This is a genomic window from Nonomuraea sp. NPDC050786, from assembly GCF_040654115.1.
In the GTDB taxonomy this organism is placed as follows: Bacteria; Actinomycetota; Actinomycetes; order Streptosporangiales; family Streptosporangiaceae; genus Nonomuraea.
On sequence record NZ_JBFAHJ010000009.1, the window covers coordinates 114,032 to 221,914 of the forward strand.

The 107,883-nt window shown below is 70.5% G+C and carries 119 protein-coding genes, 7 tRNA genes and 1 pseudogene (2 of these 127 only partly in view); 59 read left to right on the top strand and 68 right to left on the bottom strand.

Going from position 1 to position 107,883, the window contains the following annotated elements; all coding sequences use genetic code 11:
- The 12 genes and pseudogenes from AB0H84_RS19165 to AB0H84_RS19220 all read right to left on the bottom strand — a co-directional run.
- Window positions 1–20 (bottom strand): annotated as a pseudogene (locus tag AB0H84_RS19165) (MerR family transcriptional regulator); its annotated part reaches 199 nt to the left of the window's first position; the annotation flags it as partial.
- Window positions 21–84: 64 nt separating this feature from the next.
- On the bottom strand, window positions 85–1,746 hold the full coding sequence (locus AB0H84_RS19170; RefSeq protein ID WP_357605346.1) for a TROVE domain-containing protein: 1,662 nt from the start codon (window positions 1,744–1,746) through the stop codon (window positions 85–87).
- A 929-nt stretch (window positions 1,747–2,675) separates the two neighbouring features.
- A complete protein-coding gene (locus AB0H84_RS19175) occupies window positions 2,676–3,278 on the bottom strand; it encodes a hypothetical protein (RefSeq protein WP_357605349.1) in 603 nt (200 codons plus the stop codon).
- Between the two features lie 303 nt (window positions 3,279–3,581).
- Window positions 3,582–4,871 (bottom strand): hypothetical protein, encoded by a 1,290-nt coding sequence (locus AB0H84_RS19180; RefSeq protein WP_357605352.1) that lies wholly within the window; start codon window positions 4,869–4,871, stop codon window positions 3,582–3,584.
- 183 nt (window positions 4,872–5,054) lie between these two features.
- The gene (locus AB0H84_RS19185) at window positions 5,055–5,210 is read right to left on the bottom strand and encodes a hypothetical protein (RefSeq protein ID WP_357605355.1); all 156 of its coding nucleotides are present in this window, start codon (window positions 5,208–5,210) and stop codon (window positions 5,055–5,057) included.
- The gene (locus AB0H84_RS19190; RefSeq protein WP_357605841.1) at window positions 5,207–5,581 is read right to left on the bottom strand and encodes a DUF6011 domain-containing protein; all 375 of its coding nucleotides are present in this window, start codon (window positions 5,579–5,581) and stop codon (window positions 5,207–5,209) included. The genes AB0H84_RS19185 and AB0H84_RS19190 overlap by 4 nt, the downstream gene beginning before the upstream one ends.
- A 267-nt stretch (window positions 5,582–5,848) precedes the next feature.
- On the bottom strand, window positions 5,849–6,190 hold the full coding sequence (locus AB0H84_RS19195; RefSeq protein ID WP_357605358.1) for a hypothetical protein: 342 nt from the start codon (window positions 6,188–6,190) through the stop codon (window positions 5,849–5,851).
- Between the two features lie 19 nt (window positions 6,191–6,209).
- A complete protein-coding gene (locus AB0H84_RS19200) occupies window positions 6,210–6,719 on the bottom strand; it encodes a DUF6011 domain-containing protein (RefSeq protein WP_357605360.1) in 510 nt (169 codons plus the stop codon).
- The gene (locus AB0H84_RS19205) at window positions 6,712–7,158 is read right to left on the bottom strand and encodes a hypothetical protein (RefSeq protein ID WP_357605363.1); all 447 of its coding nucleotides are present in this window, start codon (window positions 7,156–7,158) and stop codon (window positions 6,712–6,714) included. The genes AB0H84_RS19200 and AB0H84_RS19205 overlap by 8 nt, the downstream gene beginning before the upstream one ends.
- A gap of 481 nt (window positions 7,159–7,639) precedes the next feature.
- Entirely contained in the window at window positions 7,640–7,966 is a 327-nt protein-coding gene (locus AB0H84_RS19210; protein ID WP_357605366.1) for a hypothetical protein, read from the bottom strand.
- The gene (locus AB0H84_RS19215; protein ID WP_357605369.1) at window positions 7,963–8,094 is read right to left on the bottom strand and encodes a hypothetical protein; all 132 of its coding nucleotides are present in this window, start codon (window positions 8,092–8,094) and stop codon (window positions 7,963–7,965) included. Before AB0H84_RS19215 ends, AB0H84_RS19210 begins: the two co-directional genes overlap by 4 nt.
- A gap of 3 nt (window positions 8,095–8,097) precedes the next feature.
- Complete coding sequence (locus AB0H84_RS19220; protein WP_357605372.1) at window positions 8,098–8,304, bottom strand: hypothetical protein; 207 nt, start codon at window positions 8,302–8,304, stop codon at window positions 8,098–8,100.
- A 49-nt stretch (window positions 8,305–8,353) separates the two neighbouring features.
- On the opposite strand from AB0H84_RS19220, the gene AB0H84_RS19225 reads away from it, so the two are divergent.
- The 5 genes from AB0H84_RS19225 (at window position 8,354) to AB0H84_RS19245 (ending at window position 11,829) form a co-directional block, all read left to right on the top strand.
- On the top strand, window positions 8,354–10,048 hold the full coding sequence (locus AB0H84_RS19225; RefSeq protein WP_357605375.1) for a cell division protein FtsK: 1,695 nt from the start codon (window positions 8,354–8,356) through the stop codon (window positions 10,046–10,048).
- Between the two features lie 166 nt (window positions 10,049–10,214).
- Complete coding sequence (locus tag AB0H84_RS19230; RefSeq protein ID WP_357605378.1) at window positions 10,215–10,391, top strand: helix-turn-helix domain-containing protein; 177 nt, start codon at window positions 10,215–10,217, stop codon at window positions 10,389–10,391.
- A gap of 100 nt (window positions 10,392–10,491) precedes the next feature.
- Window positions 10,492–10,644, top strand: coding sequence for a ribbon-helix-helix domain-containing protein (locus tag AB0H84_RS19235; RefSeq protein ID WP_185068721.1), 153 nt, complete (start codon window positions 10,492–10,494; stop codon window positions 10,642–10,644).
- A 4-nt stretch (window positions 10,645–10,648) separates the two neighbouring features.
- A complete protein-coding gene (locus AB0H84_RS19240) occupies window positions 10,649–11,242 on the top strand; it encodes a hypothetical protein (RefSeq protein WP_357605380.1) in 594 nt (197 codons plus the stop codon).
- Entirely contained in the window at window positions 11,197–11,829 is a 633-nt protein-coding gene (locus AB0H84_RS19245) for a site-specific integrase (protein WP_357605383.1), read from the top strand. Before AB0H84_RS19240 ends, AB0H84_RS19245 begins: the two co-directional genes overlap by 46 nt.
- Before the next feature lie 104 nt (window positions 11,830–11,933).
- On the opposite strand, the gene AB0H84_RS19250 is transcribed toward AB0H84_RS19245, so the two are convergent.
- Window positions 11,934–12,005 (bottom strand) — tRNA-Val (locus AB0H84_RS19250).
- 506 nt (window positions 12,006–12,511) lie between these two features.
- Between AB0H84_RS19250 and AB0H84_RS19255 the strand changes: the two genes are divergently transcribed.
- Window positions 12,512–12,928, top strand: coding sequence for an SsgA family sporulation/cell division regulator (locus AB0H84_RS19255; protein WP_103958541.1), 417 nt, complete (start codon window positions 12,512–12,514; stop codon window positions 12,926–12,928).
- A gap of 4 nt (window positions 12,929–12,932) precedes the next feature.
- Here AB0H84_RS19255 and AB0H84_RS19260 read toward each other — a convergent pair whose 3' ends face one another.
- Window positions 12,933–13,547, bottom strand: a complete 615-nt coding sequence (locus AB0H84_RS19260; RefSeq protein WP_357605386.1) for a DUF305 domain-containing protein — start codon at window positions 13,545–13,547, stop codon at window positions 12,933–12,935.
- 119 nt (window positions 13,548–13,666) lie between these two features.
- Here AB0H84_RS19260 and AB0H84_RS19265 point away from each other — a divergent pair, with 119 nt between their 5' ends.
- Complete coding sequence (locus AB0H84_RS19265) at window positions 13,667–15,016, top strand: hypothetical protein (RefSeq protein WP_357605844.1); 1,350 nt, start codon at window positions 13,667–13,669, stop codon at window positions 15,014–15,016.
- Window positions 15,017–15,083: 67 nt separating this feature from the next.
- Here AB0H84_RS19265 and AB0H84_RS19270 read toward each other — a convergent pair whose 3' ends face one another.
- From AB0H84_RS19270 to AB0H84_RS19280, 3 genes are read right to left on the bottom strand one after another with little or no spacing between them, the layout of a single operon-like run.
- Window positions 15,084–15,914, bottom strand: a complete 831-nt coding sequence (locus tag AB0H84_RS19270) for an aminotransferase class IV (protein ID WP_357605389.1) — start codon at window positions 15,912–15,914, stop codon at window positions 15,084–15,086.
- Complete coding sequence (locus tag AB0H84_RS19275) at window positions 15,911–16,939, bottom strand: chorismate-binding protein (RefSeq protein WP_357605392.1); 1,029 nt, start codon at window positions 16,937–16,939, stop codon at window positions 15,911–15,913. Before AB0H84_RS19275 ends, AB0H84_RS19270 begins: the two co-directional genes overlap by 4 nt.
- Window positions 16,906–17,823, bottom strand: a complete 918-nt coding sequence (locus AB0H84_RS19280; protein WP_357605395.1) for a LysR family transcriptional regulator — start codon at window positions 17,821–17,823, stop codon at window positions 16,906–16,908. The genes AB0H84_RS19275 and AB0H84_RS19280 overlap by 34 nt, the downstream gene beginning before the upstream one ends.
- Window positions 17,824–17,881: 58 nt before the next feature.
- On the opposite strand from AB0H84_RS19280, the gene AB0H84_RS19285 reads away from it, so the two are divergent.
- The gene (locus tag AB0H84_RS19285) at window positions 17,882–19,066 is read left to right on the top strand and encodes an NAD(P)-binding domain-containing protein (protein ID WP_357605398.1); all 1,185 of its coding nucleotides are present in this window, start codon (window positions 17,882–17,884) and stop codon (window positions 19,064–19,066) included.
- Here AB0H84_RS19285 and hutH read toward each other — a convergent pair.
- Genes hutH through AB0H84_RS19300 form a run of 3 tightly spaced genes read right to left on the bottom strand, consistent with a single transcriptional unit; the run spans window position 19,047 to window position 21,922 of the window.
- Complete coding sequence (gene hutH, locus AB0H84_RS19290; RefSeq protein WP_357605401.1) at window positions 19,047–20,597, bottom strand: histidine ammonia-lyase; 1,551 nt, start codon at window positions 20,595–20,597, stop codon at window positions 19,047–19,049. The genes AB0H84_RS19285 and hutH overlap by 20 nt on opposite strands.
- A gap of 18 nt (window positions 20,598–20,615) precedes the next feature.
- On the bottom strand, window positions 20,616–21,323 hold the full coding sequence (locus AB0H84_RS19295) for a metalloregulator ArsR/SmtB family transcription factor (protein WP_357605404.1): 708 nt from the start codon (window positions 21,321–21,323) through the stop codon (window positions 20,616–20,618).
- 44 nt (window positions 21,324–21,367) lie between these two features.
- On the bottom strand, window positions 21,368–21,922 hold the full coding sequence (locus tag AB0H84_RS19300; protein WP_357605407.1) for a hemerythrin domain-containing protein: 555 nt from the start codon (window positions 21,920–21,922) through the stop codon (window positions 21,368–21,370).
- A gap of 111 nt (window positions 21,923–22,033) precedes the next feature.
- On the opposite strand from AB0H84_RS19300, the gene AB0H84_RS19305 reads away from it, so the two are divergent.
- The 5 genes from AB0H84_RS19305 to AB0H84_RS19325 all read left to right on the top strand — a co-directional run bounded on the left by AB0H84_RS19305 (window position 22,034) and on the right by AB0H84_RS19325 (window position 24,078).
- The gene (locus tag AB0H84_RS19305) at window positions 22,034–23,233 is read left to right on the top strand and encodes a hypothetical protein (protein ID WP_357605410.1); all 1,200 of its coding nucleotides are present in this window, start codon (window positions 22,034–22,036) and stop codon (window positions 23,231–23,233) included.
- 247 nt (window positions 23,234–23,480) lie between these two features.
- A complete protein-coding gene (locus tag AB0H84_RS19310) occupies window positions 23,481–23,720 on the top strand; it encodes an SDR family oxidoreductase (RefSeq protein ID WP_357605413.1) in 240 nt (79 codons plus the stop codon).
- Window positions 23,721–23,841: 121 nt separating this feature from the next.
- A tRNA-Gly gene (locus tag AB0H84_RS19315) sits at window positions 23,842–23,913 on the top strand.
- 15 nt (window positions 23,914–23,928) lie between these two features.
- A tRNA-Cys gene (locus AB0H84_RS19320) sits at window positions 23,929–24,002 on the top strand.
- A gap of 1 nt (window position 24,003) precedes the next feature.
- Window positions 24,004–24,078: transfer RNA gene (locus tag AB0H84_RS19325), tRNA-Val, on the top strand.
- A 70-nt stretch (window positions 24,079–24,148) separates the two neighbouring features.
- Here the strand turns inward: AB0H84_RS19325 and AB0H84_RS19330 are convergent.
- Window positions 24,149–25,459, bottom strand: a complete 1,311-nt coding sequence (locus tag AB0H84_RS19330; RefSeq protein ID WP_357605416.1) for a serine/threonine-protein kinase — start codon at window positions 25,457–25,459, stop codon at window positions 24,149–24,151.
- A gap of 160 nt (window positions 25,460–25,619) precedes the next feature.
- Between AB0H84_RS19330 and AB0H84_RS19335 the strand changes: the two genes are divergently transcribed.
- The 4 genes from AB0H84_RS19335 to AB0H84_RS19350 all read left to right on the top strand — a co-directional run bounded on the left by AB0H84_RS19335 (window position 25,620) and on the right by AB0H84_RS19350 (window position 28,233).
- Window positions 25,620–26,051: a nuclear transport factor 2 family protein gene (locus AB0H84_RS19335; protein ID WP_357605418.1), complete on the top strand. Its 432-nt coding sequence runs from the start codon at window positions 25,620–25,622 to the stop codon at window positions 26,049–26,051.
- A gap of 312 nt (window positions 26,052–26,363) precedes the next feature.
- Window positions 26,364–27,011 (top strand): hypothetical protein, encoded by a 648-nt coding sequence (locus AB0H84_RS19340; protein ID WP_357605421.1) that lies wholly within the window; start codon window positions 26,364–26,366, stop codon window positions 27,009–27,011.
- Window positions 27,012–27,170: 159 nt separating this feature from the next.
- Window positions 27,171–27,908: a helix-turn-helix domain-containing protein gene (locus AB0H84_RS19345; protein ID WP_357605423.1), complete on the top strand. Its 738-nt coding sequence runs from the start codon at window positions 27,171–27,173 to the stop codon at window positions 27,906–27,908.
- 142 nt (window positions 27,909–28,050) lie between these two features.
- On the top strand, window positions 28,051–28,233 hold the full coding sequence (locus AB0H84_RS19350) for a hypothetical protein (RefSeq protein WP_357605426.1): 183 nt from the start codon (window positions 28,051–28,053) through the stop codon (window positions 28,231–28,233).
- Here the strand turns inward: AB0H84_RS19350 and pip are convergent.
- On the bottom strand, window positions 28,221–29,177 hold the full coding sequence (gene pip / locus AB0H84_RS19355) for a prolyl aminopeptidase (RefSeq protein WP_357605847.1): 957 nt from the start codon (window positions 29,175–29,177) through the stop codon (window positions 28,221–28,223). The genes AB0H84_RS19350 and pip overlap by 13 nt on opposite strands.
- Window positions 29,178–29,226: 49 nt before the next feature.
- Between pip and AB0H84_RS19360 the strand changes: the two genes are divergently transcribed.
- From AB0H84_RS19360 to AB0H84_RS19375, 4 genes are all read left to right on the top strand, one after another.
- On the top strand, window positions 29,227–29,883 hold the full coding sequence (locus AB0H84_RS19360; protein WP_357605429.1) for an epimerase: 657 nt from the start codon (window positions 29,227–29,229) through the stop codon (window positions 29,881–29,883).
- A 79-nt stretch (window positions 29,884–29,962) separates the two neighbouring features.
- Window positions 29,963–31,039, top strand: a complete 1,077-nt coding sequence (locus tag AB0H84_RS19365) for an LLM class flavin-dependent oxidoreductase (RefSeq protein ID WP_357605432.1) — start codon at window positions 29,963–29,965, stop codon at window positions 31,037–31,039.
- 22 nt (window positions 31,040–31,061) lie between these two features.
- Complete coding sequence (locus AB0H84_RS19370) at window positions 31,062–31,664, top strand: FMN reductase (RefSeq protein ID WP_357605435.1); 603 nt, start codon at window positions 31,062–31,064, stop codon at window positions 31,662–31,664.
- A gap of 81 nt (window positions 31,665–31,745) precedes the next feature.
- A complete protein-coding gene (locus AB0H84_RS19375; RefSeq protein WP_357605438.1) occupies window positions 31,746–32,516 on the top strand; it encodes a chitosanase in 771 nt (256 codons plus the stop codon).
- Window positions 32,517–32,643: 127 nt separating this feature from the next.
- Here AB0H84_RS19375 and AB0H84_RS19380 read toward each other — a convergent pair whose 3' ends face one another.
- Entirely contained in the window at window positions 32,644–33,555 is a 912-nt protein-coding gene (locus AB0H84_RS19380; RefSeq protein ID WP_357605442.1) for a superoxide dismutase, read from the bottom strand.
- Between the two features lie 165 nt (window positions 33,556–33,720).
- On the opposite strand from AB0H84_RS19380, the gene AB0H84_RS19385 reads away from it, so the two are divergent.
- Genes AB0H84_RS19385 through AB0H84_RS19405 form a run of 5 tightly spaced genes read left to right on the top strand, consistent with a single transcriptional unit; the run spans window position 33,721 to window position 36,812 of the window.
- Entirely contained in the window at window positions 33,721–34,203 is a 483-nt protein-coding gene (locus tag AB0H84_RS19385; protein WP_357605445.1) for a hypothetical protein, read from the top strand.
- 28 nt (window positions 34,204–34,231) lie between these two features.
- Window positions 34,232–34,837 carry a cyclodeaminase/cyclohydrolase family protein gene (locus AB0H84_RS19390; RefSeq protein ID WP_357605448.1) on the top strand — a complete coding sequence of 202 codons (606 nt, stop codon included), beginning with the start codon at window positions 34,232–34,234 and terminating at the stop codon, window positions 34,835–34,837.
- The gene (locus AB0H84_RS19395; protein ID WP_357605451.1) at window positions 34,834–35,661 is read left to right on the top strand and encodes a bifunctional 5,10-methylenetetrahydrofolate dehydrogenase/5,10-methenyltetrahydrofolate cyclohydrolase; all 828 of its coding nucleotides are present in this window, start codon (window positions 34,834–34,836) and stop codon (window positions 35,659–35,661) included. Before AB0H84_RS19390 ends, AB0H84_RS19395 begins: the two co-directional genes overlap by 4 nt.
- A 19-nt stretch (window positions 35,662–35,680) precedes the next feature.
- Window positions 35,681–36,088, top strand: coding sequence for a DUF5655 domain-containing protein (locus AB0H84_RS19400; RefSeq protein WP_357605454.1), 408 nt, complete (start codon window positions 35,681–35,683; stop codon window positions 36,086–36,088).
- Window positions 36,081–36,812, top strand: coding sequence for a type 1 glutamine amidotransferase (locus AB0H84_RS19405; protein WP_357605457.1), 732 nt, complete (start codon window positions 36,081–36,083; stop codon window positions 36,810–36,812). Before AB0H84_RS19400 ends, AB0H84_RS19405 begins: the two co-directional genes overlap by 8 nt.
- Here AB0H84_RS19405 and AB0H84_RS19410 read toward each other — a convergent pair.
- The 5 genes from AB0H84_RS19410 to AB0H84_RS19430 all read right to left on the bottom strand — a co-directional run bounded on the left by AB0H84_RS19410 (window position 36,781) and on the right by AB0H84_RS19430 (window position 41,756).
- Entirely contained in the window at window positions 36,781–37,521 is a 741-nt protein-coding gene (locus tag AB0H84_RS19410) for a sulfite exporter TauE/SafE family protein (protein ID WP_357605460.1), read from the bottom strand. The two genes, AB0H84_RS19405 and AB0H84_RS19410, sit on opposite strands and share 32 nt — an antisense overlap.
- A 9-nt stretch (window positions 37,522–37,530) precedes the next feature.
- Window positions 37,531–38,844: an NAD(P)/FAD-dependent oxidoreductase gene (locus tag AB0H84_RS19415; RefSeq protein ID WP_357605462.1), complete on the bottom strand. Its 1,314-nt coding sequence runs from the start codon at window positions 38,842–38,844 to the stop codon at window positions 37,531–37,533.
- Between the two features lie 40 nt (window positions 38,845–38,884).
- A complete protein-coding gene (locus AB0H84_RS19420; protein WP_357605465.1) occupies window positions 38,885–40,237 on the bottom strand; it encodes an alpha/beta hydrolase fold domain-containing protein in 1,353 nt (450 codons plus the stop codon).
- Between the two features lie 128 nt (window positions 40,238–40,365).
- Window positions 40,366–40,842: a hypothetical protein gene (locus AB0H84_RS19425; protein ID WP_357605468.1), complete on the bottom strand. Its 477-nt coding sequence runs from the start codon at window positions 40,840–40,842 to the stop codon at window positions 40,366–40,368.
- Window positions 40,843–40,967: 125 nt separating this feature from the next.
- Window positions 40,968–41,756, bottom strand: coding sequence for an SDR family NAD(P)-dependent oxidoreductase (locus AB0H84_RS19430; protein WP_357605471.1), 789 nt, complete (start codon window positions 41,754–41,756; stop codon window positions 40,968–40,970).
- A 102-nt stretch (window positions 41,757–41,858) separates the two neighbouring features.
- On the opposite strand from AB0H84_RS19430, the gene AB0H84_RS19435 reads away from it, so the two are divergent.
- Window positions 41,859–42,464, top strand: a complete 606-nt coding sequence (locus AB0H84_RS19435) for a TetR family transcriptional regulator (RefSeq protein WP_357605474.1) — start codon at window positions 41,859–41,861, stop codon at window positions 42,462–42,464.
- 74 nt (window positions 42,465–42,538) lie between these two features.
- Complete coding sequence (locus tag AB0H84_RS19440; protein WP_357605477.1) at window positions 42,539–43,195, top strand: endonuclease V; 657 nt, start codon at window positions 42,539–42,541, stop codon at window positions 43,193–43,195.
- Between the two features lie 42 nt (window positions 43,196–43,237).
- On the opposite strand, the gene AB0H84_RS19445 is transcribed toward AB0H84_RS19440, so the two are convergent.
- The 3 genes from AB0H84_RS19445 to AB0H84_RS19455 form a co-directional block, all read right to left on the bottom strand.
- Complete coding sequence (locus AB0H84_RS19445; RefSeq protein WP_357605480.1) at window positions 43,238–43,702, bottom strand: hypothetical protein; 465 nt, start codon at window positions 43,700–43,702, stop codon at window positions 43,238–43,240.
- A gap of 49 nt (window positions 43,703–43,751) precedes the next feature.
- The gene (locus AB0H84_RS19450; protein WP_357605483.1) at window positions 43,752–44,144 is read right to left on the bottom strand and encodes a hypothetical protein; all 393 of its coding nucleotides are present in this window, start codon (window positions 44,142–44,144) and stop codon (window positions 43,752–43,754) included.
- A 133-nt stretch (window positions 44,145–44,277) separates the two neighbouring features.
- Window positions 44,278–44,916 (bottom strand): NAD(P)-binding domain-containing protein, encoded by a 639-nt coding sequence (locus AB0H84_RS19455; protein ID WP_357605486.1) that lies wholly within the window; start codon window positions 44,914–44,916, stop codon window positions 44,278–44,280.
- Between the two features lie 80 nt (window positions 44,917–44,996).
- Between AB0H84_RS19455 and AB0H84_RS19460 the strand changes: the two genes are divergently transcribed.
- A complete protein-coding gene (locus tag AB0H84_RS19460; protein ID WP_357605489.1) occupies window positions 44,997–45,335 on the top strand; it encodes a helix-turn-helix domain-containing protein in 339 nt (112 codons plus the stop codon).
- Between the two features lie 8 nt (window positions 45,336–45,343).
- Here AB0H84_RS19460 and AB0H84_RS19465 read toward each other — a convergent pair whose 3' ends face one another.
- Together AB0H84_RS19465 and AB0H84_RS19470 are read right to left on the bottom strand one after the other, a co-directional pair.
- Entirely contained in the window at window positions 45,344–46,138 is a 795-nt protein-coding gene (locus AB0H84_RS19465; RefSeq protein WP_357605850.1) for an HAD family hydrolase, read from the bottom strand.
- A gap of 75 nt (window positions 46,139–46,213) precedes the next feature.
- Window positions 46,214–46,687: a DUF2283 domain-containing protein gene (locus tag AB0H84_RS19470; RefSeq protein WP_357605491.1), complete on the bottom strand. Its 474-nt coding sequence runs from the start codon at window positions 46,685–46,687 to the stop codon at window positions 46,214–46,216.
- Window positions 46,688–46,809: 122 nt separating this feature from the next.
- Here AB0H84_RS19470 and pyrF point away from each other — a divergent pair, with 122 nt between their 5' ends.
- Window positions 46,810–47,634, top strand: coding sequence for an orotidine-5'-phosphate decarboxylase (gene pyrF / locus AB0H84_RS19475; RefSeq protein ID WP_357605494.1), 825 nt, complete (start codon window positions 46,810–46,812; stop codon window positions 47,632–47,634).
- On the opposite strand, the gene AB0H84_RS19480 is transcribed toward pyrF, so the two are convergent.
- Entirely contained in the window at window positions 47,625–47,918 is a 294-nt protein-coding gene (locus AB0H84_RS19480; RefSeq protein ID WP_357605497.1) for a hypothetical protein, read from the bottom strand. The genes pyrF and AB0H84_RS19480 overlap by 10 nt on opposite strands.
- 73 nt (window positions 47,919–47,991) lie before the next feature.
- The gene (gene leuA / locus AB0H84_RS19485; protein WP_357605853.1) at window positions 47,992–49,668 is read right to left on the bottom strand and encodes a 2-isopropylmalate synthase; all 1,677 of its coding nucleotides are present in this window, start codon (window positions 49,666–49,668) and stop codon (window positions 47,992–47,994) included.
- Between the two features lie 207 nt (window positions 49,669–49,875).
- Between leuA and AB0H84_RS19490 the strand changes: the two genes are divergently transcribed.
- On the top strand, window positions 49,876–50,571 hold the full coding sequence (locus AB0H84_RS19490; protein WP_357605500.1) for an FCD domain-containing protein: 696 nt from the start codon (window positions 49,876–49,878) through the stop codon (window positions 50,569–50,571).
- A gap of 42 nt (window positions 50,572–50,613) precedes the next feature.
- On the opposite strand, the gene AB0H84_RS19495 is transcribed toward AB0H84_RS19490, so the two are convergent.
- Window positions 50,614–50,820, bottom strand: a complete 207-nt coding sequence (locus AB0H84_RS19495; RefSeq protein WP_357605502.1) for a hypothetical protein — start codon at window positions 50,818–50,820, stop codon at window positions 50,614–50,616.
- Between the two features lie 43 nt (window positions 50,821–50,863).
- Here AB0H84_RS19495 and AB0H84_RS19500 point away from each other — a divergent pair, with 43 nt between their 5' ends.
- Window positions 50,864–51,391 carry an NUDIX domain-containing protein gene (locus AB0H84_RS19500; protein ID WP_357605505.1) on the top strand — a complete coding sequence of 176 codons (528 nt, stop codon included), beginning with the start codon at window positions 50,864–50,866 and terminating at the stop codon, window positions 51,389–51,391.
- 2 nt (window positions 51,392–51,393) lie between these two features.
- Here AB0H84_RS19500 and rbsK read toward each other — a convergent pair whose 3' ends face one another.
- The 11 genes from rbsK to AB0H84_RS19555 form a co-directional block, all read right to left on the bottom strand.
- The gene (gene rbsK, locus AB0H84_RS19505) at window positions 51,394–52,278 is read right to left on the bottom strand and encodes a ribokinase (RefSeq protein WP_357605507.1); all 885 of its coding nucleotides are present in this window, start codon (window positions 52,276–52,278) and stop codon (window positions 51,394–51,396) included.
- On the bottom strand, window positions 52,275–53,744 hold the full coding sequence (locus AB0H84_RS19510) for an ADP-ribosylglycohydrolase family protein (RefSeq protein WP_357605510.1): 1,470 nt from the start codon (window positions 53,742–53,744) through the stop codon (window positions 52,275–52,277). The genes rbsK and AB0H84_RS19510 overlap by 4 nt, the downstream gene beginning before the upstream one ends.
- The gene (locus AB0H84_RS19515; protein ID WP_357605512.1) at window positions 53,741–54,880 is read right to left on the bottom strand and encodes an ADP-ribosylglycohydrolase family protein; all 1,140 of its coding nucleotides are present in this window, start codon (window positions 54,878–54,880) and stop codon (window positions 53,741–53,743) included. Before AB0H84_RS19515 ends, AB0H84_RS19510 begins: the two co-directional genes overlap by 4 nt.
- Window positions 54,877–55,911, bottom strand: a complete 1,035-nt coding sequence (locus AB0H84_RS19520; RefSeq protein WP_357605516.1) for an ADP-ribosylglycohydrolase family protein — start codon at window positions 55,909–55,911, stop codon at window positions 54,877–54,879. Before AB0H84_RS19520 ends, AB0H84_RS19515 begins: the two co-directional genes overlap by 4 nt.
- A 6-nt stretch (window positions 55,912–55,917) precedes the next feature.
- Window positions 55,918–56,886 (bottom strand): ADP-ribosylglycohydrolase family protein, encoded by a 969-nt coding sequence (locus AB0H84_RS19525; protein ID WP_357605518.1) that lies wholly within the window; start codon window positions 56,884–56,886, stop codon window positions 55,918–55,920.
- Complete coding sequence (locus tag AB0H84_RS19530; RefSeq protein WP_357605521.1) at window positions 56,883–58,190, bottom strand: sugar ABC transporter substrate-binding protein; 1,308 nt, start codon at window positions 58,188–58,190, stop codon at window positions 56,883–56,885. Before AB0H84_RS19530 ends, AB0H84_RS19525 begins: the two co-directional genes overlap by 4 nt.
- A gap of 9 nt (window positions 58,191–58,199) precedes the next feature.
- Window positions 58,200–59,018, bottom strand: coding sequence for a carbohydrate ABC transporter permease (locus tag AB0H84_RS19535; protein WP_344994459.1), 819 nt, complete (start codon window positions 59,016–59,018; stop codon window positions 58,200–58,202).
- On the bottom strand, window positions 59,018–59,932 hold the full coding sequence (locus tag AB0H84_RS19540; RefSeq protein WP_357605524.1) for a sugar ABC transporter permease: 915 nt from the start codon (window positions 59,930–59,932) through the stop codon (window positions 59,018–59,020). The genes AB0H84_RS19535 and AB0H84_RS19540 overlap by 1 nt, the downstream gene beginning before the upstream one ends.
- The gene (locus AB0H84_RS19545) at window positions 59,929–60,966 is read right to left on the bottom strand and encodes a LacI family DNA-binding transcriptional regulator (protein ID WP_357605527.1); all 1,038 of its coding nucleotides are present in this window, start codon (window positions 60,964–60,966) and stop codon (window positions 59,929–59,931) included. Before AB0H84_RS19545 ends, AB0H84_RS19540 begins: the two co-directional genes overlap by 4 nt.
- Window positions 60,967–61,142: 176 nt before the next feature.
- On the bottom strand, window positions 61,143–61,646 hold the full coding sequence (locus AB0H84_RS19550) for a hypothetical protein (protein ID WP_357605530.1): 504 nt from the start codon (window positions 61,644–61,646) through the stop codon (window positions 61,143–61,145).
- Window positions 61,647–61,723: 77 nt separating this feature from the next.
- Complete coding sequence (locus tag AB0H84_RS19555; protein WP_357605533.1) at window positions 61,724–62,968, bottom strand: MFS transporter; 1,245 nt, start codon at window positions 62,966–62,968, stop codon at window positions 61,724–61,726.
- Window positions 62,969–62,991: 23 nt separating this feature from the next.
- Here AB0H84_RS19555 and AB0H84_RS19560 point away from each other — a divergent pair, with 23 nt between their 5' ends.
- The 3 genes from AB0H84_RS19560 (at window position 62,992) to mihF (ending at window position 65,191) form a co-directional block, all read left to right on the top strand.
- Window positions 62,992–64,281, top strand: a complete 1,290-nt coding sequence (locus AB0H84_RS19560; RefSeq protein ID WP_357605536.1) for an ROK family protein — start codon at window positions 62,992–62,994, stop codon at window positions 64,279–64,281.
- A gap of 96 nt (window positions 64,282–64,377) precedes the next feature.
- Window positions 64,378–64,782: a heme-binding protein gene (locus tag AB0H84_RS19565; protein WP_357605538.1), complete on the top strand. Its 405-nt coding sequence runs from the start codon at window positions 64,378–64,380 to the stop codon at window positions 64,780–64,782.
- A gap of 103 nt (window positions 64,783–64,885) precedes the next feature.
- Complete coding sequence (gene mihF / locus AB0H84_RS19570) at window positions 64,886–65,191, top strand: integration host factor, actinobacterial type (RefSeq protein ID WP_043641121.1); 306 nt, start codon at window positions 64,886–64,888, stop codon at window positions 65,189–65,191.
- Between the two features lie 84 nt (window positions 65,192–65,275).
- Here the strand turns inward: mihF and AB0H84_RS19575 are convergent, their stop codons facing one another.
- On the bottom strand, window positions 65,276–65,923 hold the full coding sequence (locus tag AB0H84_RS19575) for a response regulator transcription factor (protein WP_357605541.1): 648 nt from the start codon (window positions 65,921–65,923) through the stop codon (window positions 65,276–65,278).
- On the bottom strand, window positions 65,914–67,149 hold the full coding sequence (locus AB0H84_RS19580) for a sensor domain-containing protein (RefSeq protein WP_357605545.1): 1,236 nt from the start codon (window positions 67,147–67,149) through the stop codon (window positions 65,914–65,916). Before AB0H84_RS19580 ends, AB0H84_RS19575 begins: the two co-directional genes overlap by 10 nt.
- A 195-nt stretch (window positions 67,150–67,344) precedes the next feature.
- On the opposite strand from AB0H84_RS19580, the gene AB0H84_RS19585 reads away from it, so the two are divergent.
- The 3 genes from AB0H84_RS19585 to AB0H84_RS19595 are packed head-to-tail and all read left to right on the top strand — an operon-like array spanning window position 67,345 to window position 71,707.
- Window positions 67,345–68,622, top strand: a complete 1,278-nt coding sequence (locus tag AB0H84_RS19585) for an acyltransferase (RefSeq protein WP_357605548.1) — start codon at window positions 67,345–67,347, stop codon at window positions 68,620–68,622.
- A gap of 47 nt (window positions 68,623–68,669) precedes the next feature.
- The gene (locus AB0H84_RS19590) at window positions 68,670–69,203 is read left to right on the top strand and encodes an N-acetyltransferase family protein (RefSeq protein ID WP_357605551.1); all 534 of its coding nucleotides are present in this window, start codon (window positions 68,670–68,672) and stop codon (window positions 69,201–69,203) included.
- A complete protein-coding gene (locus AB0H84_RS19595; RefSeq protein ID WP_357605856.1) occupies window positions 69,200–71,707 on the top strand; it encodes a DUF3516 domain-containing protein in 2,508 nt (835 codons plus the stop codon). Before AB0H84_RS19590 ends, AB0H84_RS19595 begins: the two co-directional genes overlap by 4 nt.
- Before the next feature lie 182 nt (window positions 71,708–71,889).
- Here the strand turns inward: AB0H84_RS19595 and AB0H84_RS19600 are convergent, their stop codons facing one another.
- Complete coding sequence (locus AB0H84_RS19600) at window positions 71,890–72,453, bottom strand: hypothetical protein (protein WP_357605554.1); 564 nt, start codon at window positions 72,451–72,453, stop codon at window positions 71,890–71,892.
- A gap of 8 nt (window positions 72,454–72,461) precedes the next feature.
- Here AB0H84_RS19600 and AB0H84_RS19605 point away from each other — a divergent pair, with 8 nt between their 5' ends.
- Complete coding sequence (locus AB0H84_RS19605; protein ID WP_357605557.1) at window positions 72,462–72,965, top strand: DUF2087 domain-containing protein; 504 nt, start codon at window positions 72,462–72,464, stop codon at window positions 72,963–72,965.
- Here the strand turns inward: AB0H84_RS19605 and AB0H84_RS19610 are convergent.
- The 7 genes from AB0H84_RS19610 to AB0H84_RS19640 are packed head-to-tail and all read right to left on the bottom strand — an operon-like array spanning window position 72,962 to window position 82,464.
- Window positions 72,962–74,554: a beta-N-acetylhexosaminidase gene (locus AB0H84_RS19610; protein ID WP_357605858.1), complete on the bottom strand. Its 1,593-nt coding sequence runs from the start codon at window positions 74,552–74,554 to the stop codon at window positions 72,962–72,964. The genes AB0H84_RS19605 and AB0H84_RS19610 overlap by 4 nt on opposite strands.
- 17 nt (window positions 74,555–74,571) lie before the next feature.
- The gene (locus tag AB0H84_RS19615; protein WP_357605560.1) at window positions 74,572–76,509 is read right to left on the bottom strand and encodes an NPCBM/NEW2 domain-containing protein; all 1,938 of its coding nucleotides are present in this window, start codon (window positions 76,507–76,509) and stop codon (window positions 74,572–74,574) included.
- 11 nt (window positions 76,510–76,520) lie between these two features.
- Window positions 76,521–78,065 carry an alkaline phosphatase D family protein gene (locus tag AB0H84_RS19620; protein WP_357605563.1) on the bottom strand — a complete coding sequence of 515 codons (1,545 nt, stop codon included), beginning with the start codon at window positions 78,063–78,065 and terminating at the stop codon, window positions 76,521–76,523.
- Between the two features lie 9 nt (window positions 78,066–78,074).
- A complete protein-coding gene (locus tag AB0H84_RS19625; protein ID WP_357605566.1) occupies window positions 78,075–79,379 on the bottom strand; it encodes a sugar ABC transporter substrate-binding protein in 1,305 nt (434 codons plus the stop codon).
- 32 nt (window positions 79,380–79,411) lie between these two features.
- A complete protein-coding gene (locus AB0H84_RS19630) occupies window positions 79,412–80,221 on the bottom strand; it encodes a carbohydrate ABC transporter permease (RefSeq protein WP_357605569.1) in 810 nt (269 codons plus the stop codon).
- A gap of 9 nt (window positions 80,222–80,230) precedes the next feature.
- Entirely contained in the window at window positions 80,231–81,166 is a 936-nt protein-coding gene (locus AB0H84_RS19635; protein WP_357605572.1) for a sugar ABC transporter permease, read from the bottom strand.
- The gene (locus tag AB0H84_RS19640; RefSeq protein WP_357605575.1) at window positions 81,163–82,464 is read right to left on the bottom strand and encodes a glycoside hydrolase family 36 protein; all 1,302 of its coding nucleotides are present in this window, start codon (window positions 82,462–82,464) and stop codon (window positions 81,163–81,165) included. Before AB0H84_RS19640 ends, AB0H84_RS19635 begins: the two co-directional genes overlap by 4 nt.
- 167 nt (window positions 82,465–82,631) lie before the next feature.
- On the opposite strand from AB0H84_RS19640, the gene AB0H84_RS19645 reads away from it, so the two are divergent.
- On the top strand, window positions 82,632–83,786 hold the full coding sequence (locus AB0H84_RS19645; RefSeq protein ID WP_357605576.1) for an ROK family protein: 1,155 nt from the start codon (window positions 82,632–82,634) through the stop codon (window positions 83,784–83,786).
- On the opposite strand, the gene AB0H84_RS19650 is transcribed toward AB0H84_RS19645, so the two are convergent.
- Complete coding sequence (locus AB0H84_RS19650; RefSeq protein WP_357605579.1) at window positions 83,783–84,670, bottom strand: AraC family transcriptional regulator; 888 nt, start codon at window positions 84,668–84,670, stop codon at window positions 83,783–83,785. The genes AB0H84_RS19645 and AB0H84_RS19650 overlap by 4 nt on opposite strands.
- 35 nt (window positions 84,671–84,705) lie before the next feature.
- Between AB0H84_RS19650 and AB0H84_RS19655 the strand changes: the two genes are divergently transcribed.
- Complete coding sequence (locus AB0H84_RS19655; protein ID WP_357605582.1) at window positions 84,706–85,485, top strand: phytanoyl-CoA dioxygenase family protein; 780 nt, start codon at window positions 84,706–84,708, stop codon at window positions 85,483–85,485.
- Here AB0H84_RS19655 and dusB read toward each other — a convergent pair.
- Window positions 85,482–86,594: a tRNA dihydrouridine synthase DusB gene (gene dusB / locus AB0H84_RS19660; protein ID WP_357605585.1), complete on the bottom strand. Its 1,113-nt coding sequence runs from the start codon at window positions 86,592–86,594 to the stop codon at window positions 85,482–85,484. The genes AB0H84_RS19655 and dusB overlap by 4 nt on opposite strands.
- Window positions 86,595–86,675: 81 nt before the next feature.
- Here dusB and AB0H84_RS19665 point away from each other — a divergent pair, with 81 nt between their 5' ends.
- The 6 genes from AB0H84_RS19665 to AB0H84_RS19690 all read left to right on the top strand — a co-directional run bounded on the left by AB0H84_RS19665 (window position 86,676) and on the right by AB0H84_RS19690 (window position 89,440).
- Window positions 86,676–87,311 (top strand): amino acid-binding protein, encoded by a 636-nt coding sequence (locus tag AB0H84_RS19665; RefSeq protein WP_357605588.1) that lies wholly within the window; start codon window positions 86,676–86,678, stop codon window positions 87,309–87,311.
- Between the two features lie 87 nt (window positions 87,312–87,398).
- Window positions 87,399–87,470, top strand: a tRNA-Gly gene (locus AB0H84_RS19670).
- 16 nt (window positions 87,471–87,486) lie between these two features.
- A tRNA-Cys gene (locus tag AB0H84_RS19675) sits at window positions 87,487–87,560 on the top strand.
- Between the two features lie 2 nt (window positions 87,561–87,562).
- A tRNA-Val gene (locus AB0H84_RS19680) sits at window positions 87,563–87,637 on the top strand.
- 86 nt (window positions 87,638–87,723) lie between these two features.
- A complete protein-coding gene (locus tag AB0H84_RS19685) occupies window positions 87,724–88,107 on the top strand; it encodes a VOC family protein (protein WP_357605591.1) in 384 nt (127 codons plus the stop codon).
- A gap of 112 nt (window positions 88,108–88,219) precedes the next feature.
- Window positions 88,220–89,440, top strand: coding sequence for a cytochrome P450 (locus AB0H84_RS19690; protein ID WP_357605594.1), 1,221 nt, complete (start codon window positions 88,220–88,222; stop codon window positions 89,438–89,440).
- A 59-nt stretch (window positions 89,441–89,499) separates the two neighbouring features.
- Here AB0H84_RS19690 and AB0H84_RS19695 read toward each other — a convergent pair whose 3' ends face one another.
- Window positions 89,500–89,844 carry a VOC family protein gene (locus AB0H84_RS19695; RefSeq protein ID WP_357605597.1) on the bottom strand — a complete coding sequence of 115 codons (345 nt, stop codon included), beginning with the start codon at window positions 89,842–89,844 and terminating at the stop codon, window positions 89,500–89,502.
- A 114-nt stretch (window positions 89,845–89,958) separates the two neighbouring features.
- On the opposite strand from AB0H84_RS19695, the gene AB0H84_RS19700 reads away from it, so the two are divergent.
- A complete protein-coding gene (locus AB0H84_RS19700) occupies window positions 89,959–90,555 on the top strand; it encodes a hypothetical protein (RefSeq protein ID WP_357605599.1) in 597 nt (198 codons plus the stop codon).
- A 176-nt stretch (window positions 90,556–90,731) separates the two neighbouring features.
- Window positions 90,732–91,250 carry a pyridoxamine 5'-phosphate oxidase family protein gene (locus AB0H84_RS19705; RefSeq protein WP_357605602.1) on the top strand — a complete coding sequence of 173 codons (519 nt, stop codon included), beginning with the start codon at window positions 90,732–90,734 and terminating at the stop codon, window positions 91,248–91,250.
- Between the two features lie 185 nt (window positions 91,251–91,435).
- Here the strand turns inward: AB0H84_RS19705 and AB0H84_RS19710 are convergent, their stop codons facing one another.
- Both AB0H84_RS19710 and AB0H84_RS19715 read right to left on the bottom strand, forming a co-directional pair.
- Window positions 91,436–92,005, bottom strand: coding sequence for a dihydrofolate reductase family protein (locus AB0H84_RS19710; RefSeq protein WP_357605605.1), 570 nt, complete (start codon window positions 92,003–92,005; stop codon window positions 91,436–91,438).
- A gap of 359 nt (window positions 92,006–92,364) precedes the next feature.
- Window positions 92,365–92,688: an AAA family ATPase gene (locus AB0H84_RS19715; protein ID WP_357605608.1), complete on the bottom strand. Its 324-nt coding sequence runs from the start codon at window positions 92,686–92,688 to the stop codon at window positions 92,365–92,367.
- 1 nt (window position 92,689) lies between these two features.
- On the opposite strand from AB0H84_RS19715, the gene AB0H84_RS19720 reads away from it, so the two are divergent.
- Window positions 92,690–92,944: a hypothetical protein gene (locus AB0H84_RS19720; RefSeq protein ID WP_357605611.1), complete on the top strand. Its 255-nt coding sequence runs from the start codon at window positions 92,690–92,692 to the stop codon at window positions 92,942–92,944.
- Window positions 92,945–93,032: 88 nt separating this feature from the next.
- On the top strand, window positions 93,033–94,046 hold the full coding sequence (locus AB0H84_RS19725; protein WP_357605614.1) for a LacI family DNA-binding transcriptional regulator: 1,014 nt from the start codon (window positions 93,033–93,035) through the stop codon (window positions 94,044–94,046).
- Between the two features lie 50 nt (window positions 94,047–94,096).
- On the opposite strand, the gene AB0H84_RS19730 is transcribed toward AB0H84_RS19725, so the two are convergent.
- A complete protein-coding gene (locus AB0H84_RS19730; RefSeq protein ID WP_357605617.1) occupies window positions 94,097–95,587 on the bottom strand; it encodes an alpha-N-arabinofuranosidase in 1,491 nt (496 codons plus the stop codon).
- A 212-nt stretch (window positions 95,588–95,799) separates the two neighbouring features.
- On the opposite strand from AB0H84_RS19730, the gene AB0H84_RS19735 reads away from it, so the two are divergent.
- The 7 genes from AB0H84_RS19735 (at window position 95,800) to AB0H84_RS19765 (ending at window position 103,089) form a co-directional block, all read left to right on the top strand.
- Window positions 95,800–97,131, top strand: a complete 1,332-nt coding sequence (locus AB0H84_RS19735; RefSeq protein ID WP_357605620.1) for an extracellular solute-binding protein — start codon at window positions 95,800–95,802, stop codon at window positions 97,129–97,131.
- Entirely contained in the window at window positions 97,131–98,051 is a 921-nt protein-coding gene (locus tag AB0H84_RS19740) for a sugar ABC transporter permease (RefSeq protein ID WP_357605623.1), read from the top strand. The genes AB0H84_RS19735 and AB0H84_RS19740 overlap by 1 nt, the downstream gene beginning before the upstream one ends.
- The gene (locus AB0H84_RS19745) at window positions 98,048–98,881 is read left to right on the top strand and encodes a carbohydrate ABC transporter permease (protein WP_357605626.1); all 834 of its coding nucleotides are present in this window, start codon (window positions 98,048–98,050) and stop codon (window positions 98,879–98,881) included. Before AB0H84_RS19740 ends, AB0H84_RS19745 begins: the two co-directional genes overlap by 4 nt.
- A gap of 86 nt (window positions 98,882–98,967) precedes the next feature.
- Window positions 98,968–99,813 carry a sulfotransferase gene (locus AB0H84_RS19750; protein ID WP_357605629.1) on the top strand — a complete coding sequence of 282 codons (846 nt, stop codon included), beginning with the start codon at window positions 98,968–98,970 and terminating at the stop codon, window positions 99,811–99,813.
- Window positions 99,810–100,988, top strand: coding sequence for a glycosyltransferase family 4 protein (locus tag AB0H84_RS19755; protein WP_357605632.1), 1,179 nt, complete (start codon window positions 99,810–99,812; stop codon window positions 100,986–100,988). The genes AB0H84_RS19750 and AB0H84_RS19755 overlap by 4 nt, the downstream gene beginning before the upstream one ends.
- 121 nt (window positions 100,989–101,109) lie before the next feature.
- On the top strand, window positions 101,110–101,991 hold the full coding sequence (locus AB0H84_RS19760) for a D-alanyl-D-alanine carboxypeptidase family protein (RefSeq protein ID WP_357605635.1): 882 nt from the start codon (window positions 101,110–101,112) through the stop codon (window positions 101,989–101,991).
- A 39-nt stretch (window positions 101,992–102,030) separates the two neighbouring features.
- On the top strand, window positions 102,031–103,089 hold the full coding sequence (locus AB0H84_RS19765; RefSeq protein WP_357605638.1) for an oxidoreductase: 1,059 nt from the start codon (window positions 102,031–102,033) through the stop codon (window positions 103,087–103,089).
- A gap of 59 nt (window positions 103,090–103,148) precedes the next feature.
- On the opposite strand, the gene AB0H84_RS19770 is transcribed toward AB0H84_RS19765, so the two are convergent.
- The 5 genes from AB0H84_RS19770 to AB0H84_RS19790 form a co-directional block, all read right to left on the bottom strand.
- A complete protein-coding gene (locus AB0H84_RS19770; RefSeq protein WP_357605641.1) occupies window positions 103,149–103,778 on the bottom strand; it encodes an alpha-ketoglutarate-dependent dioxygenase AlkB in 630 nt (209 codons plus the stop codon).
- A 96-nt stretch (window positions 103,779–103,874) separates the two neighbouring features.
- Entirely contained in the window at window positions 103,875–104,840 is a 966-nt protein-coding gene (locus tag AB0H84_RS19775) for a hypothetical protein (protein WP_357605644.1), read from the bottom strand.
- Between the two features lie 5 nt (window positions 104,841–104,845).
- Window positions 104,846–105,820, bottom strand: a complete 975-nt coding sequence (locus AB0H84_RS19780) for a hypothetical protein (RefSeq protein ID WP_357605647.1) — start codon at window positions 105,818–105,820, stop codon at window positions 104,846–104,848.
- A gap of 105 nt (window positions 105,821–105,925) precedes the next feature.
- Window positions 105,926–106,381, bottom strand: coding sequence for a hypothetical protein (locus AB0H84_RS19785; protein WP_357605650.1), 456 nt, complete (start codon window positions 106,379–106,381; stop codon window positions 105,926–105,928).
- Between the two features lie 211 nt (window positions 106,382–106,592).
- Complete coding sequence (locus tag AB0H84_RS19790) at window positions 106,593–107,360, bottom strand: hypothetical protein (protein ID WP_357605652.1); 768 nt, start codon at window positions 107,358–107,360, stop codon at window positions 106,593–106,595.
- A gap of 210 nt (window positions 107,361–107,570) precedes the next feature.
- On the opposite strand from AB0H84_RS19790, the gene AB0H84_RS19795 reads away from it, so the two are divergent.
- A protein-coding gene (locus tag AB0H84_RS19795; protein ID WP_357605655.1) for an MFS transporter crosses the window boundary here: on the top strand, window positions 107,571–107,883 show its 5' portion. 998 nt of this gene lie beyond the right edge of the window; the window shows 313 of its 1,311 coding nt (coding positions 1–313); its start codon is at window positions 107,571–107,573; the stop codon falls past the right edge of the window.

The window sequence follows — 107,883 nt, forward strand, 5'->3', positions numbered from 1 at the left end:
TTCCTCCTGGTCAGGGGCATACGTCTTCGGGATCAGTGTGACGCTAACTGGACCAGCGGTCAAGTCGAGCACTGTTCTCGCAGGTCAGCGCACGAAACCGTTGATGATGAGCGGCAGTGAAGCATCCATGCCTGCCACGTTGAGCACGCCCCGAAGCTGCGAGTCGGCCACCGTGTACCCGACTGCGGTCATAGCGGCGACCACCACACGCGCCTCCGGGTTGTGCGTCCGACGGTAGGTGGCGAGCGCCTGCACAGGATGCGTGCGGCCAGCCCACGTCTCGTTGTCAGTGAACACGACAATGCCGTCTACTGCGATCTTCTCCTGAGTCGCCCACGTGAACGGCAGCGACAGGTCAGTGCCGCCCCCTGACGGCTGCCAGGAGGCGATCTCACGCAGGTTGGTCCGCGGTGTCACCCTCGAGGCGTGCACGGCGGTGTCGACGTCAATGACGTGCACGTTGCCCTTCTCGATGCGGGCGAGCATGACCGCCATGGCGTTGCCGACCTCGTACGGCGTCCCGATCGGGGACCCGCCCACCCGGACACCGCCGCCCCAACTCATGGAGCCGGAGGAGTCGACGGCGACCAGGAGCCGCTTGCCGGACGGTTCGACTGTGCCGAACGCCAACTCGTACGTCTCCTCCAGCGCGTCCAGGATGGCCGGGACGGGGTGCCAGGTCTGCCGGTCGGCGCGCGGGTTCGGTTGCGCCTGCCCGGACGCGTAGACGCGCATCGCGAGCCAGGCGTCCATCGGGTGGATGCGGGCGCGCAGAATCGCCTCTCGGTCCGTGAGCCGGCGCACCGCCCGCGATGTCGCGTCCGCCATCGGCTTGAGCGTGCCAAGCCTCGTCATGCGGGCGAGGTTGCGGATGAGCGCTGTCATACCGACCGTCTCGATCAGCGCCTCCCACACGGCCGGATCACGCAGCACCGAGTCAGGGAGGAACTCCCACGGCACCTTCGCCGTCGAGACGACCTCGATCGCCTCGGCCGCGCTCGTGACGGCCTTCGCCGTCAGGAACCGGTCCACGGCGGGCAGCATCTCGCGGGCCTGCTCGTCGGTGACGTTGCCGGCGATCCAGCCGAACAGCGTCTTGCGCTGCTCGTCATGCGCTGCAGGGTGAGCGATGCGGAGCACGTCCCGAAGGTCGAAGCTTTCGCCTTGCGGGGTCTTGCGCTGGCGGGCCTTGCACGCCTTGAACGCCACATCGTCCGCAGTCCCGGTGAGGAACCAGGAACCGAGCGCGGTCCGCAGCGACCGGCCCACCGTCGGCGACGTACCCCGAGCAGTGGCCTTCCCTCCGAGGTTCTTGTAGTAGCCGAAGAACTGCGCCAGATGGTCGGTGGTGCGCGCCACCTTGGCCAGAGCCACCTTGGCCGCCTGGCGGGTGTCGGCGTCGCCCTTCGCATAGCAGGCGGCGAGCGCGAACAGGACGGGACGCTGCTTCGGAGCCCGCGGCGGACGCGACGTCGAGATGTCAGCCAGCATCTGAACGACGCGCGGTCCGTCCTTCATGATCGCCTGGAACACGACGCCCGCGTTCTCGGCGGTGAGCGTGTCCTGCGACACGTAGTAGGTGCCGCCCGTAGTGCCGAGGATGAGAAAGTCTTCCAGCCTGACCCACAGGTCCTTGCCGAAGACGTACCCGCCAGCGGCGTTCTTCACCTGGTCGGTACGGCCAGGGATCGGCTGCGTCTGCGGAGTCGCGATCGTCGAGACCGCAGCGAGGGGATCACGTGACATCGGTCTGCTCCTTCCGTTCGACCCGCCCGAGAGCGGATATGGGAAAGGGGAGCGGATGTGGTGATGTCCACCGGCGTTTTAGACAGACGCTCTACCAACTGAGCTACCACCCGGAACTGCCGGTCGGGTGAGCGGGACTCGAACCTGCGACAACCTGTTCCCGATAACCGATATGACTTCGACCCGCTCCCCTGCTCGTCAGCCCTGCCAGCGGCGCGGATGTGGGAGACCGACCGGCGTTAGACGTGCTAGGCCGCTGCACCACACCGCCTGAAGGCGGCGCCGGGATTTGAACCCGGGTCTCCGCTTTGAGAGAGCGATAACCGATCGGATTCGACCCGCGCCACTGGCAGGGTTGACGAGCGATCAGGTCTGGAGCTGGCACGGATATGGGCGACCCACCGGCCGTTTAGGTGCTCTGAGCCACTGAGCTACACGGACCGAAGTCCGCGACGGGATTCGAACCCGTGTCTCCCGCTTACGAGGCGATAACCGACGAGATTCGACCCGTGCCAGCACCAGACCTGACCAGCCCACTCGGCCAAGAGGAGCGCGGATGTGTGAAGCGGGCACCGGATGGCATCTTTGCAAAAGAGATAACCGACGCCCATTCGACCCGCGCCTCTCCAGGTCTCGCGAACTGCCTCCACCGTAGCGATAGGCGTGACGCGTCACAGCTCATTTTCGGACGAAACGCGAAAAATGATCCGATCCGCCCGAGCTATGAGGTCACGCGGCTTTCCGCGACCGGTAGGTACGCATCGCGGCGGCGTGCTTGCAAGATCGTGAACAGTAGATCGCGTCCGCTCGAGGACGTCCCCGGCCGCGCCCATCGTCTTGCCAAATGAACTCTCGTCCACAGCTCGGCAATGCGCAGGTCTTCGCATCGGGGACCACTCCTCTGCCGCAGCAGGCGGGGCACGTGGCGCTCACCTGCGCCTCCCGCTGGCCACGATGACGGCTTCGGCAAGCCCGTGATATTCGTCTGCGGTCATGACGACCGGGCCTCCCCGGTTGGCGCCGCAGTCGCGGTTACGGCATTCGATGCGGTCTTCGCCTTCGAGGCGGGGCAGGGTGGCGAGGTGGCATTGGGGGCAGCGCATCTGCATGGAGATGCGGCGCGGCCTCGTCTGGGCGGCGGCGGTCACCTCGGAGTGCCAGGACAGCACGCCAGAGCCGAAGTCGACTGCGTATTCGGTGTGGGAGAGGATGCCGTCGAGGTGGGCGCACAGCGCGGACGTGACCTCGGTGAGCGCCGGCGCCGACTCGCCGACGTAGGCGGTGTGCGACCAGCCGCAAATCTTCCAGTAGGACACCTGCCAGGAGCGCAGCCAGCGGACGAGCTCGTCGAGCTGGTCGTGGGCGTCCGACGGGGACGCAGGCTCGGGCGAGGAGGACACGCGCTCGTTCAGGTCGATCGACCCGTACCCGTCGTGGTGGAAGAGACGGAGCATCATCTGCCGGTCCAGGTCGACCAGGGCGGACCGGATGGCGGACGAGTCGGACAGGCACCAGAACGGGGCACCGGTCATCCACCGCAGCGAAGGCTCCGCCGGGCGGGCGGGTTCAGGGCCGCGCTCGTCTGGGCTGGCGGCAATCCACGTGGCCATCTCGGCTTGCCAGACAGTGAGCGCTCGGGCGTGCTCGTCAGCTTCGCGCCGCGGACGCGAGTTGCACTTTCCCTGGCAGATGTAGTCGGACATTTTCGGCCTCCCCCGAATGTACGCTTACGGGAGACCTGATGCGGTTCAAGTCTGGTGAGGGTAGTGGGGTCGGGGCGGCTCTCCGTTGGGGCGGAGAGCCGCTTTCGCGTTCTCACGCTAACCGACGGCTGATCACCAGCCGGAAACTTCCACCACCTTGGTGGTGCTACAGCTTCGGCTGTCTGTGGTGTTGTCGTAGTAGACCTTGTAGGTCCACTGAGTCTCATCCCCCGGGACGTTGCTGAAAGTGAAAGTACCGTCCGCGTTCGTGGTGACGTCCATCAGCGGCTGGAAATCGTTCTCACCCCAGGGCCGGCGGGCGGCCGTGACCGTCTGTGCGCCGGGTGCCGAGCCATCAGGCCGGGTGAGCCGGCCGGTGAAGGTGATGGGCCTGAACCGGCGAGCTGTGTCTGGCCCGCTCAGAGTGATCTCGCACGGTGGCAGCATGGCGCCGTGCAGCCGCCACAGGTAGTAGTGGCGGACATTCGGATACCCCTGCGCGACGGCGAACACGTCAGATCCGGAGTAGGTGAGGCTTCCGTGTAGCACCTCGAGGTCGCGGATCTGCCCGATGGTCTCCGTTTTCGCTCCTGACTCGAAGTCGAACAGGGCGATCGGCCCCTTCAGGCCATCGATGGAGGGACGGGTGGACGCGGCGATCTGCGTGCCGTCCGGACTGATCGTGACGGACAACGTATATCCCTCCGACCCGTAGGAACGGAACCGGGTCAAGGTCGTCATGTCCCAGGCGTCGAAGTCGTTGCCGGAGTAGCCCGGGGAGACGACAGCCGCCGACCCATCTGGGGTGACAGCGGCGTCCGCCCACGAGTCGACGTTGTAGTCGTCGGCGTCGATGGTGCCGCGCAAAGTGCCAGCGCCGCCCTGAATGTCGTAGACCCACAGAAGCTTGTTGCTCCTCACCAGGAGTGTGTTCCCGGCCGCGGACAGCGCGACGTCTTCGAAGCTGTCGAGAGGCAAGCGGACGGGCTGGGGCGTGGATGCCGTCAGGTCCAGGCTGATCACGCCGTCTGTCGGATAGTTCGCGCAGCTGAAGGCGACCCACAGCCATTGCCCAGACAACGCCAGGCGTGTTGGGCACGCGTATGCAGCCAGGTCGAACCGGCGAACGATGGTCAGGTCGGCGGGGTTGATTTCGACCACCTGGTGCTCATACCGGAGAGCCGCGTACACGTGGCTGCCATCAGGTGTAGCGACCAGCGACGTTATGTCGGACACGCCCGTGATGGTTCCGGTTACAGCACCTTGGGTGTCTGCGACGACGATCCGGTCTTCGGTGCCGATGAACACCTTGCCGTCTGCGACCGCGGTGTCCCCCCACGCGTAGGGGATGTCGCCGCCTAGGTCGGTCAGCGAGTCGGCCGCGGTGGCGGTGGTCGCTTGAGAGACCGTGAGGCCGGCCACCAGGGTGAGAGTCCCGCACAAGGCGATGAGCCGCTGGGTGATTCGTGCGAGCCTTGGCTTGTGTGGGCTGCTTGTTGATCGTCGCGATAAGGGCATAAGGGCCTCCAGGCCGCCGGGGGGGGAACGTCTGTTCGACATTAGCCGGACGAGCGTCCATGATCCAGAGGCGTCCTGAGACTTCGTTCAACCCCGTAGCAACTCTCCAGCGTCCGAGAGCAGCATGGGACGATCCTTCGGCTTGGGCTCGATCAGGAAGTTGCCATCCTGCGTCTCGTAGGTGTTGCCGAACAAGGCCACCACCGAATCTTGGGGGAAGCCGTCGCGGTTCTGCTCGGTCATGGTGTCGTCCCTTCGGGAGTGACTCCAAGACATTTGCACGGGGTCTTGCCAGCGGGTACCTCGCTGAGGTTCACAGGCTCCCACGGGTGGAGGGTGTAGTTCAGGACTGCGCCGCCGTCCTGTCCGGACGTCAGGTACTCGCAGTTGGGTGCCCGGTGGTAGCGGTCGCCACGCGCGGTGACATACACGATGGCCATGTGGTCCTCCCCCAGGAGATCGCCCCGTCCCTCGCAGTCTCCTCCGTCTCGCCGGGCGAAGCGGGGCGCTGGCGGATCCATGAGCCCCAACTTCTCAGCGCACTCGGGACCGTACCGGCGCTTGCGGGACTTCGGATCCCGCAGGAGGCGACCGCAGCCGCCCAAGCAGTACATGGGCGGCAAGGCGGGACCGTGAGGTCAAGGATGGTCACGTCTCCTCCAGCAAGTCGGCCTGTCGCGCAACATCCCGCTGCGCCGGGACGCCCTGTGATCCGTAGCGGTAGATGCGGGGGCGAGCCGAAGCACACAGAAGGCTCCACCCCGGCCAGACAGGAGTGGAGCCTTTCTCTATGCCCATGATGACATCTGTCCATCAGATTACCTAGATGTGCCAGCGAGAGCCCGATGTGTTGCAGCGTGTCCGGATCGCGAGTAATTGCCTCACGCAGGCCTGCAGTATTTCGCTGCGCCGTCGTCGAATCCTCGGCCGTACGCCAATTGGAAGCCTTCGCTGTAGCCGAGCTTGTAGGCGTCTGCGCCTACTTCAGGCCAAGGCAGCCACGGGTCGCGAGCGCAGTACGCCCTGGCCCGCTCCAGGCCGCGCGCGTACCCGTTTGAGCTGCCGCTGTCGTAGCCCTTCTGGTACGGGGTGGGGTCTGCCAGGCCTGCTGTCACGATCGACCGGGTGTGCGAACTCGGCGAGGCTTGGGCCCCTGCCGGTGAGAGTGCAACGGTGGCGAGGAACGCCGTTCCCAGGATGATGGAGTTCCGCTTGGCCTGCATGACAGTCTCCTCCCGGGGATCAGAGACATGCGCGTTTCAACCCATCGTTACCAGGCTGTCCGTGGCTGTGCCGTGACGCTGGCGTGATGTCGGTGATCAGGCAGCCCAAAAGATCAGGGCGTTGTACCTCCGCAGGTGCCGCATGAGGTCTTGCCTGCGTCTGTGGCCTGGCTGAGGTCGACCTCAACGATCTCGCGTAGTTTGTAGCCCGACCTTCCCCGCTCTTCTGCCCGGCATTGAGGTCCCGGCAGTCAGACGAGGAGTGGTAGCGGTCTCCTGCTTCGGTCATCCACACCCTGGTCATGCTCTTCCTTTCCAGCAGGTCGATCTGCCCCTCGCAGTCACGCCACGTCTCCAGCCCCGTAATCCGCAGAGGCCGGCGCGGTGCGAGCCCCAGCTTGGCAGCACACTCGGGCCCAATGCCGAGAGTTTGGGACTCCGGGGTGCGGAGGGTGTGCTTGCAAGCGCGGCACCGGGTGATGTGATCCTGGACAGAGGGCTCATCCAGGCCGAGGACGAACTCACCCATGGCTACAGGAGAGGCAGGCGGTCTTGCCTGCCTTTTCGGCTTCGTAGAGCGACATCTGTACGACGTCGTGATGGTGGCCGCTGGCGTGTGGAGTGCTTCGGTGGCCAGCCTTGAATGCGCTGCAGTCCACGTCGCGGTGGAAGCGGTTGCCCGTCTTGGTGGTGATGACCTCGTTGGGTTCCTTGATGTACCGCCAGTGTGGGGCGCAGCCGATCCGTTTGCAGCGAAGTATCCAGGGAGCCGTGACGGCCGTCACGAAGCGACCGTCCACTTCGCCAGCGCCGCACAATGGTTTTAGCTCGCGGTTCAGCAGGTGGTAGACCTCGTTGGGCTCCCGGGTATCGGTGTTCACAGTTACGCCAGCGATCGCGACCTTGCGCAGGGCTTCGCGCAAGCTTGTGATCTCGAACCCTCTGTCGACAGGCTGACGAGCAGACATCTGCAGTCCTCCAGCATGTTGTCCCGGCCCTCCTTGAGTGTCCTTCTTGAAGCTCGGGGACGTCGAGTGGAAGGAATCGCGTCAAACCGCAGCGGATGATGCGATTTCGAGTGGAGGGATCGTGGAGGGCGAGGAGGTTCACGAGGGCTTCCGGGTGATGACCTCTACACTGATCGACTTGCCGTGCTCGTCAATGCGTTCGACGATCGCCGTCGGCGGTGCCTGCTGCGCCGATACTCGTGCGCGCGTGTTTTCGACGGCTTCGCGAAGCCCGCCAGCTTGCAGGTCGGGCGCTGGCGGGAGTGCTTGCGGAGAGCGAGACCGAAGTCTGCGAAGCATGGCCTGGGGAATTGTCCCATTCGCGAGGGTCTTGCCAGCACCCGTCGGAAGGAGGAGCCGACTTCTTGAACGATTGTTGCCGTCGAGGATAAGGCTGGGGAGACCCTCAGAGATTCTCATGGCGCCCAGTCTCCTCCTTCGGTCAGGTCTCAGGGGACGCTTCGCGTTCGCCCCTTGCTCGCTTCTCAGCAGCCTCATTGACTGGTGTCCCTGGTCCGCTTTCGATGCCCAGCGCACGACAGCAGGCGGCGCAGCGCGGCATGGAGAAGCGGGAGGACATGCCAGCGTAGGTGAGCGCCAGCGTACGCCCGCACGCCGTAGCGCGGACGTACGGCTCGAAGCCGTCGATGGCCTCCCTGTGGGCCTCGACGGTAAGCGCTTCACCGGGGACGGCATGGAGACGGTGCCAGCCCTTGAACGTCGTCAACCACCAGTGACCGTGATTCTCCGGTATCGGGTAGGCGGTCACCCGGTCTCCTGGGAGTCGAGAACGGCGAGGGTGTCGCGGGCCTGCTCGATGGCCTGGACGCGACACGATGCGGCGATGGTCAGCTCGCACAGGCGCTCCTCTTGGATGCGCTCGGACAGGACGCTCATCGGTCAGCCCTCCTCGGAGGAGGAGTCCGGGGAGGCGGCGAGGGGCGTAGAGCGGCGGTGCCCTTGCTGCCCATAGACGCGACCATAAGCACGCCCCTCGTCGGTGAGGCCGACCTTGTACGCGCCTAACGCCTTGTCGTTCTTGGCGTAGTTGTAGGCAGGCACCTGGGCGTCCAGCCACTCCAGGGTGATGAGCCCGGCGGTGCTCATCGACAGCGACACCCGACGTCCGCCGGGTGATGGCCGATGAGCCGTCATCGTGCCTCGCGCTACCAGATGCGGCGCCAACGCCCGCCGCATGCGCCGCTACGGCGTCGAACCCATCGGCCTGATCACCGATGACCTCGAATTCGCGCCCCTGGTCATCGCTGGCATCGCCCGCGCCATCTGGCGCTACCGTTCCGAACTCGCCCCCTTCACCGCCGCGGTGGTCACCGTGGCGGCGGGGGCGACCCTGCACACCTGGTCCCCGCCCTGGTGGCCCATCGTCCCCCTACTGGCCGCCGCCGTGGCCATGGCGCTGCTCGTGTGGGGACGCTGGGTGAACCTCACGCGCCCGATCGAACGCAGCTATGCGGCGATCACCACGGCGTTCGCGGGCGGGTGGCTGACCGCCGCCGCCCGCAATAGCCCCTTCGCAGCGCCACTCCCGGCGATCCTGCTGATCGGCGGGGTGCTGCTGGCTGTCCCGTGGTGGGCGCACCGCCGGCGGCGAGCCCGCATCCGCGTCGAACGTACGCTGGCCGCCTGGCCTGACATCGCCAAAGCGGTCGGCCTGACTGGATCCCGCGTCCAGTCCGCGATCGTGGACCTGTGGGGCTACCGCTTCCGCCTCGGGCTGGGACTCGGTCAGACCGTCGAAGACGCCATCAGCGCCGTCCCCCGCCTGGAATCGGCACTCGGCACCACACGCGGCGGCATCCGCGTCCAACCGGTGGCCACCAAGCAGGCCAACCGCGCCGACGTGCGCGTGATCGAGACTGACCCGCACGCCGACGCCATCGCCTGGCCAGGCCCATCCACCACCTCGATCACCCAGCCCGCCAAGCTGGGCCTGTTCGAGGACGGCAGCCCTGTCCGCGTCAAGCGCGGTATGGAGCTGATGCCCTGGGCATCGTGCATCGATCGCCTGGCCACCACTCCGCAAGAGGCAGAGAACCTGTTGGCCGATGCCGTGGTCATCCTCGACGGACGGGCCGACGACCTCACCAAACGGGGCGAACGCGTCTGGGAGCCGTCACCAGAGCGGCCCGCGCTGATCATCGTCGTCGACGAGTACGCCGAGCTGGCCAGCGAGGCACCACGCGCCATCGACTACGCCGACTCGATCGCCCGACGTGGCCGCGCCCCAGCCGTCAACCTGATCGCCGCCACCCAACGCCCGTCCAAGCACGCCATGGGCAAGAGCGCGGTTCGCGCACAGATGGACGTCCGGCTGTGCTTCCGCGTCCGCGAGCCACGCGACGGCGACCTCATCCTGGGGCAGGGCATGGTCAAGGCCGGATGGCATCCCCACAAGCTCGACGCCCCCGGCAAGTTCCTGATCAGCTCCCCCGAACACGACATCCCTCGCCGTGCCCGCACCTATCTCCTCGACGACGAGGGAGTACAGGCCACCGCGGAACGGCACGCGGAACACCGCCCGTCCCTCGACGAGGTATCGGCTCAAGCCCTTCAACGCGCGACTGAGAGGCCCGCCCCGCCGCCACAACCCGCCGTCCGACCGTCACCCCGGCACGCCCGCGACAACGCCGTACGGGAAGCCGAGGAGGCCCTGACAACCTCGCTGAGGCAGGCGTCCGACGACGGGACAAGCGTCGGTGATCTCATACGTGCAACTGGCATGCGTCGCACCTGGGTCTACCAACGCCTCCAAGAACTAGGCCATGCGCGTCAGGTCGAACAGGTCGCGCGGGGACGCTGGCGCGCCCTCCCCGAGATACACGATCCGTAATCGTCCGCGTCCGTTGTCCTCGTCCGTCCCGCGCGTCTGCGCATGTATAAGGCGTGACAGGCGCGGACGGACGAACAGACGGACCATCACAGTCCGTAACCAGAAACACGCGCGAACCCCGCGAAGGAAGAGGGCCGCCCACGACAAACCGAGAGGGGGGATGCACATGCAGGCATACACCGTCGAACAGGTCGCAGAGATGCTGAGCATCGGACGCGACAAGGTCTACTACCTACTCCGCACACAGCAGCTCAAGAGCATCAAGATCGGCAAGCTTCACCGGATAACCGACCAACACCTTGCCGACTTCATTTCCTCGCTGGAACCGATGGACGAGGCGTAGAACACCGTGCTACACCGTTCTCTATAGGCCGGACGCAAGGCACAGCCACCCGTCCGGCCGGCGCCTCTTGATAACTGCATGACAGGAAAGGAAGCCGTCTATGACGAGCGACCGAACGACCCTGCCTCCCGTACGGGTGGACACGGCGCTGAAAGACCGTCTCCGCAGGTACGCCGAGTCGCAGGAACGAGATGTGTCGTGGGTGATCAGGAAGGCGATCGAGGAGTACCTCAACCGTCACGAGAAGGGGTGATCCCTTGGCCAAAATCCTGATCGGCAAGTACGAAGCGACCATCTACCCCGAGGGAGACGGCTACACCGGAGCCATCTCCCTCAGGTTCGGCCCTGACGGCAGACGCCAGCGCCTCAAGCGCAAGGCCAAGACCAAGACCGCGGTCAAGGACAAGCTGATCAAGGCCGTCAGAGCACTTGAGGCGGGCATCACCGCATCGGAGACGTACACCGTGCGGGAAGCCGTCAACGACTGGCTCAGCAAGGGCCTGAAAGGCCGGTCCGAGGGCACTGTCACCAAGCTACGCATCCTCGCCGAGACGCACGTCATCCCAGAGCTGGGGAAGATCAAGCTCCAGCAACTACGTGCGGATCACGTGGATGAGTGGCTCGACCAGCTCGCCGGCAGGCTGGCCACCACCACCCTGAGAGAGATCCACAGTGTGCTGAAGAGGGCCATCCGGCAAGCTCAGGCACGCGACATGGTTCGCAGGAACGTCGCCGAGCTGGTCACCACACCCAAGGGACGGACGGGCGGCCCAGCAAAGCGCTCACCCGGCAACAGGCAGAGGCAGTGCTCAAAGCCGCCGAATCGTCCGAACTCCACGCCTACGTGGTGATCAGCTTCACCACGGGCGTCCGTACCGAGGAAGCCCGCGCGCTCCGCTGGGATCACGTCGTCGCCTGGATGCCCACTCTCAAATCCTGGCGACCGGTGACGGAAGTGGGGTTAAAGCACAGGAAGTACGCCATCTACGTATGGCGTGCCGACCGAGATGGAGGTGACACCAAGACGCGCAAGTCGCGGCGCACGCTGGAGCTGCCCAAGCTGGCGGCCGAGGCTCTCCGCCAGCACCACGTCGGTCAAGCCGCCCAGAAGCTCAAGGCGGGCGAGGGGTGGCAAGATCACAGCCTGGTGTTCTGCACGAGCGTCGGCACTCCACTGGATGCCGCGAACGTGCGACGGGCATTCCGCAAGATCACCAAAGACGCGGGGATCGGAACCAACTGGACACCCCGCGAGCTGCGTCACTCCTTCGTCTCCATCATGAGTGACCAGGGCGTCCCCATCGAGACCATCGCCGATCTCGTCGGGCACGCGGGCACCAGCGTCACGGAAGCGGTGCACCGGCACCAACTCAGGCCGGTGATCACCAAAGGTGCCCACACCATGAACACCATCTTCGGCGACAAGCCGACGGGTTGAGTCCGAGTGAGATGGCTCCCCGATTGGCTCCCATCGACTTTCAGACATGAGAAAAGCCCGCTACTCGTCACGAGCAGCGAGCCTCTCACCAGGGATCTTTCCTGTGGGCGATACTGGGATCGAACCAGTGACCTCTTCGGTGTGAACGAAGCGCTCTCCCGCTGAGCTAATCGCCCGCCCTGTCGGTCCCTTGCGGTGCCGACGGGGAAAACCATACCGCACTCTGGCACCTGCTGGCGAAGCGAAGCAGTCGGGTGGCGGTCGAGTGGCGGTTGGGTAGCGGTCGGAGGGGTGGTTCGGGCGGGTCGTCGGGGGCTGGGACGAAGGCGGGGAGAGGGATTCGGGTGAAACGTGGCGGTTGCCCACCGGCACAGTGGGTCGGTGGCATACCATCGTCCTGTTCCGGTTGGCATCGGTCGTGATCTTTTGGCGAGAAACGTTCATGGTCGGCGCGCGCCGGGACAGGCTCCGCAAGACGCAAAACCCTTGTAAATACGACCCGGTTGATGCCGTTTAGCCTGGTAGATGCCTAAATGTCCAGCTGTGATGTGCGTTACAGAAGGCCCTTGGAGCGGAATCTTTCCTACAGGTTTCTTCGTTCCGCGTCATAGCTCAGGACGAAGTCCGTCAGAGCAGTGAAAGCCCCGTAGAGGGGACCTACGACGAAAAGGTTTGGCTGACGATGAACAGCACCACCGTCTCCGCCGAGCTTGGCCTTCGGCTTGTGGTCCCCGACCGTACTACCGTCCCCCTGCTCGCCGGACTGAGTTACACAGCCGACGATCCGTACGCCATCCGCATGGCTTTCCACGTAGGGAACGACGAACCGGTCGAGTGGATCTTTGCCCGTGAGTTGCTGACCGTGGGCATCGTCCGGCGTGTCGGCGACGGCGACGTCCAGGTGTGGCCCGCGCGTGCCGACGGCGAGCGGACGCTCCATATCAGTCTCACGTCCCCCTTCGGGCAGGCGCTCTTCGAAGTGCCGCTGGCGCCCCTCACCGAGTTCCTCCACCGTACGTACGAGAAGGTCCCCGCAGGGCGGGAGACCGACTACATGGACCTGGACGCCGAGCTGACCAACATGCTCTGGCCGTCCTGACGATCTAGGCGGGCAGGCTCTCCAGAGCCTTGCGCATGCGGGCGATCTCGATGCTCTGACCCGAGTACACGTCTTTGGCCAGCAGGCGCATGCGCCTGTCGCGGCCGGTCGCCAGCTCCTCCCCCGCCATTCTCACCGCGCCCTCGTGGTGCCGGGTCATCAGTTGCAGGAACATGCGGTCGAATGCCGTCCCCTTGGCCGCGCTCAGGGCGTTCAGCTCCTCCTGCGTCGCCATGCCGTACGCCGCCGTCCGATCGTGCTCGTGGGCGGCGGGAGCGGGGCGGCCGAGCTCGGCCAGCCATCCGGTCATGGCCTTGATCTCCGGGGTCTGCGCGGCCGTGATCTGGCGGGCGAACGAGCGGATGGCGGCCGTGGTCGTGCGGTCGTTGACGAGCGAGGCCATCTCCAGGGCCTGGCGGTGATGCGGGATCATGGCCTCGGCGAAGCGGACGTCCGAGGCCACCGTCGGCGCCGGCGTCTGCCCCACGCGCTCCCCCGGCGTCGCGGTGCGGCCAGGCGCTCCCGGGCTCCCCGGCACGATGACGGGCGCGTCCGTCCCCACCGGCGAGGGTCCGGCCGGCTGCTGCTGGGAGCAGGCGGCGAGGGCGAATGTCGTCATAACTGTGATGAAGACCGTACGCGGCCGCGAATCTCCTGGCATAGCTTCCATAGTGAGCTACGAGACAAAGGGGACGCGCGTTGATCTCTGCCACGTTGCGCGGAGCGTTGTTGGGTGCGGTGCTGTTACTGGCCTCCGCGTGCGCGGCGGGCCCCCAGCCGGCCGAGGCGCCGACGCCCGCCGCCTCGACGCGGGAGAGCAGCGCTCCGGCCGCCACGTCCTCCGCCCGCCCCAGCGGTGACGTGATGACGAGCGACAACGTCAAGCTCGTCGCGAACATCCCCAGGACCGCCCCGCTGAACGGCGCCGACGACATCAACACGGATCTGGCGTTCCAGGGCGACTACGCGTACCAGGGCAACTTCGGCGGGTTCGCCATCTACGACATCAGCGACCCGGCCAGGCCCCGGATCGTGAGCCAGGTGGCCTGCCCGGCGCAGCAGAACGACGTCAGCGTCTACGGCGACCTGCTCATCCTCTCGATCGACGAGCCGCGCGCCGGCGAGGAGTGCGACTCCGGCGACGGCAGCCGCGAGTGGGAGGGCCTGCGGATCTTCGACATCAGCGACAAGAAGAGCCCGAAGTACGTCGGCGCGGTCAGGACCGACTGCGGCTCGCACACGCACACGATGGTCCCGGCCGGGGAGACGCTGTACGTGTACGTGTCATCGCCCGGCCCCGAGCCGGAGTCGAAGACCTGCCCGCCGCCCCACGAGCTCATCCAGATCGTAGAGATACCGACAAAGTCGCCTAAATCCGCAAAAATCGTGGCGAAGCCGGATATCTTTCCTGAGCGCCAGCACTCCGATCTCGCCTCCGGCTGCCACGACATCACCGCGTACCCGGAGAAGAAGCTCGCCGCGGCCGCCTGCTTCGGCGACGGCGTGCTGCTCGACATCTCCGACCCGGTCCGGCCGAAGGTGCTGCAGCAGATCACCGACACGGAGAACTTCCAGATCTGGCACTCGGCGACGTTCAACAACGACGCCACGAAGGTCGTCTTCAGCGACGAGCTGGGCGGCGGCGGCCAGGCCACGTGCGACCGCAACACGCCGGCCACGAAGGGCGCGGACGCCGTGTACGACATCGTGAACGGCAAGCTCGAGCGGCGTGGCTACTTCAAGATCCCCAGAGAGCAGCAGCGGGACGAGAACTGCGTGGCCCACAACGGCTCGCTGATCCCGGTGCCGGGCAAGGACGTCATGGTGCAGTCGTGGTATCAGGGCGGGGTGTCGATCTGGGACTTCACCGACTCCGCCCACCCGAAGGAGATCGGCTACTTCGAGCGCGGCCCGTTCCCCGGCGGCGACGTCGCTGGCTCCTGGTCGGCGTACTACTACAACGGCTACATCTACTCGAGCGACATCCGTGAGGGCCTGGACGTCCTGAGGATCGACGACCCGCTCACCGACCCGGCCAAGCGCGTCAAGATGGACGACTTCAACGTCCAGACCCAGAAGTCGTACTGACAGCGGCACCACCCGCCGCCACCGCCCGGTCCACGGTGGATCCGGGCGTGGCGGTGGACTCGCCCGCTCAGGGGTTGAGGTCGGCGGCGGAGCGCTCGGCGAAGACGCGCATGGCCTTCGTGGTGATCGGGCCGGGAGCGACCGGCAGCTCCGTGTCGTCGACCAGCTTGATCGGCTGGACGTCGCGGGTCGTGGAGGTCAGGAACGCCTCCTCGGCCTCGTACAGCGCCGACAGCGGCACGTCCGCCTCCTCGGCGCCGCACCATTCGAGCACCAGCGCCCTGGTGACCCCGGCCAGGCAGCCCGACTCCAGCGTCGGGGTGAGCAGGCGGCCGTCGCGGACGATGAAGATGTTGGAGCCGGTGCCCTCGCAGAGGTTGCCCGCCAGGTTGCCGAAGATGGCCTCGCCGCCCCCGCGCTTCTTGGCGTACAGCAGGGCCTTGGCGTTGTCGCCGTACGAGGTGCTCTTGACCCCGGACAGGGCGCCGCGCTCGTTGCGCGGCCACGGGACGACGGAGACGTTGGCGGTGGCCGGGAACGGCTTCTGCTCGTCCACGATGACGACCGAGGTGGTGCCCTGGTCGCCGCGGTCGGAGCCGAGCGGGCCGGGGCCGCTGGTGTAGGTGACGCGGATGCGGCCGAGCGCCCAGGCGGGCGCGACCGCCAGGAGCCTCGCGATGCCGTCGGCGATGGCGTCGACGTCGGGCTCCGGCAGGTCCATGCGCTGGGCGGAGAGCGTGAGCCGGTCGAGGTGGCGGGTGAGCGCGAACGACCGGCCGTTCACGATCTTGATCGTCTCGAAGACGCCGTCGCCCACCATGAGCCCGTGGTCGAAGACCGACACGCTGGCCTGCGCGGGGTCGAGCAACTCGCCGTTGACCCAGACAGGGATGTTCATCTAGTTCCTCCTGTGGATGCCAGTGCGATGAGCCTGGCTGCTTTGAGCTCGGTCTCGAGCCATTCGCGCCCGGGGTCGCTGCCCCAGGTGATGCCGGCGCCGGTGCCGAACCGGATCTCACTGTCGCCGTGAGCCAGTGCCGAGATCCAGAATGTTCTGATGCCCACGGCCAGCGCCGCCCGGCGACGGTCGGCGTCGACCCAGCCCACGGCCCCACAGTACGGCCCGCGGGGTGCTGGTTCGAGCTCATTGATGATGCGCAGCGCCGACGACTTGGGCGCGCCCGTGACGGATCCGGGCGGAAAGGTCGCGGCGAAGAGCTCGGGCCAGCCCGCTTCCGGCGCCAACCGGGCCCGGACGGTGGAGACGAGGTGGACGAGACCGGGATGCTCCTCGACCGCGCAGAGCGAGGGCACCTCGACCGAGCCGACGGCGGCGACGCGGCCGAGGTCGTTGCGGACGAGGTCGACGATCATGACGTTCTCGGCGTAGTCCTTGTCGAGAAGGTCGCCGGCGGTCGCGCCTGTGCCCTTGATGGGCCTGGACTCGATGACGTCGCCGTCGCGCGAGAGGTAGAGCTCGGGCGAGGCGGACACCACGCTGAGCCCGGGCACCTGGATGACGGCCGCGTACGGCGCGGGATTGCCCGCGGCCAGCCGGGCGGCCAGCGCGAGCGGGTCGGCGTCGGCCGGGACGGGCGCGGTCAAGATGCGGCAAAGATTTGCCTGGTAGACCTCGCCCTGCTCGATGTAGGCGCGGATGGCGCGCACGCCGCGCTCGTAGGCGGCCTGGTCGAGTGAGCTGCGCCACTGATCGGGCCGCGGCCCCCGCCAGGGAGCGGCGGGCGCGGGCAGGGGCGCCTGGCGCACCCGGTCGAACCGGGCGCACGTCACCTTGCCCTCGTAGTCGACGACCACGGCCCACCAGCCCTCGCCGTCGAGCGCGGCCAGGTCGGAGGTCACGTCACGCAGCCCGGTCGCGTGCTGACCGCCTAAATAGGCGAAGCCGTCGTACACGCCTTCCATTCTCCCAGCATTTCGACGAGCTCCAGCGCGGCGGGCAGTGGCGTCTCGGGCAGGGCCGCGTACACCTTCCGTACGGGTGCCGTGCCCCGCAGGGGTCGCAGCACCAGATCCGGCGGCACGGCCCGCGCCGCCAGCTCCGGCACCAGCGTCACGCCCAGCCCGGCCGCGACGAACCCGAACTTGCCCGTCCATTCGGCCACCCGCAGCCCGCCGCGCGGCGTGAACCCGGCCGCCGCGCACGCGGTCACCAGCAGCGTCGGCTGGCCGCGCGGGGCGGCCTCGATCCACGTCTCCTCGGCCAGGTCCCGCAGGTCCACCTCGGCGTCGCCGGCCAGCCGGTGGCCGCCGGGCAGCGCGACGAGCAGGCGGTCCTCGCGCAGGAGCACCGTGTGCGGGGCCGCCGCGGGCAGCCCGGCGGGGTAGTCGCTGATCACGGCCACGTCGAGCGCGCCCGCGCGCAGCCGCTCCATCAGGCGAGCCGTGAGCCCCTCCACCAGCCGCAGTTCGACGCCGGGCCGCCGCTCCACGAACCGTCTGAGCGTGCCGGGCACCAGGTCCACGTTGGCCGTGGCGAACGCGCCCAGCCGGAGCGTCCCGCCCCGCCCGCCGTGGATGGCGGCCAGTTCCTCGCCCGCGCGCTCGAGCCGGTCGAGCACGGCGACGGCGTGCCGGTGGAGCGCCTCGCCCGCGGGCGTCAGGCGCACCCCTCTGGCCAGGCGCTCGAAGAGCGGCCCTCCGGCGGCGCGCTCGAGCGCGGCGATGCGGCGGGAGACCGCCGACTGGGTGTATCCGAGCAGCTCGGCGGCGGCGGTGAACGAGCCGCTCTCGGCGATCTCGTGGAACAACCGCAGCACATCCGCGTCAAAGGCATTCAGATTATGCATGGCTGATATGCAACCTAGTTGTTTGTGGAATGGCTCGGCACCCCGGTTCACTGTGAGCATGACCCCTTTTCTCGGACAGATTGCTTTTCTCGGACAGGGACGCATGGGCGTCCCCATGGCCCGGCGGCTGGAGCAGGCCGGGCACAAGGTGACGACGTGGCGGCGCGGGAGCGGGGTGACCGCGGCGGAGGCGGTGGACGGGGCCGAGCTGGTCATCACCATGCTCAGCGACCCGGCCGCGGTGCGAGAGGTGCTGACGGCGGCGCTGCCGGGGCTGCGGCCCGGCGCCACGGTGGTGGAGATGTCCACGATCGGCCCCGAGGCGGTGCGCGAGCTGCGCGCGCTGCTCCCGGCCGGGGTGGGGCTGGTAGACGCTCCCGTGCTGGGCAGCGTGGGCCCCGCCACCGAGGGCACGCTGACCGTGCTGGCGGGCGGTGACCTCTCGGGGTGTCGGGAGGTCCTGTCGGTGTTCGGGTCCGTACGGGAGCTGGGGCCGACGGGAGCCGGCGCGGCCATGAAGATCGCCGTCATGAGCGCGATCGTGCCCGCCCAGGTGCTGCTGGCCGAGACGTTCGCGTACGGCGAGGCGCATGGCGTGGACCGTGGCGCGCTGATCGACGTGCTGTCCGGCACCCCGCTGGGCACGCTGGCGGAGCGGCTGCGCGTGCCGTCGGCCGAGACCCGCTACTCGCTCGCGCACGCGACCAAGGACCTGGAGCTGGGCGCCTGGGACGGAGCGTCCATGGCCACCGCGGCCCGGGCGAGGCTGCAGGAGGCGCGGGCGGCCGGGCTGGGCGAGCGCGACCTGACGGCCATCACCGAGCACCTCGGAGGTGGCCCGGCCCGTCGTGCCGTGCCGCTGAACCTCTCGACGATCCCCGCCACGAACGGCTACTACTCGCACGCCGTGCGCGTCGGCGACATGCTCTACGTCTCCGGCCAGGCCGCCTTCGACGAGCACGGGAACGTCGTCGGCGAAGGGTCCATGACGGCCCAGGCGGAGCACGTCTTCCAGGTCATCTCACGCATCCTCGCCGATCAGGGGGCGACGTTCGACGACGTCGCGTTCATCCGGACGTACCTGACGGACATGGACATGCGCGTCGAGCTCGGTCAGGTGCGCAGGAAGTACATCACCGGCACGCCCCCGGCCAGCACGACCGTGGAGGTGTCGAAGCTGTTCATGCCGGGGCTGCTGCTGGAGGTGGACCTCATCGTGGCGCTCAGGCCAGGGGGCCGGTGACCGACTCGGCGGCCGCCACCACGCCGCCGTCGGCGACCAGGCGTACGGCGGAGTCGATCTCCGGCGCCAGGAACCGGTCGGGGCCCGGCGCGGGCACGGTCTCGCGCAGCGCCCTGACCACGGCCGCCGTCGCGGGGGCGGGTTCGAGCGGGGCGCGCAGGTCGAGCGCGCGTGCGGCGGTGAGCACCTCGATGGCCAGCACGCGGGTGAGCCCGTCCACGGACCTGCGCAGCTTGCGCGCCGCCGACCAGCCCATGGAGACGTGGTCCTCCTGCATGGCCGAGCTGGGGATGGAGTCGACGCTGGCGGGCACGGCCAGGCGCTTCAGCTCGGAGACGATGGCCGCCTGCGTGTACTGGGCGATCATGTGGCCCGAGTCCACGCCGGGGTCGTCGGCCAGGAAGGCGGGCAGCCCGTGGTTGCGGGCCACGTCCAGGAAGCGGTCGGTGCGCCGTTCGGACATCGAGGCGAGGTCGGCGGCGACGACGGCCAGGAAGTCCAGCACGTACGCGATGGGCGCGCCGTGGAAGTTGCCGTTGGACTCGACGCGGCCGTCGGCCAGCACGGCGGGGTTGTCGACGGCGCTGGCCAGCTCCCATCCGGCCACGGTGGCGGCGTGCGCGATCGTGTCGCGGGCGGCCCCGGCGACCTGGGGGGCGCAGCGCAGCGAGTAGGCGTCCTGGACGCGGGTGCAGGCCGCGGGGTCGCGGTGGCTGGCCATGATGCCGGAGTCGCGCAGGATCCTGGTCATGTTGGCGGCGGCCAGCGCCTGGCCGGGGTGCGGCCTGAGGGCCTGCAGCTCCGGCATGAACACCCGGTCGGTGCCGAGCAGCGCCTCCACGCTCATCGCGGCGCTCACGTCGGCGGTCCTGACGAGCCTGGTGAGGTCCTCGATGGCCAGGATGAGCATGCCGAGCATGCCGTCCGTGCCGTTGATGAGCGCCAGGCCCTCCTTGGCGGCCAGCTCGACGGGCTCGATCCGGGCCTGCTTGAGCGCCTCACCGGCCGGCTGGACGTCTCCGGAGCTGTCGCGTACGACGCCCTCGCCCATCAGCGTCAGCGCGACGTGCGCCAGCGGGGCCAGGTCGCCGGAGCAGCCGAGGCTGCCGTACTCGTGCACGATCGGCGTGATCCCCGCGCTGATCAGCGCCGCCAGGGTCCTGGCGGTGGTCGGCCTGACGCCGGTGTGGCCGGTGGCCAGGGTGTGCAGGCGCAGCAGCATGAGCGCGCGCACGACCTCGGTCTCGACCTCCGGCCCGTTGCCCGCCGCGTGGGAGCGCACCAGAGAGCGCTGGAGCTGGGCGCGCAGCGCCGGGTCGATGTGCCGCGTGGCGAGGGCGCCGAAGCCCGTCGAGATGCCGTACGCGGGGACAGGGCTCTCGGCCAGCTCGTCCACCCGCTGGCGGGCCGCCGAGACGGCGGCCAGGGCGTCGTCGGTGAGCCGGACTGCGGCTCCGTGACGGGCCACCTTGATGACGTCGTCGAATGTCAGGGGTTCGGGACCGACGTTCACGACCTCGTTGTCGCGCATGGTGCGTCTCTCTCGCTGCTAGGTAACCGGCGTACCCGATGTTAGCTCCTTACGCGAGAACAGCGCGGAGAGCCCCTCCCTGCCCTCGTCGGTGAGGACCACCGCCCTGGGCACCTTTCCGCGCCGGTACCAGTCCCGCTCGAGCAGCACCTCCGTGATCGCCGCACCCAGCGCGCCGCCGAGATGCGACCTGCGCTCGGTCCAGTCCAGGCACTCGGGCGCGAAGCGCCTCCTCGACCGCCGTGCGCCGGCCACGTCCACGCCGAGGCCGCTCAGCAGCCGCTCGCCCGCTCCGGTCAGATCCTGCGCCGCGTAGTAGCCGCCCTCCCTGAGCTGGTCGAGCAGGCTCACGCCGGCCCGTCCCGCGAGGTGGTCGTAGCAGGTGCGGGCCTCCTCCAGCAGCCTGGCCTGCCGGGACTGGCGCAGCGACCGTACGGGCGGGCGGGCGCTGACCCTGGCCAGCACCTCCAGCACCTCGGCCACGTCGTGCCCGGCCAGGCGGTAGTAGCGGTGGCGGCCCTGGCGCACGACGTCGACCAGCCGGCCGTCGAGCAGCCTGGACAGGTGGGCACTGGCGGTGGCCGCGCTCACCCCGGCCACCCTGGCCAGCTCCCCCGCCGCCAGCGCCCGCCCGTCGAGCAGGGCGGTCAGCATGGCCGCCCTGGTCGGGTCCGCGATGAGAGCGGCGACGGGGGCTATGTCGGCGTCACGAGCGATGTACTCCATGCCTACGACGCTAGTACCTGGACATTTCGTCCCGCGACGAAGCGTCAGGTGTGCTTGCCGAGCCCCTTGCGGATCATCTCCCGGGCCCGCTCCATCAGCGCGATCGGCGTGCCCATCAGCATGTTCTTGGTGGCGCTCTCCGTGCCGGGGTGCGGTCGCAGCGGCGCGAGGCTCTCGGCCGCCCGCACCGCGGCCGCCATGGCCCGCCGCTCGACGGTGGAGGTGTTCGCGCGCAGCTTGGCGAACTCGTACCGCTCCTCGCTGCGGGCGTGCATGGTCACGGCGGTACGCAGCTCCCCGAGGCGCTCCCAGAACTGCGGATGGTCCACGCCGCCCTTGTGGAGCTCGAGGAGGAGCTGCTTGGCGCGGTTCTCCTCGGTCAGCCGGTCGCCCACCACGCCCTGGCCGTTGTCCAGCTTCCTGCGCGCGTACGGGTGGACGATCTCCTCCTCGGCCGTCTCATGCACCGACAGCATCCGCGTCAGCCGGTCGAACGCCTCCTCCAGCCTGTCCGGAGGCGCCTGCTCGACCTCGTCGAACAGGTCCCTGATCTGGCCGTGCTGGGTCACCAGCAACTCGATGACATCTTGTTCACCCACGTCCGCGCCCTACCCGGCGCCCTGTCCCGACACGCGCCTCCTTACCGAACGCGGGCGGTTCGAGGACCGAACGCGGAGCTTGCCGGAAAGTGCGCCGGGTAGCGCAGCCACATGGCCTTCGACCCACTGCAGGAGCGGGGTGTCCCGCTGGACGACCAGGTGCGCGGCTGGCGCGAGCTGAACGTCGAGCCCATCGATCCCGACCACGCCGACCCGTACACCAGGTGCCGGATCATCACCATGAACGGGATCGAGACGGACGCGATCGTCTTCAGCCACCGTCTCGCCCGCCACTGCCCGGACACCGAGATCCGGCGGCAGCTGGCGCGGGTGCGTTACATCGAGGCGCAGCAGCAGAAGGCGGTCAACTGGCTGCTGCCGGGGGTGTCGTCGGTGCTGGAGACCACGCTCGCCTACGAGCAGGCGGCGGTCGAGCTGACGGCGTGGGTGGCGCGGATGGAGCCGGACGGGTATCTGAGGCAGGCGTACGAGTTCGCCGTGCTGGAGCACGTCGATCATCTGTACCGGTTCGCGAACCTGTACGAGACGATCGAGCACCGCAGGGCCGAGAAGATCGTGGACCGGCTGACCGAGGTGATGCCGGGGCGGCCGACGTACCTGCAGCACAGGGACCCGATGGACAACGTGCGGGAGCCGTACCAGAGGAGGTCGACGGAGCCGCTGTCGCGCCTGCACACGCTCACGGTCACGGCGGCCGAGCAGCAGGCCATGAACTTCTACATGAACGCCGGCCCCATGCTCATGGAGCCGGTCGCCCGCGGGCTCTACCAGGAGATCGCCATGATCGAGGAGGGGCACGTCACGCACTACGAGTCGCTCGTCGATCCGGGCCAGAGCTGGTGGGAACGGCTGCTCAACCACGAGTACAACGAGTGCTACATGTACTACTCGTTCGCGCAGACCGAGCCGCATCCCAGAGTGCGGGACGTCTGGGAGCTGAACCTCGGCATGGAGCTGGAGCATTTGCGGCTGGCGGCCGAGCTGTTCAAGCGGTTCGACGGGCGCGATCCCGACCAGGTGCTGGCCCCGGCCTGCCCGCCGCCGGTGACGTTCGAGCCGAACAAGGCGTACCTTCGGGAGCTGATCACCGCGCAGAGCGACTACACCACCGTGGGGCCGGGGTACACGCGGGAGGCGCACGAGCGCTTCCGCAAGGCGCAGAACGCGCTCATGGGCGGTTACAGGGCGCCGTCGGAGCAGGTCATCGAGCACAACCGCGCCGTCTCCGGCCAGGAGTACCTCCTGGAGACGGAGGGGACGCACCCCGCGGAGCTCCAGGCCCGCCGCTAACAGGCCCGCCGCCAGCCGCGCCCCGGAGTGCTCCAGGCCCGTCGCCGGCGCCTGGAGTGGGGGCTCATGACAGCAGCAGTCGCCCTCGTCACCGGCGCGTCGCGCGGCCTGGGAGCCCTGATCGCGCGCAGGCCGGCCGCCGACGGCCTGGCCGTCGCGGTCAACTCGGTGCACGTGCTGGTGATCAACGCGACGGGCCCGCAGCCCTCCGTCCGCCTACATCGCGGCGAAGAGCGCCCAGCACGCCATGACCCTCCCCTGGGCGCGGGAGCTGTGCCCGCACGGCATCACGGCCAACATCGTCGCCCCCGGCTGGATCCCGGTGGAGCGGCACGCGGGCTTCGACGAGAGCGGCCATCTCGCGGATGTCCCCCTGGGCAGGATGGGCACGCCCGAGGACGTGGCGGCCACAGCCTCGTTCCTCGCCTCGGAGGGCGGCGGGTTCGTCACGGGCCGGCGCGTCGCCGTCAACGGCGGCCACACGTGAGGGAGCGGAAGCGACCGAACCCGCCTCCGCGGCGCAGAGGCCATGAGCACGCCTATTCAGTTTGGGGACTGGGCCAGGATTCGCTAGAGTTCTCTCGTCGCCCGGCACAAGCGGGGCGCACGCGGAAGTGGCTCAGTGGTAGAGCATCACCTTGCCAAGGTGAGGGTCGCGGGTTCGAATCCCGTCTTCCGCTCGGAGCTTCCGGCTCGGTGGCGTGGCCGAGAGGCGAGGCAGCGGCCTGCAAAGCCGTCCACACGGGTTCAAATCCCGTCGCCACCTCCAAGGACGATTAGCTCAGCGGGAGAGCGCTTCCCTGACACGGAAGAGGTCACTGGTTCAATCCCAGTATCGTCCACCATGATCAAAGGGTCAGGTTCACCGCGAACCTGACCCTTTGCTCGTTTCCTCCACCCGGCCGGTGGCAGCGGTCATTTCACGCCGTGCTGCTTCACCTTGACCTTCTTCACCTTGACCTTCTTCACCTTGACCTTCTTCACCTTCACGTTCTTGGTCTTGACCTTCGGCGTCTTGACCTTCCCTGTCCCGGTCGTCCTGCTCTTCGTCGCCGGTGCGTGCGGGACAACGGCCGCATGCGTGGAGACGGGCGGTGTCGTACGGGCGGTCTTCGATTCGCGCCTGCCGGCATGGCGCTGCGCGACGACTTCGCGGGCCTGGAGCGCCGTGTCCGGCGCGAGCGTGGCCGGGGACGGGGTGGGCTGGGCCAAGGTCGCCGGACGCGGCGCGCCCGGGTCGCCACTCCACCACGACGCCGTCGCCAGCACGCTGACGATCAGGGCCGCGACAGCGGCCGCCTGCCGCCAGTGCTCGGTCGCCCGCTGCCGGAACGGCGTCCCCTTCCCGAACGGACGATCGCCGGACGAGGCGGTGATCCGCCCGCTGTCACCGTCCAGGGTCGGAGCGTCCAGGGAGACCGGGACGATCGGCGACTCGCACAGTGCGGACAACTGCTCGTAGGCGCGCTCCGCGTCCGTGCGCCGGTCCGGATCCTTCTCCAGCAGGCCGGTGATGATCGGGGCGAGCGGCCCGGCGTGCTCGAACGGCTCCGGCGCCGAGGTCAGCACCGCGGAGAGGGTGGCGAGCTCGCTGCTGAGCCCGAACGGGGCACGGCCCTCGACCGCCGCGTACAGGGTGGCGCCCAGCGACCACAGGTCGGCCTGCGGCGTGGCGGGGCCGCCGCGCGCGCGTTCGGGGGCGATGTAGGCGGGCGTGCCGACGACCATGCCCTCCTGGGTGCGGCGCCCCTGGTCGTCCAGGGTGCTGGCCAGCCCGAAGTCGGTGAGGATGGCGTGCCGGTCGTCGGTGACGAGGATGTTGGCCGGCTTGATGTCGCGGTGCACGATGCCGCCGGCGTGGGCGGCGCGCAGGGCGTCCAGCAGCTCGAGCCCGATCCGGGCGACCGAGGTCACGGGCAGCGGTCCCCGATCGGCGATCAGCTGGGCGAGGCTGGGGGCGGGGACGAACTGCAGCACGATCCACGGCCGCTCGTCGGCGACCACCACGTCGTACACGGCGGCGATGCGCGGGTGGCTCAGCCGCGCGGTCAGGCGCGCCTCGCGCAGGGTGCGCCCGAGCAGCGCCTCCCGCTCCGGTCCCGGCTCGTACGGGATGCGCAGCTCCTTGACCGCGACCTGCCGGTCCAGCAGCTCGTCATGCGCGCGCCAGACGCGGCCCATGGCGCCCCGGCCCACCTCGGCGAGCAATCTGTACCGGCCCGCCAATAACCAACCTTCGTAGCCTGTAACGGGCATGACGACAGGCGTACCCGGTGATCATCCGATCATGCAAGCGAAATCCCCTAGAAAGCGGCATTAACCATACGAAGACCGCGGCAGCCGAGCGCCCTGGTCATCGGGCGCGCAGGGCGCAACGATCGGCGTCATGGACATACAGGAGATCGCCGACCGGCTGCACATCACCGACCTGCTGGCCCGCTACACCCACGCCGTCGACTCCGGCCAGTGGGACCTGCTCGACGAGGTGTTCACCCCCGACGCCGTGATCGACTACCGCACCGCGGGCGGCATCAGGGGCACGCGGGACGAGGTCAAGGCCTGGCTCGCGGAGGTGCTGCCGCACTGGCCCGGACGCCTGCACCTCATCGGCGCCCCGCGGATCGACCTGGCGGAGGGCGAGGCGCGCGTGAGCGCCCCCTTCACCGACACCCTCGCCCCCACCAGGGACCTGGTCACCGCGGACACCGAGGGCTTCCTGCACGGCGGCGGCTGGTACCACCACCGCATGCGGCGCACGCCCGGCGGCTGGCGCAGCGTGGAGCTGGTCGAGGAGCAGTCCTGGCGCACCGCCCGGTGACCGCCCCTGCCCCGCACCCGGCCGTCGTTCACCGCGACGAAGCGCAGCGGCACCGCCCAGATTGACGCTAGTACGTTTAACGAAGCATCTTGCGGATCATGCTCTCCAGCGGACCTCCGATGATAAAGACACTTCCTACCGCGCTGCTGGCTTTCGCCGTCCTTTGCGGTTGCGGGGAGACCGTGACGGCGCCGGCCGGGCCCGCGTCCACGCGGAGCGCGCCCGCAGGAAGCGCGGTGGACAAGCAGCACCAGCTCGAGGCGGTCAAGGCAAACTGCATGAAGCAGCAGGGCTTCAAGTACGTCGCGTGGGGTGCCGCCGGAGAAGGAGGAGACCGACGAGGAACGCAACCGCGCGTCCGGCGAATACCAGGCAATGCGGAAATATCGCGAAAAATATGGTTTCGGGGCGTTCGCCATGAGCGTCTACCCCGAGGAGATGATGCGCCAGGCCGGCGCCGCCGACCTTGACGCGAACCCGAACAACAAGCTCATGCTCGAGCTCTCGAAGGCCCAGGCGCTGGCCTACATCAAGGCCAGGGAGACATGCGAGGGCGCCGCGGCCAGGAAGGTACTCGGCCTGAACGTGAGGTCGGGAGCCGATCTGCTGTCCCAGTTCATCACGGCCAGGGACGAGGCGGTGGCCGCCGAGCTCGACAGCGACCCGAAGCTGGTGGAGCTGGCCACCGCCATGGCCACCTGCCTGAAGGGCAAGGGCTACGCCGTCAGCGACACCAAGCCGACAGCCGTCGCGGACCGCGGCGCCCCGTTCGCCGGCGAGTACGCAAAGTTCCAGCGCAGCGGCCAGCCACTCACTGCCCAGCAGGCCCGGCCGTATCTGAACAGGGAGATCAAGGCCGCGCTCGACGACCTGGAGTGCGGCAAGGACTTCTATCCCGAGTTCGAGCCCCGGAAGCTGAAGATCGCACAGCAGGTGGCGCAGAAGTTCGGCAGAAGCTAGATCTGCGGCCTGGCCGCGCCACCGTGGAGGCCGCCACGGCGATGGACCCCGGACAGCGGATCGCCGGCCCACTGCGATATCTCCGGCGCGGCCACATCATCGGAGAGGTTTCCGCCCCGGCAGGGTGCGATTTCCGGATGGCGCGAAGATGCTTGATGGATGACCGGCGAAGAACCCAGCGATCTGATCCGCAGCGTGTCCCGCGCGCTCCGCGTGCTGGAAGAGGTCTCGCGGGCTGACCGGCCACTGTCGGTCAAGGTCATCGCCCGCCGCTGCGGCCTCAACTTGTCCACCTCCTACCACCTGGTACGGACCCTCTGTTACGAGGGCTACCTGCACCGGCGGCCGGAGGGCGACTACCTGCCCGGCTCGAAGGTGGCCGAGCGCTTCCACGAGATGCTGGAGTCGTTCGAACGGCCGCCGCGCGCCTCCGAGGTGCTCCGGCGCCTGGCCGAGTCCTCCGGCCACAGCGCCTACCTGGCCCAGTTCGCCGACGGGCGGCTGATGGTGGTGGACCTCGCGGAGGGGCCTCGCTCCCCGTGGCTGGAGGACCTGCAGGCGGGCCTGGAGACGGCGCCGCACGCCACCGCGCTGGGCAAGGCGCTGCTGCTCCCGCTGCCGCTCCGGGTCCGGCGCGACGTGCTCACCGAGCACGGCCTGCGCCGCTTCACCTCCGTGACCCCGGCGAGCGTGGAGGACGTGGAGAAGGAGCTGGCGGGGCTGCGGCCGGGGCAGGTGGTGGAGGAGCACGGGCAGTTCAGGGAGGACGTGGCGTGCGCGGCCGCGGTGGTGCCCGGCACGCAGTGGGCGATCGGCGTCTCGACCCGCGGCCTGACCGTCCCCCCTGCCGCCGTCGCCCACCTGGTCCTCGCCGTCCGTGACCTGGCGGGGCCTTAATCCACGACGACCGGCGCCCCGGGTGGGCCGAGCGGGTGCGCCGCAGCCCGGTGCGGATCCGCTGGGACCCCGAGCGGGGGCTGCGGCACGAGGCGCTGCCGTACCGGTCGATCCAGATCGGGCTGTCCGGGGAGGCGGTGCGGTGCGGCGCTACGTGGAGGAGTGGACTCTTGGGATCACCGACATCACGGACCGGGTGCGGGAGGTCTGCGCGGCGGTGTCGGGCCGCGCGGACGTGTCCGGCCTGCTGCCGGTGGAGCGGCCCTACCCCTTGACCGGCGACATCATGGAGACGATCGGGGCGGACGCCGGTCAGCGTGAGTGACGGAAGCGGTCGGTGGCCTCGATGAGCAGGCGGCGGGTGCCGGGCTCCGAGCCGCCGTGGCCGGCGTCCTCCACGATGTGCAGCTCCGCCTCGGGCCAGGCCCGGTGCAGGTCCCACGCCTGGCTGGGCGGCGTCTTGACGTCGTAGCGGCCGTTCACGATGACCGCCGGGATGTGGCGGATGCGGTCGATGCCGGCGAGCAGGCCGCCCTCGGCGAGGAAGGCGCCGTTGGCGATGTAGTGGTGGGTGATGCGGGCGAAGGCCACCAGCATGGCGTCCTCGAGGTCGGGCGGCGGCACCGGCAGCAGGGTGTTGGCGGACAGCTCCCATGCCATCCAGGCCCGTGCCGCGGGGACGTGGACGGCGGGGTCGGGGTCGTTGATGCGGCGGCCGTAGGCGGCGACGAGGTCGTCCCGCTCGCCGGCGGGGATCGGGGCGAGGAAGGCCGCCCATTCGGCGGGGAACAGATGGGCCGCGCCTGCCGGGGTGAAGGCCCAGGCCACGTCCGCGGGGCGGACGAGCCACACGCCGCGCAGCACCAGCTCGGTGACCCGGTCAGGGTGCGCCTGCGCGTAGGCCAGGCCGAGTGTGCTGCCCCAGCTGCCGCCGAAGACGAGCCAGCGCTCGATCCCCAGGTGCTCGCGCAGCCGTTCGATGTCGGCCACCAGCCGCGAGGTGGTGTTGTGCTCCAGCGACACCTCCGGGTCCCCGGCGTAGGGGCGGCTGCGGCCGCAGTTGCGCTGGTCGAACAGCACGATCCGGTAGGCGGACGGATCGAAGAACCGCCGGAAGTCCGGGAGCAGGCCCCCTCCGGGGCCGCCGTGCAGGAACAGCGCGGGCTTGCCCTCAGGGCTGCCGCAGGTCTCCCAGTAGAGCTCGGCACCGTCGCCGACGCCGAGCATCCCGGAGCCGTACGGCTCGATCGGCGGATACCAGTCCATCACACCCATGGGACCCTAGTACGGAAGACCGCCGATCAACGAATGGCCTGTCATGAAAGTGATCCTCTTCGGGGCGACCGGGATGATCGGGCGCGGGGTGCTCAGGGAGTGCCTGCTCGACGACCGGGTGACCGCCGTGCTCACGGTCGGGCGGGCACCGACGGGGCTCGCGCACGACAAGCTGCGCGAGATCCGGCACGACGATCTGCTGGATCTGGGCGCGATCGAGGGTGAGCTGAGCGGCTACGACGCCTGCTTCTTCTGCCTCGGGGTGTCGTCGGCGGGCATGAGGGAGGCGGACTACCGGCGGATCACGTACGACTTCACGCTGTCCGTGGGGCGCACCCTGGCGCGGCTCAACCCCGGCTCGACGTTCGTGTACGTGTCGGGCGTGGGCACCGACGCCCAGGGGCGGTCCATGTGGGCCAGGGTCAAGGGCGCGACCGAGAACGCCCTGCTCGCGCTGCCGCTGGAGGCGTACATGTTCCGCCCGGGCTACATACAGCCGATGCACGGCGTCACGTCCCGCACCCGGCTCTACCGGGTGGCGTACGTCGTGGTGCGTCCCCTCTATCCGATCCTGCGCCGGATGTTCCCTTCTGCGGTCACCACGACGGAGCGGATCGGCCGGGCCATGATCGCGGTCGCGGAGCACGGCGCCCCCAGCCGCGTCCTCGACCCTTCCGGCATCAACGCTCTCGCTCCGTAGCACCCATGGTGGAATATCCGCGGAGGGCTGAGCGCTACCGTAGCCGTCAAACTTTCAACAGTCCTGGATGGTGACTAAAGTGCAGTTCGGAATCTTCAGCGTGGGCGACGTCACCACGGACCCCACCACGGGCAGGACGCCGACGGAGCACGAGCGGATCAAGGCGATGGTGGCGATCGCGCTCAAGGCCGAGGAGGTCGGGCTCGACGTGTTCGCGACCGGCGAGCACCACAACCCGCCGTTCGTGCCGTCCTCGCCGACCACCATGCTCGGCTACATCGCGGCCAGGACCGAGCGCCTGATCCTGTCCACCGCCACGACGTTGATCACAACCAACGACCCGGTCAAGATCGCCGAAGACTTCGCCATGCTGCAGCACCTGGCGGACGGGCGGGTGGACCTCATGCTGGGCCGGGGCAACACCGGGCCCGTCTACCCGTGGTTCGGCCAGGACATCAGGAACGGCATCCCGCTCGCCCTCGAGAACTACGCGCTCCTGCACAAGCTCTGGCGCGAGGACGTCGTCGACTGGGAGGGGCGCTTCCGCACGCCGCTGCAGGGCTTCACCTCGACGCCGCGCCCGCTGGACGGGGTGCCGCCGTTCGTGTGGCACGGCTCGATCCGCAGCCCGGAGATCGCCGAGCAGGCCGCCTACTACGGTGACGGCTTCTTCGCCAACAACATCTTCTGGCCGAAGGAGCACTTCATGCGCCTGATCCACCTCTACCGGCAGCGGTACGCCCACTACGGCCACGGCACGCCGGAGCAGGCCGTCGTGGGCCTGGGCGGCCAGGTGTTCATGCGCAAGAACTCGCAGGACGCGGTGCGCGAGTTCCGCCCCTACTTCGACGTCGCCCCCGTGTACGGCCACGGGCCGTCGCTGGAGGAGTTCATGGCGGAGACCCCGCTCACCGTGGGCAGCCCGCAGCAGGTCATCGACAGGACCCTCGAGTTCAGGCAGTACTTCGGCGACTACCAGCGCCAGCTGTTCCTGATGGACCACGCGGGCCTGCCGCTGAAGACCGTGCTGGAGCAGCTCGACATCCTCGGCGAGGAGGTCGTGCCGGTGCTGCGCAAGGAGTTCGCCAAGGACCGTCCCGCCGAGGTGCCCGACGGGCCCACCCACGCCTCCCGCGTCCCCGCCGTCACCGCCTGACCCAGGAAAGGAGATCGACCAGATGAAGCTCGTCGTCGTCACTGCGGGCCTGACGCAGCCCTCCTCCACCCGCCTGCTCGCCGACCGCCTCACCGAGGCCGTCACGCGGCAGGTGGAGGCCGAGGTGCGCGTGATCGAGCTGCGCGACCTCGCCGTGGACATCGCGAACAACTTCGTGACCGGCTTCCCCAACGGCCGGCTGCGCGAGGCGATCGAGGCGGTGACGGAGGCCGACGGGCTCATCGCGGTCACGCCGATCTTCAGCGGCTCGTACAGCGGCCTGTTCAAGTCGTTCTTCGACGTGATCGAGAACACCGCCCTGGCCGGCAAGCCCGTGCTCATCGCCGCCACCGGCGGCACCGCCCGCCACTCGCTGGCGCTGGAGCACGCGCTGCGCCCGCTCTTCGCCTACCTGCGCGCCGTCGTGGTCCCCACGGCCGTCTACGCGGCCGCGGAGGACTGGGGCGGTGCGAGCGACGCCTTCACGGACGGGCTCGGCCCGCGCATCGCCCGCGCCGCGGAGGAGCTGGCCGGCCTGCTCCGGCACCTCGGCCCCAGGGCAGAGAGCAAGGACGAGGTCGTTCCGTTCGAGGAGCAACTGGCGGCACTACGTCCCTTGAGTTAGTTTTCGCGACACGGCATGCGCTCCCCGAGTATGGTTCGTTAGGAAGCTTTCCTAACAACCCCCTCTCCGACAGGAGCGCATGTGCTGACCGCCACACTCCTGACCCTCTCCCTCACCGTCACCGGCGCCGCCACCGCCTCGGTTGACCTCACCGATCCGCACAAGAAGGACATCGCCATGCAGCTGGTGTCCAGCGCGGAGAACTCCTCGCTCGACTGGAAGGCCCAGTACGGGTACATCGAGGACATCAAGGACGACCGCGGCTACACGGCCGGGATCATCGGCTTCTGCTCCGGCACGGGCGACATGCTGGAGTTAGTCGAGCTCTACGCCGAACGCAAGCCCGGCAACGTCCTGGCGAAATACCTCCCGGCCCTGCGCAAGGTGAACGGCACCGCCTCCCACAAGGGCCTCGACCCGAACTTCACCAAGGACTGGAAGACCGCCGCCAAGGACTCCGTCTTCCAGCAGGCCCAGAACGACGAGCGCGACCGCGTCTACTTCAACCCGGCCGTGAATCAGGCCAAGCAGGACGGCCTGCGGGCGCTCGGTCAGTTCATCTACTACGACGCCATGGTCATGCACGGGCCCGGCAGCGACAAGCTGAGCTTCGGCGGCATCAGGAAGTCCGCCCTGGCCAAGGCCAAGCCGCCGGCGCAGGGCGGCAACGAGGTGACATACCTGAACGCGTTCCTCGACGCGCGGAAGGCGGCCATGAAGGCGGAGGAGGCGCACGAGGACACCACGCGGGTGGACACGATGCAGCGCGTGTTCCTCAAGAACGGCAACCTCGACCTGGACCCGCCGCTGACCTGGAAGGTCTACGGCGACAGCTACACGATCAAGAAGTGACGTGACGCCTGCCCTCCGGTTGCCCACCACCAGCCGCGCCGCCCGTCATGGCGGCGCGGCTGGTGGCCGGCACGGCCGCACGGTGCCCATCTGGCACGGGTACGGCACGCGAGGCGCGACCCGGAGGTCAGCGAGTGATCGCGACCACCGTGTAGGGCGTGTCAGGGGCCGGGGTCGTCGTGAAGCGGCCGTTGGGCAGGTAGAGGCGGTCGCCGAAGGCGGCCACCGTCGTCGGGATGTCGAACCGGGGATCGGTCAGCCGTTTCACCACCTGGCCGGACGAGCCGTCCCGCGCCAGGCTGACGACCGCGACGGTGTTCAGGCGGTTCTGCACCGCGTACAGGGTCCGCCCGGACAGCAGCAGGCCGTCGCCGTTGAGCAGTGATTCGCCGCCCAGGTCCACCTCCGTGGTGACCCCCGAGGACGGGTCCACCTCGAACAGCTTGCCGGTGGTGGACTGGACGATCAGCAGCGACTCGCGGTCGGGGCTGGGGGCGATGCCGTTGGCGTTGATGCCGGTCGTGTACTGGATGGCGCCCGTGAGCGGGATCTTGACGGCCTCCGCGGGCAGCGAGCCGCCGCGCCCGAGCGGGAGCTTGTAGAGCACCGGGTTGGTGGAGTCGGTGAAGTACGCGGCGTGCCCGGTGAGGATGACGTCGTTGACGAACGACGGCCCGGTGGCCAGCGTGTACGACTTGAGCACCGCCCCGGTACGCAGGTCGATCACCCGGGCGTTCCCCCCGCTGCCCCCGGCCACGAACAGCCGCCCGCGCCCGTCGGTCTTCAGCCCGAGCGAAGGCGTGCCCGGGCCCTTGCTGACGACGGAGCCCTTGCCGGTGCGCAGGTCGGCCCGGTAGATGTCACCGGTCGCGCGGGAGCCGAAGTAGGCGTACGGTCCCGGTCCGGTCGCGATGCCCTCCGGCTGGAACCCGTCCGGCAGCGCCAACGCGTCGGGCTTCCCGACGGCCTGCGCGGGCGCGCCGGCGAGGAGGACGGCGGCGAGGGCGCTGAGTGCGGTCTTCAGGATCGCGGATCTCATGCGCCCCACGATGCCCGGGGCGGCGGCCCCCGGCATAGGCCCAGGGGCGGCACTCACAGGGAGTTCTCAGCATCGCACCCCGCCGACGCGGTCGCGGGGTAGGTTTGGACAAAGGCGAACAAACGGGGTTGAGTTATGTCAAACGGTGCCCGTCACGCTCTGGGAGTGGTCGCTGGGCTGCTCCTCCCTCCTCTGGTAGCCGCCGGGCTGTGGTTCGGCGTCGGTGAGATCCTGGTCGTGTCGAGGGCGACGTTCCAGATCTCGTGGCTCGGACTGGCCGTGGTGGCCGCGTCGGGCATCGTGCTCGCGTTCCTGGCCGGCTCGCGGCTGTCGCCGGTCGCCTCGCTGCTGGGCGGCCTGGCGTTCACCGCCATGGGCATCCTGCCCACCGTCGAGATGCAGGGCGTGCGACTGCTGCCCGACCGGTGGCTGCCGGCCGGCATGGAAGCGGGTTTCCAGACGGTGGCGTACTCGGGGGTGCTGCTGTTCCTGGGTGTGGCGCTGCTGGTGGTCTCGCTCTTCCCGTCGCGGTGGCGGTCGTCGGCGAGGCACGTCGACTACTCGGACCCGTACGGCCCGTCGGCGCGCTCGCCGTACCTGCCGCAGAGCGGACCGGAGGACGCCACGCGGCCGATGTTCCGCGAATGAGGAGCGCGCGGCCTGGCAGAATGCCGACATGCGCGACACAAGGATCGTCGACTTCCTGGCCGAGCTGGCCGACAGAGCGCCCGCGCCGGGGGGCGGCGCGACGGCGGCCCTGCACGCGGCGCAGGCCGCCGCGCTGCTCGGCATGGTCGCCCGCTACACGACCGGGGAGAAGTACGCGGGCCACGCCGAGACCGTCGTCGCGGTGATCGCCGAGACCGACACGTTGCGGGCCAGGTCGTTGCGGCTGGCCGAGGAGGACGCGGCGGCGTTCACCGCGGTCACCGACGCGTACCGGCTGCCCAAGGGCGAGGAGCGCAGCGCCGCCATCGCCAGGGCGCTGGCGGGCGCGGCCGAGCCGCCCGCCAGGGTGGTCGAGGCCGCCAAGCGGGTGATCGAGCTCTGCGAGGTGCTGCTGCCGATCGCCAACCGCAACGTCGTCACCGACGTGGCCGCCGCCGCGGAGGCCGCCCGCGCCGCGCTCACCACGGCCAGGGTGAACGTCGAGGTCAACCTGTCAGGCATCAAGGACGAGCGGATACGCGAGCAGCTGAACCACCGTGTCTCCGGCGTGGACGCGGCCGTCGCCAGGGCAGACTGGGTGACCGCCGAAGTACGCGAGGAGATCAAGTCGTGAGGACGCTGACCGGGAAAGAGCTGGCCGCCGCCATCAGGGCCCAGACGGAGGCCGAGGCGGCGGCGGGCCCGCAGCCGCGGCTGGCCGTGGTCGTCGCCACGGACGACGAGGCGAGCCTGTGGTACGTCCGGTCGATCGCCAAGGCGGCCTCCGGCGTGGGCATCGCGTGCGACGTGGTCGACCTCGGCCCCGAGGCCACGCCGGAGCGGATCGGCGACACGCTGGCCAAGCTCAGCGCCGACGCCGGCGTCCACGGCCTCATGCTGCAGACGCCGCTGCCTGCGGGCGCCTCCGCGCAGCGGCTGGCCGCGGCCATCGATCCGCGCAAGGACGTCGACGGCGCCAACCCGCTCTCGCTCGGCCGGCTCGCCGCCGGGCTGCCCGCGTTCGCGCCCGCCACGGCGGCGGCCGTGCTGGCGCTGCTCGACCATTACGAGGTCGAGCTGCAGGGGCGGCGGGCGGTGGTGGTCGGGCGTTCGACCGTGGTGGGCAAGCCGCTGGCACACCTGCTGCTCGACCGGCACGCCACCGTCACGGTCTGCCACTCGCGCACCCGCGACCTGGCCGCCGTCACCTCCACCGCCGAGGTGCTGGTCGCGGCGGCGGGCCGGCCGGCGCTGATCGGCGCCGGGCACGTCGCGCCGGGCGCGGTGGTGATCGATGTCGGCACCAATCCGACGGACGACGGCGGGCTGATCGGCGACGTCGACTTCGACGCGGTGGCGCAGGTGGCGGGGGCGCTCACCCCGGTGCCCGGCGGCGTCGGCCCGGTGACGACCGCGCTGCTGCTCCGCCACACGGCCCGCGCGGCGCGCCTGCCATGACGGCGTTAACGGGGCTCTCGTGACCCGGTGGACGTGCCCGGAGTGCGATCGGGAGTTCGGGCGCGCGCGGCAGTCACACGTGTGCGTGCCCGGCTGCACGGTGGACGAGACGTTCGCGCCGCACCCGCCGGTCTACCACGAGATCTACGACCGGCTGGTCGGGCCGCTCAGGCGGCTCGGGCCGCTGCACGAGGACGCGGTGCGGGTCGGGGTGTTCCTCAAGAGCGAGCGGAAGTTCGCCGAGATACGCCCGAAGGCGCGCAGCCTCAACCTGTGGCTGGAGCTGCCCCGGCAGGTCGAGCACCCGCTGATCGCCCGGGCGCTGCCGATCGGCGGCGGGCGGACGGCGCACGTCTTCAAGCTCACCCGCGTGCAGGACGTGGACGAACAGATCTTGGACTGGATGGCGGAGGCCTACGATGAGTGACGTTCTGATCATCCAGAACAGCAGGAGCGGCGGCCCCAGCCGGCTGGGCGGCTGGCTGGAGGAGGCCGGGCTGGGCCTGGACGTCGTGCTCGCCCACGAGGGCGCTCCCCTGCCGGCCCGCCTCGACCACGCCGTCGTCATGCTCGGCGGCGGCTACCTGCCCGGTGACGACGACAGGGCGCCGTGGCTGGCCGACGCCAGACGGCTCGTGGGCCAGGCGCTGGCGGACGGCGTGCCGATGTTCGGCATCTGCCTGGGCGGCCAACTGCTCGCGGAGGTCGCGGGCGGCGAGGTGACCGGCGACACGGGAGCGCCGGAGAACGGCAGCCTGCCGCTCACGATCCGGCCCGAAGCCGCCGCTGACCCGCTCTTCCACGGGCTGCCCCGTGAGGTGCCCGCGATCGAGCACCACAAGGACGCGATCACCCGGCTGCCCGCCGGGGCCGCCTGGCTGGCGGAGACGGACGCCTGCCCGTACCAGGCGTTCCGGGTGGGCGAGCGGGCCTGGGGCGTGCAGTTCCACCCCGAGGTGCTGCCCGCGCGCATCCGGGAGTGGTCGCCGGACGGGTTCGACCCCGAGCAGGTGTACGCGAAGGCGGTGGCGGACGAGCCGGTGTCCACGCCGATCTGGCGCCGGGTGACCGCCCGCTTCGCCGCGCTCGCCACCGGGGCGCGCGACGTACATCGGCAAGTCAGCGCGAGTACGAGTCCCAGCCCAGCTTGATCGCCACCGCCAGCCCGCAGGCCGCCGCCACGTACCGCAGGCTGTCGCCCGGCAGCCTGCGGGCGATCGTCGGCCCGATCCACCCTCCGACCAGGAACCCGGCCGCCAGCGGCACCGCCGCGCCCCAGTCCACCGGCCCGAACAGCGCGAACCCGAGCGCCGCCACCGCGTTCGCCAGCCCGGACATCACGTTCTTCATCGCGTTAAGCTTGGCCGCCGAGTGGCCCAGCATGAAGGCCAGCACGGCGAAGACCATCAGCCCTCCCGCCGCGCCGAAATACCCGGTGTAGATCGTCACGGCGAACAGCGCCACCCGCCCCAGCACGCCGTGCTCGCCGCCCGCCCGCACCGAGGGCGGCCTGACCAGCAGCAGCGAGGCCATGGCGATCAGCCACGGCGCGATCAGCTCGAACGTCCTGGACGGGGTCACCAGCAGCAGCAACGCGCCCGTCGCGCCGCCGATCGCGGCCACGGGACCGAGCCTGAGCACGCGGCCGCCCTCACCGGCCAGCTCGGGCCGCGACCCGGCGGCGGCGCCGATGCCGGTGAAGACGAGGGCGACGGTGTTGGTGACGTTCGCGGTCAGCGGGGGCAGGCCGAAGGCCAGGAGCGCCGGATAGGAGACGATCGAGGCGAGGCTGACGACCGTGCTCACCACCCCGGCCGCGACACCGACTCCCAGCAGGCCGAGAATGTCTCCGACGATCATCCGGATATGTTATGGCTTGTACCTTTTTGTCCTCCTGGCCAGGGGTCGTCTCGCGAGGACGAGCGCCAGGATCGCGGCCCCCGCCCCGGCCGCGGCCCAGCGGCGCTGGCGGGCGACGCGCCGCTCCACCTGCGCGTACGGGGTGGTCGAGAACGACACGAGCTCGTACCGGGATACGTAGCCGGGTATCACGCGCTCGAGGGCGTGCTCGACCCGCTTGCCCGCCAGGAACATACGGGAGCCGACCCTGTCGCGCATCTCCACGAAGTTCTCCAGGGCCAGCCGGGCGATGACGTCGGTGTCCGCCTTGCGCCGCTCGAACAGCTCCAGCGCCACGGCGAAGTCGTCCCCCGCCTCGTCCAGGCAGCGGTCGAGCTCGACGCAGTCCTCGAAGCCGCAGTTGGCGCCCTGGCCGTAGAAGGGGACGATGGCGTGCGCGGCGTCCCCGACGAGCCCGATCGTGGCCGCCTCGGTGGTCACGTGCCAGGGCGAGCAGCGCATGGTGACCAGGTGCCCGACCGGGTTGTCCAGGTACGCCGGGACCAGGTCGGGCATCAGCTCGAACGCGTCCGGATAGTGCTCGGCGAAGTACGCCCCGATCTTGCGCGGGCTGTCCAGGGCGGCCAGGCTCTTGTGCGGCCAGAACAGGGTGCAGGTGAAGGAGCGGTCGGCGTTCGGCAGGGCGATCATCATGGAGCGGCCGCGCGGCCAGATGTGCAGCGCGCCCGGCTCCATGGCGAACCGGCCCTCGCGCGGCGGGATCGACAGCTCCTTGTAGCCGTAGTCGAGGTAGTCCTGGCTGAAGCTGACGCCGGGCAGCTGCTGCAGCCTGGCCCGCACCGCGCTGTACGCCCCGTCCGCGCCGATCACCACCCGCGCCGTCCTCCCCGGGCCCGGCTCGAACTCCAGCTCGCCGCTCCGCTCGTCGAGCCCGACCAGCCGCTGGCCGAACCGCACCTCGACCCCGGGGTGCGCGGTTGCCGCGTCGAGGAGCTCCCTGTTGAGCTCGGCCCGGCCGATGGAGTTGATCGCATGCCTGCCGTCGGCGCTGTAGGGCTGGAAGGCGAGGGCGCCATCGGGGGCGTGCATCATCCGGCCCGCCATGGGCAGCGCCGCGTCCAGGGCCTTCCCGTCGAGGCCGAGGCGGCGCAGGGCGTCGATGCCCCGCTCGGAGATGGCCAGGTTGATCGACCTGCCGCGGTCGGGGCCGTGCGCCCTGGGGTCAGGGCGGCGCTCGTACAGGACGACCTGGTGGCCGCGGCGGGCCAGGAAGCAGGCGAGCAGGCAGCCGACCAGCCCCGCGCCGACGATCGTGACCTCCATGCTTCCTTCGTACGGTGGGACCGGGCCGATGTCCAGGACGTCACTGTCTCAGCGCGCTCCCGATGGCGCGCGCGGTGGCCTGCCAGATCGGGGTGCCGGGGTTGATGACGTCGAAGTGGTCGCCGGGCATTTCGACGTGGATCACGTCGTCGCCGGACTCCTTGGCGGCACGCGCGTGGCGGCGGCTGAAGTCGACCAGGTCCAGGTCGTCGGCGGTGCCCTGGACGATGAGCTGGCGTACGTGGAGGGGGAGCCGGAGGAGGGGCGACGACTCCGCGTACAGCCGCGCGGCCTCGTCGTCCGTGAGGTGGCCGGGCGCGGGATGACCGGGTGCGGGGCGGTCGAGTCGAGCCGGCGCGGGTGCGCCCAGGGCTGAGGCCACGGCGCCGGAGCTGAGCCACCGCCTGTCGCCCTGGACGAGGTCGAGGACGCCGGCCAGCGAGACCGCCAGCACGATCCGCGCCTCTCCACCCACGGCCCCAGCCCGAACGGCGCCCCGCCCCGCCCCACGCTCAGGACCCGCCCCGGCACCCGGGACACCCTGCCCCGCCGCCCGCGCGGCATCCGCCCCAGCGTCCGGGACATGCTGCCCCGCCGCCCGGGCGCGATCCGCCGCGGCGCGCAGGGCGAGCTGGGCTCCCGCCGAGTGCCCGACGACGGCGACCTTGCCGAGGTCCAGGAAGCCCGCCACCTCGGCGAAGCCCGGCGGAATCGCCCGGTCGCCCGGCCCGTCCCCCGGCGGGACACCGCCGGGGGACGCGGCGGTCGTCGTGAGGGCGGCCAGCCCGGCCGCCACATCCGCCGTGGTCGCCTGCCAGCCGTGCAGGTCGGGCCGACGGTATTCGAGGTTCCACACCGCGAACCCGCGACCCGCCAGGTCGGCGCAGAGCGGCTCCATGAGGTCGGCCGCCCAGATGGACCGCCAGTACCCGCCGTGAACGAGCACCACGACCGGCACCGCCCGTCCGCCCTCAGGCCCGCCCGGCAGGTACAGCTCGCCCCACTGATCCGGCAGTTCCCCGTACGCGATCCGCCGGGACGGGTGCCGTTCGCGGTGCACGGCGTGCCGGATCCCCCAGGCCAGCCCGTTGATGCCGCGTCCGTGGAGATGCGCGGCACCGGCCCCGGCCCTCACCCCGTCGGCGCGCTCGACGTCCACCCAGACCACCGCTCCGAGCGGCCGCCCGATCAGCCCGCGCACCTCGTCCGAGGGCCCGGGCAGCACGACCGCGGAGGCCGCGCCGGTCAGCAGGGCCAGGACGTGGGAGGCGTCGCGGGCGTGGACGAGCGTGCCGGAGACACCGAGAGTGGCGAACTCGCGCGTGGCGATCTCTTGGAGCAGCCCGGCGTCGGCCACCAGGCCAGGACCGACGACCACCAGCACTTCGCTCATGATTCCGACCCTACAGACGTGACCTCACGGGGCCCGTCATCCAGAGCGGTCCGACACGGCAGGATGTGCGCGCCCGGCTCGACCGCTCCGAAGCCATGATCCGGAATCAGACGGGATCGAACGCCCGCCTAGCCGCCGCAGTTGCCCCAGCTCTGACGTCCGCCCCGTGCCACGGCCGGATCGTGCCCGAGCGGCTTGATCGTGCCCCAGAACTTCACGCAGGCCTGCTTGGCCCAGTACTTCACCGGTCCGGCGTAGAACTTGAAATTGCCGCTTTCCCGGCGCACGATCGGGTCCTGCTTCGTGTCCTTGATCGCCTTGGGCATGACGGTGAGCTCGGCGCTCACCGGAGTCTTCGTGCCGGCGAAGCTGGACTTGATCGTGACCACGCAGTTCTGCTGGGTCTTGCTGTTGTAGAGCAGGTAGACCGTGCCGTACCGGCGGCCGCTGGGTGTCGTGACGGCCTTCGTACCGTCGGAGACGCGGCCGAAACCGGCCCCGCAGATGCCCTCTGGGCTCTGCGCGGCGGCGTTCGCCGGAGTCGCCAAGACGCCGCTCAGGCACAGTGCCGTCGTGAAGAGGATGGCCTTGCGAGGAACTCGCACGTGATGTCCCTTCCTTTGACTGAAGATCTAGACAAGCATGCCCGAAACTTGGTTAATGATCCAGCCGAATGGATATACAGGGTCACCGCTTAGGGATCAGGCCATTACCCACGGTTATCATGGCGTCAGTGGACACCGCGGACGGTGCCACCGTCCACCCGCAGCGTGGTGCCCGTGACGTAATCGGCGAGCGGGCCGCTGAGATAGAGGACCGCGGCGGCGATCTCCTCTGGACGGCCCATCCGGCCGACGTCGTTGGGCACCAGTTCCTCGATGGCATTGCGCTCGATCTCCGCCCACGTCTCACCCCAGCCACGCGCAGGAGCAAGGCCGGTGAGGAACTGCTGGACGGTGTCGACCAGGATGGCGCCCGGCGCGACGGTGTTGGCGGTGATGCCGGTGCCCTTCAGCTCGCGGGACAGGGAGACCGTGAGGTTGTGGCGGGCGGCCAGGGTGGCCGTGTAGTGGGGGAGGTCGGCACCCGGCTGGAGGGCGAGCCCGCCCCCGATCTGGATGACCCGGCCCCAGCCGCGTTCGTGCATGCGCGGGACGATCCGCAGGATCATGCGGACGCCGGAGACGACGTTGACCTCGTAGGCCCGGCTCCAATCCGCAGCGGTCGCCTCCTTCCAGGAGCGGTGAGGGTAGGAACCGGCATTGTTGACCAGGATGTCGATCGGCCCGCCTGCCAGCGCGGCCTCGGCCACGGCGTCGGCACCGGCGTCGTCGGCCAGGTCGCCGACAGCGATGTGCGCGCTGCCGCCGGTGGCCCGAATGGACTCGGCGACCGCTTCGGCGCGGGCACGGTCGCGGCCGTGGACGACCACGTCGGCACCCTCGGCGGCCAGCGCCTTGGCGATGGCCGCGCCGAGCCCTGAGCTGGCACCGGTGATCAGCGCGCGCTTGTCTGTCAATTGGAGATTCATGGTGTCCTCGCGTGATGGTCGAGCCGCCCGGGACGCCCAGGCGTCCCGATGTCTACAACTGTAGACTTATCTGAGTATACACTCGTAGACATGAGTGACGCCGCCCCGCAGGACACCCCCGGCCCTCCCAAGCGCCGACGCGACGCCTCCGCGACCCGGCAGGCCATCCTGAGCGCGGCGGTCGCCGCTTTCACCCGGTACGGCTACGACGGAGTGGGAGTACGCGACATCGCGCAGAGCGCGGGCGTGACCGCGATGCTCATCAACCGCTATTTCGGGTCGAAGGAACAGCTGTTCGCGGAGGCCGTGGATGCGGCCTTCGCGCCGCGCACGGTGATCGCGGGCACGGGTGCGGCACTGGCCGGCGAAACCGCGCGGACGCTGGTGGCGCGGACTGCCCCAGAGGCGGAGGAGCTGGGCCCGTTCCTGCTCATGCTCAGGTCAGCGGCCAATCCCAGGGCCGCGCAGATCATGCGCGAGGCGATCACCCGCCACGCCGGGCGGCACCTGAACGAAGAGCTGTCCGGTGCCGGAGCCGGAATCCGGGCGGAACTGATGCTCTCTCTCCAGGCTGGAGTGTGGCTGTTGCGCAGCGTTCTGGGCACGCCGGCGCTGAGCGAGGGACCGCCGGAGGACCTCGCCCAGCACATCGAAGCGCTCTTTCAGGTGCTGGTGACCCCCTGCGCGGCCGAGTAGAGCACAGAACAGGACGCCTGATCCCCTACCCCTTGGAATCAAGCATCTAGCCGCTGGGGCATACCTTAGGGCGAATGCAGATGGAGCAGCTTCACCCGTGGCCCACCACCGTTGCCGAGGCGGAGTCCATCCAGGACCGGCTCCGCGGGCACGTCGAGCTCACGGGACCCACCGCCTTCTCCCTGGTGGCGGGCCTCGACGTGCATTACCGGGGCGACTCGCTGACGGCCGCCGTGGTCGTGCTCGACGCCGGGACGCTGGCGACGGTCGAGGAGGTGGCGGTCGAGGGCAAGGTGGCGTTCCCGTACGTGCCGGGCCTGTTCGCCTTCCGCGAGCTGCCCACTCTGGTGGAGGCGCTCGAACGGCTCACCGTAACGCCTGACCTGCTCGTCTGCGACGGGTACGGGCTGGCGCATCCGCGCGGCTTCGGCCTGGCCTGCCACCTTGGCGTGCTGGCCGGGCTGCCCGCGCTCGGCGTGGGCAAGACACCCTTCGTCGGCACGTACGACATGCCCGGGGCGGAGCGGGGCGACTGGTCGCCGATCGTCCATGAGGGCGCCGTGGTGGGGCGGGCACTGCGCACCCAGCGGGGCGTCAAGCCGGTGTACGTCTCCCAGGGCCACCGCATCTCCCTGGACACGGCCACCGACCAGGCCCTGCGCCTCGCCCCCCGCTACCGCCTCCCGGACCCGATCCGCCACGCCGACCACCTGGCCCGCCATCCCGGCTGACCGCACCTGCCGGGCCGAGCGTGGCGAGAAGGGGCGTCGGTATCAGCCGCCCGCCATGCCGAGGGCGGCCAGGATCTTGTCCAGCTTGACGTCGACCGACCCGAACCGCTTGTCCATCTGATCCAGCCTTGCATCGACCGACTCGAACCGCTTGTCCATCTGATCCAGCCTTGCGTCGACCGACTCGAACCGCTTCTCGAAGCGCTTCTCCATCTGATCGAACCTGGCATCGACCTGATCGAACTTGGCATCGACCGCCTGGAAGCGCGTATCCATCCGGTCAGTCAGCCGTCGTTCGAGGGCGTTCAGGTGCTCTTTCGTCGCGAGTGTGGCATTGCCGGCCATGATCTCGCCGAACACCGGCTCGGTGTAGTTGAGGATCTCCTCGCGGATCATCGCGGGGAGCTTCGCCTTGGTATTCGCGATGTCGCCGTCGACGGTGACGGCCCACGCCTCGAGCCGCTGGACGCGGTCGGCGAGGTGTGCGCAATTGTGGGGAGCGGTCATGCCGCCATGATAAACCGTCACGGCATGCGACACACCGAATACGCAGCGTTCAAGCACCGGACTGGGCGGAAGTGGGGCGCCAGGCCCAGACGAGGAGCCAGACGCTGAGGCCGAAGAGGGTCATGGCGAGGGGCACGTGCACCGCCAGCACGCCCGAGCCGCCCATGGCGGACTGGAGGAAGCCGAGCAGCAGCACCGCGAGGCTGACCAGCGCGGGCCAGCCCGCGACCCGCCCCGGGCGCCACAGCAGGACGGCCGCGACCAGCTGCGCCAGCCCCAGCACGTGCACGGCCAGCGCCCCCGTGCCGTGGGCGCTGGCCCCTCCCCCGCTCATCAGCTGCCCGGCCGTCACGGCCTGGGCCAGCACGGAGAGCGTGTTGAGCACGACGGCGGCCCTGAACGCGGTCACGTACCCGCTCCCCTTGGCGACCTGGGTTACCACTGGATCTCTCCTTTGACCTCGGGTGAAGGTCTCCAGGATCTTGCCGGTGCCGCCGCCGGCGCATCCGCCGCTCGTCGTCATCCCCGATACGCCGCCAGTCGTACGCGCCCGCCAAGACAGTCGTACGCCCCCGCTAAGAGACGCCCGAGTGGGACATCGGCGGCAGGACGGCCTGGGCGTCGGCGCCGCCGAACCAGAGCCCGATCATGAACGCCGCCGTCGCCTCCAGCAGCATGGCCCGCCCGAGCCCGCCGCCGTCCACGGGCGTGCAGCCGAGGTCGGTGACCAGCGTGCGTACGGCCGCCAGGGCCGCCGGGTCGTCCCCGCACAGCGGCACGGCGAGCGGCCTGCCGTCGAACACCGGAGGCGTCATCCGCCAGACGTCCACGTGGCACAGGTTGAACGCCTTGACCACATGACCACCCGTGAGATCGTGGATCATCGTGGCGATCGGCCGGGTGGGGTCGAAGGGGCCCTCGGCGTTGGCGACGTCGATGACGGGCTTGCCGCGCAGCGCGGCCCCTGCGGCCCGGAGCACGCCGGCGAGCCCCGCCTGCCTGACGGCCACCATCACCACCTCCCCGAACTCCGCCGCCTCCGCCCAGCTCCCGGCGCGCACGGCCGCCCCCTCGGCCTGCGCAGTCATGCTCGCGGCACGGGCCGCGCTCGCCGCCGCGTCCCGCCCGCTGATCATCACTTCGTGTCCCGCCCTGGCCCACTGCGTGCCCAGGGCGTCCGCCATGCCGCCCGCTCCCAGGATCCCGATCCGCATGTCCGTCCTCCCATGTGTGAACTGGTAGAAGGACTGTAGAAAGGACGTCACACACCATTCGGTGCCTAATGGAGGCTCCCTTGTTCGTCGCCGACTGCCAGGCGAGGCTGGCCTTCGACCTGCTGGCCAACACCTGGAACGCGGTCGTCCTCTGGGCGCTGCGCCACGGCCCGCGCCGCCCCGGACGGCTGCGCGAGGAGATCGGCGGCATCAGCACCAAGGTCCTCACCGAGACGCTGCGCCGCCTGGAGTTCAACGGCCTCGTCGCGCGCCGCGCCTACGCGGAGGCCCCTCCCCGCGTCGAGTACGAGCTGACGGATCTCGGCCGCACCCTCCTCGGCCCGATCGAGGCGTTCGGAGCCTGGGCGTACGACCACGCCGACGAGGTCATGGCCGCCCAGGACCGCTGGGAGACCTGAGGCGGGCGTCAGCCGTAGAGGGACTCCAGCACGGCGGCCACCCCGTCCTCGTCGTTGGAGAGCGTCCGGCGCTCGGTCGCCGCCAGCACCAGGTGGTGCGCGTTGGCCATGGCGTACCCGGCGCCCGCGTACGCGAGCACGGCCAGGTCGTTCGGCATGTCCCCGAACGCCACCACCTCGCCGGGCTCGATCCCCCGCTCCCGGCAGAGCACGTCGAGCGTGCCCGCCTTCGTCACCCCCGGCGCGCTGATCTCGAGGAGCCCGTCCACGCCGGAGTGCGTGACCTCGGCCTGACCATCGATCGCCGCGATCACGGCCGTGAACATCTCGTCCGCCGTGTGGCCGGGTGACAGGGCCAGCAGCTTGACGATCGGGTCGTCGCCGTCGAAGACCGAGCTCACCTCGCGGTAGTTCGCCAGGTCGTGCTCGACGCGCCGGGTGTAGGCGGCCTCGGTGAGCAGGTTCCTGCCCGTCTCGACGGCCAGGCCGACGCCGGGCAGGGCCTCGGACAGGGCCTCCGCGACGCGCCTCGCCGCCGCCCGGTCCAGGAGGTGGCCGGCGGTGATCTCGTCGGTGGCCAGGTCGTACACGATCGCGCCGTTGCTGCAGATCGCGGTGCCGGAGACGCCCGCCTGGACGGCGATCTCGCGGATGCCGCGCGGCGCCCTGGCGGTGACGAAGACGATCTCGGCTCCGGCCGCGCGGGCCAGCTGGAGAGCCTTCCTGGTACGGGGGGTGATGACGCCGGAGGAGTTGAGGAGGGTGCCGTCGAGGTCGGTGGCCACGATGCGCGGGAGAGTCATGGTGCTCACGGCGCCGATTATCCCGGCACGTCATCCCGCCGACGCATCAGACACAGAGCACTCAGACCCGGGGGATCAGATCCGCATCTCGGGCGGGAGCCGCATCGCCGCGTTCGTCAGCTCCAGGCCCAGGAGCTGCCCGGCGCCCCCGAAGTCGAGGACGACGCCTTCTGCCGCGACCTGACTTGCCACCTCACCTGGCACTATTTCGTGCTTCATCGCGATATAAGCGATGTCGCGGTTCTTGTCCATGCTCACGTACACCGTCTGCGGGCGCTGCCCCGGCACCTCCTCCCAGTGGAGCAGCCCCTCCCTCGCCTCGTGCGACCCGGCCAGCGCGGCCCGCACCATGACCAGGGCCAGCTCGATCGCCTCCAGCGAGTCGAGCCCGGTGACCTTCCGCTCGTGCTCCCACCCGTCAAGCCCGTCGATCCGGTACGGGCACGACCAATCCCCCGTCGGCTCCTCATAGGGCACGCCGACCGTGACGGTGACATCGCGCGGCGGATCGGTACGCAGCACCAGCACCCGTTGGGCGATCTCGTACATGTAGCCTGATCTACCCCCAAGGCCACTCCTGGAAGACAGCTGTTCATATCATCGCGGCAGTAAACATTCCTGGCCGTGGCCGCCGGGGCTAGGCTGCGTACGTCGTAAGGGGGCCCTTCGAGATGAACGAGTCGTTCGGGACACGCCTGAGAGCCAGGCTCGACGAGTACGGACCGCTCTGTGTGGGCATAGACCCGAGCCCGGCGCTGCTCCACGCGTGGGGGCTCGACGACTCGCCCGCCGGTCTCGAACGCTTCAGCCGCACGGTGGTCGACACCGTGAGCGACGTGGCGGCCGTGGTCAAGCCGCAGTCGGCCTTCTTCGAGCGCTGGGGCAGCCGCGGCATCGCCGTGCTGGAACGCACCATCGCCGACCTGCGCGAGGCCGGCACGCTGGTGGTGCTCGACGTCAAGCGGGGCGACATCGACAGCACGATGGCCGCCTACGCCGAGGCCTACCTCGACCGGGGCAGCCCGCTGGCCGTCGATGCCGTGACGCTGAGCCCCTACCTCGGGTTCGGGTCGCTGGAGGGGGCGATCAACTCGGCCGTGGCCAATGACGCGGGGGTGTTCGTGCTGGCCCGCACCTCCAACCCGGAGGCGGCCCCGCTGCAGCGGCTCGTGGCCGGCCAGGTGCTCACCGGCGCCGCCGCGGCGAACGCCGGGCACACCCCGTTCGGGCCGGTGGGGGTGGTCATGGGGGCCACGCTCCCCGAGCTGGAGGACTCGCTGCTCGACCTCAACGGGCCCATCCTCGCGCCGGGGCTGGGCGCCCAGGGAGCCACCCCCGCCGACATCGCCCGCCTGTTCGGGCCCGTACGGCACGCCGTCGTGCCCTCGGTCTCCCGCGCCGTGCTGGAGGACCCCGAGCTGCTGCGCTCCCGTGTCCTCGCCTTCCGGGACGAGTGCGCGGCCCACCTGGACGCGAGGATCGCCACTCAGAAGTGAGTCGCGATCCCGTACGCCTCCCGTAGCTGCGCCATGTCGTGCAGGTCGCGCGCCCTCGGCTCGTACCCCTGGTGGAAGTGCACCTGCTGGGCCGCCGACAGGCAGGGCACCCGCACCCCGTCGATCATCCCGGTGACGAAGGCGGCGGCCGGGTAGGACAGGGCGCCGCCCTGGTCGTCGAGGCGCTGCAGCGCCGAGCCGTCCGGGGCGAACCGCAGCGGGTGCAGATCGAGCTCGCGGCCGTGGGGGCCGGCCATGACGAAGCGGGCCGGGCGGCCCGGCACGACGCCCCCGCGCTCGGCGCCTCCCGCAGCGTCTCCAGCACGCGTAGCACGTCGCCCTCCTCAGGTCCGGTGATCAGACTGGCACATCCGCCAGGACGCGGTTGACCGCGGCGAGCACCGCGTGGACCGAGGCGGTCAGCACGGAGGTGTCCTGGGCCGCGCCCCAGCGGGTGGCGCCGTCCACGCGGGCCTCCACGTACGCGATGGCGCGGCTGCCCCGGCCGGGGTCCAGGGCGTGCTCGGCGTAGTGGAGGATGTCGACGTCGATCCCGTCGGCGGCGAGCGCGGCGGTCAGCGCCGACAGCGGCCCGTTGCCGGTGCCGTGCAGCCGGCGCCCCGACCGCAGCGTGCCGGCGAACTCGTGCGCCCCCGGCCCCGTCTCCCTCGTGCTCCATTCGGCCAGCGCGCTCGTCTCCCCCGGGGCCAGGTAGGTGGCGTGGAAGAGCTCCCAGAGCTGCTCGGCCGTGATCTCCTCGCCGCTGCCGTCGGTGGCCCGCTGGACGACCGAGGAGAAGTCGATCTGCAGCCGGCGGGGCAGCTCCAGGCCGTGGCGGGTGCGGAGCAGGTAGGCGATGCCGCCCTTGCCCGACTGGCTGTTGACGCGGATGACCGCCTGGTAGTCGCGGCCCACGTCGGCGGGGTCGATGGGCAGGTACGGCACGTCCCACGGCGCCCGCTCCGGCGGGACGCCCAGCTCCGCGGCCCGCTTGGCGTGGTGGGCCAGCCCCTTGCCGATGGCGTCCTGGTGGGTGCCGGAGAAGGCGGTGTAGACGAGGTCGCCCGCGTACGGGTGGCGGTCGGGCACCGGCAGCCGGTTGCAGTGCTCGACGACCCGGCGCACCTCGTCGATGTCGGAGAGGTCCAGCATGGGATCGACGCCCTGGGAGTGGAGGTTGAGTGCGAGGGTCACCAGGTCCACGTTGCCGGTGCGCTCGCCGTTGCCGAACAGGCAGCCCTCCACCCGCTGCGCGCCCGCCAGCAGGGCCAGCTCGGCGCAGGCCACGCCGGTGCCGCGGTCGTTGTGCGGGTGCACGGAGAGGATCACCGAATCCCTGCGGTCCAGGTGGCGGTGCATGTACTCGATCTGGTCGGCGTACACGTTGGGCGTGGCCACCTCGACCGTCGCGGGCAGGTTGTGGATCACCGGGCGGTCCGGTGAGGCGTCCCACAGGGCCGTCAGGTCGTTGCAGACCTCCAGTACGTAGTCCGGCTCGGTGAGGTTGAACACCTCCGGCGAGAACTGGAAGCGCACGTCGCGGCCCTCCGCGAGCCTGGCGACGTGCCCGGCGGCGTCCATGATGAGGGCGCGCAGCTCGCGCCGGTCGTGGCCGAGGACCACGTCGCGCCAGGTGGGGGCGGTGGCGGTGTACAGGTGCACGACTGCCCGGGGCAGGCCCTCGATCGAGGCGAACGTGCGCTCGATCAGGTCCTGCCTGGCGGCTGTGAAGACGACCACGGTCACGTCCTCCGGCACCCTCCCGGGCGCGGCCAGCTCGCGGACGAAGTCGAAGTCGAGCTGGCTGGAGGACGGATAGCCGACCTCGATCTCCTTGAATCCCATGCCGACCAGCAGCGCGAACATCCGGCTCTTGCGTTCGGGGTCCATCGGCTCGGCCAGCGCCTGGTTGCCGTCGCGCAGGTCGACGGGGACCCAGAGCGGGGCCCGCGTGATGCGGGCGGACGGCCAGGCGCGGTCGGTGAGCGGCACCTCGACGCGCTCGTGGGCGGGCTTGTAGCGGCGGTACGGCATGGCGCTGGGGCGCTGCCGGTTCCATTCGTACACGGCTGACTTCCTTCTCCGTCGTCGGTGGGAAGGACCGGCGGGCACCCTGATCACCGCGACGGGGTGCCGGTCCGGTCAGGCCCCGTCGCGGCGGCCGAGAAGGAGAGCACGCAACGTCATGTCGGCTACACTAACCACAACACAGGTCCTCAGACAACCTGAGAGGTTCATGCGATGCCGCTCGGCTCACTCCGCCCCAGCCCGCTCGTCGAGCAGGCCACCGAGCACCTGCGCGAGCAGATCACGCAGGGCGAGTGGCCGGTGGGCACGCGCCTGCCCGGGGAGAACGCGCTGGCCAAGGCGCTCGGCGTGGGCCGCTCGACCGTGCGTGAGGCGCTGCGGGCCCTCGCGGGGGCGGGGCTGGTGCAGGCCCGCCAGGGGTCCGGCGTGTTCGTGATCGCCACGGAGCCCGCCGAGGACTGGCCGGCCCGGCTGCGGCGGGCCGCCATCGCCGACGTCTACGAGGTGCGCATGATGGTCGAGACGCAGGCCGCCCGCCTGGCCGCGCGGCGGCGTACGGACGAGGACGTCGCGGCGCTCGAAGCGGCGCTGGCGGCACGGGCCGGGGCGGCGACGGGGGACGACGCCGCGTTCGTGGACGCGGACATCGCCCTGCACCGGGCGGTCGTGGCGGCGGCCGGCAATCCGGTGCTGACGGATCTTTTCGCGGAGTTCGCGCCCGCGTTGCGCGGGGGGCTGATCGATCTGGTGGAGGTGCTCGGGCTGCGCTCGCACGATCGCAATCCCGGGCACGACACGCACGCGGCGCTGGTGTCGGCCATCCGGCGCGGCGACGGGGACGCGGCCGGCGACATCCTGCAGGAGGAGCTGGAGCAGACCCTCGCCCACCTGCACGGCAACCGCTCCTGAGGGCGTGATCCACCCACAGTCGGCCCGCTCCGGAGAGTCCTGTCAGCCTGTAGGACCCGCGTCCGGACGGGTGACGTCCTCGTCCTCGTCCCACTCCTCGGGCTGGGGCTCCTCCCACTCCTCCGGCGGATCGGCGGGAATGGGACGGCGGTACTTCGGAGTGCTGGCGCAGGACCGTTCCGCGACGATCTCGCTCTCCCCGTCGATGCCCCGCACCGCTTCGGGCAGCTCGTCGTATTTCTCGGTCATAGTCACCACCTGCCCCGGAAACCGGCCTTGTTACCGTTCAGGGGTGATCATCCGCACCCGGCGCCCTACGGCCCGCGTCATCCTGGCCTCCCCCGACGACCGCGTCCTGCTGTTCCGGTTCGTCCCGCCGGACCCGTGGCCCAAGGAGCCGGCCTGGCACCTGCCAGGCGGCGGGCTGGAGGCGGGAGAGACCCCGGCGCGGGCGGCGGCCCGCGAGGCGCTGGAGGAGACCGGCCACGTGCTGGATCCCGCCGGTCTCGGCGACCCCGTGGCGGTGAACGAGGGCGCGTGGTCCAACCTGGGCCGGCACTTCTACTCCGTGCACACGTACTTCTTCGCCCGCGTGGCGGCCGCGACCGTGGCGCCCACCGCGCTGGAGGACTACGAGACGGAGGACTTCCGGCACGGCAACCGCTGGTGGAGCGCCGGCGAGCTGGCCGCCACCCGGGAGCGGGTGTTCCCGCCGGGGCTGGCCGGGCTGCTGCCCGATCTGCTGGCCGGCTTATGGCCCGCCGCCCCGGTCAGGCTCCCATGGATGCACGAGGAAGAGACGTCAGCAGGGCGCGATTGACGTCACGGGAGGGTGTTCTCGATCTCGTGCCGGGTCGGCATCGAGGTGCTGGCGCCCTCCCGCTGCACCGACAGCGCCGCCGCCGTGGACGCGAAGGCCAGGGCGTCCGCCATGCCCTGCCCCTCCGACCTCGCCACGGCCAGCGCGCCCACGAACGTGTCGCCCGCCGCCGTCGTGTCCACCGCGTCCACCTTAACGGCCGGCACCCGCAGCCGCTCGCCCGACCTCGACCCGTACAGCGCGCCCTCGGAGCCGAGCGTGATCACCGCTTCCTGGACCCGCTCCAGCAGCGCGTCGAGGGCGGCCTCCGGGGTGGTGGCGCCGGTGATGGCGGCGGCCTCGTGCTCGTTCGGGACGATCGTCGTGACGGCGTCGAACAGCTCGTCCGGCAGCGGCCGCGCGGGGGCGGGGGTGAGGAAGACCGGCACGCCGGAGACCTGGGCGGCCTGGGCGGCCGCGACGACGGCCTCCAGGGGCAGCTCGAGCTGGAGCAGCAGCGCCTCCGAGCGGGCGATGGCGGCCAGATCCTCGCCCGAGGGGCCGGTGACGGTGCCGTTCGCGCCGGGGACGACGATGATCGAGTTGCCGCCGGCGTCGTCCACCACGATGTGGGCGATGCCGCTCGGCCCCGGCACCTGGCGCAGGCCGCGTACGTCGATCCCGGCCTCCACCAGCGTGGCGCGCATCTCCGCCCCGAAGCCGTCGTCGCCCACCGCCCCGAGGAAGGCCACCTGCGCGCCCGCGCGGGCGGCGGCGATGGCCTGGTTGGCGCCCTTGCCGCCGGGCACGGTCCTGAACCGGTGCCCGGTCACCGTCTCGCCCCGCTTGGGGGCTTGCGAGACGTATGCGACGAGGTCCATGTTGGCGCTGCCGAAAACCGAGATCATGCCCTCATCATCTCCCGTGTCCGTGCGGCGAGCGCGTCCAGCCCCACCCCGTCGAACCCCGTCAGGCTGCTGGCCAGGGTGTTCCGCATCCGCCACCGGTCCGGCACGCCCGCGTTGAGCGCGCCCGCGACGGACCCGGCCGTGGCACCGGCGGAGTCGGTGTCCCACCCTCCGGCGACGGCTCCGGCGATGGTGGCGGTGAAGTCGCCCCGGCCGTGGACGAGCGTGGCGGCGATGAGGGCGGCGTTGTTGACCGTGTGCACCCAGTGCAGGTCGCCATGGCGCTCGTGCAGGAGGTCGATGACGCGTTCGAAGTCGTCCTCGCGTGCGGCGTCGGCGGCGGCCAGGCGTACCGCCTCGTGCAGGCGCGAGCGCTCCGGCACCACGGACAGGCCCGCCCGTACGACCTCCTCCACGTCCGCGGCGACCATCGAGGCCGCGCACATCGCGGCCACGAACATCGCCCCGTAGATCCCGTTCGCGGTGTGCGTGAGCCTGGCATCGCGCCAGGCGTACTCGGCGGCCGTGGCCGGGTCGCCCGGGTTGACCCAGCCGTACACGTCCGCCCTGATCAGGGCGCCGATCCACTCCCTGAACGGGTTGCGGCGGGTGGCCGTGGCCGGCGGCTCGACGCCGTCCAGGAGGTTGCGGTACGCGACGCGCTCGGCGGTGAACGTGCGGCCCGCGGGCAGCTCGTCCAGCCAGAGCTTGGCCACGTCCTCGGTGGTGAAGCCGCGGCCGTGGCGCTCGAGGACGGACAGGGCCAGCAGCGGGTAGTTGAGGTCGTCGTCCTCGGGGACGCCGTCGATGTTCTCGGCGAGCGAGTTGACCGCGCTGCGGCGGTTCCACGGCCAGCGGCGGGCCACGTCGTCCGGCAGGCCCTCGGCGGTGAACCAGCCGCGGATGGGCCAGTTGCCGGTGGCCTCGGCGATCTCCCTGATGCCCGCCCGCGGGATCTTCTCCACGGGCTTGCCCAGCACGCACCCGGCCGCCCGCCCGAGCCACGCGCCCAGCACACGCGCCGGGTCAGCCTCCGCCGACGCAGTGCTGGTGGCATGAGGACGCGTCGGCGCAGCTCCGGCGGCATCAGAGCGCGTCAGTGCGGTATCGGCGGCATCAGGGCGCGTCGGCGCGGTGTCGGCGGCATTGGGGCGTGCGGGCCGTTGTGTGCCCGGCCAGGCGGGGCAGGCGGCGATGATGGCGGCCAGGTCGGAGGGCTCGTCCAGCGGCGACTGGATCGTGGCCAGCTCGTCCAGCAGTTCCTCCGCCAGCCCCCGCAGCCGTGCGGCCACCGGCTCCGACGCGCCGGCGCGCGGGGGCGCGTCGTGGCCGCCGGCCGCGTGCCACCGGGCCGCGACCGCCCGTATCCGGCCGCCGTCGGGGCCGGCGGCCCGGCCGTCCTCGGCGGCCTGGCGGAGCTCGTGCCCGATCAGGTCCTCCGGCTGGACCCAGGTGAGGCGGATCATGCGCGGTCCAGAGCGGCGAAGGCGGCCTCGTGGCTGCGGCGCCGTGCCAGGTCGTCGGCGTGCACCCGGCGCGCCACCTCCGCGATGGCGAGCCCCGGAGCCACCAGGTCCGTACGGCTGGCCGCCCCCACCTGCGCGACCCACTCCGACGGGATCGCCGCGAGGCCCCCGAGCGCGCCCGCGATCGCCCCGCCCATGGAGGCGATCGAGTCGGCGTCGCGCCCGTAGTTGACGCCGCCCAGCACGGTGTCGCGGTAGTCGCCCTTGGCGATCACCAGCAGGCCCAGCGCCAGCGGCAGCTCCTCGATGCTGTGCGTCCGGCTCGGCCGCCGCGCCCCCAGCCCCTGGTCGCGGTAGGTGTCGGCGACGGTGTCGTAGGGCCGCATGGCGGCGCGCAGCGTCTCGAAGGAGCCCTCCCAGTGCCCCAGCCCGGCGGCGGCCTCGCAGACCGACTCGATGGCGGCCCTGGTGCCGTCCTTGGCCAGCCGCAGGCACGTCGCGACCACGGAGTCGGCGCTGGCGCCCGGGCGCATGGCCTCGGCCACGGCGGCGGCCATGACCCCGGCGGCCTCGCGGCCGTAGCTGGACTGGTGCGCCCCGGTCAGGTCGATGGCCTCGGCGTAGGCGGCGTCGGGGTCGGCGGCGTTCACGATGCCGACGGGGGCGACGTACATGGCCGCCCCGCAGTTCACGATGTTCCCGGCACCGGCCTCGCGCGGGTCCACGTGCCCGTAGTGCAGCCTGGCCACGATCCACTTCTCGGCCAGGAAGATGCGCTGCAGGGGCAGCGCCTCGGCCTCCAGCTCGGGGATCCACCGCCGCTCGCCCATGAGCTCCGGCACCAGGTGGTCGGCCATCGCGTACGCGTCCAGGTGCCCGCCGACCTTCTCGTACACGCGGATCAGGGCGTGCGTCATCAACGTGTCGTCGGTGATGTGGCCGTCGCCCTTGTGGTACGGGGCGATGGGGCGGGCGTTGCGCCAGTCCTCGTTGAACGGCGGCACGATGCCCTCGACGCGCCCTCCGTACCTCCCGACGATCTGCTCGGGGGTCCAGCCCTCGGTGGCGCCGCCCAGCGCGTCACCGACCGCCGCCCCCGCCACGCAGCCAGTGGCCCTGTCCTCAAGCGGCGTCATGCGTTTCCCTCCGTGAGATTGCTCGTGAGATTGCTCGTGAGATTGCTCGTGACATTGTTCGCTAGTTCGATCAGATCCCGGCCCGCCAGGTCAGGCAGGCAGCAACCGGCCAGCGTGCGGGCCGACGCGATCCACCCATCGGGGATCGCGGCATACCCGCCGCAGGCTCCCGCCAGCGCCCCGGTCAGCGCGGGCGCCGAGTCGGCCAGCGCGGCCAGGCAGGCCGCCGCGGGCACGGCGCGGACGAGCTCGCCGCCCGCCGCCTCGGCCAGCGCCAGCGCCACCGGCACGGTCTGCGCGGCGCCCACGCCGTAGCTGTAGACGTGGTCGATGAGCGCGGCGTCGAGCGCGGGCACGGCCGCGAACGGGTCGCCCGCCTCCCGCGTGACGGCCAGCGCCAGGCGGGCGTTGTGGCCGATGGCGGTGTCCTCAGGCAGTACGGCCAGCGCCGCCTCGACCGCGGCCGCCGCCGATCCCGACGCCACGGCCTCGGCCACGGCGGCGGCCATGGCCTGGGCACCCAGGACGCCGTCGAAGGCGTTCGTCACCTGGGCGTCCTGGGTGGGGTCCCGCCCCAGCGCCCCGAACGCCACGGCCCTGACGGCGGCGGCGTCGTCGAAGTGGTGCGGGTTGTCGTGCCCGGACGCGGGCGGCTCGACTCCCTTGGCCAGGTTGTCGAGCGCGGTGGCCACCGAGATGCGCGCCCGCACTCCCTCGCGGATGCCGGATGTCTCGCCGTCGAGCAGCTCCCTGAACGCCTCGGCCCTCGGGCGGTCGATCGTGAGCACCGTCCAGGCCAGCCACTCGGCGTCGTCGGACGGCCCGACGGCCAGCGGGGCGGTGGGCTGGTTGAGCGCGAACGGGACCGGCAGCGTGGTCACCCGGTGCTCCTCGGCGAACGCGTCCAGCTCCCTGTGCAGGCGCCTGCTCCAGGGGGCGTGCAGGGCCGCCCGGTGCCTGGCCGCGGGCCAGCCCGCGGCGTCACCGACGGCGAGCCCGGCGAAGGCCCCCCTGATTCTCTCCCCCGACATGGTGATCTACAGTCCTCCCGCCAGTTCGTCGGCGACGTCCAGCACGTGCTTTCCGGCCACGACGGGCAGGCACTTGCCTGTCACGGGTCCGATCCTGGCCGCCCACCGCTCGGGCACGCCACGCTCTCCCCGCATGGCTCCGGTGACGGCCCCGGCGATGGCGCCGATCGTGTCGGCGTCGCGGCCCAGGCTCACCCCGAACGTCACGGACGCCTCGACGTCGCCGCCGCCCGCCAGCACCGCCGCCAACGCCAGCGCCACGGCCTCGGGGGCCACGTCGGTCCAGGGGTAATGCTTGACGACCACGGCCTCGTGCAGCGCCTCGACCAGCCCGTCCGCGTCGGCTGCGCCGGGGTTGCCGAGGACGGCGCAGGCGCGTACGACGTTGCGGGCCGTCCACGAGTCGGCGGGGATCACCGCCAGCGCCGCCCGCACCGCGTCCTCCGCCGAGGCGCCGCCCATGGCGGCGGCCACCGCCGCGGCGACCGCGCGGCCGCCCAGGATGCCCTCGCCGGACGCGCTGACCAGCCCGTCCTGCTCCACCAGCCGGGCCGCCTCCGCCGGATCCCCCGGACAGAAGATCCCGTACGGGGCCGCGCGCATGGCGAGACCGTCCGACCATCCGTGCGAGTGCACCAGCCCGGTCAGCGGGGGCTCCAGCCCACGGCGAAGCGCTTCGACGGTGCCCAGCTCGGAGAACCCGGCCCCGCGCATGGGCCCCGCGACCCGCGGGATGACCTCCCGCCGGTACGCGGCCGCCACGTCGGTGGACGTCAGCTCGTGCCCGTGCCGGACCAGCAGGGACGCGGCGAAGATGGCGTACTCGGTGTCATCGGTCCCCCCGCCCTCGATCTCGGTGAGCCGGCCCCACCGCCGCCGGATCTCCGACGGCGGCAGGTTCTCGGCCGGGGCCCCGAGGGCGTCGCCGGCGGCGAGGCCGAGCAGACACCCACGGGCCTTGTCGCGGAAATTCACCGCTGGTACCGCTCCAACACCTTGTTGCCGTCCTCGACCAGCTTCTGGGCCGCCTGGTCGATGGTGATCTTATTGCCGAAGTACTCCTGCAGCACCGGCGTCGCCACCTTGCTCTTCCACTCGTCGAACCCGTTCACCTTGAGGAACGGCGCCACGACGAGGTTCTTGGCGGAGGCGGTGGCCACGTCCCAGCCGTTCTCCTTGGTGGTCATCGCCGGGTCGGCGGCGGCCGTCTGGGAGGTCGGCAGGAGCCAGTCGCCCTTGGCGAGCTTGGCCTGGTTCTGGCCGTTCAGGAAGAACGCGATGAACTTCATGGCCTCGTCCGGGTGCTTGCTCTCCTGCGCGATCGAGAGCGTCTGCGAGACCGCGCCCTGCTGGGCGCTCGTGCCCTTCGGCGCCGGGAGCGTGACCCACTCGAACCCTTCCGGGGCCTGCTCGGCGACCTGCTGGCGCAGGTACACGCCGGCGGGCAGCAGCGCGAACTTGCCCTTGTAGAAGGCCGGCAGCGGGTCGGCGGTGCCCTGGCCGAGGGCGGCCGGGTCGGCGGACTTGTCCTTGTAGAGCTGGTCATGGATGCGCTGGAGCACCTCGCGCTCCTCGGGGCCGACCTTGACCGTGGTCTTGCCGTCGGCCGTCTGGAAGAACGTGCCGCCGAAGTTGAGCGCCAGGTTGAGCGTCTTGTTGACCGGCGACTTCATCGGCCAGGCCACGCCGAAGTTGCCGCCCTTGGTCATCTTCTTGGCCGCGGCGGAGAACTCGTCCCACGTCCAGGGGTTGTCGGGCGTCGGCACGCGCACACCGGAGGCGTCGAGGAGCTTCTTGTTGGCGATGATGACCTGCGACTCCTGCAGGAACGGCACGCCGTACACGCCCTGGTTGCCCTTGCCGTCGTCGAAGGTGACGGTGTCCCAGGCGGCCTGCGGGATGTCGTTCTTGAGCTCGGCGGGCAGCTTGTCCTTGAGGTCGAGCAGGTAGCCATCGGAGGAGAAACCGGCCAGCGCGGGCGAGTCGTTGTGGATGACGTCGGGCGCCGTGCCGCCGGCGAACTGGGTGACGAGCTGGTCGTTGACGTTGTCCCAGCTGCCCTGGACGTACGTGACCTGGATCTTCGGGTTGGCCTTGTTCCACTCGTCCACGAGCTGCTTGTTCGCGGCGAGGGACTCCTTCTGCCACGCCAGGCTGAGGAAATTGATCTTCACCGGCTCGTTCGGGGCGGACGACGACTCGCCGCCGCCGCCTCCGCTGCCGCACGCGGCGGCGAGCGTCAGGATCGCCGCGGCCGCCAGAGCGGACCTGATTCGCATATGAGCCTCCTAGCCCTTGACGGCGCCGGCCATCAGGCCGGACTTCAGTCGCCGCTGAATGATTGCGAAGAAGATCAGGCTCGGGATCGTCGCCATGAGCGACGCCGCGGCCAGCGGGCCGAGCCTGGCCACCCCCTCGGGGCCGGTGAACCTCACCAGCGTGAGCGGGAGCGTCATGACATCCGGGTTCTGCAGGATGACGAGCGCGAACATGAACTCGTTCCACGACGAGATGAACGAGAACAGCAGCGTGGCCACCACGCCGGGCGCGAGCAGCGGCGCCACCACGCTCGCGATCGAGCGCAGCCGGGTCGCGCCGTCCACGGCCGCGGCCTCCTCCAGCTCGCGCGGCACCGCGCGCACGTACCCCTGCAGCATCCACAGCGCGAACGGCAGCGTGAACGTCACGTGCACCAGCACGAGCCCGGGCAGCGTGTTCACCAGCGCCAGGTCACGCATGATCATGAAGAGCGGGATGATGATCAGGATGAACGGGAACACCTGGCTGACCAGCACCCACCCGATGGCGATCTTGTTGAGCAGGCCGCGGTAGCGCGCCATGGCGTAGGCGGCGGGCAGCGAGACCAGCACCGTGAGCACGCTGCTGAACAGCGCCACGACCAGGCTGCGCAGCGCCGCGCCGACCAGGTCCTGCTCGCCGAAGGCGTCGGCGAAGTTGGCCAGCGTGGGGTCGCGCGGGATCCAGGTGGGGTCGGCCATGGCCATCTCCCGCGGCGTCTTCAGCGCCGTCGACAGCAGCCAGACCAGCGGGAAGGCCAGGAAGACGATGTACGCGACCAGCGCCGCGTACTGCGGGACCCGCCTCATCACTTGGCCTCCCTCATCTGGCGCCACAGGTACAGTCCGAGCACGGCCAGCACGACGATCGCCATGGCGAGGCCGAGCATCGAGGCGTAACCGGCCATCCGGTACCTGAACGCCTCCTCGTACGCGAACAGCATCGGCAGCCGCGTCTGCCCGCCCGGCCCGCCCTGGGTGAGCACGTAGACGAGGCCGAACTGGTTGATGTTCCACACGAAGTCGAGCGAGGTGATCGCCACGATCACCGGCCTGAGCTGCGGCAGCGTGATGTTCCAGAACCGCCGCCAGCGGGTCGCGCCGTCCACCTCTCCCGCCTCGTAGAGCTCCTTCGGGACGCCCTGCAGGCCGGCCAGCAGGACCACCGTGGTCTGCGGCATGCCGGTCCAGACGCCGACCACGATGATCGCGGGCAGCGCGAGCGAGAAGTCGGCCAGCCAGTTGACGTCCGTGCCCAGCAGGTCGTTCAGGATGCCCGCGTCGGGGTGGTAGACGAGCTTCCACATCAGGCCGATGACCACGGGCGGCATCGCCCACGGCACCACCGCCAGCACCCTGGCCACGCTCCTGAAGCGCAGGTTCTGGTTGAGCAGCAGCGCCAGGCCGAGCGCGGCCAGGAACTGCAGCACGGTCACGGAGACGCTCCAGATCGCGCCGATCTTGAACGAGGACCAGAACTCGTCGTCGGTCAGGAGCCTGCCGAAGTTCTCCAGGCCGACGAAGCTCGTCTCGTGGACCCGGCTGTTACGGGCGTCGGTGAACGCCAGCGCGATGCCGTACAGCAGCGGTCCCACGCTGAACAGCGCCACCGGCACCAGGGCCGGCAGCATGAGCAGCCACATCTCGCGCGTCTGGCGCGAGACCCGGCGCCGGGCGCGCCGCGTCCCACGCGGCGGCGCCGGTCTCGTCACGGTCGCCGTCACGCTCTCTCCCTTTCGTCTGTCGTCTCCGCCGGCTCCCCGGCGGTGGAGGCGCGGATCACGAGGCGGGGCGGGACGGTGACCAGCCTGGGCTCGCGATCGCCGCCCTGCAGCCGTTCGAGCAGCAGCTCGGCGGCGGCCTTGCCGCGCTCGGCGGAGCCGAGCGAGACGCTGGTCAGCGCGGGCCAGGAGGCGGCGGCCAGGTCGGTGTCGTCCATGCCGACCACCGCCACGTCGTCCGGCACCCGGCGCCCCGCGGCCCGCAGCACGTCGAGCGCGCCCAGCGCGATCAGGTCGTTCGCGCACAGCAGCGCGTCCACGTCGGGGACCCTGGCGAGCAGCTCCGCCACCGCGCGGCCCCCTTCCGCGCGGTAGAAGTCGCCGATCTGCACGAGGTCCTCGTCGTAGGGCACGCCCAGGTCCCGCAGCGCCTCACGGTAGGCCTCCCCGCGGGAGGCGCCGGGGACGGTGTCCAGCGGGCCGTTGACCATGGCGATCCTGCGGCGGCCGAGCGAGTAGAGGTGATCGACCGCCAGCCGGACGCCGGTCCGCGAGTCCGCCCGTACGTTGTCCACGCGGGTGCCCTCGGGCACCGAGCCGATGATCACGACGGGCGCCCTGGCGGCGGCGAGCATCTCGAGGTGGGCCTCGGTGACCCGCAGCGGGCTCATGATCAGCCCGTCCACGTACCGCTCCCCCAGGCTGTGCAGCACGTCGATCTCGTCGGCCACGACGGCGTCGGTGGAGTGCAGCACGAGCCGGTACCCGGCGGCCTTCAGCACGGGCTGGATCTGGCGGAGCATCGCCAGGTAGGCGGGGTTGCCGACGTCGGCCATGGCGAAGGCGACCTGGTGGGTGCGGCGCGACTTGAGCGACCTGGCCACGGCGTTGCGCACGTAGCCGAGCTCGTCGGCGGCGGCCATCACCTTGCGCACGGTCTCCTGCCTGGTCGGCAGGCCGTTCAGCACCCGCGAGACGGAGGCGATCGAGACACCGGCGCGCTCGGCGATCGTGGTGATCGTCGGTCCGTCGGCCACGGCTGTCCCTTCCCTGAAGTGTAAACGTTTACGATCAACTGCCGTAAACGTTTACTGCGTGTGGGACATGAAACCTGGATGTAACTTGCAGGTCAAGTCACGATCCCGCAACGCGACCTGCGCCTGCCCCACCGGCGAGCGCGCGGCAGGGCAGGCGAGGCGGTGCGTCACACGGCTCAGCCGGTGTTCGTGAGAGCGAGCGTGCCGTCGCTCTGGACGGTCAGGCTCTTGCGACCGCCGCCGGTGTTGCTGCCCGGCACGGGGACGCTGTTCTGGTAGCTGTTCGTGGTGCTGTATCTGACGAGGTCGCTGGTATTCCAGTAGTCCTGGAAGACCCAGTAGCGCGCGGTGCCGCCCCAGCTGATGCGGATGCTCTTGCCCATCTCACCGTCGTTGCCGACCCAGGGCACCCACATGGAGCCCGCCCAGCGGCCGTTGGCCGCGACCGCGATCGAGGTCTTGTCCTCTCCCTTGTAGATGCTCACCTGCGTGGACCTCTTGTTGAGGATTTCCCTGATGTCCGTGACCTCCGCCGCCCGGTGATCGAGGGCGCCCAGGGCCGGCGACAGCGGGCGCTCGTACGGGGGCGTGACGGCGCCGGCGGGGCGGGCCGCGGTGAGCGCGCCGCCCACCGAGAGCGCCGCCACGGAGACGGCGAGAATGCGGTGAGAGACTCCCATGCACATCCCTTTCTTCGAGGGGGAACTTCGCACTGAGAGTAATCGAGCAACCACATAGCGTTGAAGGCCGATTGTTGTCACTCGCGGACGGGGGCGGGGGCGGGTGCGGGGTGGTCGCCCACGTCGGCGGCGGTGGCCGGGAGGCGGGTCAGGGAGCGGATCGCGGGGGTGCCGGCGAGGCTCACGACGGCGGCCAGGACCGCGGGGATGATCAGGGCGATCGGGAGCGAGGACGCCTCCGCCACGTATCCGAGCACCGCGGGCCCCAGGAGGAGGCCGCTGTAGCCGAAGGCCGTCACCATGGCCAGCGCGCGCCCCACCCGCCCGCCGGCGGCGCCGACCGCGCTGAACAGGACCGGGATCACCGTGGCCAGGCCCATGCCGGCCAGGGCCCAGCCGGTCCAGGCGCAGACGACCCGCAGCGCGCCGGCCGCGGGTGACACCAGCACCAGGACGTAGCCGGCCGTGGCGAGGAGGCCGGCGAGCTGGATGGTGCGCACCGAGCCGAGGCGGGCCCTGATCGGGTCCCCGAGCAGGCGGATGGTGGTCATGGCCACCGAGAAGATCGTGTACGCGAGCGGCGCCATCGCGGGATCCGTCAGCAGCACCGAACGCGCGTGCAGCGCGGCCCAGTCGATGGCCGCGCCCTCGCTCAGGTGGCCGGCGAACGCGGCCAGGCCGAGGAGCGCGATGAGCCCCCAGCCCAGCGACGAGCCCCGCGTGGCGCCCGCTTCCGTGGAGGAGGCGTGCGCGGGCGGGTCGGGCAGCAGCAGGCGCGCCGCGGGGACGTACAGGAAGGGCACCACCAGCGCCGCCACGATCAGCAGCCACTGGGGGTCCACCCCGGCCTTGAGCATGAGCGAGGTCAGCCCGCCGCCGGCCGCGCCGCCCAGGCTCCACGTGCCGTGGAAGGCCGAGATGATCGGGCGGCCGTAGCGGCGCTCGACCTCGACGGAGTGGGCGTTCATCCCGACCTCGGTCACCCCCAGCCCGATCCCGAACAGCACCGCCAGCACCACCAGCACCCAGTACGAGGGCGCCAGCGCGGGCCCGAGCAGCACCAGCCCGGAGAAGGGACCGCCGATCCAGCACACCCGGCGGCTCGACCACCTGTCGACCAGGGGCCCGGCCACCAGCATCGACACCAGCGCGCCGCCGGAGATCAGCAGCAGGACGCTGCCCAGCCTGGCGAAGCCGAGGTCGAGCCGGTCGTTCAGGGACGGGAGCCCGGCGGCCCACAGACCCATGACGAATCCGGCGAGGAAGAAGAAGCCGAACACTCCGATACGAGCACGTCTGGCATCAAGGGGGATTTTGTTCACGGCTAGAGCATAAACTGTGGAGCGTGATCGGTGCTACGACGAGTGGTGAGCTTCGCGCGCACAACCGGGTACGACTGCTGCGCGCCGTACATGACTGCGGGGCCACCCGCACCAGGTCGCAGCTGACCCGCGACCTCAGCCTCGCGAGGGGGACGGCCTCGGTGCTGGTCGCCGGCCTGGCCGAGGACGAGCTGCTGCACGAGGAGCCCGCGCGGGAGCACGCCAGGGGACGCCCGACGCAGGTGCCGGGGCCGCACCCGCGCGGGCCGCTCGCGCTGGCCGTGGACGTGCGGGAGGACGCCTGGGAGCTGGCGGCCTGCGAGCTGGGCGGCCGGACGACGGTTCTGGGCCTGGAGCCGCACGACGGCACCCCCGAGGGCGCCCTTGGGTCCCTGGGCGACGCCATCGCGACCCACCGGCGCCGCCTCGGGCACCGGGTGATCGGCGTCGGGGTGGCCCTGGCGGGCCCGGTCCGGCACGGCGGCCTGGTCGACATCGCCCACCTGGGCTGGCGCTCGGTCGACGTGCCGCAGCTGCTCGGCCCGGATGTGGAGAGGCCGATCGTGGGGCTGGTCGGGGGGCCGGTCGTGGGACCCATCGTGGGGCCGATCGTGGGGCCGATCGTGGGGAACGACACCGCGTTCGCGGCGCTGGCGGAGGCGCGGCGCGGGCGGCTGCGGGGCGTGCGGGTGGGGCTGCACCTGCACGTGGACTTCGACCTCGGCGGCGTGCTGGTGGTCGAGGGCCGGCCGCTGGGCGGGGCGAGCGGCATGGGCGCCGAGTTCGGCCACATGCCGCTCACGGGCGGCGACCGCCTCTGCCCGTGCGGCGCGATCGGCTGCTGGGGCATGGACGTCGGCGCGAACGCCCTCCTCCGCCACGTCGGCCTCGCCTACGGCGGCGGCAGGGGGCGGGCCCAGGCCGAGCAGGTGCTGGCCACCAGCGAGGAGGCGGTCGCGGCCAACGCGCGAGCGCTCGGACGCGGCGTCGCGGCCCTCGTGAACGCCCACGACCCCGAGGTGGTGACCCTCTCGGGCCACGGCGTGGAGCTGTACGAACGGGCCGGGCAGGCGCTGCTGGACAGCTGCGGGCCCGGCCTCATGGCGATCCGCCGCGACCACCCGCCGACGATCGAGGGCTCGCCGCTGGGCTGGCGGGGTGCGCTGCTGGGCGCGATGGAGTCGGTCTTCGACGCCTTCCTCACCCCGGAGGGCCTCGAAAAGTGGCGGGAAAACCACCCTGACCAGGGTCGCGACACGCCCGAGCGGCAGAATGTGACGCATTCCACGCTGAAGGGGGCGAAGCCGCTGTAGCCCGTACGCGCTCCGCCCATGCTAGCGATCTTGCCGTGCCCGGCCAAGGGGTTGTACGCATGAGGAGGGAACCCGAGGAACCTGGGGGCGGCAGGCGTGCATCTGGAACTCGCGCTCCGCATGACCGAGGCGGCCGTCAGGCAGGCGCTCCGCGAAGGCGTGGCGATCTCCGTGGCGGTCGTGGACGAGGGCGGACATCTGGTGTCTTTCCAGCGTATGGAGGGTGCGGGCATCGCGGGGCCGGTGCTCGCGCGGGGCAAGGCGTACACCTCGGTGGCCCTGCGCGGCTCCACCGCGGAGCTGGCCGCGCGGACGGCTCCGGGGGGTGACCTGCACGGCCTGCCCCGGGAGGGGTTCGTGTGCGTCGGAGGAGGCGTCCCGCTCTGGGCGGACCACGGCGAGGGGTGGCGCGTGGCGGGCGGCATCGGGGTCAGCGGGGGCACGGTCACACAGGACGTCGCGTGCGCGGAAGCGGCCGCCGAGGTGTGGCGGACACGGTGAGAGGACGCTTTCCGCAACACGAACCGCTGGTATCCGCCATGATTAGCCACTGCACCACGGGTAACAGAACCCGAACGTAAAACTCCCCGAGGAGAGAACTGAGATGGCACTTCCCACTCTCACCCCCGAGCAGCGTCAAGCGGCTCTTGCCAAGGCGGCCGAGGCCCGCGCCGCCCGCACCGCTCTGCTCGCCAAGGTCAAGGCCGGCGAGCTGACGTTCGCTCAGCTGCTGGAGCGCGACGACGACATCGCCAAGAAGATCAAGGTCTCCCAGGCGCTCCGCGCCGTCAAGGGCGTCGGTCCGGCCAAGGCCACCGCGCTGATGGAGGAGGCGGGCGTCGACGAGAAGCGCCGTCTCGGCGGCCTGGGCGCCCAGCAGCGCAAGAAGCTGGTCGACGCGCTCGGCTAGATCCCCCCGAGCGGCCAGGTCCGCGCGCGGCGCCGCGCGGACCGGCCAGCCCCCAGCCCCCGCAGGAGACCAGGCCGCAAGAGGTCAGGAACGCAGATAGGTGAGTACGGCGAGCACCCGGCGGTGCTGGTCGCTGTCCTCCGCGTAGAGGCCGAGCTTGTTGAAGATGCTCCGGATGTGCTTCTCCACGGCTCCGTCGCTGATCACGAGCTGCCGCCCGATGGCCGGATTGGACTTCCCCTCGGCCATGAGCCCGAGCACCTCCCGCTCCCGCGGCGTCAGCTGCGCCAACGGGTCGTCCTTGCGCCTGCGCACCATCAACTGGGACACCACCTGCGGATCGAACACGGTGCCGCCCGCGGCCACCCGCCGCAGGCCCTCGAGGAACTCGTCCACGTCGACGACCCGGTCCTTCAGGAGGTAGCCCACCGCGCCCCGGGCGTCGGCGAGCAGGTCCTCGGCGTAGGAGACCTCGACATACTGCGAGAGGATCAGCACGGGCGCCCCTGGCACCCTGCGGCGCGCCTCCACGGCCGCCTTGAGCCCCTCGTCGGTGAACGACGGCGGCATGCGCACGTCGACCACCGACACGTCCGGCTTGTGCTCGGCGATCGCCGCCACGAGCGCGTCGCCGTCACCGACGGTCGCGACCACCTCGAAGCCGAACTCCTCCAGCAGCCTGACCAGGCCCGCCCTGATCAAAACCGCGTCATCGGCCACGACTACCCGCACGGCACCTCCGCCACGATCAACGTCGGCCCGCCATCCGGCGACTGCACCTCGAGCTCCCCGTCAACGGCGCGGAGCCGGTCGGCCAGGCCGGCGAGACCGTGTCCCTTGGCGACGTGCGCGCCGCCGACCCCATCATCCCCGATCGTGAGGACGAGAGCGTTGCCGATGCGGACGAGCTGGATGGTGCACGTGGTGGCGCGGCTGTGTTTGGCCACGTTGGTGAGGGTCTCGGCGCAGACGAAGTAGATCGCGTTCTCCACCGCGGCCTGGTAGCGCTCGACGGTCTGCACGTCGAGGTCGACGGGGACCGTGCAGCGCCCGGCCAGGGCGGCGAGCGCGGGCGCGAGGCCGCGGTCGGACAGGATGGGCGGCGCGATGCCGCGCGAGAGCGCGCGCAGCTCGTCGAGCGTCTCGCGGGTGGCGGTGATGGCCGACTTGATCGTTTCCTGCGCGGCGTCGGGGTCCTTGGCCAGCTGCCGCTGGGCCCTGGACAGCTCCATGGCGAGGGAGACCAGCCGCTGCTGCGGCCCGTCGTGGATGTCGCGCTCCAGCTTGCGCAGGGCGTTGGCCTCGGCGGAGACGGCCGCGGCCCGGCCCTCGGCCAGGTCGTCGATGCGCTCCTGCAGCTCGGCCACGCCGGTCAGCAGCGCCCGGCCCAGCCCGGCCCGCAGCAGCGCCGCGCCGCGCGTCGCGAACGGCAGGATCAGCGTGAAGACGAGGCCGAGAGAGACGTAGAAGATCGAGTTGACGGCGTAGCCGTCGCCCAGGCCGAGCAGCTGGGGCAGCTCCTCGTTGCCCGGGATGCGCGAGGTGATGATGCCGTACAGCGGGTACGTCAGGCCGGCGATCGGGATCGCCCAGAACACCACCGTGAGCACGAACGACGCGATGGCGAACGGCAGGTTGACGATCCCGTGCAGCAGGTCCAGCCAGGACTGCCCGCTGGTCAGCGGGTTGACCAGCCGGCGGAAGCGGCCCGCGCCGAGCGGGGCGGGCTTGTAGCGGGGCCGTACGGGCGGCCGCTTGAGCACGTCGGACAGCCAGCCGCGCTCCGCGTCGGCAAAGCCCCGTGCCGCCACCAGCGTGCCCGCCAGCAGCGGCAGGCCCACCCATACGACCGTGGTGCCCGCGCCGGCCGCGAAGCCGGCCAGCATGATCGCGAAGCCGATGACGGCCGTGGGGAAGCCGACCAACGTGTAACGGGTGTCCAGTAAGACACGCCTCATCCTGGAGCGCATGGCATCACGGTATGGCCTTCGACCGACATGGACGAGCGGGTGCACAGGTGTGTGGGGGTAGGGCCAGCCCTACCGTCCGGGGTGACGTGATCTCGACCGGAAGACGGCGGAGAGCGGCAATGTGCGCGGAGGCCCGCGACGGGAGTCTTGAGCCATCACCTCCCAGCGAAATCGAGGCTCCCCATGACCGTCCTGCTGGACCGCCCCCTCGCCCCGGTCGAACAGCGACCGCGCCGCACGGCGGGCGCGCGCGCAGCCGTGCGGGACCCCTTCATCGACCTGCTGCGGGTCTTCGGCATGGCGCTGATCGTGTTCCAGCACTGGACGATCCCCGTGCTGACCTACGACGACGGCCGGCTGACCACGGGCAACGCGCTGTCGACGCCGGGTGTGTGGGTGGTGACGTGGCTCAGCCAGGTCATGCCGCTGGTGTTCTTCGCGGGCGGCGCGGCGAACGCGATCAGCTTCGGCCGCTCGGGCGGCAGCCCGCAGCGGTGGCTGGCGGCCCGGCTGCGCCGGCTGGCCTGGCCGCTGCTGCCGCTGGCCGCGGTGTGGATCCCGCTCCCCCACGTGCTGCTCACGCTGGGCGTGCCCGAGCAGCCGCTGGAGGTGGGCGCGCGGCTGACCGGCCAGCTCCTGTGGTTCCTCGCCGTCTACCTGATCGCCGTCACGGCCACCCCGCTCGCGCTGCGCCTGCACGAGAGGTATGGCCTGCTGGTCCCCGCGTCGCTGGCGGCGGGGGCGGTGCTGACGGACGTGGTGCGCTTCTCGACCGGTTCGGACGCCGTGGGCTACCTGAACATCGTGTTCGTCTGGATGGCGATCCACCAGCTGGGCCTCTTCTACGCCGAGGGGCGGCTGCGTCACTCGTGGGCGCTGGCCTTGAGCGGGTTCGGCGCGGCGGCGCTGCTGGTGGCGTACGGCCCGTACCCGGGCAGCATGATCGGCCTGCCGGGCGCCGAGGTGTCGAACATGGCCCCGCCCACCCTCGCCATGCTGGCCGTCGGGATCGGGCAGGTCGGCCTGGCCGCGCTGCTGCGGCCGTGGCTGGTGCGGCTGCCCACGCGGCGCCTGCTGGACTGGGCGGGCCCGCGCATCATGACCGTGTACCTGTGGCACATGCCCGCCCTGTTCGCGGTCACCGGCGTGGTGGTGGTCCTGCTGGGCATCGACACGCCGCGGCCGGGCAGCGCGTTCTGGCTGGCGGGGTGGCCGGTCTGGTTCGGGCTGCTATGTCTGGTCATGTGGCCGCTGCTGAAGGGGTTCGCCCGGTTCGAGGCGCCGCCCGCGCTGCCGTACGGGCGGGCCGGGTGGGGCGGCACGCTGGCCGCGGTCGCCCTGGTCGGCGGCGGGGTGCTGACGCTCACGGTCGGCGGGTTCGCGCCCGGCGGCGGGCCGTTCCTCGCGGTGCTCGCGCTGCTGGGCGGGCTGCTGATGACGGCTCCCCGGTCACGGGCGTGAGGATCCGGAAACACCCCTGTCACCGGCCCTCGGGGAGAATGTGCGCCATGACGAACCTCCGTGACGTTGCCGAGGCCGATCTGCCGGCCGTCGCCGACATCTACGCCCACTATGTGACCGGCAGCGTGGCCACGTTCGACGAGACGCCGCCCGGGCTGGACGCGTGGCGGGCCAAGGCGGACGGCATCGTGGGCGCGGGGCTGCCGTTCCTGGTGGCCGAGGTGGACGGCGCGGTCGCCGGGTACGCCTACGTCTCCCAGTACCGCCCCAAGCCCGCCTACCGGCACACGGTCGAGGACTCCATCTACCTGGCGCCCGGCCTCACGGGACGGGGGCTCGGCAAGCTGCTGCTCGGCGAGCTGATCAGGAGGGCCGCTGAGACGCCCGCCCGCCAGATGATCGCGGTGATCGCCGACTTCGGCGACCCGGCCTCGGCGCGGCTGCACAAGGGGTTCGGGTTCGAGGAGGCCGGACGGCTGCGGGCGGTGGGGTTCAAGCACGGGCGCTGGGTCGACACGGTGCTGCTCCAGCTCGCTCTTGACCAGAACGGCTCGACCACCCGGCAAACTTCGGCAGGATAGAGGGCGTGAGCCTTCTCGTTGACCGCCTGCCCGAAGACATCGACGCCGAGCCCGACGCCATCTTCGACGCGTTCGTCCAGTGGAACTCCGAGCGGGGGCTCACCCTCTATCCCGCTCAGGAGGAGGCGCTCATCGAGGTCGTCTCCGGCAGCAATCTGATCCTGGCCACGCCGACGGGTTCGGGCAAGTCGCTGGTGGCCGCGGGAGCCCACTTCACGGCGCTGACCCGCGACCAGCGCACCTTCTACACCGCGCCGATCAAGGCGCTGGTGTCGGAGAAGTTCTTCGACCTGTGCGCCGTCTTCGGCACCGAGAACGTCGGCATGATGACCGGCGACGCCAGCGTCAACCCGGGTGCGCCGATCATCTGCTGCACCGCCGAGATCCTGGCCAACGTGGCCCTGCGCGACGGCGCCGGGGCCGACATCGGCCAGGTCGTCATGGACGAGTTCCACTTCTACGCCGAGCCCGACCGCGGCTGGGCGTGGCAGGTGCCGATCCTGGAGCTGCCCAACGTGCAGTTCATCCTGATGTCGGCCACGCTCGGCGACGTGTCGATGTTCGAGCGCGACCTGACCAGGCGCACCGGGCGGCCGACCGCCGTGGTCAAGCACGCCGAGCGGCCGGTGCCGCTGGTCTATTCGTACCGGATGACGCCGCTGCACGAGACGCTGGAGGAGATGCTCAAGACCGGGCAGGCGCCGGTCTACGTCGTGCACTTCACGCAGGCGGCGGCGATGGAGCGGGCCCAGGCCCTGATGTCCATCAACATGGCGACGAAGGCCGAGAAGGAGGCCATCGCCGCGATGATCGGGGGGTTCCGCTTCACCACCCGGTTCGGGCGGGCGCTGTCGCGGCTCGTGCGCCACGGCATCGGCGTCCACCACGCCGGAATGCTGCCGAAGTACCGGCGCCTGGTGGAGCGGCTGGCCCAGGCGGGCCTGCTGAAGGTCATCTGCGGCACCGACACCCTCGGCGTCGGCGTCAACGTGCCGATCAGGACGGTGCTGTTCACGGCGCTGTCCAAGTACGACGGCAACAAGGTGCGCCGCCTGCGCGCCCGCGAGTTCCACCAGATCGCCGGCCGGGCGGGCCGGGCCGGGTTCGACACCATCGGCTACGTCGCCTGCCAGGCCCCCGAGCACGACATCGAGAACGCCAAGGCCCTCGCCAAGATCGGCGACGACCCCAAGCGGCGGCGCGGCTACGCGCGCAAGAAGCCGCCGGAGGGCTTCGTGGGCTGGAGCGAGGAGACGTTCCAGAAGCTCCAGGAGGCCGAGCCGGAGCCGCTCAACTCGCGCTTCAAGGTCAGCAACGCCATGCTGCTCGCGGTGATCAACCGGCCGGGCGACTGCTTCCAGGCGATGAAGCACCTGCTGACCGACAACCACGAGGACCGCAAGTGGCAGCGGCGGCACATCAGCCAGGCCATCGCGATCTACCGGTCACTGCTGGCGGGCGGCATCGTCGAGCAGTTCGCCGAGCCCGACGAGCAGGGCCGGCGGGCCAGGCTGACGATCGAGCTGCAGGAGGACTTCGCGCTCAACCAGGCGCTGTCCACGTTCGCGCTGGCCGCGTTCGACCTGCTCGACCGCGAGTCGCCGTCGTACGCGCTGGACATCGTCTCGATCGTGGAGTCGATCCTCGACGACCCGCGCCAGATCCTGTCGGCGCAGCTGAAGAAGGCGCGCGGCGAGGCCGTCGCGCAGATGAAGGCCGACGGCATCGAGTACGAAGAGCGCATGGAGCAGCTGGCCGAGGTCATGTACCCGATGCCGCTGGAGGACCTGCTGCTCGGGGCCTACGAGACCTACCGGCGCGGCCACCCGTGGGTGGGCGACTACACGGTCAGCCCCAAGTCCGTGATCCGCGACATGTACGAACGGGCCATGACCTTCGGCGAGTACATCCAGTTCTACGAGCTGGCCAGGTCCGAGGGCACGGTGCTGCGTTACCTGGCAGACGCCTACCGCACGCTGTCGCGCACGGTGCCCGAGCACCTCAAGACCGAGGACCTCGTCGATCTGATCGAGTGGCTCGGCGAGCTGGTCCGCCAGGTCGACTCCTCGCTCATCGACGAGTGGGAGAAGCTCACCAACCCGGCCGAGGCGCTGGAGCAGAAGGACCAGCTGGAGACCAAGGTGCGCCCGGTCACGGCCAACCCGCGGGCCTTCCGCGTGCTGGTGCGCAACGCGATGTTCCGGCTGGTCGAGCTCTGCGCCATCGAGAAGGAGGACGAGCTGGAGGAGCTCGCCCCCGACGTCGACTGGGGCGCGGCGCTGGACGCGTACTACGCCGACCACGAGGAGATCGGCACCGACGCCGACGCGCGCGGGCCCGCGCTGCTGCGGATCGAGGAGGAGAGCGGGCTCTGGAAGGTCCGGCAGACGATCAAGGATCCGGCCGGGGACGGCGACTGGGGCATCGACGCCCAGGTCGACCTGGCGGGGTCCGACGAGGAGGGCCGCGCCGTGCTGCACGTGATCGGGCTCAACCGGCTCTGAGGCGCCGCGCCGGGGGCGCTGGGGCTGCCCCCGAAGCCCAATGCAACCCCAGAAAAGCGACAAGCCGTGTGCCGGAACGGACTGGCAAGGGCGCCCCGGCACAGGCCTGTCGATCCAGTGTCGTCCGGATTCCGTCGGGGTCATGTCATGATCGTGTCCCGAGATCGAGACATTTCCCGCGATCAGCAATCGGCGATGGTGCAGACTTTCGCGAGCATGCGGCCGGTGTCCTTGGTCTGCTGCTTGAAGTCGCTCTTGGCGGGCTTGCCCCACTCGCCCGACACCGTGTAGAGGATCAGGGCGTTGGCGCGGCGGGTCACGATGGCCCGCTCGCCGCCGACGCCGACCTTCTTGCCCTGGTATGCCTGGCCGGTGACCTTCAGCGCCTGGTCACCGAGGTCCGCGGGGACGGCGGAGTAGCGGTAGCCGGATCTGGAGCAGGAGCGCGCGGCGGCTGCGAGGTCACGCAGGGCCTTGCCCGCGGCCGCGGGCGAGGCGTAGAGGATCACCTGCTCCGCCTTGGAGTAGTCGGGGACCGCGGTGTAGGTGAGCGTCCTGGCCTGCGTGCGGCCGCTCTGGCCGAGCTTGGCCTGCTGGCACGGGTTCACGACGAGGTCGGCGCTCTTCTTGCCGCTGGTCGCCCAGTTCGTCTCCGGGTTCTTGTCCTTGGTGGCGGCGGCCTTCTCGTACAGCAGGAAGTTGCCGGGGATGGCGACGGCGACCGCGAGTAACAGCGCTGGGAACATGGGACAAAATGGTAGGGGTGAACGACGAAGAGATCAGGCGCGTCCTCGGGCTCCTCTATCAGGAAGAGACGTTACGGGCCTTCGCCTCCCTGGTGCTCGGCGACACCGACGGCGTGCCGCCCAAGGCGCTGCGGAAGCTGGCGGCCGGCGGTCTGGCGGCGTGTGACGAGAGCGGCAAGTGGCAGGCCACGCCCGAGCGCTTCCGCGAGCTGCTCCGGGCGCGGGCCGAGCCGGCCGAGGAGCTGAGCGCCGAGGAGCGGGTGCTGCGCACATTCCTGGTGGACGGGCGGCTGACGACCATGGGGATGCGGCGCGACAAGCGGCTGGTGGTGCTGCGCTACATCGCCACGGTCTTCGAGCCCGGCGTGCGCTACCCGGAGAAGGACGTGAACGTGGCCCTGCGGGCCTTCCACGACGACTACGCGGCGCTGCGCCGCTACCTCGTGGACGAGGGGCTGCTGTCCAGGGAGGGCAACGTCTACTGGCGCAGCGGCGGTCACGTGGAGGTCTAGCGGGACCTCAGGTTGCTGGTCCAGGCGTCGAGCTTCGCCTGCCAGCCCTCCGGGTCCTCGGGGCGTCCCGGCACGCCCGGCCGGGTCTGCCAGGGCAGCGGCCCCTCCGCGCGCCGGTACTCCACGCCGAGCGCGTCCAGCCGGGGCAGGTGCGCCGCCAGCCGGGCCAGGAAGTCGTCCAGGTCCCGTTCGGGTGAGCTCCACACCGTCTCGGCGAAGGCCGCCAGCCGGGGGAAGGCCATGTAGTCCGCGTGCCGGCTGGAGTCGATCAGCTCCGTCCAGAGGCCGCACTGCGCGCCCAGCACGTGGGCGGCGGCGGGTTCGCCGCGCAGCTCGGCCGGCACCGGCTCGAAGGCGTAGACGTCCTCCAGCTTGAGCACCGGCCCGAACGGCACCGGCTCCGCCTCCCCCGGCCCCTGCCGGTAGTCCAGGTAGAGGCTCGTGTTCGAGCAGTTGATCACGTCGTGGCCGCTCCGGGCGGCGGCCACCGCGCCGAGCTCGCCGCGCCACGACGCGACCACCGCGCCGGGGGCCAGGCCGCCCTCCAGGATCTCGTCCCAGCCGACCAGCCGGCGCCCGCGTGCCGTCAGGTAGGCGTCGAACTGGTGGATGAACCAGCTCTGCAGCTCCTCCTCGTCCCGCAGCCCAAGCTCGGCGATGCGCCGCTGCGCCGCCGGGCTGGCCTGCCACTGGTCCTTGCGGCACTCGTCCCCGCCGAGCACGATGTACGGGCTGGGGAAGAGCTCGAGCACCTCGTCGAGCACGTCCTGGAAGAACTTGATCGTGCTGTCTTCGACGTTGAGCACGTTCTGGCCGACGCCCCAGGTCGTGCGGACCTCCAGCGGCGTGTCCAGGTTGCCGAGCTCCGGGTAGGCGGCGATGGCGGCCTGCGTGTGCCCCGGCAGGTCGATCTCGGGGACGACCGTGACGTGCCGGGCCGCGGCGTACGCGACGATCTCCCTGATGTCGTCCTGGGTGTAGTAGCCGCCGTGCGGGCGGCCGTCCATGGCGCCGTTCCAGCCGGTCTGGCTCTCCTTGCGCCACGCGCCGGCCTCGGTGAGCCTCGGGTGGCGGCGGATCTCGATCCGCCAGCCCTGGTCGTCGGTGAGGTGCAGGTGCAGGACGTTCAGCTTGTGCAGGGCGATCAGGTCGATGAAGCGAAGCACGTCCCGCTTGGGCATGAAGTGCCGGGCGACGTCGAGGAGGCAGCCGCGCCACCCGAACCTCGGCGCGTCCTCGACGTACGCGCCGGGCACCTCGAACGGCCCACGCGCGGCCTTCCTGAGCGCGGCGGGCGGCAGGAGCTGTCTGAACGTCTGCGCCCCGTGGAACGCGCCGGCGGGGCCGCCCGCGACGATCTCCACCGTGGCGCCGACGGTCAGCCGGTACGCCTCCGGCGGCAGGTCGCCGAGGGCCAGGGTGATCGTTCCCGAGCCTCCTGGCAGCAGCTGGCCTCCGGTGACGGGGGCGAGCTCGCCGCGCAGCCAGGCGGCCACCTCGCCGAGCGCCGGGTCGGCGACGAGCGAGGTCTCGCGGTCGAGGACGAACGCACCCGGCCTGGGCTCGTGCTTGACGGGCTTGGGAACGATCAACAACGGCGAACTCCTTACTGACAGGTGATGGCGGCGTCGGCGAAGTCGGCGTGGTCGGAGGTCGCGTTGTCGCCTCCGTTGGTCGCGACCAGCCGGACGTATCCGGCGCCCTCGACGGACGCGGTGACCTTGCGGGCGGGCATGGCGCCGGTGAGCACGCCCGAGTGGGCGACCCGGCCGCCGTCGGCCCAGACCTCGAAGTCGGCCGAGCCCGCCGGGCCGACCTCGTCGTCGATCCCGGCCTGGAACTCCACGCTCGAGCAGCGCCCGGCGGTGTAGAACTCGATCTCGGCGGGCGCGTGGGCGCCGAGGCCCTTGGCGTACGTGACGCCCTCGATGGTGATCGGCCTGCCGTCGCCGGCCGCCTTGTCACCGTTGCTGGTGTCCTTCTCGACCGGGCCGAAGTAGTTCTTGGCGCTGGTCCAGGCCACGTCGCTGAGGTAGGTCCGGCCGGGGCCAGGCGCCGTCGCGACGGTGACGACGGCCACGGCGCTCTGCGTGCCCTGCGTGAAGGTGAGCTCGTAGGTCCCCGGTGCGGCGCCCGCGGGCGGGGTGACGGCCCACTTCACGGTGAGCGTCTCGCCGCCGTCCAGCTTGCCGGCCCTGGCGGGCGTCCGCGCGGCGACCTGCCACCCGTCCGGCACGCGCGCCGCGACCTCGACGTCACGCAGGCGCGCGGTGGCCCCGGTGTTGGTGACCCTGGTCAGGATCTCGCCGCTCCTGCCCGGTTCGAGCACCGAGGGCCGGTCGTCGCCGAGGAACTTCGGCGGGTCGGCCTCGAACGTCACCAGCGGCGGCGCCTGCTCGCGGCTCTCGGCGACCCGGTAGAGCAGGGCCGCGTGCGCGGGGACCTGCGCCGCCAGCTCGCCCTTCGACGAGGCGACCGCGCCGCTCCACAGCTCCTCGACCCGGTAACGCGAGGAGCCGAGGCGGGTGGAGATGGTGGCCGCGCGGTCGCTCTCGTTGAAGAGCGCGACGGCCCGGTCGCCGCCCGCTAGCGGCTTGGCCAGCACGTGGTACCAGCCGTCGGTCTTCACGAACGTGCCGTGCGCGCCCAGCGGGTCCTGGTCGATTGCGACGACCTTGGGGTCGGCCACGATCGCGGGCGGCGCGGCGGCCGGGTCGGCCTGCAGGATCAGCGGGGCGGCGCCCATCGCCCAGAGCGTGAACTGGGTGCGGTACTCGGTCTCGGTCATCCCGCCGCGCCCGGCCTGGATCAGGTCGGGGTCGGCCCAGCTGCCCGCGCCCGCGTACTCGGCCCTGAGCTGGTTGGTCTCCCAGATGTCCGCCATGTTCGGGTAGGCGTCGGGGATGGGGCGGTTGTAGACGTTCGTGCGCCAGGTGGTGGCGCCCGCGCTCTTGCCCCAGAGCCACGGCACGGTGCTGCCGTCCTCGTTGTTCATGGCGAACACGACGTCGGCGCCGAGGGCCTGGCGCATGCGCGGGTAGAGGGCCTGGGCGATCTGCTGCACGTTCTGGCCGGGGAAGTCGGCCGTCGGGACGTTGCACCAGTCGTACTTGACGTAGTCGACGCCCCAGCCCTTGAGCTGCTCGGCGTCGGCGGCCTCGCTCCTGTACGAGCCGGGGCCGCCGCCGGAGCACGCCTTGGTGCCCGCCGACAGGCTGAGGCCCAGCTTCATGCCCTTGCCGTGCAGGTAGTCGGCGAGGGCCGGCACGCCGCCGGGGAAGCGGGTGGCGTCCGGGGCGAGAGCGCCGCCCGCGCGCTGGGGGGCCAGCCAGCAGTCGTCGATGATCACATACCGGTAGCCGAGCGGGACGAGGGGCACGAGGGCGTCGGCGGCCTTGCGGACCGACGCCTCCGACACCGAGCAGCCGAGCGAGCGGCTGCTCCAGCCCATCGGCGGGCCCGAGGCGGCTTCGGCGGCGCCGGCTAACGGCACGAACGGCATGGCGAGGAGGGCCGCCGCGGCGGCGGCCGTGAGGATGCGCATGGGAGGTCCTGTCAGGCGGGGTTGAGTCTGGCGGCGCCCGGCTCGATGACGAAGGAGCCGGAGGTGTAGGCGGGTGCGTACGGCTCGGTGACGCGCGACAGGGAGCGGAAGTCGACCTTCATCTCCTGCTGCGTGATCTTGGTGCGTACGTAGCCGCGGCGGCCGTTGAAGAACTTCACGTGCGGGTTCTCGTCCAGCAGGACCTGCGTGTTGGGGTATTCGTCCAGGCCGTTGCCCGCGCTCGTCACCGAGGTGGTGACCAGCTCCACGGCGACGGACTTCGACTCGGGGTCCTGGTAGTCGCGCTTGACCTCGCCCGCCCAGTGGGAGTGCACGTCGCCGGTGAGCACGACGGCGTTGCGCCGGTAGGTGTCGATGGCGGCCGCCAGGCGGTTGCGCGAGGCGACGTAGCCGTCCCAGCCCTCGTTCGAGTAGCCCTTGCCCGGGCCGTTCGTCCAGTCCATCTCCATGAGAAAGACCTGCTGTCCGAGCAGGTCCCAGGTGGCGCGCGAGCCCTTCAGCGCGCCGTCCAGCCAGGCCTCCTGGTCGCGGCCGAGGATCGTCCGGTTGGGCTCGAGGCGGTCGAGGCAGTCCGGGCCGATCGTGCCGCTCTTGCCGGTGCACGCGTACAGGTCGCGGTACTGGCGGGTGTCGAGCAGGTGCAGGTTGGCGACCGCGCCCCAGCGGATGCTGCGGTAGAGCCTGAGCGCGGAGCCGTCGGGCTTCTGGGCGCGGCGCAGCGGCATGTTCTCGTAGTACGCCTGGAAGGCCGCGGCCCTGCGCGCGAGGAACGGCGGGTCGGGCTGCTCGGGCACGTCGCCGGCCCAGGCGTTCTCGATGTCGTGGTCGTCCCACACCACGACCCAGGGGGCGATGGCGTGGGCCAGCTGCGACTCGGGGTCGGCCTTGTGCTGGGCGTGCCGCAGCCGGTATCCGGCCAGGTCGAGGCATTCGCCGCCGGCCTGGTCGCGGACCGGGTACTTGTAGTCGCCGTACTCGTAGATGTAGTCGCCGAGGAAGGCGATCAGGTCGGGCTGGTCCTCGGCCATCCTGCGGTACGGCGTGAACCAGCCCACCTGGTAGTCGGCGCAGGAGGTGAACGAGAGGTTCAGCGCCCGGCTGCGGGTGCCGGGGGCCGGGGCGGTGAGGGTGCGGCCGACTGGGCTGATCTCGCCCTCGGCCTTGAAGCGGTAGAAGTACTCGGCGCCGGGGGCGAGCCCTTCGAGCTCGACGTGGACGCTGTGGGCGGCGTCGGGGCGGGCGACCTCCGCGCCGGCCCGTACGACATGCCGGAAATTTTCGTCTTTGGCGAGCTGCCACTGGACCGGCACGGGGCGGCCCGGCATGCCGCCGAGTCCGTCGAGCGCGATCGGGTCCATGGCGAGCCGGGTCCACAGGACCACGCCGTCAGGCGTGGGCTCGCCCGAGGCGACGCCGAGCTGGAAGGGGTCGGAGAGAGGGGCGCGACGGGCCGCCGCGCGCACGGGAGCGGCTCCCAGTGCGGCGGACATGCCCAGGCTCGCGCCCCCGGCGAAAAGCGCACGCCGGGTGATCATGGGGGGTCCTTACTTGACGGTGGCGTTGCCCTCGGTGACGGCCTGGTCGGCGGCGGCCTGCGGGGTGAGCTTGCCGAGGTACATCTCGTTGAAGATCTGGTTGAGCTTCGTCTCGAAGCCGGTGAAGCCGGTGGTGATCGGCAGCGGGAAGGTCGAGCCCTGGGCCTCCTGCTCGAAGGGCGCGACGTCGATCTTCTTGGCCTTCCAGTAGTCGACGTAGCCCTGGCTGAGGCCGTTGAGGGCGGGGAAGACGTAGCCGCCGTCGGCCATCATCTTCTGCGGCTCCTGCGTGCCGAGGTACTCGGCCAGCTTCATGGCCTCCTTGGGGTGCTTGCTCTTGGCGTAGACGGCCTCGGCCAGGCCGTTCAGGTTGACCGAGCGGCCCTTCGGCCCCTCGGGCATGGGCGCCACGCCCATCTCGAACGTGGCCTCGGGCGCCACGAACGGCAGCAGCGCGTTGTTGGCGGGGAACATCGCGACCTGGCCCGCCTTGAACATGTCGGTGACCTTGCCGGTGGGCGGGTTGGTCTGGGTGGCGGGCGGGGAGACGTGGTGCTTGTTCACCAGGTCCACGCCGAACTGCAGCGCCTGCACGGACGCCGGGTCGTTGAAGGCGTACTTGCCGAAGGGCTGGTCGACGAGCTTGCCGCCGTTCGAGACGACCCAGTTCATCCACTGCGTCTGGTAGTGGTTCCAGGAGGCGAAGCCGTACGTCTTGACCTTGGCGGGGTCGAATCCGGCGTCGCCGGGGTGCTTGCCGGCCTCGTCCACGGTGAGCTTGCGCGCCGTGTCGAGGAGGGTGCCGCTGCCGTCGGCCGCCCAGGTCAGCTTCTCGGGCATCTCCACGCCGGCCTTCTTGAACAGGTCCTTGTTGTAGAGCAGGCCGACGATGCCCCAGTCCTTGGGGACGCCGTACAGCTTGCCCTGGTAGGTGAAGGAGCCGACGACGGTCTGGTGGTACTTCGCCGCGTCGACCTGGACCGGGCTGAGGACGCCCTTGGTGACGTACTCGGGGAACTGGGTGGGGGTCATCCAGAACACGTCCGGGGCGGTGCCCGCGACGACGTCGGCGGTGAGCTTCGTCCAGTACTGGTCGTACGGCAGCAGCTCGAGGTTGACGTCGATGCCGGGGTTGGCCTTCTCGAAGGCGGCCATGACCTTCTCGTAGCCGACCTTCTGCTGGTCGTCCCAGAGCCGGTAGGTCAACGTGACCTTTTCGGACTCGCCGCCGCCGCCCGAGCCTGAGCCGCACGAGGTGAGGGCGAGCAGGACGGCGCCGAGCAGCGCCCAGCGAATCGGGGGGTTGTGCAACATTCGCTGACCTCTTCTTACTTGAGACCGGGTTCTCACTTGAGTCCGGTGAGGACGACCGATCGGACGATGTGCTTCTGGAAGAAGACGAAGACGGCCACCATCGGCACCAGCGCGATGAGGCTGCCGGCCATCATGAGGTTGTAGTCGACGCCGATGCCCTGCTTGAGCGTGGCGATGGCCACCGTGATGACCTTGGTGTCGTCACCGCTGGTGATGATCAGCGGCCAGAGGAAGCTGTTCCACGAGGAGATCACCGTGATGATCGCCAGCGTGCCGAGCGCCGGGCGGCAGAGCGGGAGCATGACGCGGAGCAGGATCGTCAGCGGCCCCGCCCCGTCGATCCGCGCCGCCTCCTCCAGCCCGGCGGGCAGGGTCTTGAAGAACTGCCGCATCAGGAAGATGCCGTACGGGGTGCCGAGCACGTACGGGGCGAGCAGGCCGTACCAGGTGTTGACCAGCTCCAGCTCACGCATGATCAGGAAGAGCGGGATCATCGTGACGGCGCTCGGCACCATCATCGTCGCCACGAACAGCCAGAACAGCACGTCCCTGCCCCTGAAGCGCAGGCGCGCGAACGCGTACGCGGCGAAGGTGGTGAACACCAGCTGGCCCGCCGTCAGCAGCGCCGTCATCACGGCCGTGTTGAGCAGGTAGCGCGGGAAGTCCCCCGCCAGCATCTTCGCCAGGTTCTCCGCGGTCGGCGGCAGCCCGGGCAGCCAGGGGGCCGTCCCGCTCAGCTGCGCCTGGGTCTTGAACGCGGTCAGCACGACGAGCAGGTACGGGAAGACGGAGACGAACGCACCGACCGCGAGCACGGCGTACAGGAGGATTCGCTTGGCCATGGTCTTCTCTCAGCTCAGGTCGTAGGTGGTGCGCTTGCCGAAGAACCTGACCTGCGCCATCGTCACCAGGAAGATGATCAGGAAGAGCAGCGTCGACAGCGTGGCCGCGTAGCCGAAGTCGAACTCCTTGAACGCGGTCTGGAAGATCCTGAAGTTGATCACTTCGGTGGTGTGGCTGGGGCCGCCGTCCGTCATCGCGTACACCGTGTCGAACACCTGGAAGGAGCCGATCAGGTTCGTCACGCTGACGAAGAACATCGTGGGGTTGAGCAGCGGCAGCGTCACCCGCCAGAACCCCTGCGCCGGGGTGGCGCCGTCGGTCTCGGCCGCGTCGTGCAGCTCCTTGGGGATGCCCTGGAGCCCGGCCAGGAAGAAGAGCATGTTGTAGCCGGTGTACTGCCAGACGCTGACCAGCGCGACGGCGGGCAGCGCCCACGTCGGGTCGGACAGCCAGTCGGGGCCGGTGACGCCGACCAGGGCCAGGGCGCTGTTGATGGCGCCGTCGCGGGGGTCGAAGATCCAGCCCCAGACCAGGGCCAGGACGATGGGGGTGGCCATCCACGGGACGACGAAGAGCGAGCGGTAGAACCTGACGCCCTTGACGCGCTGGTTGAGCAGCATGGCCAGGCTGAGGGCGAGGACGGTCTGCAGGGGGATGCAGAGCAGGACGTACGCGATCGTCACGCCGAGCGAGTGCCACGTCTGGCCGTCGCCCGCCAGGCGGCGGTAGTTGTCGAGGCCGACGAACGTCGGGTCGGAGAGCAGCTCCCAGTCGAAGAGGCTGAGGACGAGCACGATGACCATGGGCAGCAGCAGGAAGGCCAGCACGCCGAAGAGGCTGGGCGCCACGAACAGGTACGCGTGCCAGCCGCTCCCCCGCCGGCGCCGCCCCTTCGCCACCTGGACGTCCGTCCCGAGGCTCCGCTCCGCGGTGTGGCTGGTCACGACGGGTCCGTCGCGGTCGGGACCATGAGCCGCCTGGTCGTCTCCAGGCCCCAGTCGTCCAGGGACGCGATGGGGTCGCTCGATCCGCGCAGCCCGCCCGTGCCGGCGATGTGCGCCGCCCACTCCTCCCGCGCCTCCACCTCGGGGCGCAGGATGATGCAGTCGGGGTCGTTCACCCACCAGCGGGCGTGCAGGAACTCGCGGGCCGCCCCGGTGAGGCGGGCTCCGAGCTGGGAGGGCTGGCTGATGTCGCCGGACTTGGGGTGCACGGTCGGCGCGATGTCCGGGCTGACCCGCATGATGTCCACCAGGCCGATGCTGGGCAGCATCGGGGCGCCGCACCCGTGCAGGGTCGCCGCCGCGCCGGCGCCCCGGCGGATCAGCTCCAGGCCGCGCCGGTACGCGGCGATCGGGTCGAGGTCCTCGTGCCGCTCGCCCGCGAGCGCTCCCGCGTAGACGAAGTCGAGCTTGAAGTGGCTGATCCCCATCGCGCCGAAGGTGCGGAAGACGTTCACCAGGTGCTCGGCCGCTTCGGGGTGGGTGACGTCGAGCACCGCCAGCTCCTGGTCCCACATGCGGCCCGCGTACGCGCCCCGGACCAGCCAGTCGGGGTGCTCGCGGAAGATCCGGCTGCGGTGACCGACGAGGAACGGCGCGGTCCAGATCCCGGCCCGCCGGCCCGCGCCCGTGACGGCGTCCACGGCCCGCGCCAGCGAGCCGAACTCGGGGCGTCCCTCCAGCCAGTCGCCGATCTCGGCCTCGTAGCCGTCGTCGATGAGGAACATGTCGGCGCCCAGGCCGAGTCGCTCGGAGAGCTTCAGGTTCTCGATGACGTCGGCGTCGGTGACCTTGTCCCAGTAGCCGTACCAGGTGCACCACATGGGGGGGACGGCGGGGAACGTCCGTTTTTCCGCCATGGTCTCCGCCCAGTCGCGCAGGGCCCGGTCCAGGCCGCCTTCCACGCGGTGGTGGCGTACCGGGCCGTCGGCGGAGATCACCAGGCGGCCGCCCTCCTCGCGCGCCCTGATCGACGGCACCTGGAGGGGGCTCGGCGCCGACCAGAGCTCGACGGACCCGTCGCCGGGCTCGACGGCCAGCAGCCCCTCGCCCTGGAACACCCCGCCGGGGATGGGGGTCTCGGGGCGGTAGGCGAGAATCTGGATGGTCTCGTCGGCGGGCCGGGGCGGGGTGTCCGTCAGGCGGTACGCGCCCGTGGGGCTCCACGACTGCCAGCCCTGCTCGAACACCCGGACCTCGCCAGGGCCGCGCCTGATCTCGCCGATGTCAGCGAAGGACATCCTGATTCCTCTCGACTTTCAAAGGAGCCCTTCATTAGTAGCACCGGCGCTCGCGCGGGGTCAATGACCGTCTTCTCCGGGTGATAACGGGAGATGTGCGGTGCGTGCACACCGGTGGATCGCTGGCATAATCTGTGGTTACAGAGGAGACCTACTTAAGGATGGCGATGGCGGACGTTCGCGGCGGCGACCTGTCCCGGCTGCGGCAGCTCAACTCGCTGACGGCCATCCGGGAGCTGCGCAGGGCGGGCCCGCTCACCCTGTCGGCGCTCGCCGAGCGCACCGGCCTGTCCCGGCCGTCCATGAAGGAGGTCACCGACGAGCTCATGGAGCTCGGCTGGGTGGAGGAGGTGCCGCCGAGCCCCGGCACGATGGGCCGGCCGGCCCGCCGCTACCGCTTCCGCGCCGACAGCGGCTATCTGGTCGGGGTGGACATAGGGGGTCACAACATCCGCGCCGCCCTGTCCGACCTGGACGGCGAGATCCTCGCGGAGACCCGCCAGCCGGTGCTGCCCGACGCCCCGATCGAGGAGCGCCTGGCGGCGATCGAACGGGCCGTCTCCGGGTGCCTGGCGCTCAGCCGTATATCGGTCTCCGACCTGTGGATGCTCTCGGTGGGCACCGTCGGCGTGATCGACGTCGAAGGGCGCGTCATCTACTCGGCCGCCGTGCCCGCCTGGCGGGACCTCGACCTGGCGGGCAAGATGCGGGAGATGTTCCCCTGCCAGGTGCTCATCGAGAACGACAGCCGCCTGGCCGCCATGGCCGAGACCAGGCGCGGAGTGGCCAAGGGCGCCCGGGACGTGGTCTTCCTGCACGTGGGCCGGCGCATGGGCGCCGGGCTGATCATCGGCGGGAAGGTGCACCGGGGGTTCGGGGCGGCGGCCGGGGAGATCTCGATGCTGCCCGAGGCCCGCTGGTTCGACCCCGCCGAGCACCTCAACACCTGCCCCTCCCTCCCCGAGGGCACCGCGCCCGAGGACGCGGCCGGCTGGACGCTGGCCGCCGCGCGCAACGGGGACCCGGCGGCGATCGCCGCCGTCGAGCGGTACGTGGACGACCTCGCGGTGGGCACGGCCGCGATGGTGCTCATCCTGGATCCGGAGATGGTGGTGCTGGGGGGCGGGTTCTCGCGCTCGGCGGACGTGCTGCTGGAGCCGCTGCGGGAGCGCCTGGAGCGCACCTGCATGCGGATGCCGGAGGTCCGCGCGTCCACGCTCGGCGACGAGTGCGTGGTGGTGGGGGCCATCGACTACGCCGTCGACCACCTGGACGACCAGCTCTTCACCCCCGACAAAGGGCCTCTCCCCGTCACCCGCTAACCGCCGCGGAGCCGGGCGCGGTAGTCGCGGGGCGGCAGGCCGTACTCCCGCTTGAACGCCCTGCTGAAGTGGAACGGGCTGACGAAGCCGGACGCCGCCGCCACCTGCCCCACGTCCAGGTCCGTCACCTCCAGCAGGCTCGCGGCGTGCCGTACCCGTGCCTCCCGGACGGCCTGCATCGGGGTGCGTCCGGTCTCGGCGGCGAACAGGTGGGCGAGGCGGGACGGCGAGAGCGCGACCGCGCGGGCCAGCGAGGCGACCGAGTGCGGCGCGCCGGGCTCGGCCGCGATGAGCGCGACGACCCGGCGCACCCGCTCGTCGCCCTCCTCGGTCCGGCGCGCCCCTTGCGGCCGGGCGGAAGCGGTGGCGAGCACGAGCACCTCCTCGACGGCGCCCAGCACCAGCTCCCGCGCCGGCCCCGCCACGACGACCGCGGGGGTCGGGGCCACGGGAGCAACGGGCGTTTCGGGGACCCAGCGGGCGTCCTGGAGCGCCCGCCGGAACGCCAGGCCGATCCGCTCGTGCACGCCTGCCGGCACTCCCCCGACCAGGTGACACCCGTCAGCGAGCGCGTACGGCCCCAGCCAGGCCCCCCACGAGGGCCGCGGCTGAAAATGCACCCACCAGAAGCGCCACCGCTCCTCCCCCGGCAGCACCCGGTAGTGCTGCGGCACCCCCGAACCCAGCACCACCAGATCCCCGGCACGGGCCGGGGCCGACGCCCCGCCCTGCTCCACCAGCCCCGCCCCCGCCTCCGTCCACAGCAGCAGCCAGCTCGGGGACCCGGTGGGGCGGCGCGTGGCGTAGCCGGGAGCCTTGTCGTAGTGGCCCACGATCGTCAGCTCGGCAGCAGGAACAGACAGGTCCTCAGCGGTCACAGGCATACCGTTCCACGATCCGTCTCCTTAGCGTGGGAGACATGAGGCTCAACGACTTCCACGATCAGGGATTCTTGCTGGTGCCCGGGCTCCTCGCTCCGGAAGAGGTGGCCGACCTGCGTGACGAGTTCATGGCACTGCACGCCAGGGGGCCGATCCCCGGGCATTTCGCCCCTCAGCCGCAGGAACCCGGCCGGCCGTACGACATTCTCCGTGACTACCCGCGGATCATGCACCCCCATCAGGTGAACGACCTGGCCCTGCGCTACCTGCTCGACTCACGCATCGCCGCGATACTCCGCGACCTCCTGGGCGAGGAGCCGATAGCAGCCCAGAGCATGTTCTACTTCAAACCGCCGGGCGCCAGGGGCCAGGCGCTGCACCAGGACAACTTCTACCTCCGGGTCGAACCGGGCACCTGCGTGGCCGCGTGGGTGGCGCTCGACCGGGTGGACCGGGCGAACGGCGGCCTGGAGGTCGTGCCGGGGACGCACCTGATGGACCTGTTCTGCCCGGAGGAGGCCGACCAGGACATCTCGTTCACCAGGGAGTACGTCCCGCCGCCGCCCGGCCTGGAGCGGGTGCCCGTGGACATGGACCCCGGCGACGTGCTCTTCTTCAACGGCAGCCTGGTGCACGGCTCGGAGCCGAACAGCACGGCCGACCGCTTCCGGCGCAGCTTCATCTGCCATTACGTCGGCCGCTCGGCCGAGCGGATCGCCGAGTACTACCCCACCCTCACGATGTCGGGCGAGCCCGTCCAGCTGGAGCCGGCCGTCGGCGGCGGCCCCTGCGGCACCGAGGTCACCGGTCCCCACTAACCCCCGGAGATGTCGGATTCGGCGTCGCCGTCGGGGAGCGCGCAGTCCCAGGGATCGTCCAGCCACCCGTCCGGGAGCAGCACCTTGGAGCGCTCCCCCGACTTCCCCCGGGGCGTGTCCGTGTTCGGCGGCCACGGCTGATCGTGCTCCAGCTTCGCCAGCCCCTCGCGCAGCCCGTCGAGCGACTCGGCCGTGGCCAGCTCCCGCCGCAGCTCGCTCCCGACCGCGAACCCCTTCAGATACCACCCGACATGCTTGCGGAAGTCGGCGACGGCGTACCGCTCGATGTCGAAGCACGCGGCCAGCCCCTCGGCGTGCCTGGCCATCACCTCGGCGACCTCGCCGAGCGTCGGCCGCGCCCGCTCGGGGCTGCCGTTGAACGCGTTCTCCAGGTCCTTGAAGAGCCACGGCCGCCCCAGGCAGCCACGCCCGACGACGACGCCGTCGCATCCCGTACGCGCCACCATCCGCAGGGCGTCGTCGGCGCACCAGATGTCCCCGTTCCCCAGCACGGGGATGTCGGCGACGGCCTCCTTCAGCCGGGCGATGGCCTCCCAGTCGGCCACGCCCCCGTAGTGCTGCTTGGCCGTACGCGCGTGCAGCGCGATCGCCGCGACCCCCTCCTCGGCCGCGATCCGCCCGGCGTCGAGGTACGTCAGATGATCGTCGTCGATGCCCTTGCGCATCTTCATCGTCACGGGCAGCGGCCCCGCGTTGGCGACCGCCTCCCGCAGGATCCGCCGCAGCAGATTCCTCTTGTACGGCAGCGCGGACCCGCCACCGCGCCTGGTCACCTTGGGCACGGGACAGCCGAAGTTCAGGTCGATGTGGTCGGCCAGGTCCTCCTCGGCGATCATTTTGACCGCCCGCCCCACGATGCCGGGGTCCACTCCGTACAGCTGGATGCTCCTGGGCCGCTCCGACTCCGCGAACCTGATCATCCGCAGCGTCTTGGGGTTGCGCTCGACCAGCGCGCGCGTCGTGATCATCTCGCACACGAACAGCCCCGCGCCCTGCTCCCTGCAGAGCACGCGGAACGGCGCGTTCGTGATGCCCGCCATCGGCGCGAGCACCACCGGCGGCCATACCTCAATCGGCCCAATCTTCACTCCGACAGTTGTAGCGCAGGTCGGTCCGTAACGGGTATTCGCGGATAGGCTGTTATTTTGGATCGTCGCTGGAGGGGACGGATGCTGCTTCGCGTGCGCCTGGCGCTGCCCGACAGACCGGGGTCCCTGGCACAGGTGACCAAGGTGCTGGGCGTGGCGGGGGCCGACATCACGCAGGTGACCGTGCTCGACCGGGGCGCCGGCTCGGCCGTCGACGACATCACGATCTTCTGCCCGGAGAGCACGCCCAGGCAGGCTCTGATCAAGAGCCTGGAGACGGTGGAGGGCGTCGCGGTCGAGGGCATCTGGACCACCAGGGAGGCCCCCGGCACCTACCCCGAGCTGGAGATCCTCAAGTACATCACCACGGCGGGCGACCGGGCCCTGACCACGCTCGTCGACTCGCTCCCCGTCCTCTTCAGCGCCGACTGGGCCGCCACGACGGCGGGCGATCGCGTCCTGTACGCGAGCTGGCGCGCCCCGAAAGACCTGGCCGTCCCGGAGCAGACGCCCTCCCGGCCGACGGCCCTCACCCTTGAGGACGGCCTCCACGTCATCCATGCCCCGCTGCCGCCTCTGGCCCTCTCCCTCATCCTGGCCCGCTCGGAGGGCCCGGCCTTCCACCGCATCGAGGTCCACCGCCTGACCCGCATCCTGGAGATCTTCCTCAGCCTGCCCGCCACGGAGCGCAGCGTGGCCCGGCAGCTTCGCAAGTAGGGCACACTTCGCAACCTGCCGTGGACCGCTGAACGCGGCTCACGGTGAGCATCTGGTCGGCAAACGCGCTAGAGTTATCGAAGCAACGCGGAAGTGGCTCAGTGGTAGAGCATCACCTTGCCAAGGTGAGGGTCGCGGGTTCGAATCCCGTCTTCCGCTCGGAGAGGTTCGACTCGGTGGAGTGGCCGAGAGGCGAGGCAGCGGCCTGCAAAGCCGTCCACACGGGTTCAAATCCCGTCTCCACCTCCAAGGGACGATTAGCTCAGCGGGAGAGCGCTTCCCTGACACGGAAGAGGTCACTGGTTCAATCCCAGTATCGTCCACCATGCAGAAAGAGAGCCCCGGGCCATAAGCCTGGGGCTTCTTGTTGTTCCCGGCCTGGGAGCGGCTCTGGGTGCTGCAGAATGCCTGCATGGTCTCTTCAGTGCAGAATGTGGCAATCGATTGTGCGGACGCCTACGAACTCGCCCGGTTCTGGAGCGAGGTAACCGGCTGTCCCATGGATCCCGAGGCCCGGCCCGGGGATGAGGAGACGCAGGTTCTGCTGCCACAGGGACCGCTGCTCTACTTCAACCAGGTGCCGGAGCCCAAGAGCGTCAAGAACCGGCTCCACCTCTGCCTGCGTCCGGAGACCTCGCGCGAGGAGGAGATCGACCGCCTGCTGGGGCTGGGCGCTTCCTTCGTCACCGACCGCCGCGGCCCCGATGGCATGGGCTGGGCCGTTCTCGCCGACCCCGAGGGCAACGAGTTCTGTGTCCTCCGCGGCGAGGCCGAGCGGGCGGCGACGACTCCGTGAGGCCGGTAACCATTGCGTTACCGATCACTTCGCCCTGTTTGCTGGGAGATCACAACGGATATCTGATGAGGGCGCTTGTCGCTTAGCAGCCCCATCCACGCAAAGGGTGTAGATGACAACAACCCTCCCTTCCTTCCCCGCTGGGAACGAACCGCCCCTCGACACCTGCGTCCGGCTCCGGGAGATCGGCCCCGTGGTCCAGGTGGAGTTCCCCGGGGGCGTGCCCGCGTACCTGGCGCTGACCCACAGCGCCGTACGCGAGATCCTCGCCGGGGACAACACGACCTTCCTCAGGGATCCCCAGCACTGGCCCGCCCTGTACGACGGATCGATCCCCGAGGACTGGCCGCTGCGTGCCATCGTCCAGGGCGGTCACCTGTCCACCAAGGACGGCGACGACCACAGGCGGCTGCGCGGCCTGGTCGGCAAGGCGTTCACGCCGGCCCGGGTGCGCGCCCTGGAGCCGCGGATCCAGCAGATCGTCGATGGCCTGCTGGACGACGTGGTGGCCGCCGGTGACGGCGTGGACCTGGTTCCGGCCTTCACCGAGGCGCTGCCGATGTGGGTGATCTGCGAGCTGTTCGGCGTGCCCGCCGAGGACCGGCTCCGGCTGCGCAACTGGACCTCCACGCTGCTGGCGCACACGACTCCGCCGGAGGTCGCGTTCGAGACGCAGAACAGCCTTCAGGCCTACCTGCACGCGCTGGTGGAGCGCAAGCAGCGCGAACCGGGCGACGACCTCACCTCCGGCCTGGTCCAGGCCCGCGACGAGGGCGACAAGCTCACCACCGACGAGCTGGTCGGCGTGCTCTGGCTGATGCTGGTCGCCGGGCACGAGACCACCGTCCACCTCCTCGGGCACGCCATCGTGGCGCTGGCACAGAACCCCGGCCAGCTCGAGCTGGCCAAGGCCGAGGGCCGGTGGGACGACGTGGTCGAGGAGACCCTGCGCTACCGCCACTCGGTGATGATGACCAGCTTCCGGTTCACCGCGGAGGACGTGACCATCTCCGGGGTGCGCATCCCCAAGGGCAGAGCGGTCGGCGTGGTCTACCAGTCGACCGGCATCGACCCGGAGGAGTACGGCGACACCGCGGACCAGTTCGACATCACCAGGAAGCAGAGCGGGCACCTCGGGTTCGGCCACGGCCCGCGGTACTGCATCGGCGCGCCGCTGGCCCGGCTGGAGAGCCGGCTGGCGCTCGAGTCGCTGTACCGGCGGCTGCCGGAGCTCAGCCTGGCGATCGATCCGGGTGACATTCCGTACTCCCCGTCGTTCTTCACGGTCGGACCGCTCTCCTTGCCGGTGAACCTCGGTTCCGTGCGGTCCTGACCTACCGTCGTCGATCCCGGTGGCCCGCGGCTCGCCGGGATCGGCCACACGCACGCCGGCTACTGGGCGGGGGCCTCCGCGAGCGACAGGCTGTTGCCGTCCGGGTCGAGGACGTCCACGTGGCGCACGCCGTTGCCGTAGATCTCCACGGGCTCGTGCTCGATGCCGTGCGCGGCCAGCCGGGCCAGGATGTCGTCGAGGTCGGTCACGCCGAGTGTGATCATGGTGCCGCCCACCCGCGCGGCCCGCATGTGCCGGTCGTCGATGACGACCCACGCGTTCTCACCGACCTGCCACAGGCACTCCTCGCCGATGATCTCGTCCGCCGGCCGCCCGAAGAACACCTCGAACCACTTCTGCGATGTCGCCCGGTCACGCACGCACACGACGCTGTACAAGTCCACCTGAGTCGCTCCTTCCAGTCGTTCCGGGAGTGAGACCACCCCCGCGGCCGAAACTCATCGGAGTGCCGGGAACGTGACCTGCAACGTACTTTGGCCGGGAATCTGCAACATTGTTTGGCCGATACATCACGGACAGCGGCGGGGTGGTGGTCAGCTGATGCCGATGACCAGAGCGTCGCGGGCGGCGTCGATGACCTCGGCGGTGATCCGGTCGACGCCGTCGTTCAGTTTCATCACCCGCTCGGCTTGTTCCAGAAGCCGAGTGACCAGCCGGAAGTTGCCCGCGGTGGTGCGGTTGATCGCGGCGATGGCCTCGGTAGCGGTGGCGTCGGGGATGTCCAGGCCAAGGTGGGCGACTGGCGGCCGAGGCGGGTATCAAGCGCTGGGTCCTCACCCACAAGCATCCCCATGCACGCCTTCCAAGCCGAGTTCAAGACCTTGGGCCAAGTGTCGGCGCCCGTCCAAACCGCCCTGGACCGAGCCACCCAGCCGGAGAAGGACCTGACCAAAGTTCGCCAGGACAAGCGACGACTCAAGGAACTCGTCGACACCTACGCCGCTGTCATCACCGAACTCACCGACGAGCTCATCCAGGCCCAGCAGCAGCGAGACGAGGCCCTGGCCGAACTCGCCCGGCGGCACCACGACGCCGTCGCGGTCTTCGCCGATCACCGGCCGACCCGCCGCGCCAACGACACCTTCACCCGCTAATGGGCGCGCCCACCGCCGCGGGTAGGTGTGTTGATACATCCGTGCGTGGTTGATCATCTCCAGAGGAAAATACGACACAAGGTGTCAGGTTTTTGGTCGAGCATGGTTTCACCGGTCGGCGTCAATGGCGGACGCGAACCGGGCCTACGGATAGATGCGGATAGATAAGGACCTCAATGCGCGAAACGCCAGAAGATCTCAAAGAGCTCCAAGGCCTCCTCGACTCCTCCCTCTCCCGCTCCACCTCACACCTCCAGTCGATCATCACCGAACGCACCCTGACCGCGGAGCAGCTCACCCAGGTCCTCACTGGCATGTGCACCCTCGCCCTGTCAACTGTGACGGCAAAGGGCGAGCCGCGGATCAGCGGCGTGGACGGGCATTTCCTGCGCGGCAAGTGGCACTTCGGCACGGCGCGTAGCGCCGCCAAGGCCCGCCATCTCGCCGCCCGGCCGGCCGCCAGCGTCGCGCACATGCGCGGAGAGGACTTGGGTGTGTTTACGCATGGCACGGTGGAGATCCTCAATCCCCAAGACGGTGAGTCTGCCGCGGACTGGCCAGACCTGCTGGCCTACTTCAAAGACTTCTACGGCAGCACCGCCTTCGACTGGGACAACGATGTGGTCTTCTACCGACTGCGCCCGCACTGGATGACCGTCTACGCCCCCGACGTCGACAAGCTCATCGCCAAGTGACCCCAGGCCCTGAAACAGGCCTAGTGCCACGTCAGGCAATGTTTGCCCTGTCCGCTACCGGCACCTCGGGGCGATGTCCCCCGTCGATATGTCCGCGCGTTCGGGGGCACGGCCAGCGCGGCCAACGCGACCCTGAGCCGTCGTTCCGTCGCGAGGGAGCGGCCAACGTGCCAGGATAAATCACGTCAAGCCGTAACTCGCGTGGGCCGGTATCGCAGGGCGACCGCCCCCGACCGGAACTCACGGCGGTTCACGGGCTCAAGCTGGATGCGCTCGCGCAGACCGGCGAGCAACGTCGGCCCGTGTCCGGCAAGGACCGGCTGCACAAGGAACTCGTACTCGTCGATCAGTCCCAGATCTGCCAACGCCAGGGGGAGCGTCACACCACCCACCCACAGGCCGTCGCCTGACTCCTGCTTGAGCCGCTGAACCGCTTGCCCCAAGTCGCCTCGCACCAGCTCGGCATTCCAATCGACCCCGCTCAGCGTGCTCGACACGACGTACTTCTTCGCCCGGTCGATGGTCTCGGCGAACGGGATCTGCCACTCATCCATCCAGTCAGGCCACGTGTCCGTGGGCGGCTTCCGCCACGCCGACTCCATCATCTCGTAGGTCACCCGGCCGAATAGCAGGGCATCGGCTCGCTCCATCTCAGCGGTCCAGTAGCGCATCGACTCCTCGTCCGGGGGGAGCCCTGCCTCGTGATGGCAGCAGCCGTCGAGCGTGACGTTGATCGAGTATCGAAGTGGTCTCATCTCGTTGCTCTCCCTTGATGCGCGCAGCGCGTTTTCACCGCACCGTACTTAGACGACTGTCGGCGCCATTTCTCATCGGCGCCCGATCCCACCTACTCAACACCGTCGTGAGGCGCACTTTAACGCCGTCGTGATGCGAACCAGACCGCAGACCGAGCGCGCGACCCATTCGGCGCTCAGGGCGTTCAGGTTCGCAACGGGACGGCGCCCATAACGCTCGACTTGGATGCACGGTGCCACGTCACCTACCGTCGGCTCAGGGTCAACGACGAACGTCGCAAACGTTGCCTGACGCGGCACTAGGTATCTCCTCCGAGCCCTGGGACTGCGATCCCGTGCCCTGATGGTCTCCAAGACGACTATGAAATCAAATTGCAACAGACCCGAACCGGGTAGAGAACTATGCCGGGCATGCCGATGAGGATCAGCCCGAGGCTGCTGCGGTCGTAGAAGTCGCGGACCTGCTCAAGGGCGCGGGTGGTGAGCCGTTCGGACTCATCAATGATGACGAGTTCGGTGTAGAGGCTGGCGCCGTGGAGGCTGGTCTCGCGCTTGGGATCGTCGATGTCGCGGGCGCGGACCATGGCGTGGCGGTTGGTCAGGTTGGTCAGCTCCGTAAGGGCCCGGCCGGGCGGAGTGTTGATCAGCGGCGTGTAGAGCGGCTGCCCGAACCTCGGATTCATCGTGGACGGGCTCTACCACCCGGGAGACTCCCTTTTCGTCCCCACCGACGAGGTCGACACCCTGCTGGTCCCAGCGGCCGGCCCCTGGGTGAAGATCGGCGAGGCCATCACCTTCGTCCGGGGCGTCCGGCCGGCCCGCGCGTTCCCGATCCACGACATCCAGCTCAGCAAGGTCGGTCTGGAGTACTTCGACGCGTGGCTTGAGGAGGAGACCGACTACAGCCGCATCCCGGCGGGCGATTCCGTCGATCTCTAGAGGATCATTGGAGCGCCCGAGCCCCGTTGTTGATCCGCGCGTTCGACGCCTTCGGCTGTTAGCGTTATCGGTGGGGGGGTGAGCCTCGGTGAGATCCAGGGACGGCAGGCCCGCGGTGCTCATGGACGTCGCCGTGCTCGCCGGCGTCTCCGCCATGACCGTCTCGCGCGTGCTCAACGCGCCCGACCGGGTGAAGGCCGAGACCAGGGCCCGGGTGCTGGCCGCCGTGGCCGAGCTCGACTACCGGCCCAACCAGGCCGCGCGGCAGCTCGTCACCGGGCGGTCCGGGGTGCTGGGCGTCGTCAGCATCGACACCACCCTGTACGGCCCCGCCTCCACCCTCTACTGCATCGAGCAGGCCGCCAGGAACGCCGGGTTCAACGTGAGCATCGCCAGCCTGCCCTCGCTCAACCGCAGGTCGATGGAGGAGGGCGTGGAGCGGCTGCGCGCCCAGGCCGTCGACGGGGTGATCATCGTGGCGCCGCACGAGTCGGCCGCCGACGGGCTGCGGCACCTGCCGCCCGAGATGCCCGTGGTCGCGGTCGACGCCGGTGACGACATCCCCGTGCCCGTGGCCAAGGTGGACCAGCGGGCCGGGGCCGTGCGGGTGACCAGGCACCTGCTCAGCCTCGGCCACCGGACCGTGTGGCACGTGGCGGGGCCGGTCGACTGGCTCGACTCCAACGGCCGCATCGAGGGGTGGCGTCACGTGCTGGAGTCCGCGGACCGGCCGGTGCCCGAGGTGCTGCGTGGCGACTGGAGCTCGCGCTCCGGCTACCAGCTCGGGCAGCGGCTGGCCCAGGAGCCCGAGGTCACCGCCGTGTTCGTGGCCAACGACCAGATGGCGCTCGGCGTGCTGCGCGCCCTGCGCGAGGCCGGCCGGCGCGTGCCCGAGGACGTGAGCGTGGCCGGGTTCGACGACATCCCCGAGTCCGCCTACTACTGGCCGCCGCTGACGACCGTACGGCAGAACTTCGGCGAGGTCGGCCGGCACGCCTTCCACCTGCTGCTCGACCGGATGGCGGGCACCGAGCCCGACCGGCGGCGGCTGGTCGAGCCCGAGCTCGTGGTGCGGGAGAGCACCGGCCCCTCTCCTGGCTGACATCGCTGGTGGTGCGGGAGAGCACCGGCCCCACCCCTGGCTGACAGTTTTCAGCCCAGTCGGATCACGTTCCACGAGACCGGGGGCAGGAGCACGCGGGCCGGGTCCTGCTCCACGTCCGCGTTGGGCCGGGGCGCGACCCGGTCCGGGGCGTCGGCCGTGTTCCGGGCGTACACGTCGGGGTGCGTCAGGGTCGTCGCCTCGACGATACGCGCGCCGCCGAGCGCGCGGGTGTCGATCTCCAGGGAGAGCGGCCCGTCGGTCGAGCGGTTGACGGCGAACAGCGTCGTCCCCTCCTCCGAGTGCGTGGCCACCGCGTGCAGCAGCGGCACCTCGCCGTACTCGGCCGTCTCGTACGACGGCGAGACCGGCTCCACCCGCAGCACGTCGCCGGCCGCGAGCCGGGACGCCTGCGCGAACGGGTGGAACGTGCTCTGCCGCCAGGCCCGCCCGCCGGGCTCCGTCATGATGGGCGCGATCACGTTCACCAGCTGCGCCAGCGACGCGGAGGTCACCCGGTCGCTGTTGCGCAGCAGCGTGATCAGCAGCCCGCCGAAGGCGACGGCGTCGGCCAGGTGGTAGTGGTCCTCCAGCAGCGGCGGCGCGACCGGCCAGTCCGCGGGCGGTGCGGCGTTCTGGAAGCGCGACAGGTACCAGACGTTCCACTCGTCGAAGGAGATGTCGATGCGCTTACGCGACTTCAGCCGGGCCCCGACGTGGTCGGCGGTGGCCACGACCGAGCGGATGAAGTACTCCATGTTGGTCGAGCTGGCCAGGAAGCTGCCGAGGTCGCCGTCCTTCTCCTCGTAGTAGGCGTGGCAGGAGATGTAGTCGACCAGGTCGTACGTCTCCTCCAGCACCTCGGCCTCCCACGCGCCGAAGGTCGGCATCGACGAGCTGGAGCTGCCGCAGGCGACCAGCTCCAGCGAGGAGTCCACCATGCGCATGGCGCGGGCGGTCTCGGCGGCGAGCCTGCCGTACTCGCGGGCGGTCTTGTGCCCGGTCTGCCAGGGGCCGTCCATCTCGTTGCCCAGGCACCACATCCTGATCCCGTGCGGCTCCTTGGAGCCGTTGGCGGCGCGCAGGTCGGACAGCGCGGTGCCGGACGGGTGGTTGCAGTATTCCAGCAGGTCGAGGGCGGCCTCGATGCCGCGGGTGCCGAGGTTGATCGCCATCATCGGCTCGACGCCGGCCTTGCGGCACCAGCGGACGAACTCGTCCACGCCGACCTCGTTCGTCTCGGTGCTGTGCCAGGCCAGGTCCAGGCGGCGGGGGCGGCTCTCCCGAGGGCCGATGCCGTCCTCCCACCGGTAGCCGGAGACGAAGTTGCCGCCCGGGTAGCGGACCGTGGACACGCCCAGTTCCCTCGTCAGCTCCAGCACGTCGCCGCGGAAGCCGTCGCCGTCGGCCGTGGGGTGGCCCGGCTCGTAGATGCCGGTGTAGACGCAGCGCCCGAGGTGTTCGACGAACGTGCCGAAGGTGCGCCGGCTCACCGGGGCGACCTTGAACGCGGGATCGAGCGTGAGCTTGGCCTGGTGCACGGAGGGGTCTCCTGGGTTTCGCGGGCGTTACGTGATCCGAATTGTTAGCGATAACACGGAGGCCGGTCAAGGGCGAACCGCCAGGTCGCCCCAGCAACCGAGGGGTCTTGACAGGGAACTTGTTACCGCTAACACTCGGGTAACCCCGACGTAACACCAGCTTTCGGCCCCCTGAAAACCAGCCCAGCGACGGCTCGTAGGAAGAGGCCACCGTGCAAGATCCCCCCGACATCTCCCGCAGGCTCCTCCTCGGCGGCACCCTCGCGCTCGCCGGCGCCGCCGCCGCGGGATGCGCCATCCCGATGGGGCTCGGCTCGTCCCAGACCCGCGTCAAGTACTGGCACTTCCTCGGCGCGAGCGACGGCATCATCATGAACAAGATGGTCCAGGCGTTCGCCAAGGACAATCCCGAGATCTTCGTCGAGGAGAACGTGCTCGCGTGGGGCGAGCCGTTCTACACGAAGATCGCGATGGCCGGCGCCGGCGGCCGCTCCCCCGACCTGGCCACCTTCCATCTGGCCCGGCTGGCCGGGATCGGCGCCGGCGCGACGCTCGACCCGATCAACGTCAAGCTGCTGGAGGAGAGCGGCCTGACGGCCGCCGACTTCAGCCCGCCGATCTGGGAGCGCGCCCACATCGACGGGGTGCTGTACGCGATCCCGTTCGACGCTCACCCGATGGTGCTGTACTACAACACCGAGATCTGCGGCAAGGCGGGCCTGCTCGGCCCCGACGGCAAGCTCAAGCCCACCAAGGGCGTCGACGAGCTGATGGCCGCGCTGCGCAGGGCCAAGGACACCATGGGGGGCAAGCCGCCGCTCGCCTTCGACGCGCTCGGCCTGGGCACGGTCGGCCCCTGGCGGGTGTGGTGGACCCTCTACGCCCAGAGCGGCGGAGCCCTGCTCTCCGCCGATAACACGAAGATCGGCATCGACGACGCCAAGGCCCTCGAAGCGCTCCGGTTCATGCAGCGGCTCGGCAAGGACGGCCTGCTGGACTGGCGCACCGACTACGGCGCGTCCGTGGCCAACTTCACCAACGGCCAGGCGGCGTTCCTGTGGAACGGCGACTGGGAGACCACGGGGCTCAAGGAGCGGGGGACCCCGTTCAGCATGACCCGCTTCCCCAACGTCTTCGGCACGGGCGCGGCACAGGCCGACTGCCACTCGTTCGTGCTGCCGCACCAGCGCAACCGCGATCCCGAGGTGGAGCGGGCCACGTACCGGTTCATCGCCTACCTCGTCAAGAACAGCGCCGACTGGGCGGTCGCCGGTCACGTGCCCGCCTACCTTCCGGCGCTCGAAAAGCCCGAATATCTCAAGCTCGAGCCCCAGTCCGAGTACCGCTCCGTCATCACCGAGGTCGCGCTCGATCCCCAGGTGTGGTTCGCCGGCTCGGCCTCGCGGCTGTGGATCGAGTTCGGTCAGGCGTTCTCCCCCGTGATCAGCGGCCAGCACACCCCGGAGGAGGGCCTGGCCGCCGCCAAGGCCGCGCTGAACCGGCTCCTGTCCGCCCCGAACCCCTTCCCTGACCAGGAGCGATGATGACGACCACCGTCGCCGCCCCCACGGCCGCCGCCCCCGTCACCGAGGCCAAGGTCCGGCGCGGCTGGACGCAGCACGGGATGCTGTTCGTCGCGCCCTTCCTGCTGATCTACGTGGCCTTCCTGGTCTGGCCGGTGCTGCTGGGCCTGCGGATGAGCCTGTCGAGCGTCAACGTCGCGGGCACCAACAACCACTTCGTCGGTTTCGCCAACTACGCCGAGGCGTTCAGCGACCCGCTCATGTGGCACTCGCTCTGGAACACCGTGGTCTTCACCGTGCTGAGCACGGTCCCGCTGGTCTTCCTGGGCCTGGTGTTCGCGCTGCTGGCGCACAACCTGCGGTTCGTGCAGTGGCTGTGGCGCCTGTCGTTCTTCGGGCCGTTCCTGCTGCCGTCCGCGGTGGTGGCGATCCTCTGGCTGCAGATGATCTACCCGCCCGGCTACGGCCTGATCAACGGCACGCTGGGCACGGACATCCCCTGGCTGACCGACACGTCCACGGCCATGCTCTCCGTGGTACTGACCACGGTCTGGTGGACGGTCGGCTTCAACTTCCTGCTCTACCTGGCCGCCCTTCAGTCGATCCCCCAGCACCTGTACGAGGCCGCCGCCATCGACGGCGCCTCGGCCTGGCACCGGCTGCGCTCCATCACCCTGCCGCTGCTCGGCCGCACGACCGCGCTCATCGTGGTGCTGCAGCTGCTGGCCTCGCTCAAGGTGTTCGACCAGATCTATCTCATGACGGCCGGCGGCCCCCAGAACTCCACCAGATCGATCATCGAGTACGCCTACGACATGGGCTTCACGGGGTACCGCACCGGCTACGCGTCGGCGGTGTCGTACATCCTGTTCGTCCTCATCGTCATCGTCTCCCTGGTGCAGCTCCGGCTGTTCCGCAAGCGCGCGGAGGTCTCGTCATGACCAAGCGGTTCAGCCCCGGCCAGCTCGTCCTGATGGTGGTGGCGCTGGCGCTCGCGGTCATCTGGCTGGCCCCCATCGCCTGGGCCGTCGCCACCTCGCTCAAGCCCGAGTCCGAGACCACGAAGATCCCGCTCCAGTGGTTCGGCAGCGAGCTCACCTTGGACTCCTACCGGCTGGTCCTGGGCACCGGCGGCATCGTCAAGTGGGCGATCAACTCCACGGTCACCTCGCTGATCGTCACGTTCCTGACCGTGCTGTTCTCGGCGATGGCGGCCTACGGGTTCGCGCGCACGCAGTTCAAGGGGCAGCGGGGGCTGCTGGCGCTGATCCTGGCCGGGATCATGGTGCCGCCGCAGGTGCTGATGGCGCCGCTGTTCGCGGAGATGGTGGCGCTCGGGCTGGTCGACACCTGGTGGTCGATCATCCTGCCGCAGGTGGCCGCGCCGCTGATCGTGTACATCCTGTACAAATTCTTCCAGGACGTGCCGCCCGAGCTGGAGCAGGCGGCGTTCGTGGACGGGGCCGGGCGCTGGCGGGTGTTCTTCACGATCGTGCTGCCGCTGTCGCGTCCCGTGCTGGCCGCGGTGTCGATCTACACGTTCATCGGGAGCTGGAACAACTTCCTCTGGCCGTTCCTCGTCTCCACCGACCCGAACACCATGACGCTGCCGGTCGGTCTGGCCAACGTGGTGCAGGGGACGTTCGGGCTGCGGTACGCGCAGATCATGGCCTCCGTGGTGCTCGCCGGGCTGCCACTGCTGGTGATCTTCGTGCTCTTCCAGCGGCAGATCGTCCGCGGCGTCGCGCATACGGGCCTCGCCGGGCAGTAACCAGATTCACCCCGTAATTTCCGGGCATTGCGTGCGCTTTACCATTGCCAGGGAATTACCAGGAATTGTCGGTAGTCTGCCTCGGCATGAACTGGCAGCGCACCATGAACAGAGCGTTGGTCAGGTTCACCGGATTCCAGATCGAACGGGTGGGGAAGGCTCCCTCTTCCCCGCCCGCCCCCGAGATCAGACCGCCCGCGGATCCGCTAACCGACCGGCTGCTCGAAGCCCCTGTGTTCCTCCTGTCGCCCGTCCGGTCCGGTTCGACACTCCTTCGCGCGATACTGAACGCCCACTCCGCCCTGCACGCCCCGCACGAGCTCCACATACGCCGCCTCCGCGTACAGTTCGACACGAAACTGGCTTCGAAGGCGATGGCCGCGCTCGGGCACAACCAGGCCGACCTCGAGCACCTGCTCTGGGACCGCGTCCTGCACAGAGAGCTGGTACGCAGCGGCAAGCGGTTCGTCGTGGACAAGACGCCCGCCAACGCGTTCGCCCACCAGCGCATCGCCACCTGCTGGCCCGACGCGCGCTTCCTCTTCCTGCTGCGCCACCCCGCCTCGATCGCCGCGTCGTGGCACGAGGCCAGTCCGGACAGGCGCACCCCGGAGGCGGCCGCGCTGGACGCGCTCCGCTACATGAAGGCCGTCCAGCGGGCCAGGTCGGCGCTGCCCGGGCTGACCGTCAGGTACGAGGAGCTGAGCGCGGAGCCGGAGCGGGTGACCCGCGAGATCTGCGCCTTCCTGGGGCTGGAGTGGGAGCCGCGCATGCTCTCGTACGGCGAGCAGCCGGTCCTGGAGAAGGGGCTCGGGGACTGGCGCGAGAAGATCCGGTCCGGCACCGTCCAGCCCCCGCGCGAGCTCCCCTCCGAGGACCAGATCCCGGATGTGCTGAAACCCATCTGCCGGACCTGGGGGTACGTCGCGTGAAGATCCGCTATCTGATGCTCCACGCCTACGGCATGGGCGGCACCATCCGCACCGTCGTCAACCAGGCCAACGCGATGGCCGCCGCCGGCCACGACGTCGAGCTGGTCAGCCTGGTCCGGCGGCGCGACACTCCTCAGTTCACGCTCGACCCGCGGATCAGGATCGCCGCCCTGGTCGACCAGCGCGGCGGCACCCGGCCGGACTCGATCGGACGCCGGGCCTGGCGCCGGGTACGCGGCAAGATCGTGCCACGTGGCGAGTTCGCAGCCGACTACTTCACCGAGCGGGTGGAGTGGGCGGCCATGGAGTACGTCTCCCGGCTGCGCGACGGCATCCTGGTGACCACCAGGCCCGCGCTGAACCTGATCGCCGCCCGCCGCGCCCCCGGCAACGTCGTCAAGGTCGCCCAGGAGCACATGAACCTGTCGGCGTACCCCGACAGCATCCGCAGGGAGATCGCCCGCCACTACGGGCGGTTCGACGCGATCACCGTGCTGACGCGCACCAACCGGCTCGAGTACCAGCGCCTGCTGCCCAAGACACCCATCGTGCAGATCCCGAACGCGGTCCACCGGGTCGACCAGGAACGTTCCCAGCAGGTCAATCCCGTTGTGATCGCGGCCGGCCGGCTGGTGCCGCAGAAGGGGTTCGACCTGCTCATCCAGGCCTTCGCGCAGGTGGTGCGGGACCATCCGGACTGGCGGCTGCGCGTCTTCGGCACCGGGCCGCGCAGGAGCCAGCTGGAGGGGCTCGTCGCGCGGCACGGGCTGGGCGGGCACGTGGAGCTGCCCGGCCGTACCGAGCGGCTGGACAAGGAGCTCGCGCAGGCCTCGGTGTACGCTCTGAGCTCGCGTTTCGAGGGCCTGCCGATGGTCATGATCGAGGCCATGACGCACGCGCTGCCGGTGGTCGCGTACGACTGCCCGACCGGGCCGCGCGACGTGCTGACGGACGGGGTGGACGGCGTGCTCGTGCCGCCGCGCGACGTGGACGCGCTGGCCGCGGCGCTGAGCCGGGTCATCGGCGACCGGGAGCTGCGGGTGCGGATGGGGAAGGCGGCGGTCAGAGCGTCGCGTGCGTACGCGCCGGAATTGGTGATGCCATTGTGGGAGGATTTGTTCTCGGAGCTGCTGGCGGGTGAAAGAGTGGCCGACAACTTCTGGAGCGCTCACTGACGTAGTCGGAAAAAGATTTACCTATCGATTCCTCCGGCTGTGTCGGCGTTTCCGTATGCCCTTTCGCAAAATTCCCATCATTTCGACTAAAGCATGCTAAAGGGCACGGCAGCCTGGGGGGATGCGTATCCGGAATGCCCGCCTGGCCGCCGTGGGAGGCGCGCTCGCCCTCGCCACGGGCCTCGCCGCGCCCGCGTATGCCCAGGTCTCCGCCGCCCCTGCCGTGGCCACCGTCCGGCAGCAGGCCCCCGCGGTGTACGCCAACGCCGCCTACCTGATGGACGCCTCGTCCGGCAAGGAACTGTTCAGCAAGAACGCCGGCGAGCGGCTGCCGATCGCCAGCGTCACCAAGACCATGACCGCGTACCTCGTGATGAAGACCGCCAAGCCCACGGACGTGGTGCAGATCAAGCGGGAGGACGTCCAGTACGCGGAGGACGGCGGCGGCACCACCGCCGACCTGCGGCCCGGCGACCGCATCCCCGTCAGCGAGCTCCTGTACGGCCTGATGCTCCCCTCGGGCGCGGACGCCGCCCACGCGCTGGCCCGCACGTACGGACCCGGCGTCAAGGGCTTCGTCGCCAAGATGAACGCGACGGCCCGCGAGCTCGGCATGAAGGACACCGAGTACGTCAACGCCGACGGCCTGCCCACGCCGGACGGCGACGGCTACTCCACGGCCCACGACCAGACCGTGCTGGCGGCCAAGGCGCTCCAGGTGCCGCTGATCAAGCAGGTGGTCGGTACCCGGTACCACTCGCTGGACGCCGACGGCGAGCACGGCTCGTACGGCTGGCGCAACACCAACCGGCTGCTCGGGACGCCGGGGGCGATCGGGGTGAAGACCGGGTTCACGCGTGCGGCGGGGTACACGCTGGCGTTCGCGGGCGAGCGGGACGGCCGCACGCTGGTCGGCGTGCTGCTCGGCGAGTCCGACTCCAGCCGCCGCTTCGACACGGCCGACGCCCTGCTGTCGTGGGGCGCGGCCCGCGCGGCCGCCTGATCTTCCCAGCCATGGACCGTCTGGGCTAGTTTGCCCGACATGAAGCTTCGATTCGCGTTAGGCGCGTTGTCAGCGGCGGCCGTCGTCCTCGCCGCCGCGCTCCCCGCCCAGGCCGGGACGCCCAGGCTCGCCTGGGAGCTCAAGGAGACCGGGGTGACCGCGCGCCTGCGCGGCCTGTCGCCCGTCAGCCGCGACGTGGCGTGGGCCTCCGGTTCGGGCGGCACCGTGCTGCGGACCGTGGACGGCGGGCGCAGCTGGGAGAACGTCTCGCCGCCCGGCACCGCCGCGCTCCAGTTCCGCGACATCGAGGCCTTCGACGCGCGCCGGGCCGTGGCACTGTCCATCGGCGAGGGTACGGACTCGCGCGTCTACCGGACGGAGGACGGCGGGCGCACCTGGGCGGAGGCGTTCAGGAACGACGAGCCGAAGGCGTTCTACGACTGCCTGGCCTTCTTCGACCGGCGGCACGGGCTGGCCATGAGCGACCCCGTGGACGGCAGGTTCCGCATCCTGGCGACGGAGGACGGCGGGCGGAGCTGGCAGGTGCTGCCCGCCGACGGGATGCCGGAGGCGCTGCCGGGCGAGGCGGGCTTCGCGGCGAGCGGCCAGTGCCTGGTCACGGCGGGCGGCCGGGACGCCTGGCTGGCCAGTGGCGGGGCGGAGCGGTCGCGGGTGTACCACTCGGGCGACCGCGGGCGCACCTGGACGGTGGCCGACACGCCGATCCCCGCGGGTGACGCGGCGCGCGGCGTCTTCGGCCTGGCCTTCCGCGACCGCCACCACGGCCTCGCGGTCGGCGGCGACTACCGCCCCGACCAGCCCTCCCCCAGCGCGGGCGCGGTGACCGCCGACGGGGGCGCCACCTGGCGGCCCGCCACCACGCCGCCTCCCGCGTACCGGTCGGGGGTGGCCTGGCTTCCGCACCTGCCCTCGGCGGCCATCGCGGTGGGGCCTTCGGGCAGCGACGTCACGTGGTCGGGCGGGCGCACCTGGGAGACGTTCGACAGCGGCTCCTTCGACACGGTGTCATGCACGTCTGACCTGGCGTGCTGGGCCTCGGGCGAAGGGGGCCGCGTCGCCCGCCTGACCCTGAGGTAACCGGAGCCGCGCTCCCCGCACTGCCGGACGCGCACCTCGCGCCGGTGGTGTGGGGAGCGTCAGCGGACCCCGCGGGGCCGGAACTGGATGCTGATGCGCGGCCCCGTGGGCCGGGCGGTCTTCGGGATCGCGTGCTCCCACGTGCGCTGGCAGCTCCCGCCCATCACGATCAGATCCCCATGCCCCAGATCGTGCCGGATGGACGGCCCGCCGCCGCGCGGGCGGAGCAGGAGCGGGCGGGGATCGCCGACCGAGACGATCGCCACCATGGTGTCCTCGCTGCTGCCCCTCCCGATCGTGTCGCCGTGCCAGGCCACGCTGTCGCGGCCGTCGCGGTAGAAGCAGAGCCCGGCCGTCCGGAACGGCTCCCCCAGCTCCTCCTCGTAATGCTCGTTGAGCGCGTGCCTGCAGTCGTCGAGCACCGGGTCGGGCAGGGTCTCGTCCTCGTCGTAGAACTTCAGCAGCCGCGGCACGTCCACCACGCGGTCGTACATGTGCCGCCGCTCGGCCCGCCACGGCACCGTCTCGACCAGCCGCTCGAACAGCGTGTCCGCCCCCGAGAGCCAGCCCAGCCGCAGGTCGATCCAGGCGCCGCGGTCGAGGTGCGTCCGGCGGACCGTGTCGCCGAGCGGCCCGACCCCGAGCTCCTCGTCCAGGCCGAGCAGAGATGCTTGGAACGGGGCATTCATACTGCCGAGTCTATGCCATCGTTCAAACGTGTATTCGACTCAGGCATGGCCGAGGCTGCTCGGCGCTCGGCCACGCCGTACGGGTGAAGAGGGACGTCAGCCGCCGCACGCGGCGAAGACGAACGTGTCCTTCAGCGTCGTGTACTTGTCCCTGACCTTGACCGCGCCCGTCTCGGTGTCGATCTGGACGATCGTCATCCTGTCGCCGCCGGACAGCATGTGGAGGGTCACCTGGGTGTCCCCGGTCCAGTCGACCATGTCGACGTCCGCGTCCGGGAGCTTGATCTTCTTGCGGCTGGTGACCCGGTCGGTCCGCAGGTCGTACAGGACGAGCTGCGGCTTGCTCCCCTGCACGACGCTCGCGACCGTGCGGCCGTCGGCGGACAGCGCCTGCGGTCCGTTCGAGGCGACGACCTGCGGCGGCGCGACCCGTACGGCCTCCTCGCCCGCGTCGCTGTAGACCGCCAGCTCGGTGACGGACTCGTCGCCGTCGACGCTGGTGAGCAGCTCGTCCCCGTCGAAGCTGAAGCCCAGCACCGATCGGTCCGCCGGTACGGTGCCGAGCCGGGCGCCGGTGGCCGTGTCGAACACGCGCGTGCTCGCGGGCCTGTCACCGCCGATCATCGCGGCCAGCCGGCCGCCGTCGTCGGACAGGAGCAGGGTCACGTCGTTCTGGGCCACGCGGGGCAGCGCGTTCGCGGCGAACACCGTGACGCCGCCGCCGAGCGTCCGCACGGCCAGCCTGCCGGTCTTGGTGAAGTACGCGATCCGCCGGCCGTTGCCGCTGACCGCGATGGGCGCCGGGGAGTAGCGGACCGACTTGCCCTTCGCGTCGAGCGCGACCCCCTGGGCGTCATGCAGGACGCTCTTCTCGCCGCTGTGCATGACCAGCCGCCAGTCGCCGCACGGCCTGTCCCCGTCCTTGGACGTGCACTTCTTGATGGAGGCGTACCTGATGCTGTCGTGCCCCTGATGAGCGTGCGCGTGCGGCTCGGCGTACGCGACGCCGGGGACCGCCGTCAGGGCGGCGGCCACGAGTGCCGTGAGGATCTTCACTCTCATGTCGTTCACTCCCCCGCTTCGACGTGCTCGAACCTGGTCTTGCTGATCGTGTAGGCGTCGGTCTGCGTGGCCTTGCCGGACTGAGGATCGACGGTGAGCACCCGTACCACCGCCGCCTCCCCGTCGTCGCCGCGCCGCACGGTCGCGTGGAGCCGGCCGTCCGGCCCCCACCAGGCCGTCTCCGTCTCCGTGTCCGGCTTGAGCGGCAGGTCGGCCCCCGCCGACAGCTCGCCGCTCTCCAGGTCGTACGTCCGCACCCTCGGCGGCTTCTTCCTGTCGGCGTTGCCCGCGACGAACGCGGCCACCGTCCGGCCGTCGGGGGCCAGGGCCAGGGCGTCCGCGCCGTGGACGACCTGGGGCGGCGTCCGCTTGATAGAGCCGCCGCCGAGCCGGTACGCGGTCAGCCGCGTGGTGTTGTCGCTCAGGTCGCGGCTGGTCAGCACCTCGTCGCCGTCACCGCTGAACCCGAGCATCGAGTCCCCGAGCGGCAGGGTCGTGCTCTGGCCGGTGGCGACGGTGATCACCTTGATGGGCCGGACCAGCGGCTCGTTCCCGTAGTCGATCATCACCCTGTCGCCCTTGGGGGACAGCATGACGGTGAGGTTGACGGCGTCCGCCGACTTCGGCAACAGCTTGGCCGGGCCGCCGGCGACCGGCTGGACGACCAGGCGGTGGTCGCGCGCGCGTTGATAGGCCATCACGCGTCCGTCGGCGCTGATCGCGAACGCGGCCGTCTCGTCCTTGGCGCCTTCCTTGGCGGCGGCCGCGTCACGCACGACGACCTGCCGGCCGTCCCGCATGACCAGCCTCCAGTGGCCGCAGGGGTAGTCGCTGTCGTCCTTCTTGTCGTGGCAGGACTTGATCCAGGCGGCTCGGGCCGCCGGGGTCCCTGCCTGGGCGTGGGCGGCGCCGGGTGTCAGCCCCAGCCCGCCGATGACCGCCGACGCCAGCAGCGCCGCGGTCACTGAGGGGTGCCTCATGGTTGGGATCCTTTCGCTCAACCCGTTAGACACCCACGTGATGTGCGCGGTTGGTCACAGATCAGCCACGTTCGCCCGCCGCCGCTGAGGGAGGAGCCCGCGTCGCTACAGGTACGACCTGGTCGCGGTCACCAGCTCGGGTGTGACGTCGCGGGTGTCGATGGAGACGGCGGACTCGGGGGTGCGCTCGCGTACGTCCTGGTCGCGGATGGCGAACACGGCCGGGGCCACCCCCACGTCGCCGTAGCGGCCGGCCACGGCCTCGCCGAACGCCTGCCGCACGTCGCGGAGCACGTCGTGCGAGGTGTGGCCGGGGCCGGAGGCGGCGAGATAGCCGAGCATCCCCGCGAAGCGCAGCTCCGTCTCGGCCGCCGGGCGCTGCTCCGGCAGCACGGGGCGGTCGAGCCAGAACACCTTGCCCGCCAGGAACGCCTCGTAGCCGGCGCCCTCGCGGCCCAGCACGCGCGCGGACTCGGCGAGCAACTCCCCGAACTCGGCCAGCTCCGCGCCTGGCGGCAGGTCCGTGGTGACGAACAGGGGCACGATCAGCGCGTCGAGCATTGGACTCATCCCTCCGTGAGGTGCCTCATGGTAGGGCGTCCCACCGACAATCACGGGCCGCGCCACTCCCCACGCGTCTTTCAGGGCGGAGCGCACGGTTGAAGAGGGCGGGCGGCTCGGCCTCCGTGACCTCACGCAGGCCGACCCGCTCTCCGTCGCACACCACCCCCGCCGCGCGCCCCGACGGCGACGGGGACCTCTCCGGGCCTTGTCAGGTGGCGAGCTGGCTACCGTAGGCCCGCGCGACGAGTTCGGCGACGGCGCTGTGGGAGCCGAGCGGTTCGGCGTGCCCGGCGTTGATCGCCGCGGCGGCCTGCTCGACGATGCCCGCGGGGGCCTCGTGTCCGATCATGCAGGGCGCGATGGCCAGCCGCTCGGCGCCCGCCGCGCGCAGCCGCTGGGCCGCCACGCCGACGCCCGGCTCGCTGTCGAGGGAGGCCGACACCACGGGCAGCGTAAGCCTGGAGGCGAGCAGCACCGCCGTGGCCTGCACGGCGTGCACCGCGCGCTCCCCGCCGACCGTGGCGAGGATGACGGCGTCGACGGGGCTGGAGACGTTCAGCAGGCGTACGCGGTCGACCCTGGCCAGGCCGCGCTCGGCGAGCCTGATGTGCAGGGCCTCGGCCAGCAGCGGGTGCGGGCCGAGCGCCTCGGTGACGACGGCGCCGGTGCCGGTGGCCGCCACGGCCTTGCCGATCTCGGCCAGGACGACGGGGTCGTCCCAGGTGAGCAGGGGCACGACGACGGCGTCGCGGCCGGTGGGCAGGGAGTCCGCCAGGTCGGTCACGCTCGCCAGCCGGACCTCGATCTGCGGGTTGTCGACGCGTACGACAGCCGCGATCTCCTCGGCCGCGCCGGCCGTGTCGCCCGGGGTGGCGAGCACGAGCACAGGGGCGTCCGGCGGCAGGGACGTGGGCACGGGACGGCGGTGGCGGCCGCCGCCCGGCCGGGGGGAACGTTCACGTACAGGCAGGCTCACAGGCGCGCAGTTTATGCCTATTCGGGGCCTGTTGTTCTGGGAATAGATGGCGATTCCGTCACAACGCGGAGGCTGTGAACGAGATCACATCGTGATCACTCAAAACGTTGACTTATCCGTACAAAGCGGAAAGCTTGGAGCCACTAGAAACGCGTTCTAGAGCGACATCCCGCCCGACACAGTCCGAGGACCGTACGCGGAGGATGGGGAATGAAGCCGTTCTATGTCCGCGAGCTCAGCGTCTACCCGGTCGGCGGCCGCCGGATCTTCCTGCTGGCCATAGCCGTGCTGGCCAGCCTGGTGGCCAACTTCGAGACCACCGTCGCCACCATCCTGCCCCTGCTCATGGACGACCTGAAGATGTCGCTCACCGAGTACGGGCGGATCGCGGCGCTGTCGGTGCTGATCGGCGGGATCTCGGCCGGGTTCGGCGGCATCCTGTCCGACCGGTGGGGCCGGGTGACGATCCTGGTGCCGACGCTGACCGTCACCGCCGCCTGCAACTTCCTGCTCGCCACCGTGG

Excerpts from the sequence above, each read along its gene's own strand:
- AB0H84_RS19530 (WP_357605521.1), bottom strand. The coding sequence starts at position 58,190 with ATGCGAATCAGGTCCGCTCTGGCGGCCGCGGCGATCCTGACGCTCGCC.
- AB0H84_RS19650 (WP_357605579.1), bottom strand. The coding sequence starts at position 84,670 with ATGCCTGTGACCGCTGAGGACCTGTCTGTTCCTGCTGCCGAGCTGACG.
- AB0H84_RS19645 (WP_357605576.1), top strand. The coding sequence starts at position 82,632 with ATGGCGGACGTTCGCGGCGGCGACCTGTCCCGGCTGCGGCAGCTCAAC.
- AB0H84_RS19665 (WP_357605588.1), top strand. The coding sequence starts at position 86,676 with ATGCTGCTTCGCGTGCGCCTGGCGCTGCCCGACAGACCGGGGTCCCTG.
- AB0H84_RS19445 (WP_357605480.1), bottom strand. The coding sequence starts at position 43,702 with ATGACCGCTCCCCACAATTGCGCACACCTCGCCGACCGCGTCCAGCGG.
- AB0H84_RS19630 (WP_357605569.1), bottom strand. The coding sequence starts at position 80,221 with ATGGCCAAGCGAATCCTCCTGTACGCCGTGCTCGCGGTCGGTGCGTTC.
- AB0H84_RS19455 (WP_357605486.1), bottom strand. The coding sequence starts at position 44,916 with ATGCGGATCGGGATCCTGGGAGCGGGCGGCATGGCGGACGCCCTGGGC.
- AB0H84_RS19690 (WP_357605594.1), top strand. The coding sequence starts at position 88,220 with ATGACAACAACCCTCCCTTCCTTCCCCGCTGGGAACGAACCGCCCCTC.
- AB0H84_RS19390 (WP_357605448.1), top strand. The coding sequence starts at position 34,232 with ATGCGCGACACAAGGATCGTCGACTTCCTGGCCGAGCTGGCCGACAGA.
- AB0H84_RS19520 (WP_357605516.1), bottom strand. The coding sequence starts at position 55,911 with ATGTCGGGGGAGAGAATCAGGGGGGCCTTCGCCGGGCTCGCCGTCGGT.
- AB0H84_RS19345 (WP_357605423.1), top strand. The coding sequence starts at position 27,171 with ATGACCGGCGAAGAACCCAGCGATCTGATCCGCAGCGTGTCCCGCGCG.
- AB0H84_RS19615 (WP_357605560.1), bottom strand. The coding sequence starts at position 76,509 with ATGCGCATCCTCACGGCCGCCGCCGCGGCGGCCCTCCTCGCCATGCCG.
- pyrF (WP_357605494.1), top strand. The coding sequence starts at position 46,810 with ATGAACGAGTCGTTCGGGACACGCCTGAGAGCCAGGCTCGACGAGTAC.
- AB0H84_RS19415 (WP_357605462.1), bottom strand. The coding sequence starts at position 38,844 with ATGGAGGTCACGATCGTCGGCGCGGGGCTGGTCGGCTGCCTGCTCGCC.
- mihF (WP_043641121.1), top strand. The coding sequence starts at position 64,886 with ATGGCACTTCCCACTCTCACCCCCGAGCAGCGTCAAGCGGCTCTTGCC.
- AB0H84_RS19760 (WP_357605635.1), top strand. The coding sequence starts at position 101,110 with ATGCGTATCCGGAATGCCCGCCTGGCCGCCGTGGGAGGCGCGCTCGCC.
- AB0H84_RS19215 (WP_357605369.1), bottom strand. The coding sequence starts at position 8,094 with ATGAGCGTCCTGTCCGAGCGCATCCAAGAGGAGCGCCTGTGCGAGCTG.
- AB0H84_RS19360 (WP_357605429.1), top strand. The coding sequence starts at position 29,227 with ATGAAAGTGATCCTCTTCGGGGCGACCGGGATGATCGGGCGCGGGGTG.
- AB0H84_RS19750 (WP_357605629.1), top strand. The coding sequence starts at position 98,968 with ATGAACTGGCAGCGCACCATGAACAGAGCGTTGGTCAGGTTCACCGGA.
- AB0H84_RS19410 (WP_357605460.1), bottom strand. The coding sequence starts at position 37,521 with ATGATCGTCGGAGACATTCTCGGCCTGCTGGGAGTCGGTGTCGCGGCC.
- AB0H84_RS19370 (WP_357605435.1), top strand. The coding sequence starts at position 31,062 with ATGAAGCTCGTCGTCGTCACTGCGGGCCTGACGCAGCCCTCCTCCACC.
- AB0H84_RS19495 (WP_357605502.1), bottom strand. The coding sequence starts at position 50,820 with ATGACCGAGAAATACGACGAGCTGCCCGAAGCGGTGCGGGGCATCGAC.
- AB0H84_RS19605 (WP_357605557.1), top strand. The coding sequence starts at position 72,462 with ATGGTAGGGGTGAACGACGAAGAGATCAGGCGCGTCCTCGGGCTCCTC.
- AB0H84_RS19275 (WP_357605392.1), bottom strand. The coding sequence starts at position 16,939 with ATGGAAGGCGTGTACGACGGCTTCGCCTATTTAGGCGGTCAGCACGCG.
- AB0H84_RS19285 (WP_357605398.1), top strand. The coding sequence starts at position 17,882 with ATGACCCCTTTTCTCGGACAGATTGCTTTTCTCGGACAGGGACGCATG.
- AB0H84_RS19655 (WP_357605582.1), top strand. The coding sequence starts at position 84,706 with ATGAGGCTCAACGACTTCCACGATCAGGGATTCTTGCTGGTGCCCGGG.
- leuA (WP_357605853.1), bottom strand. The coding sequence starts at position 49,668 with ATGCCGTACCGCCGCTACAAGCCCGCCCACGAGCGCGTCGAGGTGCCG.
- AB0H84_RS19710 (WP_357605605.1), bottom strand. The coding sequence starts at position 92,005 with ATGAGACCACTTCGATACTCGATCAACGTCACGCTCGACGGCTGCTGC.
- AB0H84_RS19510 (WP_357605510.1), bottom strand. The coding sequence starts at position 53,744 with ATGATCCGCCTCACCTGGGTCCAGCCGGAGGACCTGATCGGGCACGAG.
- AB0H84_RS19195 (WP_357605358.1), bottom strand. The coding sequence starts at position 6,190 with ATGCAGGCCAAGCGGAACTCCATCATCCTGGGAACGGCGTTCCTCGCC.
- AB0H84_RS19170 (WP_357605346.1), bottom strand. The coding sequence starts at position 1,746 with ATGTCACGTGATCCCCTCGCTGCGGTCTCGACGATCGCGACTCCGCAG.
- AB0H84_RS19550 (WP_357605530.1), bottom strand. The coding sequence starts at position 61,646 with ATGGGAGTCTCTCACCGCATTCTCGCCGTCTCCGTGGCGGCGCTCTCG.
- AB0H84_RS19405 (WP_357605457.1), top strand. The coding sequence starts at position 36,081 with ATGAGTGACGTTCTGATCATCCAGAACAGCAGGAGCGGCGGCCCCAGC.
- AB0H84_RS19175 (WP_357605349.1), bottom strand. The coding sequence starts at position 3,278 with ATGACCGGTGCCCCGTTCTGGTGCCTGTCCGACTCGTCCGCCATCCGG.
- AB0H84_RS19780 (WP_357605647.1), bottom strand. The coding sequence starts at position 105,820 with ATGAGGCACCCCTCAGTGACCGCGGCGCTGCTGGCGTCGGCGGTCATC.
- AB0H84_RS19515 (WP_357605512.1), bottom strand. The coding sequence starts at position 54,880 with ATGACGCCGCTTGAGGACAGGGCCACTGGCTGCGTGGCGGGGGCGGCG.
- AB0H84_RS19740 (WP_357605623.1), top strand. The coding sequence starts at position 97,131 with ATGACGACCACCGTCGCCGCCCCCACGGCCGCCGCCCCCGTCACCGAG.
- AB0H84_RS19295 (WP_357605404.1), bottom strand. The coding sequence starts at position 21,323 with ATGGAGTACATCGCTCGTGACGCCGACATAGCCCCCGTCGCCGCTCTC.
- AB0H84_RS19255 (WP_103958541.1), top strand. The coding sequence starts at position 12,512 with ATGAACAGCACCACCGTCTCCGCCGAGCTTGGCCTTCGGCTTGTGGTC.
- AB0H84_RS19580 (WP_357605545.1), bottom strand. The coding sequence starts at position 67,149 with ATGAGGCGTGTCTTACTGGACACCCGTTACACGTTGGTCGGCTTCCCC.
- AB0H84_RS19600 (WP_357605554.1), bottom strand. The coding sequence starts at position 72,453 with ATGTTCCCAGCGCTGTTACTCGCGGTCGCCGTCGCCATCCCCGGCAAC.
- AB0H84_RS19200 (WP_357605360.1), bottom strand. The coding sequence starts at position 6,719 with ATGGGTGAGTTCGTCCTCGGCCTGGATGAGCCCTCTGTCCAGGATCAC.
- hutH (WP_357605401.1), bottom strand. The coding sequence starts at position 20,597 with ATGCGCGACAACGAGGTCGTGAACGTCGGTCCCGAACCCCTGACATTC.
- AB0H84_RS19585 (WP_357605548.1), top strand. The coding sequence starts at position 67,345 with ATGACCGTCCTGCTGGACCGCCCCCTCGCCCCGGTCGAACAGCGACCG.
- AB0H84_RS19230 (WP_357605378.1), top strand. The coding sequence starts at position 10,215 with ATGCAGGCATACACCGTCGAACAGGTCGCAGAGATGCTGAGCATCGGA.
- AB0H84_RS19535 (WP_344994459.1), bottom strand. The coding sequence starts at position 59,018 with ATGAGGCGGGTCCCGCAGTACGCGGCGCTGGTCGCGTACATCGTCTTC.
- AB0H84_RS19270 (WP_357605389.1), bottom strand. The coding sequence starts at position 15,914 with ATGAACATCCCTGTCTGGGTCAACGGCGAGTTGCTCGACCCCGCGCAG.
- AB0H84_RS19280 (WP_357605395.1), bottom strand. The coding sequence starts at position 17,823 with ATGCATAATCTGAATGCCTTTGACGCGGATGTGCTGCGGTTGTTCCAC.
- AB0H84_RS19705 (WP_357605602.1), top strand. The coding sequence starts at position 90,732 with ATGCGCGAAACGCCAGAAGATCTCAAAGAGCTCCAAGGCCTCCTCGAC.
- AB0H84_RS19640 (WP_357605575.1), bottom strand. The coding sequence starts at position 82,464 with ATGTCCTTCGCTGACATCGGCGAGATCAGGCGCGGCCCTGGCGAGGTC.
- AB0H84_RS19775 (WP_357605644.1), bottom strand. The coding sequence starts at position 104,840 with ATGAGAGTGAAGATCCTCACGGCACTCGTGGCCGCCGCCCTGACGGCG.
- AB0H84_RS19785 (WP_357605650.1), bottom strand. The coding sequence starts at position 106,381 with ATGCTCGACGCGCTGATCGTGCCCCTGTTCGTCACCACGGACCTGCCG.
- AB0H84_RS19465 (WP_357605850.1), bottom strand. The coding sequence starts at position 46,138 with ATGACTCTCCCGCGCATCGTGGCCACCGACCTCGACGGCACCCTCCTC.
- AB0H84_RS19420 (WP_357605465.1), bottom strand. The coding sequence starts at position 40,237 with ATGAGCGAAGTGCTGGTGGTCGTCGGTCCTGGCCTGGTGGCCGACGCC.
- AB0H84_RS19305 (WP_357605410.1), top strand. The coding sequence starts at position 22,034 with ATGGCCTTCGACCCACTGCAGGAGCGGGGTGTCCCGCTGGACGACCAG.
- AB0H84_RS19335 (WP_357605418.1), top strand. The coding sequence starts at position 25,620 with ATGGACATACAGGAGATCGCCGACCGGCTGCACATCACCGACCTGCTG.
- AB0H84_RS19260 (WP_357605386.1), bottom strand. The coding sequence starts at position 13,547 with ATGACGACATTCGCCCTCGCCGCCTGCTCCCAGCAGCAGCCGGCCGGA.
- AB0H84_RS19235 (WP_185068721.1), top strand. The coding sequence starts at position 10,492 with ATGACGAGCGACCGAACGACCCTGCCTCCCGTACGGGTGGACACGGCG.
- AB0H84_RS19625 (WP_357605566.1), bottom strand. The coding sequence starts at position 79,379 with ATGTTGCACAACCCCCCGATTCGCTGGGCGCTGCTCGGCGCCGTCCTG.
- AB0H84_RS19715 (WP_357605608.1), bottom strand. The coding sequence starts at position 92,688 with ATGAATCCGAGGTTCGGGCAGCCGCTCTACACGCCGCTGATCAACACT.
- AB0H84_RS19185 (WP_357605355.1), bottom strand. The coding sequence starts at position 5,210 with ATGACCGAGCAGAACCGCGACGGCTTCCCCCAAGATTCGGTGGTGGCC.
- AB0H84_RS19440 (WP_357605477.1), top strand. The coding sequence starts at position 42,539 with ATGCAGATGGAGCAGCTTCACCCGTGGCCCACCACCGTTGCCGAGGCG.
- AB0H84_RS19770 (WP_357605641.1), bottom strand. The coding sequence starts at position 103,778 with ATGAATGCCCCGTTCCAAGCATCTCTGCTCGGCCTGGACGAGGAGCTC.
- AB0H84_RS19620 (WP_357605563.1), bottom strand. The coding sequence starts at position 78,065 with ATGATCACCCGGCGTGCGCTTTTCGCCGGGGGCGCGAGCCTGGGCATG.
- AB0H84_RS19590 (WP_357605551.1), top strand. The coding sequence starts at position 68,670 with ATGACGAACCTCCGTGACGTTGCCGAGGCCGATCTGCCGGCCGTCGCC.
- rbsK (WP_357605507.1), bottom strand. The coding sequence starts at position 52,278 with ATGATCTCGGTTTTCGGCAGCGCCAACATGGACCTCGTCGCATACGTC.
- AB0H84_RS19765 (WP_357605638.1), top strand. The coding sequence starts at position 102,031 with ATGAAGCTTCGATTCGCGTTAGGCGCGTTGTCAGCGGCGGCCGTCGTC.
- AB0H84_RS19490 (WP_357605500.1), top strand. The coding sequence starts at position 49,876 with ATGCCGCTCGGCTCACTCCGCCCCAGCCCGCTCGTCGAGCAGGCCACC.
- AB0H84_RS19685 (WP_357605591.1), top strand. The coding sequence starts at position 87,724 with ATGGTCTCTTCAGTGCAGAATGTGGCAATCGATTGTGCGGACGCCTAC.
- AB0H84_RS19220 (WP_357605372.1), bottom strand. The coding sequence starts at position 8,304 with ATGAGCACCGCCGGGCTCATCACCCTGGAGTGGCTGGACGCCCAGGTG.
- AB0H84_RS19310 (WP_357605413.1), top strand. The coding sequence starts at position 23,481 with ATGACCCTCCCCTGGGCGCGGGAGCTGTGCCCGCACGGCATCACGGCC.
- AB0H84_RS19190 (WP_357605841.1), bottom strand. The coding sequence starts at position 5,581 with ATGTACTGCTTGGGCGGCTGCGGTCGCCTCCTGCGGGATCCGAAGTCC.
- AB0H84_RS19435 (WP_357605474.1), top strand. The coding sequence starts at position 41,859 with ATGAGTGACGCCGCCCCGCAGGACACCCCCGGCCCTCCCAAGCGCCGA.
- AB0H84_RS19745 (WP_357605626.1), top strand. The coding sequence starts at position 98,048 with ATGACCAAGCGGTTCAGCCCCGGCCAGCTCGTCCTGATGGTGGTGGCG.
- AB0H84_RS19380 (WP_357605442.1), bottom strand. The coding sequence starts at position 33,555 with ATGAGATCCGCGATCCTGAAGACCGCACTCAGCGCCCTCGCCGCCGTC.
- AB0H84_RS19470 (WP_357605491.1), bottom strand. The coding sequence starts at position 46,687 with ATGTACGAGATCGCCCAACGGGTGCTGGTGCTGCGTACCGATCCGCCG.
- AB0H84_RS19205 (WP_357605363.1), bottom strand. The coding sequence starts at position 7,158 with ATGTCTGCTCGTCAGCCTGTCGACAGAGGGTTCGAGATCACAAGCTTG.